At 70.1% G+C, this 114167-nt stretch carries 97 protein-coding genes and 2 tRNA genes (1 of these 99 cut by a window edge); 41 read left to right on the top strand and 58 right to left on the bottom strand.

Annotated elements, in window-relative coordinates; all coding sequences use genetic code 11:
* The 5 genes in view from ACZ7LT_RS17220 to ACZ7LT_RS17200 are tightly spaced (at most 21 nt apart) and all read left to right on the top strand, a layout consistent with a single transcriptional unit that may run on beyond the window.
* Window positions 1-488, top strand: the final stretch of a protein-coding gene (locus ACZ7LT_RS17220) for a glycosyltransferase family 4 protein (RefSeq protein ID WP_471236862.1). It extends 673 nt beyond the left edge of the window; only the last 488 of its 1161 coding nucleotides appear in the window; the start codon falls outside the window, past its left edge; the stop codon is at window positions 486-488.
* 6 nt (window positions 489-494) lie between these two features.
* Window positions 495-1673, top strand: a complete 1179-nt coding sequence (locus tag ACZ7LT_RS17215; RefSeq protein WP_471236861.1) for a glycosyltransferase — start codon at window positions 495-497, stop codon at window positions 1671-1673.
* A 21-nt stretch (window positions 1674-1694) separates the two neighbouring features.
* A complete protein-coding gene (locus tag ACZ7LT_RS17210; RefSeq protein ID WP_471236860.1) occupies window positions 1695-2915 on the top strand; it encodes a DegT/DnrJ/EryC1/StrS family aminotransferase in 1221 nt (406 codons plus the stop codon).
* The gene (locus tag ACZ7LT_RS17205) at window positions 2915-3736 is read left to right on the top strand and encodes a PIG-L deacetylase family protein (protein WP_471236859.1); all 822 of its coding nucleotides are present in this window, start codon (window positions 2915-2917) and stop codon (window positions 3734-3736) included. The genes ACZ7LT_RS17210 and ACZ7LT_RS17205 overlap by 1 nt, the downstream gene beginning before the upstream one ends.
* A 2-nt stretch (window positions 3737-3738) precedes the next feature.
* Window positions 3739-5418 carry a carbamoyltransferase family protein gene (locus ACZ7LT_RS17200; RefSeq protein WP_471236858.1) on the top strand — a complete coding sequence of 560 codons (1680 nt, stop codon included), beginning with the start codon at window positions 3739-3741 and terminating at the stop codon, window positions 5416-5418.
* A gap of 189 nt (window positions 5419-5607) precedes the next feature.
* On the opposite strand, the gene ACZ7LT_RS17195 is transcribed toward ACZ7LT_RS17200, so the two are convergent.
* Window positions 5608-6525, bottom strand: a complete 918-nt coding sequence (locus ACZ7LT_RS17195) for a hypothetical protein (protein ID WP_471236857.1) — start codon at window positions 6523-6525, stop codon at window positions 5608-5610.
* A gap of 277 nt (window positions 6526-6802) precedes the next feature.
* On the opposite strand from ACZ7LT_RS17195, the gene ACZ7LT_RS17190 reads away from it, so the two are divergent.
* A complete protein-coding gene (locus ACZ7LT_RS17190; protein ID WP_471236856.1) occupies window positions 6803-7708 on the top strand; it encodes a GNAT family N-acetyltransferase in 906 nt (301 codons plus the stop codon).
* 40 nt (window positions 7709-7748) lie between these two features.
* Here the strand turns inward: ACZ7LT_RS17190 and ACZ7LT_RS17185 are convergent, their stop codons facing one another.
* The 12 genes from ACZ7LT_RS17185 to bldG all read right to left on the bottom strand — a co-directional run bounded on the left by ACZ7LT_RS17185 (window position 7749) and on the right by bldG (window position 25748).
* Window positions 7749-8870, bottom strand: a complete 1122-nt coding sequence (locus ACZ7LT_RS17185; RefSeq protein WP_471236855.1) for a TRM11 family SAM-dependent methyltransferase — start codon at window positions 8868-8870, stop codon at window positions 7749-7751.
* A 204-nt stretch (window positions 8871-9074) separates the two neighbouring features.
* Window positions 9075-9148, bottom strand: a tRNA-Thr gene (locus tag ACZ7LT_RS17180).
* 142 nt (window positions 9149-9290) lie between these two features.
* A complete protein-coding gene (locus ACZ7LT_RS17175) occupies window positions 9291-10886 on the bottom strand; it encodes an alpha/beta hydrolase (protein WP_471236854.1) in 1596 nt (531 codons plus the stop codon).
* A 112-nt stretch (window positions 10887-10998) separates the two neighbouring features.
* Window positions 10999-12204 (bottom strand): DNA polymerase III subunit delta', encoded by a 1206-nt coding sequence (locus ACZ7LT_RS17170; RefSeq protein ID WP_471236853.1) that lies wholly within the window; start codon window positions 12202-12204, stop codon window positions 10999-11001.
* 140 nt (window positions 12205-12344) lie between these two features.
* Complete coding sequence (gene tmk, locus ACZ7LT_RS17165; protein WP_471236852.1) at window positions 12345-15650, bottom strand: dTMP kinase; 3306 nt, start codon at window positions 15648-15650, stop codon at window positions 12345-12347.
* Window positions 15651-15801: 151 nt separating this feature from the next.
* The gene (topA, locus tag ACZ7LT_RS17160) at window positions 15802-18657 is read right to left on the bottom strand and encodes a type I DNA topoisomerase (RefSeq protein WP_471236851.1); all 2856 of its coding nucleotides are present in this window, start codon (window positions 18655-18657) and stop codon (window positions 15802-15804) included.
* Window positions 18658-18929: 272 nt separating this feature from the next.
* Window positions 18930-19127, bottom strand: a complete 198-nt coding sequence (locus tag ACZ7LT_RS17155) for a hypothetical protein (protein WP_471236850.1) — start codon at window positions 19125-19127, stop codon at window positions 18930-18932.
* A gap of 465 nt (window positions 19128-19592) precedes the next feature.
* Window positions 19593-21161 (bottom strand): DUF7059 domain-containing protein, encoded by a 1569-nt coding sequence (locus tag ACZ7LT_RS17150; protein ID WP_471236849.1) that lies wholly within the window; start codon window positions 21159-21161, stop codon window positions 19593-19595.
* Between the two features lie 106 nt (window positions 21162-21267).
* Window positions 21268-21978, bottom strand: coding sequence for a small secreted protein (locus ACZ7LT_RS17145; protein ID WP_471236848.1), 711 nt, complete (start codon window positions 21976-21978; stop codon window positions 21268-21270).
* Window positions 21979-22166: 188 nt separating this feature from the next.
* Window positions 22167-24563, bottom strand: a complete 2397-nt coding sequence (locus ACZ7LT_RS17140) for a sodium-translocating pyrophosphatase (RefSeq protein WP_471236847.1) — start codon at window positions 24561-24563, stop codon at window positions 22167-22169.
* Window positions 24564-24847: 284 nt separating this feature from the next.
* The gene (locus tag ACZ7LT_RS17135; RefSeq protein WP_028797795.1) at window positions 24848-25306 is read right to left on the bottom strand and encodes an ATP-binding protein; all 459 of its coding nucleotides are present in this window, start codon (window positions 25304-25306) and stop codon (window positions 24848-24850) included.
* Between the two features lie 88 nt (window positions 25307-25394).
* A complete protein-coding gene (bldG, locus tag ACZ7LT_RS17130; protein WP_019888300.1) occupies window positions 25395-25748 on the bottom strand; it encodes an anti-sigma factor antagonist BldG in 354 nt (117 codons plus the stop codon).
* Between the two features lie 80 nt (window positions 25749-25828).
* Between bldG and ACZ7LT_RS17125 the strand changes: the two genes are divergently transcribed.
* Window positions 25829-28306 (top strand): DEAD/DEAH box helicase, encoded by a 2478-nt coding sequence (locus tag ACZ7LT_RS17125; RefSeq protein ID WP_471236846.1) that lies wholly within the window; start codon window positions 25829-25831, stop codon window positions 28304-28306.
* On the opposite strand, the gene ACZ7LT_RS17120 is transcribed toward ACZ7LT_RS17125, so the two are convergent.
* The 7 genes from ACZ7LT_RS17120 to ssd are packed head-to-tail and all read right to left on the bottom strand — an operon-like array spanning window position 28248 to window position 33193.
* The gene (locus tag ACZ7LT_RS17120) at window positions 28248-28610 is read right to left on the bottom strand and encodes an Rv3654c family TadE-like protein (protein ID WP_471236845.1); all 363 of its coding nucleotides are present in this window, start codon (window positions 28608-28610) and stop codon (window positions 28248-28250) included. The genes ACZ7LT_RS17125 and ACZ7LT_RS17120 overlap by 59 nt on opposite strands.
* On the bottom strand, window positions 28607-29050 hold the full coding sequence (locus tag ACZ7LT_RS17115; RefSeq protein ID WP_471236844.1) for a TadE family type IV pilus minor pilin: 444 nt from the start codon (window positions 29048-29050) through the stop codon (window positions 28607-28609). The genes ACZ7LT_RS17120 and ACZ7LT_RS17115 overlap by 4 nt, the downstream gene beginning before the upstream one ends.
* Window positions 29037-29279 (bottom strand): DUF4244 domain-containing protein, encoded by a 243-nt coding sequence (locus ACZ7LT_RS17110; protein ID WP_471236843.1) that lies wholly within the window; start codon window positions 29277-29279, stop codon window positions 29037-29039. The genes ACZ7LT_RS17115 and ACZ7LT_RS17110 overlap by 14 nt, the downstream gene beginning before the upstream one ends.
* Window positions 29280-29320: 41 nt before the next feature.
* A complete protein-coding gene (locus tag ACZ7LT_RS17105) occupies window positions 29321-30088 on the bottom strand; it encodes a type II secretion system F family protein (RefSeq protein ID WP_471236842.1) in 768 nt (255 codons plus the stop codon).
* Window positions 30085-30936 (bottom strand): type II secretion system F family protein, encoded by an 852-nt coding sequence (locus ACZ7LT_RS17100; protein ID WP_471236841.1) that lies wholly within the window; start codon window positions 30934-30936, stop codon window positions 30085-30087. The genes ACZ7LT_RS17105 and ACZ7LT_RS17100 overlap by 4 nt, the downstream gene beginning before the upstream one ends.
* Window positions 30930-32096: a TadA family conjugal transfer-associated ATPase gene (locus ACZ7LT_RS17095; protein WP_471236840.1), complete on the bottom strand. Its 1167-nt coding sequence runs from the start codon at window positions 32094-32096 to the stop codon at window positions 30930-30932. The genes ACZ7LT_RS17100 and ACZ7LT_RS17095 overlap by 7 nt, the downstream gene beginning before the upstream one ends.
* Window positions 32093-33193 carry a septum site-determining protein Ssd gene (gene ssd / locus ACZ7LT_RS17090; RefSeq protein WP_471236839.1) on the bottom strand — a complete coding sequence of 367 codons (1101 nt, stop codon included), beginning with the start codon at window positions 33191-33193 and terminating at the stop codon, window positions 32093-32095. The genes ACZ7LT_RS17095 and ssd overlap by 4 nt, the downstream gene beginning before the upstream one ends.
* A gap of 491 nt (window positions 33194-33684) precedes the next feature.
* Between ssd and ACZ7LT_RS17085 the strand changes: the two genes are divergently transcribed.
* Window positions 33685-34521 carry an HAD family hydrolase gene (locus ACZ7LT_RS17085; RefSeq protein WP_471236838.1) on the top strand — a complete coding sequence of 279 codons (837 nt, stop codon included), beginning with the start codon at window positions 33685-33687 and terminating at the stop codon, window positions 34519-34521.
* A gap of 375 nt (window positions 34522-34896) precedes the next feature.
* Here the strand turns inward: ACZ7LT_RS17085 and ACZ7LT_RS17080 are convergent, their stop codons facing one another.
* Window positions 34897-35715: a Fic family protein gene (locus ACZ7LT_RS17080; protein ID WP_471236837.1), complete on the bottom strand. Its 819-nt coding sequence runs from the start codon at window positions 35713-35715 to the stop codon at window positions 34897-34899.
* Between the two features lie 101 nt (window positions 35716-35816).
* Here ACZ7LT_RS17080 and ACZ7LT_RS17075 point away from each other — a divergent pair, with 101 nt between their 5' ends.
* Window positions 35817-36803, top strand: a complete 987-nt coding sequence (locus ACZ7LT_RS17075) for an ATP-binding protein (protein ID WP_471236836.1) — start codon at window positions 35817-35819, stop codon at window positions 36801-36803.
* Window positions 36804-36829: 26 nt separating this feature from the next.
* Here the strand turns inward: ACZ7LT_RS17075 and ACZ7LT_RS17070 are convergent, their stop codons facing one another.
* The gene (locus tag ACZ7LT_RS17070; protein ID WP_471236835.1) at window positions 36830-38110 is read right to left on the bottom strand and encodes a polysaccharide deacetylase family protein; all 1281 of its coding nucleotides are present in this window, start codon (window positions 38108-38110) and stop codon (window positions 36830-36832) included.
* 252 nt (window positions 38111-38362) lie between these two features.
* On the opposite strand from ACZ7LT_RS17070, the gene ACZ7LT_RS17065 reads away from it, so the two are divergent.
* The 6 genes from ACZ7LT_RS17065 to ACZ7LT_RS17040 all read left to right on the top strand — a co-directional run bounded on the left by ACZ7LT_RS17065 (window position 38363) and on the right by ACZ7LT_RS17040 (window position 46332).
* The gene (locus ACZ7LT_RS17065) at window positions 38363-40705 is read left to right on the top strand and encodes a bifunctional SulP family inorganic anion transporter/carbonic anhydrase (RefSeq protein WP_471236834.1); all 2343 of its coding nucleotides are present in this window, start codon (window positions 38363-38365) and stop codon (window positions 40703-40705) included.
* A 269-nt stretch (window positions 40706-40974) separates the two neighbouring features.
* The gene (acs, locus tag ACZ7LT_RS17060) at window positions 40975-42930 is read left to right on the top strand and encodes an acetate--CoA ligase (RefSeq protein WP_471236833.1); all 1956 of its coding nucleotides are present in this window, start codon (window positions 40975-40977) and stop codon (window positions 42928-42930) included.
* A 263-nt stretch (window positions 42931-43193) separates the two neighbouring features.
* Window positions 43194-44591, top strand: a complete 1398-nt coding sequence (gene nhaA / locus ACZ7LT_RS17055) for a Na+/H+ antiporter NhaA (protein ID WP_471236832.1) — start codon at window positions 43194-43196, stop codon at window positions 44589-44591.
* A 37-nt stretch (window positions 44592-44628) separates the two neighbouring features.
* Window positions 44629-45090: a phage holin family protein gene (locus tag ACZ7LT_RS17050; protein ID WP_471236831.1), complete on the top strand. Its 462-nt coding sequence runs from the start codon at window positions 44629-44631 to the stop codon at window positions 45088-45090.
* Window positions 45087-46028 (top strand): alpha/beta fold hydrolase, encoded by a 942-nt coding sequence (locus ACZ7LT_RS17045; RefSeq protein ID WP_471236830.1) that lies wholly within the window; start codon window positions 45087-45089, stop codon window positions 46026-46028. Before ACZ7LT_RS17050 ends, ACZ7LT_RS17045 begins: the two co-directional genes overlap by 4 nt.
* A 115-nt stretch (window positions 46029-46143) precedes the next feature.
* Window positions 46144-46332, top strand: a complete 189-nt coding sequence (locus ACZ7LT_RS17040) for a hypothetical protein (protein ID WP_471236829.1) — start codon at window positions 46144-46146, stop codon at window positions 46330-46332.
* Between the two features lie 149 nt (window positions 46333-46481).
* On the opposite strand, the gene ACZ7LT_RS17035 is transcribed toward ACZ7LT_RS17040, so the two are convergent.
* The 3 genes from ACZ7LT_RS17035 to nth all read right to left on the bottom strand — a co-directional run bounded on the left by ACZ7LT_RS17035 (window position 46482) and on the right by nth (window position 49479).
* Entirely contained in the window at window positions 46482-47681 is a 1200-nt protein-coding gene (locus ACZ7LT_RS17035) for a MarP family serine protease (protein ID WP_471236828.1), read from the bottom strand.
* Between the two features lie 46 nt (window positions 47682-47727).
* Window positions 47728-48447, bottom strand: a complete 720-nt coding sequence (locus ACZ7LT_RS17030; protein WP_471236827.1) for an NUDIX hydrolase — start codon at window positions 48445-48447, stop codon at window positions 47728-47730.
* A gap of 87 nt (window positions 48448-48534) precedes the next feature.
* Window positions 48535-49479, bottom strand: coding sequence for an endonuclease III (nth, locus tag ACZ7LT_RS17025; protein ID WP_471236990.1), 945 nt, complete (start codon window positions 49477-49479; stop codon window positions 48535-48537).
* A gap of 396 nt (window positions 49480-49875) precedes the next feature.
* Between nth and ACZ7LT_RS17020 the strand changes: the two genes are divergently transcribed.
* Window positions 49876-50550 (top strand): Crp/Fnr family transcriptional regulator, encoded by a 675-nt coding sequence (locus ACZ7LT_RS17020; RefSeq protein ID WP_019888274.1) that lies wholly within the window; start codon window positions 49876-49878, stop codon window positions 50548-50550.
* 100 nt (window positions 50551-50650) lie between these two features.
* Here ACZ7LT_RS17020 and ACZ7LT_RS17015 read toward each other — a convergent pair whose 3' ends face one another.
* From ACZ7LT_RS17015 to ACZ7LT_RS16995, 5 genes are all read right to left on the bottom strand, one after another.
* Complete coding sequence (locus ACZ7LT_RS17015) at window positions 50651-51535, bottom strand: prohibitin family protein (RefSeq protein WP_471236826.1); 885 nt, start codon at window positions 51533-51535, stop codon at window positions 50651-50653.
* A 122-nt stretch (window positions 51536-51657) separates the two neighbouring features.
* Complete coding sequence (locus ACZ7LT_RS17010) at window positions 51658-52503, bottom strand: MBL fold metallo-hydrolase (RefSeq protein ID WP_471236825.1); 846 nt, start codon at window positions 52501-52503, stop codon at window positions 51658-51660.
* A 79-nt stretch (window positions 52504-52582) separates the two neighbouring features.
* Window positions 52583-53449: an NUDIX hydrolase gene (locus ACZ7LT_RS17005; RefSeq protein ID WP_471236824.1), complete on the bottom strand. Its 867-nt coding sequence runs from the start codon at window positions 53447-53449 to the stop codon at window positions 52583-52585.
* A 179-nt stretch (window positions 53450-53628) separates the two neighbouring features.
* Window positions 53629-54096 carry a RidA family protein gene (locus ACZ7LT_RS17000; RefSeq protein WP_471236823.1) on the bottom strand — a complete coding sequence of 156 codons (468 nt, stop codon included), beginning with the start codon at window positions 54094-54096 and terminating at the stop codon, window positions 53629-53631.
* On the bottom strand, window positions 54096-54254 hold the full coding sequence (locus tag ACZ7LT_RS16995; RefSeq protein ID WP_019888269.1) for a DUF4177 domain-containing protein: 159 nt from the start codon (window positions 54252-54254) through the stop codon (window positions 54096-54098). The genes ACZ7LT_RS17000 and ACZ7LT_RS16995 overlap by 1 nt, the downstream gene beginning before the upstream one ends.
* Window positions 54255-54326: 72 nt before the next feature.
* Between ACZ7LT_RS16995 and bagA the strand changes: the two genes are divergently transcribed.
* Window positions 54327-55289 carry an ATPase BagA gene (bagA, locus tag ACZ7LT_RS16990; protein ID WP_471236822.1) on the top strand — a complete coding sequence of 321 codons (963 nt, stop codon included), beginning with the start codon at window positions 54327-54329 and terminating at the stop codon, window positions 55287-55289.
* An 86-nt stretch (window positions 55290-55375) separates the two neighbouring features.
* A complete protein-coding gene (gene bagB / locus ACZ7LT_RS16985; RefSeq protein ID WP_471236989.1) occupies window positions 55376-56764 on the top strand; it encodes an ATPase BagB in 1389 nt (462 codons plus the stop codon).
* A gap of 33 nt (window positions 56765-56797) precedes the next feature.
* Here bagB and ACZ7LT_RS16980 read toward each other — a convergent pair whose 3' ends face one another.
* The gene (locus ACZ7LT_RS16980) at window positions 56798-57142 is read right to left on the bottom strand and encodes a WhiB family transcriptional regulator (protein ID WP_471236988.1); all 345 of its coding nucleotides are present in this window, start codon (window positions 57140-57142) and stop codon (window positions 56798-56800) included.
* 407 nt (window positions 57143-57549) lie between these two features.
* Between ACZ7LT_RS16980 and ACZ7LT_RS16975 the strand changes: the two genes are divergently transcribed.
* The gene (locus ACZ7LT_RS16975; RefSeq protein WP_471236821.1) at window positions 57550-59790 is read left to right on the top strand and encodes a transglycosylase domain-containing protein; all 2241 of its coding nucleotides are present in this window, start codon (window positions 57550-57552) and stop codon (window positions 59788-59790) included.
* Window positions 59791-59907: 117 nt separating this feature from the next.
* Here ACZ7LT_RS16975 and ACZ7LT_RS16970 read toward each other — a convergent pair whose 3' ends face one another.
* Window positions 59908-60372 (bottom strand): GatB/YqeY domain-containing protein, encoded by a 465-nt coding sequence (locus ACZ7LT_RS16970; protein WP_471236820.1) that lies wholly within the window; start codon window positions 60370-60372, stop codon window positions 59908-59910.
* A gap of 77 nt (window positions 60373-60449) precedes the next feature.
* Here ACZ7LT_RS16970 and ACZ7LT_RS16965 point away from each other — a divergent pair, with 77 nt between their 5' ends.
* Together ACZ7LT_RS16965 and ACZ7LT_RS16960 are read left to right on the top strand one after the other, a co-directional pair.
* Window positions 60450-61388 carry a metallophosphoesterase gene (locus ACZ7LT_RS16965; RefSeq protein ID WP_471236819.1) on the top strand — a complete coding sequence of 313 codons (939 nt, stop codon included), beginning with the start codon at window positions 60450-60452 and terminating at the stop codon, window positions 61386-61388.
* Between the two features lie 141 nt (window positions 61389-61529).
* Window positions 61530-61603 (top strand) — tRNA-Pro (locus tag ACZ7LT_RS16960).
* 811 nt (window positions 61604-62414) lie between these two features.
* On the opposite strand, the gene ACZ7LT_RS16955 is transcribed toward ACZ7LT_RS16960, so the two are convergent.
* The 5 genes from ACZ7LT_RS16955 to ACZ7LT_RS16935 form a co-directional block, all read right to left on the bottom strand.
* Window positions 62415-63092 (bottom strand): class I SAM-dependent methyltransferase, encoded by a 678-nt coding sequence (locus ACZ7LT_RS16955; protein WP_471236818.1) that lies wholly within the window; start codon window positions 63090-63092, stop codon window positions 62415-62417.
* A 106-nt stretch (window positions 63093-63198) separates the two neighbouring features.
* Entirely contained in the window at window positions 63199-64098 is a 900-nt protein-coding gene (locus ACZ7LT_RS16950; protein ID WP_471236817.1) for a glycosyltransferase family 2 protein, read from the bottom strand.
* Window positions 64099-64174: 76 nt separating this feature from the next.
* On the bottom strand, window positions 64175-65302 hold the full coding sequence (locus ACZ7LT_RS16945) for a glycosyltransferase family 4 protein (protein ID WP_471236816.1): 1128 nt from the start codon (window positions 65300-65302) through the stop codon (window positions 64175-64177).
* On the bottom strand, window positions 65299-66090 hold the full coding sequence (locus ACZ7LT_RS16940; protein ID WP_471236815.1) for a PIG-L deacetylase family protein: 792 nt from the start codon (window positions 66088-66090) through the stop codon (window positions 65299-65301). Before ACZ7LT_RS16940 ends, ACZ7LT_RS16945 begins: the two co-directional genes overlap by 4 nt.
* 12 nt (window positions 66091-66102) lie before the next feature.
* The gene (locus tag ACZ7LT_RS16935) at window positions 66103-66897 is read right to left on the bottom strand and encodes a phytanoyl-CoA dioxygenase family protein (RefSeq protein WP_471236814.1); all 795 of its coding nucleotides are present in this window, start codon (window positions 66895-66897) and stop codon (window positions 66103-66105) included.
* Between the two features lie 93 nt (window positions 66898-66990).
* Here ACZ7LT_RS16935 and ACZ7LT_RS16930 point away from each other — a divergent pair, with 93 nt between their 5' ends.
* The 5 genes from ACZ7LT_RS16930 to ACZ7LT_RS16910 all read left to right on the top strand — a co-directional run bounded on the left by ACZ7LT_RS16930 (window position 66991) and on the right by ACZ7LT_RS16910 (window position 72091).
* Window positions 66991-67695: an endonuclease/exonuclease/phosphatase family protein gene (locus tag ACZ7LT_RS16930; RefSeq protein WP_471236813.1), complete on the top strand. Its 705-nt coding sequence runs from the start codon at window positions 66991-66993 to the stop codon at window positions 67693-67695.
* Window positions 67696-67850: 155 nt separating this feature from the next.
* Complete coding sequence (locus ACZ7LT_RS16925) at window positions 67851-68513, top strand: GNAT family N-acetyltransferase (protein ID WP_471236812.1); 663 nt, start codon at window positions 67851-67853, stop codon at window positions 68511-68513.
* A 275-nt stretch (window positions 68514-68788) separates the two neighbouring features.
* A complete protein-coding gene (locus ACZ7LT_RS16920; protein WP_471236811.1) occupies window positions 68789-69610 on the top strand; it encodes a phytanoyl-CoA dioxygenase family protein in 822 nt (273 codons plus the stop codon).
* A gap of 137 nt (window positions 69611-69747) precedes the next feature.
* On the top strand, window positions 69748-70344 hold the full coding sequence (locus ACZ7LT_RS16915) for a GMC family oxidoreductase (protein ID WP_471236810.1): 597 nt from the start codon (window positions 69748-69750) through the stop codon (window positions 70342-70344).
* Between the two features lie 241 nt (window positions 70345-70585).
* The gene (locus ACZ7LT_RS16910; protein WP_471236809.1) at window positions 70586-72091 is read left to right on the top strand and encodes a SulP family inorganic anion transporter; all 1506 of its coding nucleotides are present in this window, start codon (window positions 70586-70588) and stop codon (window positions 72089-72091) included.
* A gap of 97 nt (window positions 72092-72188) precedes the next feature.
* Here ACZ7LT_RS16910 and ACZ7LT_RS16905 read toward each other — a convergent pair whose 3' ends face one another.
* Entirely contained in the window at window positions 72189-72782 is a 594-nt protein-coding gene (locus ACZ7LT_RS16905) for a DM13 domain-containing protein (RefSeq protein WP_471236808.1), read from the bottom strand.
* Between the two features lie 156 nt (window positions 72783-72938).
* Between ACZ7LT_RS16905 and ACZ7LT_RS16900 the strand changes: the two genes are divergently transcribed.
* From ACZ7LT_RS16900 to ACZ7LT_RS16885, 4 genes are all read left to right on the top strand, one after another.
* A complete protein-coding gene (locus tag ACZ7LT_RS16900; RefSeq protein WP_471236807.1) occupies window positions 72939-73226 on the top strand; it encodes a hypothetical protein in 288 nt (95 codons plus the stop codon).
* A 268-nt stretch (window positions 73227-73494) separates the two neighbouring features.
* Window positions 73495-74082 carry a TMEM165/GDT1 family protein gene (locus tag ACZ7LT_RS16895; protein WP_471236806.1) on the top strand — a complete coding sequence of 196 codons (588 nt, stop codon included), beginning with the start codon at window positions 73495-73497 and terminating at the stop codon, window positions 74080-74082.
* A gap of 106 nt (window positions 74083-74188) precedes the next feature.
* A complete protein-coding gene (locus ACZ7LT_RS16890; RefSeq protein WP_471236805.1) occupies window positions 74189-74836 on the top strand; it encodes a dihydrofolate reductase family protein in 648 nt (215 codons plus the stop codon).
* Between the two features lie 185 nt (window positions 74837-75021).
* The gene (locus tag ACZ7LT_RS16885; RefSeq protein ID WP_471236804.1) at window positions 75022-75720 is read left to right on the top strand and encodes an ankyrin repeat domain-containing protein; all 699 of its coding nucleotides are present in this window, start codon (window positions 75022-75024) and stop codon (window positions 75718-75720) included.
* Between the two features lie 59 nt (window positions 75721-75779).
* On the opposite strand, the gene ACZ7LT_RS16880 is transcribed toward ACZ7LT_RS16885, so the two are convergent.
* Entirely contained in the window at window positions 75780-76610 is an 831-nt protein-coding gene (locus tag ACZ7LT_RS16880) for a class I SAM-dependent methyltransferase (RefSeq protein ID WP_471236803.1), read from the bottom strand.
* Window positions 76611-76783: 173 nt separating this feature from the next.
* Here ACZ7LT_RS16880 and ACZ7LT_RS16875 point away from each other — a divergent pair, with 173 nt between their 5' ends.
* Together ACZ7LT_RS16875 and ACZ7LT_RS16870 are read left to right on the top strand one after the other, a co-directional pair.
* Complete coding sequence (locus tag ACZ7LT_RS16875; RefSeq protein ID WP_471236987.1) at window positions 76784-78577, top strand: S9 family peptidase; 1794 nt, start codon at window positions 76784-76786, stop codon at window positions 78575-78577.
* A 22-nt stretch (window positions 78578-78599) separates the two neighbouring features.
* On the top strand, window positions 78600-79352 hold the full coding sequence (locus ACZ7LT_RS16870; RefSeq protein ID WP_471236802.1) for an SURF1 family protein: 753 nt from the start codon (window positions 78600-78602) through the stop codon (window positions 79350-79352).
* Window positions 79353-79391: 39 nt separating this feature from the next.
* Here ACZ7LT_RS16870 and ACZ7LT_RS16865 read toward each other — a convergent pair whose 3' ends face one another.
* The 10 genes from ACZ7LT_RS16865 to ACZ7LT_RS16820 form a co-directional block, all read right to left on the bottom strand.
* Window positions 79392-80369 carry a hypothetical protein gene (locus tag ACZ7LT_RS16865; protein ID WP_471236801.1) on the bottom strand — a complete coding sequence of 326 codons (978 nt, stop codon included), beginning with the start codon at window positions 80367-80369 and terminating at the stop codon, window positions 79392-79394.
* A 350-nt stretch (window positions 80370-80719) separates the two neighbouring features.
* The gene (locus ACZ7LT_RS16860; protein WP_471236800.1) at window positions 80720-81442 is read right to left on the bottom strand and encodes a SigE family RNA polymerase sigma factor; all 723 of its coding nucleotides are present in this window, start codon (window positions 81440-81442) and stop codon (window positions 80720-80722) included.
* Between the two features lie 337 nt (window positions 81443-81779).
* Window positions 81780-82838, bottom strand: coding sequence for an aspartate-semialdehyde dehydrogenase (locus ACZ7LT_RS16855; protein ID WP_471236799.1), 1059 nt, complete (start codon window positions 82836-82838; stop codon window positions 81780-81782).
* Window positions 82835-84106: an aspartate kinase gene (locus tag ACZ7LT_RS16850; protein WP_471236798.1), complete on the bottom strand. Its 1272-nt coding sequence runs from the start codon at window positions 84104-84106 to the stop codon at window positions 82835-82837. The genes ACZ7LT_RS16855 and ACZ7LT_RS16850 overlap by 4 nt, the downstream gene beginning before the upstream one ends.
* A gap of 223 nt (window positions 84107-84329) precedes the next feature.
* Window positions 84330-86483: a tetratricopeptide repeat protein gene (locus tag ACZ7LT_RS16845; RefSeq protein WP_471236797.1), complete on the bottom strand. Its 2154-nt coding sequence runs from the start codon at window positions 86481-86483 to the stop codon at window positions 84330-84332.
* 57 nt (window positions 86484-86540) lie between these two features.
* Window positions 86541-87422: an aminoglycoside phosphotransferase family protein gene (locus ACZ7LT_RS16840; RefSeq protein WP_471236986.1), complete on the bottom strand. Its 882-nt coding sequence runs from the start codon at window positions 87420-87422 to the stop codon at window positions 86541-86543.
* 121 nt (window positions 87423-87543) lie between these two features.
* On the bottom strand, window positions 87544-89556 hold the full coding sequence (locus tag ACZ7LT_RS16835; protein ID WP_471236796.1) for an NB-ARC domain-containing protein: 2013 nt from the start codon (window positions 89554-89556) through the stop codon (window positions 87544-87546).
* 38 nt (window positions 89557-89594) lie between these two features.
* On the bottom strand, window positions 89595-90254 hold the full coding sequence (locus ACZ7LT_RS16830) for a DUF5063 domain-containing protein (RefSeq protein WP_471236795.1): 660 nt from the start codon (window positions 90252-90254) through the stop codon (window positions 89595-89597).
* A 53-nt stretch (window positions 90255-90307) separates the two neighbouring features.
* Complete coding sequence (gene recR, locus ACZ7LT_RS16825) at window positions 90308-90907, bottom strand: recombination mediator RecR (protein WP_471236794.1); 600 nt, start codon at window positions 90905-90907, stop codon at window positions 90308-90310.
* Window positions 90908-90986: 79 nt separating this feature from the next.
* Window positions 90987-91322, bottom strand: a complete 336-nt coding sequence (locus ACZ7LT_RS16820) for a YbaB/EbfC family nucleoid-associated protein (RefSeq protein WP_471236985.1) — start codon at window positions 91320-91322, stop codon at window positions 90987-90989.
* 316 nt (window positions 91323-91638) lie between these two features.
* Between ACZ7LT_RS16820 and ACZ7LT_RS16815 the strand changes: the two genes are divergently transcribed.
* On the top strand, window positions 91639-92391 hold the full coding sequence (locus ACZ7LT_RS16815) for an SLATT domain-containing protein (RefSeq protein ID WP_471236793.1): 753 nt from the start codon (window positions 91639-91641) through the stop codon (window positions 92389-92391).
* 167 nt (window positions 92392-92558) lie between these two features.
* Here ACZ7LT_RS16815 and ACZ7LT_RS16810 read toward each other — a convergent pair whose 3' ends face one another.
* From ACZ7LT_RS16810 to ACZ7LT_RS16800, 3 genes are all read right to left on the bottom strand, one after another.
* Window positions 92559-93209 carry a hypothetical protein gene (locus ACZ7LT_RS16810; RefSeq protein WP_471236984.1) on the bottom strand — a complete coding sequence of 217 codons (651 nt, stop codon included), beginning with the start codon at window positions 93207-93209 and terminating at the stop codon, window positions 92559-92561.
* Window positions 93210-93334: 125 nt separating this feature from the next.
* Complete coding sequence (locus ACZ7LT_RS16805) at window positions 93335-94021, bottom strand: GntR family transcriptional regulator (protein WP_471236792.1); 687 nt, start codon at window positions 94019-94021, stop codon at window positions 93335-93337.
* Between the two features lie 71 nt (window positions 94022-94092).
* Window positions 94093-95454, bottom strand: coding sequence for an aminotransferase class III-fold pyridoxal phosphate-dependent enzyme (locus ACZ7LT_RS16800; protein ID WP_471236791.1), 1362 nt, complete (start codon window positions 95452-95454; stop codon window positions 94093-94095).
* 176 nt (window positions 95455-95630) lie between these two features.
* Between ACZ7LT_RS16800 and ACZ7LT_RS16795 the strand changes: the two genes are divergently transcribed.
* The 3 genes from ACZ7LT_RS16795 to ACZ7LT_RS16785 all read left to right on the top strand — a co-directional run bounded on the left by ACZ7LT_RS16795 (window position 95631) and on the right by ACZ7LT_RS16785 (window position 101740).
* Window positions 95631-100283, top strand: a complete 4653-nt coding sequence (locus tag ACZ7LT_RS16795) for a DUF6531 domain-containing protein (RefSeq protein WP_471236790.1) — start codon at window positions 95631-95633, stop codon at window positions 100281-100283.
* A gap of 337 nt (window positions 100284-100620) precedes the next feature.
* Window positions 100621-101226: a type 1 glutamine amidotransferase family protein gene (locus tag ACZ7LT_RS16790; RefSeq protein ID WP_471236983.1), complete on the top strand. Its 606-nt coding sequence runs from the start codon at window positions 100621-100623 to the stop codon at window positions 101224-101226.
* A gap of 28 nt (window positions 101227-101254) precedes the next feature.
* Entirely contained in the window at window positions 101255-101740 is a 486-nt protein-coding gene (locus ACZ7LT_RS16785) for a MarR family winged helix-turn-helix transcriptional regulator (RefSeq protein WP_471236789.1), read from the top strand.
* Here the strand turns inward: ACZ7LT_RS16785 and ACZ7LT_RS16780 are convergent.
* Together ACZ7LT_RS16780 and ACZ7LT_RS16775 are read right to left on the bottom strand one after the other, a co-directional pair.
* The gene (locus tag ACZ7LT_RS16780) at window positions 101703-102194 is read right to left on the bottom strand and encodes a VOC family protein (protein WP_471236788.1); all 492 of its coding nucleotides are present in this window, start codon (window positions 102192-102194) and stop codon (window positions 101703-101705) included. The genes ACZ7LT_RS16785 and ACZ7LT_RS16780 overlap by 38 nt on opposite strands.
* 102 nt (window positions 102195-102296) lie before the next feature.
* Entirely contained in the window at window positions 102297-102818 is a 522-nt protein-coding gene (locus tag ACZ7LT_RS16775; RefSeq protein ID WP_471236787.1) for a DinB family protein, read from the bottom strand.
* Window positions 102819-103318: 500 nt separating this feature from the next.
* On the opposite strand from ACZ7LT_RS16775, the gene ACZ7LT_RS16770 reads away from it, so the two are divergent.
* On the top strand, window positions 103319-103777 hold the full coding sequence (locus tag ACZ7LT_RS16770; protein WP_471236786.1) for a DUF6415 family natural product biosynthesis protein: 459 nt from the start codon (window positions 103319-103321) through the stop codon (window positions 103775-103777).
* 179 nt (window positions 103778-103956) lie between these two features.
* The gene (locus ACZ7LT_RS16765; RefSeq protein ID WP_471236785.1) at window positions 103957-104364 is read left to right on the top strand and encodes a hypothetical protein; all 408 of its coding nucleotides are present in this window, start codon (window positions 103957-103959) and stop codon (window positions 104362-104364) included.
* A gap of 437 nt (window positions 104365-104801) precedes the next feature.
* Here the strand turns inward: ACZ7LT_RS16765 and ACZ7LT_RS16760 are convergent, their stop codons facing one another.
* Both ACZ7LT_RS16760 and ACZ7LT_RS16755 read right to left on the bottom strand, forming a co-directional pair.
* Window positions 104802-106070, bottom strand: a complete 1269-nt coding sequence (locus tag ACZ7LT_RS16760) for a hypothetical protein (RefSeq protein ID WP_471236784.1) — start codon at window positions 106068-106070, stop codon at window positions 104802-104804.
* A gap of 105 nt (window positions 106071-106175) precedes the next feature.
* The gene (locus tag ACZ7LT_RS16755; protein ID WP_471236783.1) at window positions 106176-107297 is read right to left on the bottom strand and encodes a CapA family protein; all 1122 of its coding nucleotides are present in this window, start codon (window positions 107295-107297) and stop codon (window positions 106176-106178) included.
* Window positions 107298-107563: 266 nt separating this feature from the next.
* Here ACZ7LT_RS16755 and ACZ7LT_RS16750 point away from each other — a divergent pair, with 266 nt between their 5' ends.
* Window positions 107564-108073, top strand: coding sequence for a hypothetical protein (locus ACZ7LT_RS16750; RefSeq protein ID WP_471236782.1), 510 nt, complete (start codon window positions 107564-107566; stop codon window positions 108071-108073).
* Here the strand turns inward: ACZ7LT_RS16750 and ACZ7LT_RS16745 are convergent.
* The gene (locus ACZ7LT_RS16745) at window positions 108064-108948 is read right to left on the bottom strand and encodes a glycoside hydrolase family 19 protein (protein ID WP_471236781.1); all 885 of its coding nucleotides are present in this window, start codon (window positions 108946-108948) and stop codon (window positions 108064-108066) included. The genes ACZ7LT_RS16750 and ACZ7LT_RS16745 overlap by 10 nt on opposite strands.
* Before the next feature lie 187 nt (window positions 108949-109135).
* Between ACZ7LT_RS16745 and ACZ7LT_RS16740 the strand changes: the two genes are divergently transcribed.
* Together ACZ7LT_RS16740 and ACZ7LT_RS16735 are read left to right on the top strand one after the other, a co-directional pair.
* Window positions 109136-110668 carry a substrate-binding domain-containing protein gene (locus ACZ7LT_RS16740; protein ID WP_471236780.1) on the top strand — a complete coding sequence of 511 codons (1533 nt, stop codon included), beginning with the start codon at window positions 109136-109138 and terminating at the stop codon, window positions 110666-110668.
* Between the two features lie 75 nt (window positions 110669-110743).
* Window positions 110744-112624, top strand: a complete 1881-nt coding sequence (locus tag ACZ7LT_RS16735; protein ID WP_471236779.1) for a serine/threonine-protein kinase — start codon at window positions 110744-110746, stop codon at window positions 112622-112624.
* A gap of 87 nt (window positions 112625-112711) precedes the next feature.
* Here ACZ7LT_RS16735 and ACZ7LT_RS16730 read toward each other — a convergent pair whose 3' ends face one another.
* Window positions 112712-113995, bottom strand: a complete 1284-nt coding sequence (locus ACZ7LT_RS16730) for an adenylosuccinate synthase (protein ID WP_471236778.1) — start codon at window positions 113993-113995, stop codon at window positions 112712-112714.
* Window positions 113996-114167 lie beyond the last annotated feature (172 nt).

Here is a 114167-nt window from a genome sequence, read left to right as displayed (position 1 = left end):
GGCGGGACGTCCACGCCCTTGTGGTCGGCAGCGGCCCCATGGACCGTGATCTCAGGGCGCAGTCAGAGGAGTTGGGCATAGCCCAGCACGTCACCTTCACCGGACTCATGCACGACGTGGAGACGGTGTACGGAGCCGTCGACGCCTTCGTCCTGCTCTCTCGTACGGAAACGACGTCACGCGTCGTCATCGAGGCGATGGCATCGGGTACTCCTGTACTCGCGACGGCCGTCGGCGGGATCCCGCAACTCCTGGACTCCGGACAAGCGGGAGTGCTCGTTCCGTCCGGCGACGAGGGCGCCGCACTTGCCGGCCTCATCAAGGTCCTCGATGCTCCGGACCCCTACATCGAGCCGGCTCGCCTCCGCTCGACGGGCACATTCGGGCTCGAGGCGATGGGATCCCGGGTCGAGGACTTCTACCGGAAGATGCTGGCACGACACCTGGATGCCGAGGGGCGCAGCAAGCCCTCCGGCATCAAGGGGTGATTCCGCATGCCATCACAGACACCCCGCCTGAGGGTCCTCTATCTCACCCACCACGCCCCCTGGCCCGTGACAAGTGGCGGGCGGCTGCGGGACGCCGCACTGGTCCCCCGCCTGGCCGCCCTCGCCGATCTGCACGTATGGGCGGTGTCGCGCCAAGGCGACGAGGACCGGGCAGCGGTCGCACAGCACGCGCGAGGCATCCCCGTACGAGTCTTCGACGACGAGAGCGCGCGGCAGAACTACCCGACGCGTGATTCCGCGGCCGCTCGCCGAGCGCTGGCTCAGGCCGTTGCCGACGGCCCGCCCTTCGATGTGGTGCATGTCGAAGGCCACTACCTGTTCCATCTGCTGCCCGAATCACTCACCGCCCGCAGCGTCGTGGTGGAACACAACGTCGAGTCGCACCTCATCCAGCAGCGTCTGGGGCTGGGCCTGGAGCAGGAGAGTTCCCAGCTGCTCAGCGACCTCGCCGCGGTGAGGGCGTCGGAAGAACACGTCTGGCGGACCGCCAGCCGCGTGCTGACCTTGTCCGACGAAGACACGCGACGCGTTTCCGCGCAGGTGCCCGAGGCCAGGGTCCGGAGGTGCATGAACGGAGCCGATCACGTACCCGTGAGGACCGCGCCGGCGCAGAGCACTCCTGCCCTCCTGGACGTCTCTCCCAAGCTCTGCTTCTTGGCCAACTTCGCCTACCTGCCGAATCAGGACGCGGTTCGCTGGCTACTGAGGACCATTTTCCCGCGTATCCAGAGTTACATCCCGGGCGCCGAACTCCTCCTGGCGGGATCGGGATCGGAAGAAGCGCTGCGGGAGAACGGATCGCCCCGCGGGGTGCGGGCTCTCGGCTGGGTCGACGACCTCTCCGAGGTCTGGTCGGCCACGGACATCATGCTCAGCCCCTTGCGCATAGGTGGCGGAGTCAAGGTGAAGATGATCGAAGCCATACGCGGCGGCTGCCTCACCGTCGCGACGTCCCTGAGCATGGAGGGTCTGCCTGCGGACGCGGACTCGGCCGTCGTCGTCAGGGACGATCCCGACGAGTTCACCGAAGCCGTCGTGCAGCTCTGCAAGGACGAAGACTTCCGCGCGCAACGCACCGCACGGCTGCAACAGGTTCAGCAGGCGCTTCCCAGCTGGTCCGATGCCGCGGCCGACCTGGTCAGTCACTGGTCCAGTACCCGCTGAATCCCAGAGGAGTACATGCATATGAAGAGCTACACCGTCCCGTATCTCCCCACCGGCAGTACATACGGCCCGGAGGAGATGGATGCACTCAGCCGCTTGCTCGCCTCGGGAGCCAAGTTGTCCTGCGGCCCCGAACGGGATGCCTTTGAGCAGGAGTTCGCGGCTTACGCGGGAGCGGAGAACGCGCTCTCCCTCACCAATGCCACCATCGCCCTCGAACTGGCCACCTATCTGCTCGACCTGCAGCCCGGTGACGAGGTCATCGCAGCGACCCAGACCTATCAGGCGAACGTCACCCCGCTGCTGAGCCTGCCGGTCAAGGTCCGGTTCTGCGACGTCGATCCCAACAGCCTCAACATATCCCCCGACGTGCTCGCCGGACTCGTCAACGAGCGCACGAAGGCGATCTTCCTGGTCCACCACGGCGGGATGCCCGCCGACATGGACCCGATCGTGAAGATAGCCGACGAGCACAACCTGGCCATCGTGGAGGACTGCGCACACGCCCTGGGCACCAGGTACTACGGAAGGACCCCCGGAACCTTCGGGCTGGGGTGCTGGAGCTTCCAGTCGTACAAGAACATTTCGACACTCGGTGAAGGGGGCATGCTCACGCTCTCCCGCCCGGATTGGGCCCAGCGGGTCGATCGCATCCGGTCCATCGAACCCGACGCCAGCTTCAGCCCACGCCCGACCCACACCCTTGGCGACTTCACGGCACTCAACGACGGAATCGAGCGCCATGACAAGAACGCGTTCGGAGAGGACTGCGTAGAGCTGCGGCACCCGGGCACGAATTCGACGCTCAGCGAACCCGCTGCCGCGGTGGGCCGGGTCCAGCTACGCAAGCTCGACGACTTCGTGGCACGCCGCCGGTCGATCGCAGAGCGCCTGGACGCGGGCCTTCAGGAAATCCCGGGAATCCGTACACAGACCCGGGCGGCCGGGATCGAGAGCTCCCATCACCTCTACACCTGTTTCCTGGATCCGGACACCGGGATCGATCGCGACGCCTTCATCAAGCGGCTGGACGACCAGGGCGTGCACATCCAGCTCCGGTACTTCCCGGTACACCTGCTCCCCGAATGGCGGCGGCGTGGCCACGGCCTGGGCGAGTGCCCGGTCGCCGAACGCATCTGGTTCCGGGAGCAGATCAATCTCCCCATCTACCCGCAGCTCAAGGACGCCCAGGTCGACTTCATGATCGAGAAGGTCGCCCGGACCATGAGCGAGTTCGCTTAGTGGCGGGCTCCAGCGGGCCCGGAAGAGCGTCGGTCCTGGCAGTATCGGCGCACTTGGACGACGCGGTGATGGCGGTGGGCGCAACGCTCGCCGCGCATGCCGACACGGCGGGTCCCTTCACCGTCTGCACAGTCTTCTCCGGTCTCCCCACCGGAACGCTGTCGGATGTCGCGACGGCCTTCCACGACGACTGCGGCCTCGGGCCGGACGCGGTCGTGTTCAGGAGGGCGGAGGACCGTGCGGCTGCCGCGATCCTTGGCGGTGAGGTGATCCATCTGGATCACCTCGACGCGATCTACCGACGTCAGGGGGACGGTTGGCTGTGCCGCACTCCGCGCTCGATGTTCGCCCCCGAACTCCCCGAGGAGCCAGGTCTCGACGACGCCATCACCGACAGCCTGGCCGCGGTGATCCGCAGCTGCCGCCCGACCGAGGTCTGGACCGGGGCCGCCGTCGGCGAACACATCGATCACCGGCTGGTCAGACGGGCGACCGAACGTGCCTGTCGGCGCTCGGGCACACCCCTACGGCTCTGGGAAGGGCTGCCGCACCACCTGGGCAGTGACACACCCGTCCTGGCGCTCTCACCGCGAAGCGCGGTTCCTGTCGGGAACGCACACATGGAGCGGAAGCTGGCCGCCGTCGCGGCGTACCCGTCCCAGATCAGGATGCTGTGGCCCGACGGGGACTGGCGTGCGGAGTTCCTGGCACACGCCGCGCGGCGTATGAAGTGCTACGGCGTACGGGAGCTCCTGTGGGACGGGCAGGAGCACGCCTCGTATCACCAGGAAGAAACGCTCACATCGAACGTGAAAGGCTAGATATGACTGAGCAGGACGTGTGGGTCGCCGGCCTCAACCACGGCGCGCACGACTCGTCCGCCGCTTTGCTGCGGAATGGTGAACTGTTCGCGGCCGTGGAGCAGGAACGCTTCTCGCGCCGGAAGAGGGCGATCGATCAGCCCCCTGTGGAGGCGCTGAAGTGGTGCCTGGACCACGCGGGCATCGGCATCTCGGACCTTTCCGCGATAGGGCTCGGGAGCGACCACGACGTCCTCGCCGGGTGGCTGGGCCTCACCCCCGAGCAGCGCAAGACCGAGCTGGATCTCGACAATCCCGAGCGTCTCTTCCCTGAGAAGGTCTTCGGGGGCTCTTCTCTGCCTCCGGTGATCCCCGTGCGCCACCACCTGGCGCACGCGGCCAGTGCGTACTGGCCGAGTGGTTTCGAGGAAGCCGCGGTACTTGTCATCGACAACCGCGGCGAGGATTCGTCGACCACACTGGCGTACGCCACCCCCAAGGGCATAGAGACACTCGAGTCCTACCCGGTCGAGCACTCCCTCGGGCTGTTCTACCGAATCGCCACCCAATACGTGGGGCTTTACACGAAGGACGGCAACGCCGGAAAGCTCATGGGGCTGGCGTCGTACGGAAAGCCCCTCTACGACGTCGGTCTGAGCCACACCCCGGACGGGCCGCGGTGGAAGGGAGTCCCGCCGGCCACCACGACCGGGCGGGCCCTGCCGCCGGAGCGCACCCAGCAGCTGCTGGCCCACCTGACGGATCAGGCCTTCCCCTACACCGTGGGCCTCCAGGACGACATCTTCGCGTACACCGACTTCGCGGCCTCCGTACAGACGGCCCTGGAGGAAACCATCCTCGGGCTGTTGCGCGACCTGAAGGAGCGCACCGGCTCCGACAACCTCTGCCTGGCCGGCGGTGTAGCCCTCAACTGCACCGCGAACGGACGCATCGCCAAGGAGGGGCCGTTCAAGAACGTGTACGTCCAGCCCATGGCGCACGACGCGGGCTGCGGTCTGGGAGCTGCCTACGAGGCGGCACGCGAGGTCGCCCCCGATGCCTTCCGCCCCGGTGTCATGGACCACGCGCTCTGGGGCCCGGAATACGGGGAGGACGAGATCCTCACCGCTCTCAACGAGCGGGGCCTGGAAGCGGAACGCCTTGAGCCGGACGCCCTCGTGGAACAGGTCGCGTCGCTCATCGCCCAGGGCGGTGTCGTCGCCTGGCACCAGGGCAGGGCAGAGGCCGGACCCCGCGCACTCGGCGGCCGCAGCCTGCTCGGCGACCCACGGCACCGCTCCACACTGGTGCGGCTGAACACGATCAAGAAGCGGGAGATGTGGCGTCCCCTGGCGCCGAGCGTCCTCGCCGAGAGCTACGGAACGTACTTCGACGGCACGCCGAACCCCTTCATGATCATGGCCGCCCAGGTGCGCCCCGAGGTACGGCCGCTCATACCCGCGGCTGTCCACATCGACGGCTCCGCCCGCCCCCAGGCGGTCACCCGTGAGGCGAACCCCCTGTACGCGGCCCTACTCGAAGCGTTCGGGCGGGAAACGGGCATACCGGTCCTGGTGAACACATCCTTCAACACCGCCGGTATGCCGCTGGTGAACCGGCCGGAGGAGTCGGTGGAGACCTTCCTGGGCACCGATGCCGACGCCCTGGCGATCGGTCCCTACCTGGTGCGTCGCTCCCGATAGAGCCCCGACCGCGAAAGGCCCGTTCCTCGTCCTGCCCGAGGAACGGGCCTTCTGCGTCGCCGCCACGGCCTGCCCACATACGAACGCCTGCCCAGGGCCCCACAAAGGCGACCCTGGGCAGGCGGAAGGCAGGATGGACAGCGCTGCAGAGAGGCCGTCCATCCCACCGCGGTCGTGACCCTGGTTCCACTACACGAGGGACGTGCCCTTCGTGATGAGCGCCGGCCAGTTCTTGGGCTCGAATCCGTGCTGGAAGAGGAACCCGATGACGAGTCGGTTGAGGCCGACTCCACAGCAACCGCTCCAGATCTCCTCGCCGGTGCTGCTGGTGATCCCGAACGACTCGAGGTGGTGGCTCCCCTCGATGGTGCAGCCGGCGATCTCGTCGAAGTCCGCCTTGGTCAGCTCGTCATCCGACTTGGCGGCGCGCACCCGCAGCTCGATGTCGATCACCGGAACCTCACTCGCGACCTTCGCGTCCAGCGTGCGCTGGGTGACTTCGGGAATCGGCATGCAGCCCTCGCCGACGACCGTCTGGACCGAGAGGCCGAGCTCCGAGAGAAGAGCGGTGACACTGGCCAGGACCTGGCCTCGGGTTTCCGTCACCACCTCGGGGGTGCCGAGCCACACGTGCTCGAACCGCAGGAACTCGTTGGCGCGGAAGACACCGTCCAGTTCCTCCTCCCGCTCCTTCCTCCAGGTCCAGCCGCCCATGGTCTCCACGACCTTGAGCGGAAGGTCCGCGACGTCGACCGAGCCCTCGCGCAGCGAGTGGTAGAAGGGCAGGCACTGCACCGGGTCGAGCACGCGCTCGCCGCCGTCCACAGTCCACAGCAGACCCGGCTTGAACTGCGTCAATTTGAAGTCGTCGAGAGCCTGCGCCGGGATCATGCGCGGGAAGGTCTGCTCACCGAACCCCATGCCGACAGCGCGCTCGAGCAGCAGGCTCTGCAGCCGGCGCAGCAGGTGCGTCCATTCTGTCCCGTACACGTACTGACCGACGCCGAACTGCGTGATCCACTTCCTGTCCAGCGCCTCCTGAGTTACGTCCCCGCCTACCGGGGGAACGTCCACCAGCTTTTGGTCAACAACCTCAAAGAGTTCCATCAGTTACCTCTCCGCTGGCATTCTTGGGTGAATCTTCAAAAGCTCTGCGGAGAAGGCTAGCCCACCAGTCGATCAAGCGCATATAACTGGACTAATTGACTCCCGCTGCGCAATAAGAGCATCTTGAGCGGAAAAGGTGCTTGAATTGTTCTTTCCGGCGGGGTGAATAAGTGTGGTTGTGAAGGAAGGGTCGAATCCTACTCGTGCTGTTCCATCAGCACGAGGACCTGTGCTTCGAGGGCGCTCGGCCGTTGAGTTCGTGCAGAGCAGTTGGCCTGTGTCCACGCCGACAGAATTCGTCTCCGCCGACTGGATCCTCTCCTCCTGGGAGTTTCTCCCCGAACTCGGATCACCCGTGGTCGTGATGTCTGGGAGCCCGTCGGGTTGGGTCGCGATCGCGCTGACCGAGTCGCAAGGAGAATCAGGCCGTAGATTGCTGGCCGCAGGTGCCCCGCTGGTCGACGAGCACGAGGTTGTCGGTTCGCCCCACGCGGACGTCGACGCGATGGCGAAGGATCTCGTACAACTTTTGCGGAACGAGATCATAAGTGGCGCGACCGTACAGTTGGACTGCGTCCTCCCGGACAGCAGCCTGGCACGGGCCTTGTCATGCGATGCGGAGAATTGGTCACTGGAACCGGAGCCTGCTCCCGTGATCAAGTTCTCAGATCTGTCCGTCGATTCCCGACGCCACACCAAACGACTGGCCCGTTTTGCCCGCACGGGGCAGATCACATTCGATGTGGTTGACGGCGGCCGGCTGAGTGCTGCCGAGGGAATGTCGTTCATCGAGCGCCGGTGGCGCTCCTGGGCGACGCGCGGGCGCATTCAGGAACTACCGCCCATCGAGCGCTCCCGGTCCTTTCCCAGATTCTTCGGGGAGATGACGCACAGGATGGCGACACGGGGCAATGCGAGACTGCATGTCATGAAGGTGAACGGGCACGTCGTCGCGGAGGACCTGCTGCTTGGGCCGGCCCACGACCCGCTGCTCTACATGCGGAGCTACGATCCCGACGCCGCCGAATACAGCCCCGGACGCATTCTCTTCGAGCACACGCTGCTGGATATGGCGAAGGCGAACGTCGCCCGCCTGCGCACAGGCCGGGGGGATGAGAGTTATAAATTGTCCGCCGGAGCAGACGGGTCCTGTGTGGTCACCGCAATGTCCCGGAACGGTTGAGCCGATCCGGGGTTAACAGCGGCCTTCGGCTTGGATGGAACTACCGAGAGAACCGGTCGATGGTCCGGCGATAGGTCCCCAGACCCACCAGCAACGGCTTCTGCGGAGAGTGGGACGCCCGTCGGCGGGCAGGCTTGCTTTCCCCGGGCTTGTCACTGTCCCGCCCACCGATGAGCACCGTGGCGGGATGGCCGTTCACAAGGATCTCATGCGCGGAATCCAGGGTGAACGAGAAGTCCTCCAGGCTCTGGCGGAAGAAACCGGCGCTACGCCGCGCGCTCAGCAGCACAAATCGTCCGGTCGTCGGATTGAGGACCCGGTCGAAGGATGCGGCTACTGCGTGCGCGAAGTCCTCGTAAGGCATGGAGATTTCTTCGTGCTCCCCCCACGGGGGGTCCGTGACAATGACGTCCACCGTCCCGTCGGGGATCCCGGGAAGCGTAAGGGCGTCCTCGGACAGGAGACGTACCCGCTTGTCGCTGATCAGCTCATCCGGAAGATTCGCCCGGTGGTTGTTCAGGTCCAGGTCGGAGTAGATGATCTCCCGCGCGGGAGTCTCCAGCCGGGACTGGATGAATGACCCACTTCCCGCGAAGGGATCGAGGTACACGTCCTCGGGGCCGGGGCGAGAGGCCAGGACGAACATGGACGACAGCTCGTAGGAGATCGCCCCGCGGGCCTTCCTGGGCCGGGCCGCCTTGGGGAGACGTACGCAGAACAGCAGTTCACGCAGGTCGAGGCGGCCGATCAGCCAGTACTCCCGGCACATGCCCCGGGGCTCTACGCGGGCACCCGTGCCGATGCTCACCGCCCTCTCGAGATCCCGCTTCACCTTCGGGTCGATCGAGGAGAGCTCGCCATCGATGTGCGCCATGATGCGAAATCCGCTGGAGCGATCCAGAAGCGACGGGAATGACGCCTTCTCCAGGATGCGGGAGAGCTGGCGTGCGCCTTGATCAATATCGCCCCTCGCCGTTGCCGAGACGACAATGAAAGCATTCTTGGTGCAGGGGATCGCCGCCACTTCCTCCGCACCGGATGTCGATTCGAAAATCATTGCACTATCGTCCTTGTAGTGCATTCTGAAATTCTCGACGGAACGCGAAAGAGCGTCGGTCACCAACTCGCCGGTGCCGGCTGGAAATTGAATGAAGTAGCGCACTTGATTAGTGTAACATTTTGATACTCAAGATCTTTACCTTGCGCTCCTGCGACCATCTGCGATCTTTCCCTGCCGCAAGGAACGCCGAGCCGCTCGCCCGGCCTCTCCCCGCAGGCCACTCCCGTCATGGCCGACCGAGAGGTCAAGGCATCGAACACGAGAAAAGCCCCAGGTCACAAGATGTGATACCTGAGGCTTCCAGAGAGCCGCCTTCGGGATTCGAACCCGAGACCTACGCATTACGAGTGCGTTGCTCTGGCCAACTGAGCTAAGGCGGCACGCCGTCCGTACCCATGGCGGGTGCAGCAGCGACGCCAAGTCTACACAGTGAAAACGGGTGCCTCGCACACCCCGGCGGCGCCCCCTCCCGACTCCCCACGCGTATGACCGAACATTTCCGGACACACCTGCCGGAATGCGTCACTGGTCGCCGCTCGGGGCGCAGCGCATACCCTCCGGCGGCACCGCACCCTCCAGCAGATAGCGGTTGACCGCCGTGTCCACGCAGTCGCTGCCCCGCCCGTACGCCGTGTGCCCGTCGCCCTCGTACGTCAGCAGCCGCCCCGAGGCGAGCTGCCCGGCGAGGGCGACGGCCCACTTGTACGGCGTCGCCGGGTCCCTCGTCGTGCCCAGCACCACGATCGGGCCCGCGCCCTTCGCCGCGATGCGGTGCGGGGCGCCGGTGGCCTTCTCCGGCCAGTACGTGCAGTTCAGCGCCGCCCAGGCGAGCCCCTCGCCGAAGGTCGGGGAGGCCTTCACGAAGGAGGGGACCGCGCGGCTGACCGCGTCCGGGCCGGCGAAGGAGGGCGGCAGGTCCAGGCAGTTCACGGCGGCGTTGGCGAATATCAGGTTCGAGTACGAGCCGTCGCCCTGGCGCTCGTAGTACGCGTCGGCGAGAGCCAGCAGCCCCGACCCGTCGCCGCCCATCGCATCCGTCAGCGCCTCACGCAGCTCCGGCCACGCCGCCTTGTCGTACATCGCGGCGATCACCCCGGTCGTGGCGAGCGACTCGCCCAGCTCGCGGCCCTCGCCGGCCGGCACCGGCCGGGCGTCCAGCTCGGCGAAGAACGCCTTCAGCCGGCGGGAGACCGCCGCGACCGATTCGGTCCCGAGCGGGCAGTCCGGCCGGAGCAGGCAGTCCTCGGCGAAGGAGCGGAAGGCGGTCTCGAAGCCCGCCGTCTGGTCGCGGTTCAGCTCGACGGCCGGCAGGGAGGGGTCCATCGCCCCGTCGAGGACCAGGCGCCCGGCCCTCGACGGGAACAGCTCCGCGTAGGTCGCGCCGAGGAACGTGCCGTACGAGGCCCCGACGTACGACAGCTTCTCGTCGCCGAGCACCGCGCGCAGGATGTCCATGTCCCGGGCCGCCTCGACGGTGGAGACATGCGGCAGGACCGATCCTGAGCGGCGCGCGCAGCCCGCCGCGAACTCCTTGAACGCCGCCGCCAGCAAGCTCCTCTCCCGCGCGTCGTCGGGGGTCTGGTCCACCTGCGTGTACGCGTCCATCCGCGGCCCGTCGAGGCACTTGACCGGCTCGCTGCGGGCGACTCCGCGCGGGTCGACGGCGACCAGGTCGTAGCGGGCGCGGACGGGCGCGGGGTAGGCGAGCCCGGCGTACGCCTGGAGGTACTGGACGGCCGAGCCGCCCGGCCCGCCCGGGTTGACCAGCAGCGATCCGATCCGCTCGCCCGGGCCGGTCGCCTTGGCCCGGGCCACGGCCAGCTTCACCTCGCCGCGGTCCGGCCGGGCGTAGTCGAGCGGCGCCCGCAGGGTCGCGCAGTCGAAGCCGGGGACACCGCACTCCCGCCAGCCGAGCTTCTGCCCGTAGTACGCCGAGAGGTCCCCGACGGGCCGCGCGGTCGGCGATGTGGAAGAGGTGCCTCCACCGCCGCCCCCACCGCCGCCCGTACAGCCGGTCGCGATCAGCAGCCCGGCGGCCGCCGCCAGAGCGGCGGCGCGCCGAAGGGTGCGAGGAAGGAGAAGTCCGGGTCGGGCAGGGAGCGAACGGCGGAAGGGCATATCCGGACAGTAGCCAGGGGACGACCCCCGGCGACTCTCCCCGCCGCCATCTGCCCGGTACGAGTGACGGAGCGGACCGGAGCCAGGCCACATTCGGCGGGCCCGCGGCGGCTCAGCCCGCGCGCAGCGCCATCGTCATCGCCTCCACCGCCAGCAGCGGCGCCACGTTCTTGTCCAGGGCCTCGCGGCAGGCGAGGACGGCCTCTATCCGGCGCAGGGTCCGCTCGGGCGTCGAGCTGTGGGCGACCCGGTCGAGGGAGTCCCGTACATCCTCGTTGGCGATCTGTGTCCGGGCGTTCAGCTGTAGGGCGAGCACATCGCGGTAGAAGCCGGTGAGGTCGCTGAGCGCGAGGTCGAGGCTGTCGCGCTGTGTGCGGGTCTTGCGGCGCTTCTGGCGCTCCTCCAGCTCCTTCATCGCACCCGCCGTGCCGCGGGGCATGCGACCGCCCTGGGCGGCGCCGAGAGCGGTCTTCAGCTCCTCGGTCTCCTTGACGTCGATCTCCTCGGCGACCTGCTTGGCGTCCTCGCCCGCCGCGTCGATCAGCTCCTGGGCGGCCTTGAGGCAGCCGCCGACGTCGTCGATGCGCAGCGGCACCTTGAGGACCGTGGCCCGGCGGGCGCGGGCCCGCTCGTCGGTGGCGAGGCGGCGGGCGTGGTCGATGTGGCCCTGAGTGGCTCGGGCGGCGGCCGCGGCGGCCTGCGGGTCGATGCCGTCGCGTCGTACGAGCACGTCGGCTACGGCGTCGACCGACGGCGTGCGCAGAGTGAGGTGGCGGCAGCGGGAGCGGATCGTGGGAAGCACGTCCTCAAGCGACGGGGAGCACAGCAGCCACACCGTGCGGGGCGCGGGCTCCTCGACGGCCTTCAGGAGCACGTTTCCGGCGCCTTCGGTCAGGCGGTCGGCGTCCTCCAGGACGATGACCTGCCAGCGGCCGCCCGCGGGCGACAGCTGGGCACGGCGCACGAGGTCCCGGGTCTCCTTCACACCGATGGACAGCAGGTCGGTGCGGACGACCTCCACGTCGGCGTGCGTCCCCACGAGGCTGGTGTGGCAGCCGTCGCAGAAGCCGCAGCCGGGCTCCCCGCCCAGGGCGCGGTCCGGGCTGACGCACTGCAGGGCGGCGGCGAACGCCCGCGCGGCGGTCGCCCGACCGGAGCCCGGCGGGCCGGTGAACAGCCAGGCGTGGGTCATCTTGGACGCGTCGGGCGGCGCCTCGCCCGCGGCGTGGGAGGTGACGAGGGTGTCGGCGTCCCGGGCGGCGGCGGCGAGCTGCTCGTGCACCCGCTCCTGGCCCACCAGGTCGTCCCATACGGCCATGTCCACCCTCCTCAGGTGCGCGGTCCGGTCCCGTCCTGCCACGGGTCCGACGTACGGGCTCCATTGTGGGGCACCCCACTGACAGTCCCGGACGCGCCGAGGGGGTGGAGCAGGCGCTCCACCCCCCTCGGGCCGCGGCCTCAGCCCCGCCGACGGCGGCGGTGGTCGTCCTCGTCGTCGGCATGCGGCCCGAGCAGTTCGTCCGCGAGCGACGGGAGGTCGTCCAGCGGGGTCTCCTCCGCCCAGTCCGAACGGCGCCGCGGGCGGCCCTCCTCGTCCATCTGGGGCAGCTCGGCCGTCCGGTCGTTGGGCCCGGGCGCGGCCGGCGCCTCGTCCCGGAAGATGCCCGGCGGAACCCGGTCGGCCGGGTCGTCCTGGCGTACCGGCGGCAGCACCGCGGTCTCGTCGGCGGCCCGCGGGTCGCGTACGGGCGGCAGCGCGGCCGTCTCGTCCACCGCGCGCGTGTCCCGTACGGGCGGCAGCACCGCCGTCTCGTCCACCGCGCGCGTGTCCCGTACGGGCGGCAGCACCGCCGTCTCGTCGGCGGCCCGCGGGTCGCGAACCGGCGGCAGGACGGCCGTCTCGGCCGCGTCGGCGGGCTCGGCGGCCTCGGCGCGCTCCTCCGGCACGACCGGCGTCGGGATGGTCTGCGTGACGTCGTCGGGCTTCACGAACCGCTTCTCGTCCCGCGCCGCGCCCCGGGTGGCGTCCCGCCCGCCCCGGCCGTCGCCCTCGGGCCGGGCGTCCGGCTGTGGGATCGGGGTCGGGACGGTGACCTCGTTCGGGGACACCTCCGGAACCGCCGCCTGTGTCGCGGCGGCCACCGCCGCAGCGGCGGCGGCCTCCTCGGCGGCCTTCGCCGCGGCAGCCGCCTCGGCCAGGCGCCGCGCCTCCTCGGCCTTGAGCAGGGCCTCCTCCGCCTTGCGCTGCTTCTCGCGGCGGCGCTCCTCGGCCTCGGCCCGCAGCCGGGCCTCCTCCTCGGCCTGCTTGCGCAGCCGCTCCTGCTCCTCCCGGCGGGCCTTCTCCTCGGCCTCGCGCCGGCGGCGCTCCTCCTCGGCGGCCTTGCGGGCCTCCTCCGCCCGCTGCCGGGCCTCCTCCGCCTGCCGCTCGGCCTCGCGCTGGCGCGCCTCTTCCTCCTCGCGGCGCTTGCGCTCCTCTTCTTCGGCACGGAGCTTGGCGAGCTGCTCCTGGCGCTCCCGCTCCAGGCGCTCCTCCTCGGCCTTCCGTGCGGCCTCTTCCTCGGCCTTGCGGCGGGCCTCCTCCTCGGCGGCCTTCCGCGCCTCCTCCTGAGCCTTCACCTCGGCCTCGGACAAGGGCAGCATCTGGTCGAGCCGGTGGCGTACGACGGTGGTGACGGCCTCCGGCTCCTGGCCGGCGTCGACGACCAGGTAGCGGCTCGGGTCGGCCGCGGCGAGGGCGAGGAAACCGGACCGCACGCGCGCGTGGAACTCCGGCGGCTCGGACTCCAGCCGGTCCGGCGCCTCCGTGAACCGCTCCCGCGCGGTCTCCGGCGAGACGTCGAGGAGCACCGTCAGATGCGGTACGAGCCCGTCCGTGGCCCACCGCGAGATCCGGGCGATCTCCGTCGGGGACAGGTCACGGCCCGCGCCCTGGTAGGCCACCGACGAGTCGATGTACCGGTCGGAGATCACGATCGCGCCCCGCTCCAGGGCGGGCCGGACCAGCGAATCGACGTGCTCGGCGCGGTCGGCGGCGTACAGCAGCGCCTCCGCGCGGTGCGAGAGCCCGGCGCTGGAGACGTCCAGGAGGATCGAGCGCAGCCGCTTGCCGATCGGCGTTGCGCCCGGCTCGCGGGTGACGACGACCTCGTGGCCCTTGGCGCGGATCCACTCGGCGAGCGCCTCGACCTGGGTGGACTTGCCGGCCCCGTCGCCGCCCTCCAGAGCGATGAAGAAACCGGTCGCGGCCGGCGCCTGCGCCGGGTCACCGCCGCGCAGCGCATCGCGCAGATCGCGGCGCAGTGGTACGCCCGAGCGGTCGTCGGTCTTGGCGAGCACCAGCGCGGCGACCGGCAGCAGCAGGGCGCCGACCAGCATCAGGGTGAAGGCTGCGCCGCCGTGTGCGAAGACGAAGTCGCCGTTGGCGAGGCGGTGCGGGCCGATCGCGGCGGCGAGCAGCGGCGCGGCGAGGACGCCGAGCGCGACGGCGACCCGGACGACGGCCTGGAGGTGCTCGGTGAGCCGGGGCCGGCGGTACTCCTCGGTCTCCTGGTCGATGAGCGTGTGGCCGGTGTTCGCGGCGACCCCGGCGGCGTAACCGGCCAGCAGCGCGATGAACAGCACGGTCGCCGTGTCCGGGACCAGGCCCATGGCGAGCAGCGCGACGCCGGTGAGGGCGAGGGCCAGCGCGAGGAGCCGGCGCCGGGACAGGACGGTCAGGACGGATCCGGCGGTACGGATGCCGAGGGCGGTGCCGCCGGTCAGCGCGAGGATCAGCAGCGCGAACGTGACCGGTCCGCCACCGAGGTCGGCGGCGTGCAGCACGGCGACGGCGGCGGCGCAGGCGATCGCTCCGGCGACGGTGGCGCAGGCGAGGACGAGCAGCGGGAGGGCGCCCGTACGGCCCTTGTCGAGGCCGTTTCCGGCCGACGGCCGGCGCAGCCCCTCCAGCGGGGAGCGGGGCCTCGGGGTCTGCCCACCGGGCAGCTCGATGAAGTACAGGACGGAGACGGACGCGGCGAACAGACCGGCCGCGGCATAGGCCCCGATGGCCGCCTGGTGCTGCGTGAACCACTCGACGCCCGAGCCGATGAGGTTGCCGATCAGCGTGGCGATCAGGAGGGTCGCGGCAGCGGCGGGGATGGCCAGGAAGGACGTACGCAGGGACAGGCGGCGCAGGGCGCCAAGGTGGTCCGGCAGGGGGCGCACGGCGGCGCCTTCGAGCGGGGGAGCGGGCAGCAGCGCGGGCGCGGCGCTCTCCCTGGCCACGGTCCAGAACCGCTCGGCGGCCCCGGCCAGGAACACGGTGCCGAGCAGGAACCAGACCGCGTTGTCAGGGGTCCAGTCGATCCACAGCGGGGCGACCACCAGCAGTCCGACCCGTACGCCGTCCGCGCCGATCATGGTCCAGCGGCGGTCCAGCGGGCCGGACGGCGCGGTGAGCGTGGTGAGGGGCCCGAGGAGTACGGCTCCGAAGAGCAGCGTGGCCAGAATCCGCGCACCGAACACCGCGGCGACGGCGAAGGCCGCGCCTCTGTATCCGCCGCCGAACGCCCCCTCGGAGACGGCCGCCTGCAGCGCCAGCAGCACCAGGACCAGCACGGCGAGGGCGTCGCCGATACCGCCGACGAGGTGTGCGCTCCACAGCCGCTTGAGCGGCTGATGGCGCAGCAGGGCTCGTACGGCGCGTTCCCGTGAGTCTGCGGCTAGTGCGGCGTCGGAGTCTGAGGTGTCGCTCACGACCGTTGGCTGCTCGGCTCGCGTCATCCGCCCAGCCTATCCGGAGCGCCCGGGTCCCCGGAGTCCGCACCCGAACAAACGCCCGCGCCCGGCGTGCGCGCCGGTCCGCGGAAGCAGTTCCCGGAAGCAGACCACCCCGCCCCCAGTGGGGACGGGGTGGTCACGAACTTCCCCTTGGCTACTCCTCGGCCGAAGCGGACTTCGTCGCCGTGGCCTTGGTCGCCGTCTTCTTCGCGGCCGTGGCCTTGGTGGCCGTCGTCTTCTTCGCGGCGGTCTTCTTGGCGGCCGCCGTCGTCTTCTTCGCGGCCGTCTTCTTGGCCGCCGCCGTGGTCTTCTTGGCGGGTGCCTTCTTGGCCGGGGCCTTCTTCGCGGTCTTCTTCGCCGGCGCCTTGGCCCGCTTCTCCGCGAGCAGCTCGTAGCCGCGCTCCGGCGTGATCGTCTCGACGCTGTCGCCGGTCCGCAGGGTCGCGTTCGTCTCGCCGTCGGTGACGTACGGGCCGAAGCGGCCGTCCTTCACGACCACCGGCTTCTCGCTGACCGGGTCCGTGCCCAGCTCCTTCAGCGGCGGCTTCGCGGCGGCGCGGCCCCGCTGCTTCGGCTGGGCGTAGATCGCCAGCGCCTCGTCGAGCGTGATGGTGAAGAGCTGTTCCTCGTCGGTCAGCGACCGCGAGTCGGTGCCCTTCTTCAGGTACGGGCCGTAGCGGCCGTTCTGCGCCGTGATCTCCACGCCTTCGGCGTCGACGCCGACCACCCGCGGCAGCGACATCAGCTTCAGGGCGTCCTCGAGCGTCACGGTGTCGAGGCTCATGGACTTGAAGAGGGAGGCCGTCCGCGGCTTCACCGCGTTCTTGCCCGTCTTCGGCGTGCCCTCGGGCAGGATCTCGGTGACGTACGGGCCGTAGCGGCCGTCCTTCGCGACGATCTGGTTGCCGCTGACCGGGTCCGTACCGAGCTCGAAGTCGCCGCTCGGCTTGGCCAGCAGCTCCTCGGCCAGCTCGACGGTCAGCTCGTCCGGCGCGAGGTCCTCGGGGACGTCGGCGCGCTGGTGGCCTTCCTGCTCCTTCTCACCGCGCTCCACGTACGGGCCGTAGCGGCCGACGCGCAGCATGATCCCGTTGCCCACGGGGAAGGAGGAGATCTCCCGCGCGTCGATCGCGCCGAGGTCCGTGACCAGCTCCTTCAGGCCGCCGAGGTGGTCGCCGTCGCCGTTGCCCGCCTCCGAGGCGGCGCCCGCCGCGTCGCCCTCGCCGAAGTAGAAACGCTTCAGCCACGGCACGGCCTGGGCCTCACCGCGCGCGATGCGGTCGAGGTCGTCCTCCATCTTGGCCGTGAAGTCGTAGTCGACGAGCCGGCCGAAGTGCTTCTCCAGCAGGTTGACCACGGCGAAGGAGAGGAACGACGGCACGAGCGCCGTGCCCTTCTTGAAGACGTAGCCGCGGTCGAGGATCGTGCCGATGATCGACGCGTACGTCGACGGGCGGCCGATCTCGCGCTCTTCCAGCTCCTTGACCAGCGAGGCCTCGGTGTAGCGGGCCGGCGGCTTGGTGGCGTGGCCGTCCGCCGTGATCTCCTCGGCGGTCAGCGCGTCGCCCTGGGCGACCTGCGGCAGGCGCCGCTCGCGGTCGTCCAGCTCGGCGTTCGGGTCGTCGGCGCCTTCGACGTACGCCTTCATGAAGCCGTGGAACGTGATCGTCTTGCCGGACGCGGTGAATTCGGCGTCCCGGCCGTCGCTCGCCCGGCCGCCGATCTTCACGGTCACGGAGTTGCCGACCGCGTCCTTCATCTGGGAGGCGACGGTCCGCTTCCAGATCAGCTCGTAGAGCTTGAACTGGTCGCCGGTCAGACCGGTCTCCGCGGGCGTGCGGAAACGATCACCCGACGGACGGATCGCCTCGTGCGCCTCCTGCGCGTTCTTGACCTTCCCGGCGTACGTGCGCGGCTTCTCGGGCAGGTAGTCAGCGCCGTACAACTGCGTGACCTGGGCCCTTGCCGCCGCGATGGCGGTGTCGGAGAGGGTCGTGGAGTCCGTACGCATATAGGTGATGAAGCCGTTCTCGTACAGCTTCTGCGCCACCTGCATGGTCGCCTTCGCACCGAAGCCCAGCTTGCGCGAGGCCTCCTGCTGCAGCGTCGTCGTACGGAAGGGGGCGTACGGAGAGCGGCGGTACGGCTTGGACTCGACCGAGCGCACCGAGAAGGAGGTTTCGGCGAGGGCGGCGGCAAGAGCGCGCGCGTTGGCCTCGTCGAGGTGCAGGACATCGCTCTTGAGCCGGCCGTCGGGGCCGAAGTCACGGCCCTGCGCGACACGCCGGCCGTCGACCGTGGCCAGGCGGGCGACCAGCGACGACGGGTCGGAGGCGTCACCGGCGCGGCCGGTGGAGAACGTGCCGGTCAGGTCCCAGTACTCGGCCGAGCGGAACGCCATGCGCTCGCGCTCACGCTCGACGACCAGACGCGTGGCCACGGACTGCACACGGCCCGCCGACAGCCGCGGCATGACCTTCTTCCACAGGACCGGCGAGACCTCGTAGCCGTAGAGGCGGTCGAGGATACGGCGGGTCTCCTGGGCGTCGACCATGCGCTTGTTCAGTTCGCGCGGGTTGGCGACGGCGTCCCGGATCGCGTCCTTGGTGATCTCGTGGAAGACCATGCGGTGGACGGGGACCTTGGGCTTCAGGACCTCGAGGAGGTGCCACGCGATGGCTTCGCCCTCGCGGTCCTCATCGGTGGCGAGGTAGAGCTCGTCGGACTCGGCGAGCTGCTCCTTCAGCTTCCTGACCTGCGCCTTCTTGTCGGCGTTGACGACATAGATGGGCTGGAAGTCATGTTCGACGTCCACGCCGAGGCGCCGGACCTCGCCGGTGTACTTCTCGGGGACCTCGGCGGCGCCGTTGGGGAGGTCACGGATGTGCCCGACGCTCGCCTCGACGACATAGCCGGGGCCGAGGTAGCCCTTGATCGTCTTCGCCTTGGCAGGCGACTCGACGATGACGAGTCGGCGGCCGCCGTGTGCGGTCTCGCTGGTCGGGGACAACTTCGCTCTTCTCTCCGGTCGACGCTCGGTGGCACCTACGGCGCAGTCGACGCCGAGGTGCAGTCGGCGCAGTACAGAGGACTGCGCGCTGCTGCGGTGACGCCGCTTACGCTGCTGTCGCTGCGGAGTGTGACGGTACAACCCGCCCCCGTGTCAAACGGCAAAAGCCCGCAACGGCCACTCGAACGGTAACCCGAGTCCTGGCATTCCTGCCGCCCGGACTCCCACCAGGGTGGTGCGGCGCCGCTCACGCCGGCCCGGCCGGCCCCCGGTCAGAGGCGGCCGAAGCACCACACCCCGAGGACGAGGAAGACAGCGCCGAAGATCGTCGTGAGGGTCGCGGCGGCGGCGGGGCCCACTCCGTACGCGACGGGCTGGCGGTGCGCCATCCGCACCCCTGTCCACAGCAGCAGCCCCGCTCCGAACAGCGCGAACGCCGTCCCGGCGAAAATGGCCGGCCCACTCTCCATGCCCGTGCCCCGTTCCGTCGCTGGTCGGTGGTGCGCCCGGGCTCTGCTCCCCCGGCGCCCTGGAGGCAGAGGCTGGCACCTCCCGGCGTCGTGGGTGCGAATTCCGGGTGAACGACGCGGGCGACCCGAGCACGGTTCACCCACGCGGCGCCCCCGCCGGGCGGCGGTACCGGCCGAAGTTGGCCGGTTGTGGACGGGTCGTACGCGGGGTCAGGGCCATGGCACGGGCCCTGTCGCGGGCAGAGCGGAAGCTGCGGGAACGGCGTTACCCGCGAGGGCGAAACGCTGGTCGGCGACGCCGGGTTCCCTTCCCGGGAAGACGGAGCCGACACCCGAAACAGGGGCATCACCAGCGGTGTTCCGATCACCACAGGCGATGTCGTCCCGTTGGCCGGTGCCCGGTACGAGATGTCACCGGCGGCCTCGACCAGCCTTCGGCACGCACAAGCGGAAGGGAAAGGGGTGTCAACGCGGCTGGCCGCCACCCCCGTCCACCGGCTCGAGGAAGCCTTCCTCCACAAGCAGCCGGATGGCCTGCGGTGTACGGTCCCGCAGCACCACCGGGTCCTCGCCCGTCAACTGACCGATGGCGTCCAGGATCCGCCCGGCGCTGAGCGTCCCGTCGCAGACGCCCGCGAAGCCCGCGCCGACGTGGTCCACGCGCGTGGCGCGGCGCATCCCGCGGTTCTGCCGGAGGACCACATGCTCGGGGTCCTCGGCGCCGGGCAGGCCCACCTGTTCCTGCGTCACCTCGGACGCGAGGCGGAAGTGCGCGGCGAGGAGCGCCGCGTCGTCGTGGGTCCGCAGGAAGTCCTGGCGCTCGAAGTGCGCCAGGACGGTGTCGCCGAGCGGCTGCTCGACGGGGTGCGTCCATTCCTCGACGACGATCGACGGCTCGATCCGGCCTTCGGTGACCGCGGCGTTCTTGCGCAGGGTGATCCAGCCGAAGCCGACCGCCTTGGTCCCGCTCGCCTCGAACTCGTCCAGCCACGCCTCGTACCGCTCGGCGTACGCCTGCTGGTCCTCACGGTGATCGCCGCTGTCGCGCAGCCACAGCTCGGCGTACTGCGTGATGTCCTGCACCTCGCGCTGCACGATCCAGGCGTCGCAGCCCCGCGGCACCCAGGAGCGCAGCCGCTCCTGCCACTGCTCGCCCTCGACGTGCTGCCAGTTGGCGAGGAACTGGGCGTATCCCCCGTCGTTGAGCCGCTCCCCGGCCTGCTGGACGAGCGTGCGGCACAGGTCGTCGCCGCTCATCCCGCCGTCCCGGTAGGTCAGCCGGGCGCCGGACTCCTCCTTGCCGGAGGCAAGGGGAGAGATGACGAACGGCGGGTTCGACACGATCAGGTCGTACGTGTCGCCGTCGACCGGCTCGAAGAGGGAGCCCGCCAGCAGCTCGGCCCCGCGGGCGCCGGACAGGGCGAGCGTGAGGCGGGTGAAGTCCAGGGCGCGGGGGTTCAGATCGGTCGCGGTCACCAGCGTGGCGTGCTGGGCGGCGTGCAGGGCCTGGATGCCGGAGCCGGTGCCGAGGTCGAGGGCGGCGGCGACGGGCGTACGGACCGTGATGCCGGCGAGGGTGGTGGAGGCGCCGCCGACGCCGAGCACGACGCCTTCGTCCTTGCGGCCGATGCCTCCGGCGCCACCGACCGCGCAGCCCAGGTCGGAGACGATGAACCAGTCCTGGCCCTCGGGTCCGCCGTACGGCCGGACGTCGACGGTGGCGTGGATCTCCTCGCCGTCCTGGACGAGCCAGCCGTCCGCCAACGCCTCTTCCAGGGGCAGCGCGCGGGCGGCCCGCTCGACGGAGACGGGCTGCTGGAGCAGGAACAGCCGGACGAGCGTCTCCAGCGGGGTGTCCCCACGGGTGGCGCGCAGGGCGGGCACGGTCTCGCTGCGGGCGAGCGCGGCGTACGCGGGTGCGCCGAGTAGGTCGAGCAGCCCGTCGGCGGTGAAGTCGGCGGCGAGGAATGCCTCACGCAGGCGGGCGGCGTGGCGGGGCGTCGGAAGGCTGGCGGTCAGGCTGGTCGTACTCACCTGCCCATTGTGGCCGCCGCCACTGACAAAAGCCGAACGGCCCGGCTCCCGTTTCGAACGGGAGCCGGGCCGTGGGGGCGGCCGGCGGCAGAGCCGGCCGCCGGGGCTATTCGGCGGCCTTGGAGGCGGACGCCGACGGGGAGGCCGGCTTCGACGCGGAGGCCGCGGGCTTCGAGGCGGACGTGGCCGGCTTGGACGCCGGGGCCGAGGCCGCGGGCTGCGAGGCCGACGCGCCGGGCTTCGGCTTGGCCGGGCCCGTGCCGCCCACCGACGGCGTGGCCTTCTGGCAGCCCGGCTGCTTCGCCATCGCCTGGCCGACCTCGCCGGACTGCAGCTTGGCGAGCGCGTCCTGGTCCATCTTCTCGATCTTCTTCAGGCCGTCCGCGACACCCTGGAGACCGTCGGCGAACTTCTGCTGGTTGCCCGGTTCGAGCGCGTCGACCTGCTTCTTGAGGCCCTCGTACGCCACGGCCGTCGCGTTGAGCTCCTTGACGGCGTCCTGCTGCAGCTTCTCGCCGTTGTCGACGGGCGGCGCCCCGGCGGACTCGATGGACTTGGCGAGCGCCCGGTCGGCGTCGGCGATGTCCTGGAAGGCCTTCGAGTCGGCGGCCTGGATGTCGGCGGGCTTTCCGTCAGCCGCCGTCGAGATGATGATCTGCTGGGCGTCGGCCCTCTTCTGGATCTGGGGCTTGGCCTGGTCGCAGACCGTCTTGGCCCAGGCATCCACCTTGTTGTCGCCGTCGTCGTCGCTGCAACCGGACAGCGCCAGCACCAGTACCGCGCCGCCGGACAGTGCGGCCGCAAGCTTCTTGTTCACCGGATCGGTCCCTTCCAAGGCTCTCGGCCCCGGAACATACACGCCAACCGGGCGACATCCACCTTTCGTGGGACCGGTCCGTACCTTATTGAAGCCATTTGCACCAAGGGAGACACGCCTCACGGCACCCACACGGACGGGCGGGCAGCACGTCAACACGCGCTGCCCGCCCGTCCTTTGACCAGGTGTTATGAAACCACCGCTGGGTCGGGCGACTGGGCCGCACGATCGGCCGCGTTGCCTTCGTCACCCACGGCGACGGAACGGCGCTTGGAGACGTACACCGCACCGACGATGACGATGATCGCGAGCGTCGCGACCGCCGCCCGCACGCCCGCACTGGCGTCCTCGCCGTAGCTGAACTGCACCACGGCGGGCGCGATCAGCAGGGCCACCAGGTTCATCACCTTCAGGAGCGGGTTGATGGCCGGTCCCGCGGTGTCCTTGAACGGGTCACCCACGGTGTCGCCGATCACGGTCGCCGCATGCGCCTCGCTGCCCTTGCCCCCGTGGTGGCCGTCCTCGACGAGCTTCTTGGCGTTGTCCCAGGCTCCGCCCGAGTTGGCCAGGAAGACCGCCATCAGCGTGCCGGTGCCGATGGCGCCCGCGAGGTACGAGCCGAGCGCGCCTACGCCGAGGGTGAAGCCGACCGCGATCGGCGCCATGACGGCGAGCAGTCCGGGCGTGGCCAGTTCGCGCAGCGCGTCCTTGGTACAGATGTCGACGACGCGCCCGTACTCCGGCTTCTCGGAGTAGTCCATGATCCCAGGGTGCTCGCGGAACTGCCGGCGCACCTCGTAGACCACGGCCCCCGCCGAGCGGGACACGGCGTTGATCGCGAGCCCCGAGAAGAGGAAGACGACGGCCGCGCCGAGGATCAGGCCCACCAGGTTGTTGGGCTGCGAGATGTCCATGGTCAGGTTCATGCCGGTGGCCTTGGTGCCGACCTCCGACACGGCGGTGGCGATGGCGTCCCGGTACGAGCCGAAGAGCGCCGCCGCCGCCAGGACGGCGGTGGCGATGGCGATGCCCTTGGTGATCGCCTTGGTGGTGTTGCCGACGGCGTCGAGGTCGGTGAGGACCTGCGCGCCCGCGCCCGTGACGTCGCCCGACATCTCGGCGATGCCCTGGGCGTTGTCGGAGACCGGGCCGAACGTGTCCATGGCGACGATGACACCGACGGTGGTGAGCAGTCCGGTGCCGGCCAGGGCCACCGCGAACAGCGCCAGCATGATCGAGGTGCCGCCGAGCAGGAACGCCCCGTACACCGAGAGGCCGATCAGCAGGGCCGTGTAGACGGCGGACTCGAGGCCGATGGAGATACCCGCGAGTACGACGGTGGCGGGGCCGGTCAGCGAGGACTTGCCGATGTCCTTCACCGGGCGCCGGTTGGTCTCGGTGAAGTAGCCGGTCAGCTGCTGGATGAGGGCGGCGAGCACGATGCCGATGGCCACGGCCACCAGCGCGAGGATGCGCGGGTCGCCGGGGTGCGTCTTGACGGCGGCCTCGGTGACGCCGGTGAGCTCGGCGTACGTGCCCGGCAGGTAGGCGTAGACGGCCAGGGCCACCAGGCCCAGTGAGATCGCCGCGGAGATGAAGAAGCCGCGGTTGATGGCGGTCATGCCGGAGCGGTCGGTGCGGCGCGGAGCGACCGCGAAGATGCCGATCATGGCGGTGATCACACCGATCGCCGGGACGATCAGCGGGAAGGCCAGTCCGAGGTCGCCGAAGGCGGCCTTGCCGAGGATGAGCGCGGCGACCAGGGTCACGGCGTACGACTCGAAGAGGTCGGCGGCCATGCCCGCACAGTCGCCGACGTTGTCGCCGACGTTGTCCGCGATGGTGGCGGCGTTGCGCGGGTCGTCCTCGGGGATGCCCTGCTCGACCTTGCCGACGAGGTCGGCGCCGACGTCGGCGGCCTTGGTGAAGATGCCGCCGCCGACACGCATGAACATGGCGATCAGGGCCGCGCCGAGGCCGAAGCCCTCCAGCACCTTGGGTGCGTCGGCCGCGTAGACGAGGACCACGCAGGAGGCACCGAGCAGGCCGAGGCCGACCGTGAACATGCCGACCACGCCGCCCGTGCGGAAAGCGATCTTCATGGCCTTGTGCGCGACGGCCGTCAGATCCTTTTGCGGTTCTCCTTCCGCCGGAGTCGCCTCACGCGCGGCCGCAGCCACGCGCACATTGGCTCGTACGGCGAGCCGCATGCCGATGTATCCGGTGGCCGCCGAGAAAAGCGCACCCACCAGGAAGAACACCGAACGGCCCGCGCGCTGCGCCCAGTCGTCGGCCGGAAGCAGCATCAGCAGGAAGAACACGACGACGGCGAAGACGCCGAGCGTGCGCAACTGCCGTGCCAGATAGGCATTTGCGCCCTCCTGCACGGCGGCCGCGATCTTCTTCATTTTTTCGGTGCCTTCGCCGGCCGCCAGGACCTGGCGTACCAGCAGCTGGGCGACGATCAGTGCCGCGATTGCGACCGCCGCGATGACGATCACGATCGTCCGGTTCTCGTCGGTGAGTACCGCGGCGGCGAGAGAAGTGGTGTGGTCGGTCAGTTCCGGGTTGAAGAGCCCCGCCATTCGTCCTCCTTGACGCTCAGAGCTCAAGATGTGGACGGATTGTAGGGAGCTGGACCTGATCAAAACAGGGCGCCGCAAATGGAATTGACCTTCGGGTGCTCCTCAGCAAAAGATCGGGTTCCGAAACTACCCCCGAAAGCGGTAATGGGGCTGATGCATTGACACTTGATCAATGATCTAGGGAAATGAAAAGAGGCCCTGCTCAGCAGGGCCTCTACATATTGTGTGACGAGGTGGCGCACCCGCCTCAGAAGGCGACGGGAGCCCCGGAGGACGACACGCTTCTAGGGCAGAACAATGGCCGGTGTCGTCGGCCAGCTCATGCGGATCACTCCGCCGTGCTCGCCCGCAGACACCTCGACGTCGTCGACGAGCCCGCTGATGACCGCGAGGCCCATCTCGTCCTCGCCCTCGGCGTCGTCGAAGTCCTCGGTGGGGGCGCCGTCGCGTGAGCCGGGGACTCCGGCCGCGTCGGCGGCGGCGACACCCGCGCCCGGCACGCCGTCGCCGACCTCGATGGAGAACGTCTTCTCCTCCTCGGTCAGAACGACCCGCACGGGGTCGGTCACGCCATTGCTCCGGTGCAGCCCGACGGCGCGAGAACACGCCTCGCCCACGGCGAGTCTGACCTCGTCCAGCACAGCCTCGTCCACCCCGGCCCGGCGCGCCACGGCGGCCGCCACCAGTCGGGCGGTCCTGACGTGCTCAGGCTGAGCGCTGAAGCGGAGTTCAACGGTGGCCATAGGGTCCCCCTCGGACATACGGGCGAACTACCAGGGGACCGGGCTCACGCCCGGCACCCTGTTCTCCTCCGGAAGCCTCCGAGCGACCTCAGTCGGTGGCGTTGACGGCCTCCTCGACCGAGGTGTGAATGGGGAACACCTTGGTCAGACCAGTGATCCGGAAGATCTTGAGAATGCGCTCCTGGTTGCACACCAGGCGCAGAGAGCCCTCGTGTGCGCGAACGCGCTTGAGACCGCCCACGAGCACGCCGAGGCCGGTCGAGTCGAGGAAGTCCACACCCTCCATGTCGACAACCAGGTGGTAGCTGCCGTCGTTCACCAACTCGACCAACTGCTCGCGCAGCTTGGGCGCGGTATACACATCAATCTCGCCACCGACCTCGACGACCGTACGGTCGCCACCAGGGCCGGACACATTGCGAGTCGACAGGGACAGGTCCACGGATCCTCCAGCACCTTGCTATCGAGCGGTCGCCCCCTCGGGTCTCCCCGGCGGAGCCAGGGGACGGATCGCCAGCCGCGATGGCATTCAATCACTTACCAGCAGCCATGCACGACGCCTTGGAAGCATTGTCCGTCACGCCGGTGACACACTCGGTGCCGATGGCCAGGAATCAGCGCCCCGGACGACCGAACGCGAGCGGGCACACACAGCCCTCCCCCCGTGCGGTCCTCGACCGGCTCACCGCGGGGCAGAGCCGTGCTGCGCGCATCACCCATACGGAGCACTTGCCCCCAAGACCGGGTCGTCATGCCGTCTGGCCCGACCGGATCCGTGCAGAAGTGATCAACGCCATTCAGGCGGCGGGCATCGACCACCCCTGGGCCCACCAGGCACAGGCCGCCGAGCACGCCCTGGACGGCGAATCCGTGGTGATCGCCACCGGCACCGCGTCCGGCAAGTCGCTGGCCTATCTGGCGCCCGTCCTGAGCACCCTCCTGGACGGCTCCGAGGCCCCCAACGGCCGGGGCGCCACGGCGCTGTACCTCGCCCCCACCAAGGCCCTCGCCGCCGACCAGCGCCGCGCCGTGCGCGAACTGGCCGCGCCGCTCGGCAACCGCGTCCGCCCCGCCGTCTACGACGGCGACACGCCGGTCGAGGAGCGCGAGTGGGTCCGCCAGTACGCGAACTACGTACTGACCAACCCCGACATGCTCCACCGGGGCATCCTCCCCTCCCACCCCCGCTGGTCCTCCTTCCTGCGGGCCCTGCGCTATGTCGTCATCGACGAGTGCCACACCTACCGCGGCGTGTTCGGCTCCCATGTCGCCCAGGTGCTGCGCCGGCTCCGGCGTGTCTGCGCCCGCTACGGCGCCAACCCGGTCTTCCTCCTGGCCTCCGCCACCTCCGCCCAGCCCGCCGTGGCCGCCACCCGTCTCACCGGCCTGCCGGTGCACGAGGTGGCCGACGACGCCTCACCCCGCGGTGAGCTGGTCTTCGCCCTGTGGGAGCCGCCGCTCACCGAGCTGCACGGCGAGCAGGGCGCCCCGGTGCGCCGCACGGCGACCGCCGAGACCGCCGACCTGCTCACAGACCTGACGGTCCAGGGCGTGCGTACGGTCGCTTTCGTACGCTCCCGCCGCGGCGCCGAGCTCATCTCCGTCATCGCCCAGGAACGGCTGGCCGAGGTGGACCGCTCGCTGTCCCGCCGCGTGGCCGCCTACCGGGGCGGCTACCTCCCCGAGGAGCGCCGGGCCCTGGAGCGCGCCCTGCACTCCGGGGAGCTCCTGGGACTGGCCGCGACCACCGCCCTGGAGCTCGGCGTCGACGTTTCCGGCCTCGACGCCGTCCTCATCGCCGGCTATCCCGGAACCCGCGCCTCGCTCTGGCAGCAGGCCGGCCGGGCCGGCCGCTCCGGCCAGGGCGCCCTGGCCGTCCTGATCGCCCGCGACGACCCGCTGGACACGTTCCTCGTCCATCACCCGGAGGCGCTCTTCGACCAGCCGGTCGAATCGACCGTCCTGGACCCCGACAACCCCTACGTCCTCGCCCCCCATCTCTGCGCGGCCGCCTCGGAGCTCCCGCTCACCGAGGCGGACCTGGACCTGTTCGGGCCCGCCGCGCCCGAGCTGCTGCCCCAGCTGGAGACGGCCGGCCTGCTGCGCCGACGCGCCGCCGGCTGGTACTGGACCCGCCGCGAACGGGCCGCCGACCTCACCGACATCCGCGGCGGGGGCGGCTCACCGGTCCAGATCGTCGAAGCGGGCACCGGCCGTCTGCTCGGCACGGTCGACGAGGCCGCCTCGCACGCCGCCGTCCACGACGGGGCCGTCCACCTCCACCAAGGGCGTACGTACCTGGTGAAGCACCTCGACCTGAAGGACTCCGTCGCCCTCGTCGAGGAGGCAAGCCCGCCGTACTCCACCACCGCCCGCGACACCACCTCCATCTCCGTCCTGGAGACCGACACCGAGATCCCCTGGGGCGCCGGGCGGCTCTGCTACGGCTCCGTCGAAGTCACCAACCAGGTCGTCTCCTTCCTCCGCCGCCGCCTGATCACCGGCGAGGTGCTCGGCGAGACCAAACTCGACCTCCCGCCCCGCACCCTGCGCACCCGGGCCGTGTGGTGGACGGTCACCGAGGACCAGCTGGACGCCGCCCGGGTGAACCCTGAGCAGCTCGGCGGAGCCCTGCACGCCGCCGAGCACGCCTCGATCGGCATGCTGCCGCTCTTCGCCACCTGCGACCGCTGGGACATCGGCGGCGTCTCCGTCCCGCTGCACCCGGACACCCTGCTGCCGACGGTCTTCGTCTACGACGGCCACCCGGGCGGGGCCGGCTTCGCCGAGCGGGCCTTCCACACCGCCCGCGCCTGGCTCACCGCCACCCGTGAGGCCATCGCCTCCTGCGAGTGCGAGGCGGGCTGCCCCTCCTGCATCCAGTCCCCCAAGTGCGGGAACGGCAACGACCCGCTGCACAAGCGCGGCGCCGTGCGGCTCCTCACGGAACTGCTGCGGGAAGCCCCGGACCCGGCCCCGGAGGTCCCGCCCGCGCCCTGACCTGCGGGGCGTACGCGCCGATGTGGACGCGGGCCGTCACGTCCGCCACATCGCCCCGCAGCGCGCAGCGCACCATCTGGGCCCCCTGGGCCGCGGCGACGCGCGAGGCGGCCGTACAGGCGGACTCCTGGCCCCACAGGGCCCGGTCGGCCGCCGCCAGCGCCGCCAGATCCGCCGCGGCCCCTGCCCGGTGGCGGGCCGCGACGGCCTGCCCCAGGGCCAGCACGACGGCGAACACCGCACACAGGGCGCCCACCGCGACGACCGTCCACACCGTCGCCGACCCCCGCTCCCGGGGCTTCACGACCCCTCCGCCGGCGCCGTGGGCACGGCCGGGTCCTGGCCCACGGTGTCCTCGGCGAGCGCGCTCGCCTCGGCCCGCAAGGTCAGCCCGAGACCGCCGGGACCGGCGGCCGGGGCCTCCACGGAGACCCGCCACAGATCACCCGACCGGCCGAGGGTGACATTCGCCCCGCCCGGTGCGGCCGTCCGGGCGACGGCCGCCGCGGCTTCCGGTGGCTCCGAGCGGGCCACGGCCCGCGCCCCGGCCCGCGCCGCGTCCACGCACTGGATGTACGCGGCGACCGAGCAGAGCCCCCAGAGCAGCGCCGTCGTGAACACCACCAGCGCCGGGATCACCACGGCCGCCTCCGCCGTCACCGACCCCCGATCACCACCGCCGACCGCGCCGGACCTCGCTCCGGACTTCGCTGCGGCGTCCGCGCCCGCGTCAGAACGGGACATCGAGCGCCTTTCCGATCACCGACTCCAGCGCGCCGGAGACCGCCTCGCTATTGATGATCTTGTAGAGCAGGGCCGCGAAGGCGCAGGCCGCGATCGTCCCCATCGCGTACTCCGCCGTCGTCATTCCAGTGTCGGAGCCCATGCGGCTCCCTAGCCGCTTCCTGAGCTGATCCCTGAGCCGATGGAGCCGGTTGAGCAGATTGCGCCGATCCCTGAGCAGCTTCCCCATGACAACCCCCGTCATCTTCCGTTCGTCTCCGTCGTGTTCCGTCATCCGCGCATCAGCCCGTCCGCGAGGCCGATCACCACTGGCGCCACCCCGATCGCGAGGAACGCGGGCAGAAAACACAGCCCCACCGGCGCCGTGATCAGCACCTGCGCCCGCTGCGCCCGGGACGCCGCCTCACGCGCGTGTGCCGCCCGGAGTTCCGCCGCGATCCGGGCCACCGGTTCGGCTGCCGGCGCCCCCGAGGAACCGGCCCGCTCCAGACAGCGGGCCAGGCTCTCCGCGCCCGGTATGCCGCCGAACCTCCGCCACACTTCGGCCGGTTCACCACCGAGGCGCAGTTCGGCCGCCGTATGCGCCAGCCGTGCCCCCACCGGCCCGCCCAGCGACTCCCCCACCGCCTCGGCCGCCTCCCGCGGCCCGGCGCCGGCCGTGACGCACGCCGCCAACAGGTCGGCCGCCAACGGCAGCTGATCCCGCTCGCCGCCGCCGGCAGCAGCAGGCGGGCGCCGCTGCTGCCAGTACCAGGCACCGCCGCCCGCGGCCAGGCCGACCAGGGCGCCGGCCACTCCGCCCACCAGGACGTAGCCGGCGAGCAGCGCCCCCAGAGGAACACCCCAACGCCGCGCCCAGGCCCTGTACATGGCCCAGTTGTGCGGCGGCCGTACGCGACGCTCCGCCGCCAAGAGGGCCGCGATCCTTGCCCGGGCACGCCGCTCCTCGCGTCGGCGGCTCACCGAGCAGACGGACCAGACCAGCCCGGCCAGCACGGCGCACCCGATCTCCAGCCGGTGGATCACCTCGCCGGTCATGGTTTCTCCCCCGCCCGTACGATCCGCGCGGCCCAGGCGATCCCGGCGGCCTCCAGCAGGGCGCCCGCGGTCAGGCACGCGAGGCCGGCCGGGGTGTGGAACAGCACCCGCAGCGGCTCGGCCCCCAGGGCGGCGCCCAGCACGAGCCCCACCGCCGGAAGCAGCGCGAGCACCGCCACCGTCGCCCAGGCCCCGGCCAGTTGGGACCGCAGCCGCTCCCTCTGGTCCCGGCGCTCCCGCAGCGCCGCGTCGAGCCGGTCGAGCCCCGCGGCCAGTCCGGCGCCGCCGTCCACCGCCACCTGCCAGCAGGCGGCCATCCCGGCCAGCCCGTCCGCGCCGTCCTCCCTTGCCGCCTGCCGCAGAGCGGCCGGCACGTCCCCGCCGAACCTGGCCGCCGCAAGCACCCCGGCCTCCGCGCCACCGAGCCCGCCCGCGGTCCTGGCTCCAAGAAGCAGCGCCTGCCCCGGCTGCAGACCCGCCCGCAGCTCACCCGCGACGGCGCCGCACAGCGCGATGACACCGTCGGCCCGAGCCTCCCCGGCCCTCCGGCGTTCCCTCGCCCGCAGCTTGCGCCCCACCAGCGGGACCGCCACGACTCCGGCGATCAACGGCAGCACCGCCTCCCCAAGGAGGGCGAGCACCACCCCGAGGACCGGACAGAGCCACTCCGGCCGCCTGCGGATCTGGGGCCACCAGCGTTCCCAGGGCCAGGGAGCCGGCACCTCCAACGCTCCCCCGCCCGCGAGCATCAGCCGGGCCCGCCGCAGGCACCGTTCCTGTCCCACCGAAAGCCAGCCCGCCGCCCCGGCGCACAGGGCGGCCGCGAACGCCCATTGCGCCGTCACCACTGCGCACCCCCCAGCAGCGACCGCAGCCGCGGCCAGCCGCGCTCCTGGACGAACCCTTCGGCGGCCCAGCGCAGCGCCGGTACGGTCACCACCAGCCCTCGCTGATCACGCTCCAGGACGTGCGCCTCGGCGATCCGCCGCCGCCCTTCCCGGTCCCGTACGAGATGCAGCACCGCCGAGAGACCGGCGGACACCTGGCTGTGGAGCGCGGCCCGGTCCAGGCCCGCGGCCGTTCCGAGCGCTTCGAGACGGGCCGGCACGTCCGCCGCGGTGTTGGCGTGCACCGTCCCGCAGCCGCCGTGTCCCGTGTTCAAGGCGGCCAGGAGGTCGGTCACTTCACTTCCTCGCACCTCGCCGACGACGAGCCGGTCGGGCCGCATCCGCAGTGCCTGGCGCACCAGATCACGCAAGGTCACCTGCCCGGCGCCTTCCTGATTCGCCGGCCGTGTCTCCAGGCGCACCACATGAGGGTGGTCCGGCTTCAACTCGGCCGAGTCCTCGGCCAGTACGATCCGCTCCCGCTTCCCCACCAGCCCCAGAAGTGCGGACAGCAGGGTCGTCTTCCCGGAGCCGGTCCCACCGCTGATCAGGTACGAGACCCGTCCCTCGACCAGCGCCCTCAGCACCCGGTCCCCGCCGGGCGGCACCGTGCCCGCCGCCATCAGCTCGTCCAGCGAGAAGGCCTTCGCCCGCACGACCCGCAGGGACAAACAGGTCGAGCCCACCGCCACCGGCGGCAGCACGGCATGCATCCGCGTCCCGTCCGGGAGCCGCGCGTCCACCCACGGATGCGCGTCGTCGAGCCGCCGCCCCGCCACGGAGGCCAGGCGCTGGGCGAGCCTGCGCACGGCCGCGCCGTCCGAGAAGGAGACCCCGGTCGGTTCGAGGCCCGCGCCCCGGTCCACCCACACCTCGTCGGGCGCCGACACCAGCACGTCGGTCACCGAGGGATCCGCCAGCAGGGGCTCCAGCGGGCCCGTGCCGACGAGCTCGGACCGCAGCCGCTCGGCCACGCCCAGCACTTCGGCGTCGCCCAGCAACCTCCCCTGCGCGCGCAGCGCGGCGGCCACCCGAGCGGGTGTGGGTTCGGCCCCGCTCTCCGCGAGCCGCTGGCGGACGGCGTCCAGCAGCTGGGCTCCGGCCGTCAGACCTGTGGTCATGACACACCGTCCGCGGCCAGGGCGCGGTCCCAGAACGCCGTGCAGAAGCGGGCCAGCGGCCCCGGGACGGACCCTGGTGGCGTCCCCGCGTCCTGGGAGGCCAGGAGGAAGGGCTCGACCGGGACTTCACCGGCGAGCGGCAGCCCAAGGGTCTCGGCGACCCACTGCTCGTCCAGGCCCGCGGCGTACGGACCGCGCGCCACCACGCGCAGATCGCGCAGGACCATGCCAGCCATCGAGGCGACCCGGTTCGCCGCCGCGACCGCCCTCAGCTCACCGGGGACGACCAGCAGTCCCATGTCCAGCTGCGCCAGCGCCTCGGCCACGCCCTCGTCGACCCGGCGGGGCAGATCCACGACGACCACGCCACCGCGCCTGCGGGCCGCGGCGAGCACGGACCGCATGGCCTCGGGCGGGACGACCACCGAGTCGCCCCGGTCCCAGCTGAGCACCCTCAGCCCGTGCAGAGCGGGCAGCGACTCCTCCAGGGCGCCGCCCGCGACCCGCCCCTTGGAGGCGGCGAAATCCGGCCATCGGCGGCCCTCGGAGTGCTCCCCGCCGAGGACCACGTCGAGCCCTCCGCCGAGCGGATCCCCGTCGACCAGCATGGTGCGCCGGCCCCCGCGTGCCGCGGCCAGCGCCAGGGCGCAGGCCAGCGTGGACGCCCCGGCGCCGCCGCAGCCGCCGATCACTCCGACGGTCATCGCCTGGCTGCCGATGCCTTCGACGGTGTCGGCGATACGGTCCACGAGCCAGCTCTCGGCGTCCGGCAGCCGCAGCACACAGTCGGCGCCGATCTCCACGGCCCGCCGCCACACACTCGGGTCGTCCTGGTCACGGCCCACCAGCAGCACGCCCTCCCGGCGTGCCGCGCCACGGCATCGGTCCGCCGCGTCGTCGCCGACCAGGACGAGTGGCGCGTCGTCCCAGCTCGCCCGGTGCTGGAGCACCTCGTGCCGCACCTCGGGCTCCGCCCCCGCGGCGGCGCACAGCCGCAGCAGGTCGTCCAGCAGCGCGACGTCCTCGGTGACGATCAGCGGTCCGGCGCGCCGCCCTTCGGCGGCCTGCGGTCGATCGGAACTCATGAATCCGGCCATGTCCCGCTCCCCCTATCCATACGATCCGCGGGCGATCTCGACGCCGTCGGTCCACGCCGTGAGATCGGTGATTCCCGCGGGCCGCGAACTTCGCGGCGGGAATCACCGTGCAGCGATCCGGAAAATCGTGTGGATCTTGCTCCAAAACTGTGGACAACTCGCCAGTTGTGAATAACTTCATCGCCCATACCGGTGACTTCCGGAGAGCAGCGCAGCCGCTACTCTGAGTGACGAATCAAGTCCGCCGAAGGAGGAAGACGATGCGGTCATCAGAGGGGTGTTTCGAGCCGACGCGAGCGGCGAAAACGCGTCCGGACATGCGACGACCCCCGCCGGGGGGGAGAGCGGGGGTCGTCTCTCCGGCCGACTCGGGGGGGGAGGAGCCGGACCGGGTTAGCACGGTCGCGAACGATCCGTGACTTCCATGGTGTACCCGAGAGCCCTCTCAGGCAAACCCACACGCCCCAGCGTACGCCGAATGGCGGGCACCTATGCTCGGGCTCGTGGAAAACCACTCGTTGCCGCGCACAGCCGCCTTCTTTGACCTGGACAAGACGGTCATTGCGAAGTCGTCGACGCTGACCTTCAGCAAGTCCTTCTACCAAGGCGGGCTGATCAACCGCCGCGCTGTCCTGCGGACGGCCTACATCCAGTTCGTCTTCCTCGTGGGCGGTGCCGACCACGATCAGATGGAGCGTATGAGGGAGTACCTCTCCGCGCTCTGCAAAGGCTGGAACGTGCAGCAGGTCAAGGAGCTCGTCGCCGAGACCCTGCACGACCTCATCGACCCGATCATCTACGACGAGGCGGCATCCCTCATCGAGGAGCACCACGCCGCCGGCCGCGACGTCGTGATCGTCTCCACCTCGGGCGCCGAGGTCGTCGAGCCTGTCGGCGAGATGCTGGGCGCCGACCGGGTGGTCGCCACCCGGATGGTGGTCGGCGAGGACGGCTGCTTCACCGGCGAGGTGGAGTACTACGCCTACGGCCCGACGAAGGCGGCGGCGGTCCGTGAGCTGGCCGAGTCGGAGGGCTACGACCTGGCCCGCTGCTACGCGTACAGCGACTCGGCCACGGACATCCCGATGCTCGAGGCCGTCGGCCATCCGTACGCGGTCAATCCGGACCGGGCCCTGCGCCGGGAGGCGACCGCCCGCGACTGGCCGATTCTCGTCTTCAACCGACCCGTCCGGCTCAAGCAGCGCCTGCCCGCCTTCAAGATGCCGCCGCGCCCGGCGCTGGTCGCCGCGGCGGCCGTGGGAGCGGCGGCCGCGACCGCGGGGCTGGTCTGGTACGCCAACCGCCGACGGCATGCCGCTGCCAGCTGATCAGCCCGCCGCCCGCTCCGTCCGTTCCGTCCGCATGTGAACCGAAAAGCAAAGAGGTGTGAGCCAGGGGTTCCACTTACCCCGTGACAGGAGTAGAAAGGAATTAGGCCCGCGAGACCTAGGACATCCGAGAGGATTACCTGTTGAGCAAGAAGGCCCCACGGACCGAGCATGGAAGCTGAGCACCCACGCGACGTCGACCCGTCGATTACGGGCCAGCCGCACCAGGCGACGAGCTAAGTCTCCGCCTGATGGGCACACATCGAGGACGCATGGTAACTGGGCGGACATGCCAGCGGCGGTACCAGACCTTGGTGCCGCCGCAACCCTGTTCAGGAGCCGTTCAGGGCGTCCCCGACATCGCCTTCGGGGCCGTCAGGCGGCGCCGCGCTGCAGCGCCTCGCAGACCGCTGTCGACTCCCTGACCCCCAGCTCCACCGAGCGCCCGCAGTGCGCGATCCAGGCCGCCATGCCCTCGGGCGTCCCTGACCTGTACCCCTCGAAGGCCGCGACATAGGCGGCGCGCCCCTGCTCGGCGTGACCGACCTCGGCCGGGCAGATTGACTTCGGGTCGAGACCGCTGCCGACCAGCACGATCCGCTCGGCAGCCCGCGCGACCAGGCCGTTACAGGACGTGAACGGCCGCAGCGCGAGCAGTTCGCCATGCACCACGGCGGCGGTCACCAGAGCCGGAGCGGATCCGCCCGCGATGATCAGTTCGGCCAGGCCGTCGAGGCGGCCGGCGACCTCGGCCGCGTCCGGCAGCGGGGCCTCGATCAGCGGCTCGTCGACCGGCTCACCGTCCTGCCGCGGGCGCCCGGTCGTCTCGTCCGGTGCCCCGGCCGCGACCAGATGCAGCCGGGCGAGCACCCGCAGCGGCGACTGCCGCCAGATCGAGAGCAGCTGGCCGGCCTCCGCGCCGAGCCGGAGCGCGGCGCCGACGATGCGCGCCTCGGGGTCGCCGCCGAAGTCGGTGCGTCGGCGCACCTCCTCCAGGGCCCAGTCGGCACCGGCGAGGGCCGCCGAGCCGCGCGCGCCGCGCAGGGCCGCCTCCGAGGTGATCTCGTTGCTGCGGCGCCGCATGACGCGGTGCCCGTAGACCCGGTCGACAGCCTTGCGTACGGAGTCCACCGAGTCGGCGACGCCCGGCAGGGAGCCGAGGGCGGCCAGGGGGTCAGAGGCGTGCGTACTCATAAGTAGGGAGGCTACGCGCCTTGGACCGGCGCCCCACCTTGGAGTGGTCTTCTTCACGCACTTGACCACACCCGGCGATCATCCCACTACGGTAGGTGAACATGAAGATCGCTTTCGTAGGGAAGGGCGGCAGCGGGAAGACCACGCTGTCCTCGCTCTTCATCCGTCACCTCGCAGCCAATGAAGCCCATGTCATCGCGGTGGACGCCGACATCAACCAGCATCTGGGCGTGGCCCTCGGCCTCGACGAGTCGCAGGCCGCCGCGCTGCCCGCGATGGGCGCGCATCTGCCGCTGATCAAGGAGTATTTGCGAGGGGCCAATCCACGGATCGCGTCCGCGGAGACGATGATCAAGACGACGCCGCCCGGGGAGGGCTCGCGGCTGTTGCGCGTAGTCGAGGACAACCCGGTGTACGAGGCGTGCGCCCGCTCCGTGCCGCTCGACGAGGGCGTGGTGAGGCTGATGGCGACCGGGCCGTTCACCGAGTCGGATCTCGGGGTCGCCTGCTACCACTCGAAGGTCGGAGCGGTGGAGCTCTGTCTGAACCACCTGGTCGACGGGCCGGACGAGTATGTCGTCGTCGACATGACGGCCGGATCCGACTCGTTCGCCTCCGGATTGTTCACGCGCTTCGACATGACGTTCCTGGTGGCGGAGCCGACCCGCAAGGGAGTGTCGGTCTACCGCCAGTACATGGAGTACGCGCGGGACTTCGGGGTCGCCCTCAAGGTGGTCGGCAACAAGGTGCAGGGCCCGGACGACGTGGATTTCCTGCGTGACGAGGTCGGGGACGACCTGCTGGTGACGGTGGGCCACTCGGACTGGGTGCGGGCGATGGAGAAGGGCCGGCCGCAGCGGTTCGATCGGCTGGAGATGGAGAACCGGCTGGCGCTGCGGAGCCTCCAGCGCGCGGCGGAGGGGTCGTACGAGCACCGCGACTGGGAGCGCTACACGCGCCAGATGGTCCATTTCCACCTGAAGAACGCGGAGAGCTGGGGGAACGCGAAGACGGGGGCCGACCTGGCCGCCCAGGTCGACCCATCCTTCACGCTCGGCGAGAGCCTCGGTTCGCCGCAGCCGGTCTAGTCTCGACCGTCTGGCTCTCGCCCGGTCTAGCTCTCGGCCGGCTTGGCGGCGGGGGCGGGGGCGGCCGGGGACGCCACCGCGGGCTGGGCGGCCATGAAGGTCTCCCAGCCTCCGGCGGGCGCCTGGCCGACCTTGAGGGTGCGCAGCTTGGCGACGACCGCGGGGTCCTGGGCGTCCAGCCAGTCGGCGAGTTGCCGGAAGGACACGCAGTGCACGTCCTTCTTGACGCAGACCTTCGCGATCGTCTCCTCGATGGCGCGCATGTACGTGCCGCCGTTCCAGGACTCGAAGTGGTTGCCGATGATCAGCGGCGCGCGGTTGCCGCGGTACGAGCGCTCGAAGGCCTGCACGAGCCCGTCGCGCATCTGGTTGCCCCAGTACTGATGCTTGGCGGGATCGCCGTGCATCTTCCCCGACTGGTTCACGGCGAAGTTGTAGTCCATGGAGAGCGTCTCGAAGCCGCGGCCCGGGAAGGGCACGAGCTGGAGCGACAGGTCCCACAGGCCGCGTTCCTTCTCGGGCCAGATCTGACTGTTGATGCCGCTCGTGTCGTAGCGGAAGCCCAGTTGGCTCGCGGCGCGGACGAAGTTGTCGCGGCCCTCCAGGCAGGGGGTGCGGGCCCCGACGAGCTCCTTGTCGTAGTCGAAGGGGAGCGGTTCCTCGCCGGTCAGCCCGGCATTGGTCTTCCAGTTCTTCACGAAGGACTTGGCCTGGGCGACCTCGCTCTTCCAGTCCTCCACGGACCAGTTGCCGACACCGGCCTCCTTGCCGCAGAAGTGGCCGTTGAAGTGGGTGCCGATTTCGTTGCCCTCCTGCCAGGCGGCGCGTAGTTCGCGGACCGTGGCGCGGATCCCCTTGGTGTCGTTGAAGCCGATCTCGGAGCTGCCGGGGGCGTGCTGGGGCGGGCGATAGAGCTTCGACTTCTCCTCCGGCAGCAGATAGACGCCGCTGAGGAAGTACGTCATCTTCGCGTTGTATTTCCTGCCGACCTCGCGGAAGTGGGAGAAGAGCTTCTGGCTGTCCTCGCCGGCGCCGTCCCAGGAGAACACCACGAACTGCGGCGGCTTCTGGCCCGGTTTCATCTTCTGCCAGACCGGCTGGTGGGGCTGGGCCCCGGTGAAGGCGGTGGATCCGTCGCCGATGAGGCGGACCGCGCTCTTCGGGGCGGCGACAGCCCCCTTCTTGGCACCCGGGGCGCCCTCCTTGGCGCCTTCCTCGGGCTTGCCGAAGGCCGAGCATCCGGCGAGCCCCGCGACCAGCGCCACGGCGACGGCACCCAGGGCGATCCTCTTCGTGGCGGCTGGCATCCGCCCACCTCTTCCCGTTCATAGGACAAATCAGTGCGAGCGGCGTCAAACTCGCACCGCGACAGGAGGGGTGAGGCCGCGACAAGCGGAGACAAAAGCATTAATCACTGGATCGGGTGAAGTAATGCACCATTTGCCCCGAAAATCATGCCGGAGTCTTTACTCTGCATTACGATCCATTTACCGAGAGTTGAGAAACGCCGAGCCGTGATGCGCCGGCTCGGTATCCCGCCGCCCGGAGGAGACGGGAACATGACCTGCGTCCCCACCCGCACCAATCGCCTCTCACGAATCACCCGCACTGCCCCCCGATCCCGGTTCCAGCGGCCCAACAGTCCGCCGCCCGCCGGGAGAGGCCGGTTCCGCATCGCCGGCGCCGATCTGTCCGCCTCCATCGCCGTCTTCCTGATCGCGCTGCCGCTGTCCCTCGGCATCGCACTCGCCACCGGAGCCCCGCTTCAGGCCGGGCTCGTGGCCGCCGCGGTCGGCGGGATCGTCGTCGGGCGGCTCGGTGGAGCTCCGTTGCAGGTCAGCGGCCCCGCCGCCGGCCTCACCGTGGTCACGGCCGAGCTCATCCACACGTACGGCTGGCGCACCACCTGCGCGATCACCGTCCTCGCCGGCCTCACCCAGCTCGCCCTGGCCGCCCTGCGGGTGGCCCGCTCCGCGCTCGCCGTGTCACCGGCGATCGTGCACGGCATGCTGGCCGGCATCGGCGTCACCATCGCCCTCGCCCAGCTCCACATCGTCCTCGGCGGCACGCCACAGAGCTCCGCCATCGCCAACGTCCAGGGACTGCCGGCCCAGTTGGCAGACCTCCACCCGGTGGCCCTGTCGATCAGCGGCATCACCGTCGTGGTGCTGCTGGTCTGGCCACGGATCCCGGGGCGCACGGGCAAGGCCGTACGGAAGGTCCCGGCCGCACTCGCCGCCGTGGCCGCCGCGACGACCGTGGCCGCGGTCGCGGGGCTGAGCCTGCCGCGCGTCGACCTGCCCTCCTGGCGCAGCCACGCCCTGCCGAGCATGCCGGAAGGACCGGCCCTCGGCCTGGTCGCCGCCGTCCTCACCGTCACCCTGGTCGCCAGCGTCGAATCACTGCTCTCCGCGGTCGCCGTGGACAAGCTCGTGGCCGCCCGGAAGACTCCGGACGTACGGATCCCCCGCGCCCGGCTCGACCGCGAACTGGCCGGACAGGGCTGCGCCAACGCCGTCTCCGGAGCGCTCGGCGGGCTGCCCGTCACGGGCGTCGCCGTCCGCAGCTCCGCGAACGTGGCGGCCGGCGCGGTCAGTCGCAACTCCACGACGCTGCACGGCCTGTGGGTGGTCCTCGCCGCGCTGGTGCTCGTGCCGGTCCTGGACCTCATTCCGCTGGCCGCGCTCGCCGCCCTGGTGATGGTCGTCGGCATCCAGATGGTCAACATCACGCATATGCGCAGCGTCCGGCGGAACCGCGAAATGCTGGTGTACGTGGTGACGATGGCCGCGGTCGTCCTGACCGGCGTGCTCGAAGGGGTCGCGGTGGGGATCGCGGTCGCCGTCGGGGTCGCCCTGCACCGGCTGTCCAAGACCAGGATCACGGACGAGGAGACCGAGGGCGGTCATCGGGTGCGGGTGCGCGGGCAGTTGACGTTCCTCGCCGTGCCCCGCCTGAGCCGGGTCCTCAGCCATGTGCCGCACGGCACCCACTGCACCGTGGAGCTCGACGGCTCCTTCATGGACCACGCGGCGCACGAGGCGCTGCACGACTGGCAGACCTCCCATGTCGCGCACGGCGGCACGGTGGAGTTCACCGGCCGGTCCGGAAGACGGATCGCCGAGCCCGCGTCCGAGTCACACACCTGCTGCCGCCCCTGGACCCCCTGGCGCAACCACCACTGCGGAGAGCACCCGGCCGAACCGCTCCCGGCGAACGGACACCAACTGGCCAGCGGTCTGAGCTCGTTCCAGCGCAACACGGCGCCCATGGTGCGCGACGAGCTCGCGCGGCTGGCCCGCGAAGGACAGCGGCCCTCGCAGCTCTTCCTGACCTGCTCCGATTCCCGGCTGGTCACCAGCATGATCACGTCCAGTGGGCCGGGCGACCTGTTCACCGTACGGAACGTGGGCAATCTGGTCCCCCTGCCGGGCGAGGAGAGCGCGGACGACTCGGTCGCGGCGGCGATCGAGTACGCGATCGAGGTGCTGCGGGTCGACTCGATCACCGTCTGCGGGCACTCCGGCTGCGGGGCGATGCAGGCCCTGCTCAACAGCGGTCCGGACACCCCCCAGACCCCGCTGCGGCGCTGGCTGCGCCATGGGCTGCCCAGCCTGCGGCGGATGGGGAGCCCCCAGCACCCCTGGGCCAGGATCTCCGGGCGACTGCCGGCCGACGCGGTGGAGCAGCTCTGTCTGACCAATGTGGTCCAGCAGTTGGAGCATCTGCGGGCGCATGAGTCCGTGGCACGCCGGCTGGCCGAGGGGACGCTCCAGCTGCACGGGATGTACTTCCACGTCGGCGAGGCACAGGCATATCTGCTGGCCGACACGGGAGCGGACGACCGGGTGGAGGACCGGTTCGACCGGGTCACCCCGACCGTCCAGAAGGCGAGCGCCTGAACCGCACCAAGGCGGCCCGTGCCTGAACCGTCACGGCATCCCGCACCTGAGCCGTCACGGCACCCCCTGCCTGAACCGTCACGGCGTCCCGTCCGTGAGACCGTGTGGCCCCTTCTCCCCGCCGCCCGGGGAGAAGGGGCCACTCACGCCCCGACGGCCACATAGGTCTAAACCAATTCCCGGGAGGCCCTTGTGCACCCGGGCATCTGGCTGATGAGCTTGGCCTGGGACACATAGGCACATAGGACGCCCTGGGAAAGGGAGATGTCGTGAGCAACGAAAGCCTGGCCAACCTCTTGAAGGAAGAGCGGCGGTTCGCCCCGCCGGCCGAGCTGGCAGCGAACGCCAATGTCACTGCGGAGGCGTACGAGCAGGCCGCGGCGGACAGGCTTGGCTTCTGGGCCGAGCAGGCCAAGCGGCTCACCTGGGCCACCGAGCCGACCGAGACCCTCGACTGGTCGAACCCGCCGTTCGCCAAGTGGTTCGCCGACGGCGAGCTCAACGTCGCCTACAACTGCGTCGACCGCCATGTGGAGGCCGGCCACGGCGACCGGGTCGCCATCCACTTCGAGGGCGAGCCCGGCGACAGCCGCGCCATCACCTACGCCGAGCTCAAGGACGAGGTGTCCAGGGCGGCCAACGCCCTGACCGAGCTGGGGGTCCGCAAGGGCGACCGGGTCGCCGTCTATCTGCCGATGATCCCCGAGGCCGCCGTCGCGATGCTCGCCTGCGCCCGGATCGGCGCCGCGCACTCGGTCGTCTTCGGCGGCTTCTCCGCCGACGCCGTGGCCTCACGTATCCAGGACGCCGACGCCAAGCTGGTCATCACGGCCGACGGCGGCTACCGCCGGGGCAAGCCGTCCGCGCTCAAGCCCGCCATCGACGACGCCGTCGCCCGCTGTCCGCAAGTGGAGCATGTGCTGGTCGTCCGCCGTACGGGCCAGGACACCGCCTTCACCGAGGGCCGGGATGTGTGGTGGGACGACATCGTCGCCCGCCAGTCCACCGAGCACACCCCGGAGCCGTTCAACGCCGAGCACCCGCTCTTCATCCTCTACACGTCCGGCACGACGGGTAAGCCGAAGGGCATCCTGCACACCTCCGGCGGCTACCTCACCCAGGCGGCATACACGCACCGCGCGGTCTTCGACCTCAAGCCGGAGACGGACGTGTACTGGTGCACCGCCGACATCGGCTGGGTGACCGGGCACTCGTACATCGTCTACGGGCCGCTGGCCAACGGCGCGACCCAGGTCATGTACGAGGGCACGCCGGACACCCCGCACCAGGGCCGGTTCTGGGAGATCGTGCAGAAGTACGGCGTCACGATCCTCTACACGGCGCCGACCGCGATCCGTACGTTCATGAAGTGGGGCGACGACATCCCCGCCAAGTTCGACCTGTCGAGCCTGCGCATCCTCGGTTCGGTGGGCGAGCCGATCAACCCCGAGGCCTGGATCTGGTACCGGGAGCACATCGGCGCCGGCAAGACCCCGATCGTGGACACGTGGTGGCAGACCGAGACCGGCGCGATGATGATCTCGCCGCTGCCGGGCGTCACCGAGACCAAGCCGGGCTCCGCACAGCGGCCGCTGCCGGGCATCTCGGCGACCGTCGTCGACGACGAGGCCAACGAGGTGCCCAACGGTGGCGGCGGCTACCTGGTCCTGACCGAGCCGTGGCCGTCGATGCTGCGCACCATCTGGGGCGACGACCAGCGGTTCATCGACACGTACTGGTCGCGCTTCGAGGGCAGGTACTTCGCCGGTGACGGCGCGAAGAAGGACGAGGACGGCGACATCTGGCTGCTCGGCCGGGTCGACGACGTCATGCTGGTGTCGGGCCATAACATCTCCACCACCGAGGTCGAGTCGGCGCTGGTCTCGCACCCGTCGGTCGCCGAGGCGGCCGTCGTCGGCGCGGCGGACGAGACCACCGGCCAGGCCATCGTCGCCTTCGTGATCCTGCGCGGCACGGCCAGCGAGGACGATGGTCTCGTCGCGGACCTGCGCAACCACGTGGGCACCACGCTCGGCCCGATCGCCAAGCCCAAGCGGATCCTGCCGGTGGCGGAGCTGCCGAAGACGCGGTCCGGGAAGATCATGCGCCGGCTGCTGCGGGATGTCGCGGAGAACAGGGAGCTGGGCGACGTCACGACGCTGACGGACTCGTCGGTGATGGACCTGATCCAGACGAAGCTGCCGAGCGCGGGCTCCGAGGACTGACGGGACCGACCGGCACCGCGCCAAAGCGACGACGCCCGCTCCGGGGACTCCTCGGGGCGGGCGCCTTCGCGTGATGACGGGAGGCCCCTGGGGTACGAATGCATACAACCCGGTACACCTTGGGTGATGATCATCGGGCACATCCGCGCACCTTTAGGTAACGTAAGAATCGCGTCAGTGACGCGACAAGAATGACCAAGGTGCGCCGGGAAGTCTGGTCGGCATGTGCTCAGCCCTGCCCAACCGACCGGAGGTCTCTCACCGTGGCCGCGCCCACCCCCACCACCCGTAAAGTCCTCGGCCGTCTGCCTCTGCCCGAGCGACGGTTCGTCGCCGACGCCCTGCGCGCCGAGACCGTCGGGGGTGTGCTCCTGCTCGTGGCCGCCATCGCCGCCCTCATCTGGGCCAACACGCCCATCAGCGGCAGCTACGAATCGGTCCGCGACTTCCACATAGGCCCCGCCTCGCTCGGCCTCGACCTGTCGATACAGCACTGGGCGGCCGACGGCCTGCTCGCCGTCTTCTTCTTCGTCGCCGGTATCGAGCTCAAGCGGGAACTGGTCGCCGGCGAGCTGCGCAACCCCAAGGCCGCCGCCCTTCCGGTCATCGCCGCGATCTGCGGCATGGCCGTGCCCGCGCTCGTCTACACACTCGTCAACGTCGTCGGCGGCGGCTCCCTGAACGGCTGGGCGGTCCCGACCGCCACCGACATCGCGTTCGCGCTCGCCGTCCTCGCCGTCATCGGCACCTCACTGCCGTCCGCGCTGCGCGCGTTCCTGCTCACCCTCGCCGTCGTCGACGACCTCTTCGCGATCCTGATCATCGCGGTCTTCTTCACCAGCGACCTGAACTTCGCCGCGCTCGGCGGCGCCGTCGCCGCCCTCGCCGTCTTCTGGCTGCTGCTGCGCAAGGGCGTACGGGGCTGGTACATCTACGTCCCGCTCGCCCTGGTCATCTGGGGCCTCATGTACAACTCCGGTGTGCACGCCACCATCGCCGGTGTCGCCATGGGTCTGATGCTCCGCTGCACCCGACACGCCGACGAGGAGCACTCCCCCGGCGAGCACATCGAGCACCTGATGCGGCCCCTGTCGGCCGGGCTCGCCGTCCCCCTCTTCGCCCTCTTCTCCGCCGGCGTGTCGTTCTCCGGCAAGGCCGTCGGCGATGTCTTCACCCAGCCGGTGACGCTGGGGGTGGTCCTCGGGCTGGTGGTCGGCAAGGCGGTCGGCATCTTCGGCGGCACCTGGCTGGCGGCCCGGTTCACCCGGGCGGAGCTGAACGAGGACCTCGCCTGGCCGGACGTCTTCGCCGTCGCCTCGCTCGCCGGAATCGGCTTCACCGTCTCGCTGCTCATCGGCGAACTCGCCTTCGCCGGCGACGCCGGCCTGACCGACGCGGTCAAGGCCGCCGTCCTGATGGGCTCGCTGATCGCGGCCGTCTTCTCCGGCGTACTGCTGAAACTGCGGGTCAGGAAGTACGCGGCGCTGCTGGCCGACGAGGAGCGCGACGACGACCAGGACGGCATCCCGGACATGTACGAGCTGGACAACCCGGACTACCACCGGCGGATGGCGGAGATCTACGAGAAGAAGGCCGCGGAGCACCGAAGCCAGGCCGAACTGGCGGGGGCACCGCGCGACGACGCCGACAGTCCGGCATGATCTGAGGTCGGACCGTAGAAGAGAAGAGGGAGCAGCGATGAGCGACCCCGGCAAGAGCGTAGAGCTCGGCACCGAGCGCAGTCTCGGCCAGCTGGTCGCCTCGGCGACCGCCGAGATGTCCGCACTGGTGCACGATGAAATCGCGCTGGCCAAGGCCGAACTGCGGCAGGACGTCAAGCGCGCCGGAATCGGTGGCGCGGCCATCAGCATCGCGGGCGTGTTCGCGCTCTTCTCGCTGCCGGTGCTGAGCTTCGCGGCCGCGTACGGCATCCACAACCTGGGGCTCGGGCTCGCCTGGTCGTTCCTGATCGTGGGCGGCGCGTTCCTGGTGCTCGCGGGGCTGCTGTCGCTGCTCGCCGTGGCCAAGTTCAAGAAGGTCAAGCCGCCGGAGAAGTCGATCGCCTCGGCCAAGCAGACGGCTGCCGTACTGGGAACCGTCAAGCCGCATCCGCGCCCGGTCACGGACACCTCCGCCGCTGTGGCACGCTCGTCTGCATGACGGCCCCAGCAAGCAGCAACGGAAACGGCACCGGCAGCCCCGTACGGATCGATGGTCCCTGGACACATCGGGACGTGGCGGCGAATGGTGCGCGCTTCCACATCGCCGAGATGGGCGACGGGCCGCTGGTGTTGCTGCTCCATGGCTTCCCGCAGTTCTGGTGGACGTGGCGCCATCAGCTGCCGGCGCTCGCCGACGCCGGGTTCCGAGCCGTGGCCATGGATCTACGGGGTGTGGGCGGCAGCGACCGTACGCCCCGAGGTTACGACCCGGCCAACCTCGCGCTCGACATCACCGGCGTGATCCGCTCGCTCGGCGAGCCGGACGCGGCGCTGGTCGGACACGACCTCGGCGGCTATCTGGCATGGACGGCGGCGGTGATGCGGCCCAAGCTGGTGCGCCGTCTCGCCGTCTCCTCGATGCCGCATCCCCGGCGCTGGCGTTCGGCGATGCTCTCCGACTTCGCGCAGACCCGGGCCGGTTCGTACGTCTGGGGCTTCCAGCGGCCGTGGCTGCCGGAGCGTCAGCTGGTCGCGGACGACGCGGCGCTGGTCGGGAAGCTCATCCAGGACTGGTCGGGGCCGGTGCCGCCGGAGGAGGACGCCCTTGAGGTGTACCGCCGGGCGATGACCATCCCGTCGACCGCGCACTGCTCGATCGAGCCGTACCGCTGGATGGTGCGCTCGCTGGCCCGGCCGGACGGCATCCAGTTCAACCGGCGCATGAAGCGGCCGGTGCGGGTGCCGACGCTGCATCTGCACGGCTCGCTGGACTCGGCCATGCGGACCCGTAGCGCCGCGGGATCGGGCGAATACGTGGAGGCACCGTACCGCTGGCGGCTCTTCGACGGCCTGGGGCATTTCCCCCATGAGGAAGACCCGGTCGCTTTCTCCTCGGAGCTCATCAACTGGCTCAAGGATCCTGAACCGGACCGCTGAGCACAGTGAACCCCTCTGAACGCCTGTCCTACGAACAGCCAAATGCCCGGCGCATAGGCCAATTGGCCGCCCCAGGGGCGGTTACCGACCTTGGGGCCCGGGCAGACGTCGAGGTATGGGTTGGACGCACGACTACGGTGACGTGGCACGCAACCGACGCTCGGCCGCTGGGCCGACAGGCTCGGAGAGGGGTGGCCCCCAGGAGCGGGGCCACGCGCATCCCGGCCAGGGCGTCGGGATTTCAAGGATTCTGCGGCGCCGTGCGCGCTGGGTCTCGGCGCGGCTGCGGCACACCCGCGACTGAGAACGCGTCGCCGGGCGAGCCGGGCGACGACATCCCGCGCCCCTGCGGCCCCTGACCAACACCTCCCGTGGTTGAGCGGGTCTGCCTTTCGCCTGCCCGCTGCCATCGGGTCTATGCGGCCAAGTGGCCATGTGGCCCTCCCTGGGGGGCTACAGAGCGCAGCCCTGGCTGTCGACCTGCTGGTTCGCCGAGCGGCCGCGGGTGATGTCCTCGCGGATCTCGTCGACCGTCAGCGCGTAACCGGTGTTCTGGTCGTCCAGGGAGCGCGCGAAGATGACGCCGTAGACCTTGCCCTCCGGGGTGAGCAGCGGGCCTCCGGAGTTACCCTGACGGACCGTCGCGAACAGTGAGTACACATCGCGGCGGACCTCGCCGCGGTGGTAGATGTCGGGTCCGTTGGCGTTGATCCGGCCGCGGACGCGGGCGGAGCGCACGTCGTATCCGCCGTTCTCCGGGAAGCCGGCGACGATCGCGCCGTCGCCGCTGCGGGCGTCCCCTTCGGTGAAGTCGAGCGCGGGCGCGTCCAGGTCGGGAACGTCCAGGACGGCGATGTCACGACGCCAGTCGTAGAGGACGACCTTGGCGTCGTACAGCTTGCCCTCACCGCCTATCTGGACGGTGGGCTCGTCGACACCGCCCACGACATGGGCGTTGGTCATGACCCGGCGGTCGGCGAAGACGAATCCGGTGCCTTCGAGGACCTTGCCACAGCTCGGGGCCGTACCGACGACCTTCACGATGGAGCGCTGGGCGCGCGCCGCGACCGGGCTGTTCGCCAAGGCGGGGTCGGGGGCGCGGACCTCCGTGATGGGCTCGTTGGCGAACGGGCTGAAGACCTGCGGGAAGCCGTTCTGCGCGAGGACCGAGGAGAAGTCGGTGAACCAGGTCGAGGCCTGAGAGGGCATCACCTGGGAGACCCCGAGCAGCACCTTGGAGTTGCGGACTTCCTTGCCGAGGGTGGGCAGGGACGTTCCCGCTAGGGCGGAGCCGATGAGCCAGGCCACCAGCAGCATCGCCACCACGTTGACCAGGGCGCCGCCCGTGGCGTCCAGGGCCCGGGCCGGGGTCCAGGTGATGTGGCGGCGCAGGCGGTTGCCGAGGTGGGTGGTGAAGGCCTGGCCGACGGAGGCGCAGACGATCACGATCACCACGGCGACGACGGCCCAGGTCGTCGAGACCTCGGAGTCGCCGGTGAGCTGGTCCCAGATGACCGGGAGCAGATAGACGGCGACGAGTCCGCCGCCCAGGAAGCCGATCACCGACAGGATGCCGACGACGAAGCCCTGGCGATAACCGACGATCGCGAACCACACGGCGGCGACCAGCAACAGGATGTCCAGCACGTTCACCGTCAATAGCCTCGCAGATTCGTCTTCGGTCGCCTGGGTCAGCCTGTCATGAGCGCCAGTCGAGCGGGACCTGCCTGGACCGGTCCCACGGCCTCTCCCAGCCCGCGAAGTGAAGGATCCTGTCGATCACTCCGGCCGTAAAACCCCAGACCAGAGCCGATGAGACCAGGAATGCGGGGCCTTGGTGCCCACTCGGATGCACCGTGGTGGCGCGATTGGCCGGATCCGTGAGATCCGCCACGGGGACCGTGAAGACCCGCGCGGTCTCGCCGGGGTCGACGACGCCGACGGGCGTCGGCCGGCGCCACCAGCCGAGGACGGGCGTGACGACGAACTTGCTCACCGGGATGTACAGCCGCGGCAGCACGCCGAAGATCTGGACACCGGACGGGTCGAGTCCGGTCTCCTCCTCGGCCTCGCGCAGCGCGGCCCGCACCAGCCCGCCGCTCTCCGGATCACCGTCCTCGGGGTCGAGCGCGCCGCCGGGGAAGGAGGGCTGCCCGGCGTGGGAGCGGAGGCTGCCCGAACGCTCCATCAGGAGCAGCTCGGGGCCGCGCTCGCCCTCGCCGAAGAGGATCAGGACGGCGGACTGCCGGCCGCTGCCGCTCTCGGGCGGCAGGAACCGGCTCAGCTGCTCGGGCGCGACGGTCCTGGCGGCCCGCTCGACCGGCTCCAGCCAGTCGGGCAGGCCCGCACTCGTCACGGCGATCTCGCCGTCGGTCCGGCGGTCGATCCCGCCGTCGTATGTCTCACCCGCGCGCGTCATGAGCACCCCCGTCGTCTCCAACGCCCGGGAGGGCCACGATCGTTCCAGCTCCGGGGCGCGTCACCACCCGGCGGGTGGTGGGGCGGATCATGAGGCGTCCAGCGGCGGCGCGGGCCGGCCGGGGTAGTCGGCGGGCGGGTTGAGGCGCTGCCCCGGGAAGCCGCCCATCTCGTACTTGAGGAGCTTCTTGGCCTTCTCGGGATCCGTCTCGCCCTCGCCGTACGCGGGGCACAGATGTGTGATCGGGCAGGCGCCGCACGCGGGTTTGCGGGCGTGGCAGATGCGGCGGCCGTGGAAGATCACCCGGTGGGAGAGCATCGTCCACTCGCTCTTGGGGAAGATCCCGGCGATCTCCGCCTCGATCTTCACCGGGTCGTCCTGCTCGGTCAGCTTCCAGCGGCGGACGAGCCGCATGAAGTGGGTGTCGACGGTGATGCCCGGCACGCCGAAGGCGTTGCCGAGGACGACGAACGCCGTCTTACGGCCCACGCCCGGCAGTGTGACGAGGTCGTCGAGGCGGCCGGGGACCTCCCCGCCGAAGTTGTCCCGCAGGGCCACGGAGAGGCCGATGATCGACTTGGTCTTGGCCCGGAAGAACCCGGTCGGGCGGATGAGCTCCTCGACCTTCTCCGGGTCGGCGGCGGCCAGGTCCTCGGCGGTGGGGTAGGCGGCGAAGAGCGCGGGGGTGGTCTGGTTCACCCGCAGGTCGGTGGTCTGCGCCGAGAGGACCGTGGCGATGAGCAGCTCGAAGGGGTTCCGGAAGTCCAGTTCCGGATGGGCGTACGAATAGACCTCGGCGAGCTCGCGATTGATACGGCGGGCCCGGCGGACCATGGCCAGCCTGCTCTCGGGCTTGGCGGGCGTGGCGGGCTTGGCCGAGGCGGCGGGCGTGGCCGAGGCGGCGGCCTTCGTGGGCCTCGCGCGCGTGGCGGGCTTCGCGGCCTTCGCGCGCGTGGCGGGCTTCGCCGACGCCGCAGGCTCGGCGGGCTCGGCGGCTTCCGTCGGCCTCGCCGCCGCGGTCTCCTCCGGCATCGCCTTTGTCGACTTCTTCGGCTTCACCGTCCGGTTGTTGCTCTCTGCCATGCCCGAAGGCTACGCCGGACGGCTGGGGCGCGAGTCGATGTTCACGTGACCTCCAGGCCTTCGGTCGACATCCGGACCCCACCATTCCGTTTCACGCACTTTGCCCCATTCCTCCCACCCGCCCGGAGCGTGTTCGCCCACAGCGGAATTCCTTGGCGCCCCTCACCCACCCGGCCCTCTGCGACGGCGCTCCGACCGGCGAGTTGGGCGATTCGACCCCTGACGCACGACGAGGCAGGCCAGTACGTCAGACTTGTAGGGGATCCTTGTGATCGATCGCACTGTTTTACGGTGCGGCATCATGGGGACCACGGTCCCCTGAGCAGGTCGACAAGGAGAGAACTCGTGGACGACGTTCTGCGGCGCGCCCCGCTCTTCGCGGCGCTCGATGACGAGCAGGCCGCGGAGCTGCGCGCCTCGATGAGTGAAGCGACGCTCGCCCGTGGCGACGCGCTCTTCCACGAGGGCGACCCCGGGGACCGGCTGTACGTGGTCACCGAGGGCAAGGTGAAGCTCCACCGCACCTCCCCCGACGGCCGCGAGAACATGCTCGCCGTCCTCGGCCCCGGTGAGCTGATCGGCGAGCTGTCGCTGTTCGACCCGGGCCCGCGTACGGCCACGGCCACCGCGCTGACCGAGGTCAAGCTGCTCGGCCTGGGCCACGGCGACCTCCAGCCCTGGCTGAACGCCCGCCCCGAGGTGGCCACCGCCCTGCTGCGCGCCGTCGCGCGCCGGCTGCGCCGTACCAACGACCAGATGTCCGACCTGGTCTTCTCCGACGTGCCGGGCCGTGTCGCCCGTGCGCTCCTCGACCTGTCGCGCCGCTTCGGCGTGCAGTCGGAGGAGGGCATCCACGTCGTCCACGACCTGACCCAGGAAGAGCTGGCCCAGCTGGTCGGCGCCTCCCGCGAGACGGTCAACAAGGCTCTCGCCGACTTCGCCCAGCGCGGCTGGCTGCGCCTGGAGGCGCGTGCGGTGATCCTCCTGGACGTGGAGCGCCTGGCGAAGCGTTCGCGCTGACCTGAGGACGTTCGAGTACGCCTGAGTACATACGAGAGGGCCGCCCCGGAATCGACCGGGGCGGCCCTCTCGCGTACGGGAACGACCTCTGCGGGCGGCGCTACTTCTTCGTACCGTCCACGATCAGCGGGGTGCCGCTGCCGCCGCCACACGGCACCGCGTACACCGGGTTGCGGGCCGAGGCGTCCTTGAAGGCGTCGATGCACTGGTTGAGCAGGATCTTGTCGGTGAGCGAGTCGTTGAGGATCTTGTTGGCCCGGGCGATGCCCTCGGCTTCGATCTTGCGCCGGTCGGACTCGGCCTTCGCCGTACGGGCCGCCTCGGTGGCCCGCTCGGTGGCCTGCTGCTGCTGGATCTTCCGGTCGATCTGCGTCTGCAGGGCGTCCGAGGGCTTCACATTGCGCAGGTTGACCGTGGTGACGTCGATGCCGCGCGGCTTCAGCCGCTCCTTGATCAGCGTGCCGATCTCGGTGTTGATCTTCTCGCGGGCCGAGGCGTAGCCCTCCTCGCTCGTGTGACGGGCGAAGACATTGCGGATGATCTCGCGGCTGTCGGGGAAGACCAGGCGCTGCTGGATGGCGCCCTCGCTGCCGGCCAGCTTGTAGAGCTCGACCGCCTTCGACGGGGTCACCGCCCACTTCACGGTCACCTCCGCGTACATCACGCCGCCCTGCGAGGAGCGCACCTCGACGACGTCCTTGTCGGAGAGGTTGAGGTCCACCGGGCGCGTGGAGAAGGTGGTGATCGTGGTGAAGGGCGAGGTCAGGTGCATGCCGGAGGTCATGGGCGAGCCGACCTTGCCGAACGCGACCGGAACGCCGACCTCGTACGCGCTGATGACGGTCAGGGTGGAGCCGAGCCCGGCGAAGACGGCGGCGATGAGGGCACCGAGCGCGCCGAGCTTCAGGCCACGCCGGTCGCCGGTGCGAGCGACGACGTACAGCACCACCGCGGCGACGATGAGCACGATGGACAGGACAAACACGTGGATTTCCCCCCAGGAACGGCAGCCAGAAGTAAGCGGAGCGTAAAGCATCGGCCAGCGCCGCATGAGGGGAGGGTCCCCAGCGCCCTCCTACGGGCTGAAGGGCTGACGGGCTAGCGGCCCTATCGGCCGCCGCCGGGAATCAGGCCGTGCTCCTGCAGGTACTCCAGCTGCGCCCGGACCGACAGTTCCGCCGCCGGCCACAGCGAGCGGTCCACATCGGCGTACACATGGGCCACGACCTCCGACGGCGTCACATGGCCGTTCTCGACGGCCGTCTCCACCTGGGCCAGCCGGTGGGCCCGGTGGGCCAGGTAGAACTCGACCGCGCCCTGGGCGTCGTCCAGGACCGGCCCGTGGCCCGGCAGGACCGTGTGGACGCCGTCGTCGACCGTGAGCGAGCGCAGTCGGCGCAGTGAGTCCAGGTAGTCGCCGAGGCGCCCGTCCGGGTGCGCCACCATCGTCGTGCCCCGGCCCAGGATCGTGTCGCCCGTCAGGACCGCGCGGTCGGCGGGCAGATGGAAGCAGAGCGAATCCGAGGTGTGGCCGGGGGTCGGGACGACCCGCAGCTCCAGGCCACCCACAGTGATCACGTCACCGGCCGCCAGCCCCTCGTCCCCCAGCCGCAAGGCCGGGTCCAGCGCCCTGACATGAGTCCGAGTCAGCTCGGCGAATCGGCCGGCGCCCTCCGCGTGGTCCGGGTGGCCGTGCGTCAGCAGGGTCAGGGCGACCCGCTTGCCGAGGCGCTCAGTGGTCGCGATCACGTTCCGCAGGTGCGCTTCGTCCAGCGGTCCCGGGTCGACGACCACGGCCAGTTCGGAGTCGGGCTCGAAGACGATCCAGGTGTTGGTGCCGTCGAGCGTCATCGCGGACGGATTGGGCGCGAGGACGTTCACCGCGCGCGTGGTGGCGGGTCCGGAGATCACGCCTCCGCGCGGCTGTCCGGGCAGGGCGGCTGCGTCACTCATGCGAGGGCTCCTGTCCGACGGCGGAGGGCCGTGCTGCCGGTCGTGTGGGCCGTGCTGACCATTGTGGCGGCCCGCCGGTTCATGCCGTGCCTCCCGTCGGGATGTGCTTGGTGAACTCGTCGTGTCCCGGCCAGCTCAGGATCACCTCGTCGCCTTCGAGCCGCGCCTGGGCGAGGACGGGAGTCATGTCCTGTCCTCCGGCCGCGACGAGCGCGTCGGCGGCCGTCGCGTAGGGCGCCAGGGTCCGCAGGGTGGAGATCGTCGGCGGCATCATCAGCAGCTCGCCGCGGTCGTATCCGGCCGCGGCCTCCGCCGGCCGGATCCAGACCGTACGGTCGGCCTCCGTCGAGGCGTTCCGGGTCCGCTGCCCGGCCGGGAGCGCCGCCACGAAGAACCACGTGTCGTACCGCCTCGGCTCGAACTCCGGGGTGATCCAGCGCGCCCACGCGCCCAGCAGATCGGAGCGCAGGACGAGTCCCCGGCGGTCCAGGAAGTCGGCGAACGAGAGCTTCCGTTCGACCAGGGCCTCGCGGTCGGCCTCCCAGTCGGCGCCGGTGGTGTCGCTCACCACCGTGTCCGCGGTCTCCCCCGCGAGCAGCACCCCGGCCTCCTCGTACGTCTCGCGTACGGCCGCGCAGACGATGGCCTGCGCCTCGGCGGGGTCCGGTACGCCGAGCCGGGCCGCCCAGTCGGCGCGGGGCGGGCCCGCCCACCGCACGGGATGCTCGTCGCGCGGGTCGACACCGCCGCCCGGATAGGCGTACGCGCCCCCGGCGAAGGCCATGGAGGTCCGGCGGCGCAGCATGTGCACGGCGGGCCCGTCGGCGCCGTCCCGCAGCAGCATGACGGTCGCGGCCCGCTTGGGTGCGGCCGGGGTGAGTTCCCCGCCCGCGAGGGCGCGGATCCGGTCGGGCCATTCTGGTGGGTACCACTGACCATTGGGCATGGCCGGATGCTATGCGCATCCATCCGGATGTTCGAGGGGTCGTCACCGCGCGCGGTGGCCCGTACACGGCCGGCCACACCGTGCCGTACGGTCCGGACGCGGTACGGCCCCGCAGCCGCCGCTCTCGGGCGGGCGGCCACGGGGCCGTATCGACAGTGCGCCTAGAGATCCCGTATGGGTCAGTCCTGGAAGAGCTCCACCTGGATCTCGACCTCGACCGGCGCGTCCAGGGGCAGCACGGTGACGCCGACGGCGCTGCGCGCGTGCACGCCCTTGTCACCGAGCGCGGCACCCAGCAGCTCACTGGCGCCGTTGATGACACCGGGCTGGCCGGTGAAGTCCGCCGCCGAGGCGACGAAGCCGACGACCTTGACGACCCGCTTGATCCGGTCCAGGTCACCGGCGACCGACTTCACGGCGGCCAGGGCGTTCAGGGCGCAGATACGGGCGAGGTCCTTCGCCTCTTCCGCGGTGACCTCGCCACCGACCTTGCCGGTGACCGGCAGCTTGCCCGCGACCATCGGGAGCTGGCCCGAGGTGTAGACGTACACGCCGGACTCAACGGCGGGCTGGTACGCGGCGATCGGCGGCACGACCTCGGGCAGCGTCAGCCCGAGCTCGGTCAGCTTGTCCTCGACAGCGCCCATCAGCCCTTCTCCCGCTTCAGGTAGGCCACCAGCTGCTCGGGGTTGTTCGGCCCGGGGACGACCTGGACGAGCTCCCAGCCGTCCTCGCCCCAGGTGTCCAGAATCTGCTTCGTCGCGTGCACGAGAAGGGGCACGGTCGCGTATTCCCACTTGGTCATGGAGCCGACTGTATCCGCTGCCACAGGCAGCCTCCTGCTTAGGCCGCGGTGGCACTGGTTAGGCTCGAAGGCGTGAGCAGGCTCCAGGTCGTCAGCGGCAAGGGCGGTACCGGTAAGACGACGGTCGCCGCCGCCCTCGCGCTCGCCCTCGCGACCGAGGGCAAGCGGACTCTCCTCGTGGAGGTCGAAGGCAGGCAGGGCATCGCACAGCTCTTCGAAACGGAAGCGCTCCCGTACGAGGAGCGCAAGATCGCCGTCGCCCCGGGCGGCGGCGAGGTGTACGCGCTGGCGATCGACGCCGAGCGCGCGCTCCTCGACTACCTCCAGATGTTCTACAAGCTGGGCGGCGCCGGCCGGGCGCTGAAGAAACTCGGCGCGATCGACTTCGCGACCACCATCGCGCCCGGCGTCCGGGACGTCCTGCTGACCGGCAAGGCGTGCGAGGCAGTCCGCCGGCGGGAGAAGCAGGGCGGGTACACGTACGACTACGTCGTCATGGACGCGCCGCCGACCGGCCGCATCACCCGCTTCCTCAACGTGAACGACGAGGTGGCCGGTCTCGCGCGGATCGGCCCGATACACAATCAGGCGCAGGCCGTGATGCGGGTCCTCAAGTCCCCCGAGACCGCGGTCCATCTGGTGACGCTGCTGGAGGAGATGCCCGTCCAGGAGACCGCGGACGGCATCGCGGAGCTCCAGGAGGCGGAGCTGCCGGTCGGCAAGGTCATCGTGAACATGGTGCGGCCGCATCTGCTGGACGAGGCCGCGGTGGGGGCCGCCGACGGCGACCACCGCGACGACATCGCCAAGGCGCTCGCCGCGACGGGCGTTCCGGGTGCCACGGAGCTCGTGTCCCCGCTCCTGGAACAGGCCGCCGAGCACGCGCAGCGGGTGGAGCTGGAGCGGGAGCAGCGTGGCGTCCTGGAGAAGCTGAAGGTGCCGACGTACGAACTCCCCTATCTCGGCGAGGGCGCGGACATCGCCGGTCTGTACCGGCTGGCCAAGGAACTACGGAAGCTCGGGGTGGGCGCGTGACGGATACATCCGGGAGGGGCGGCGGCCGCGGCACGACGAGCGGCCCCGGCATGGAAACGGCCCCCGGAGGGGGCTCGGAATCCGCCATGGCGGCCGAGGACTCGACCGCGGGGGGCCGCGGGCTGGAGGCCTGCCCCGGGCTGGACGTCGACCTGCTGATCGACGACCCGGGCACCCGCATCATCGTCTGCTGCGGCGCCGGCGGCGTCGGCAAGACGACCACCGCGGCGGCCCTGGGCGTACGGGCGGCGGAGCGCGGCCGCAAGGTCGTGGTCCTCACGATCGACCCGGCGCGCCGGCTCGCCCAGTCGATGGGCATCGACTCGCTGGACAACACCCCGCGGCGGGTGACGGGTATCGACGGCGGTGGCGAACTGCACGCCATGATGCTCGACATGAAGCGCACGTTCGACGAGATCGTCGAGGCGCACGCGGACCCCGAGCGGGCCCGCGCGATCCTGGAGAACCCCTTCTACCAGTCCCTGTCGGCCGGTTTCGCGGGCACGCAGGAGTACATGGCGATGGAGAAGCTGGGGCAGCTGCGGGCCCGGGACGAGTGGGACCTGATCGTCGTCGACACCCCGCCGTCCCGCTCGGCCCTGGACTTCCTGGACGCTCCCAAGCGGCTCGGTTCGTTCTTGGACGGAAAGTTCATCAAGCTGCTGATGGCCCCCGCGAAGATGGGCGGCCGGGCCGGGATGAAGTTCCTGAATGTCGGCATGTCGATGATGACCGGGACGCTCGGCAAGCTGCTCGGCGGTCAGCTGCTGCGCGACGTACAGACGTTCGTGGCCGCGATGGACACGATGTTCGGGGGCTTCCGGACCCGCGCCGATGCCACGTACCGGCTGCTCCAGGCGCCGGGCACCGCGTTCCTGGTGGTGGCGGCGCCCGAGCGGGACGCGCTGCGCGAGGCGGCGTACTTCGTGGAGCGGCTGGCGGCGGAGGAGATGCCGCTGGCCGGTCTGGTCCTCAACCGCGTCCATGGGAGCGGCGCCGCCCGGCTGTCGGCCGAGCGGGCGCTCGCCGCCGCGGAAAATCTTGAGGAGAGCCGCATTGTGGATCAGGAGGCCGGGAAGACTGCTGGGCGTGGCTCCAGGGCGCCCTCTCCCGAGCCCGAGCCGCCCGCCACCGACTCAGCCCAGCTTCAGCCCGCCCACACGGACCCGCCGCAGTCCGGTCGTACAGACCCGCCCACAGGTTCGTCGGGCCGTTCGTCGGCACACCTGTCGGCACGTTCGTCGGTCGAGCCCACGGTCGAGGAGTTGACCGCGGGTCTGCTCCGGCTGCATGCCGAGCGGATGCAGGTGCTCGTGCGTGAACAGCGCACGCGCGATCGCTTCACCGCGCTCCACCCCGAGGTGGCGGTGGCCGAGGTGGCCGCCCTGCCCGGCGACGTACACGACCTCGCTGGGCTTCGGGCCATCGGTGATCGTCTCGCGACCGGTGGGTCGTTCCCGGCCGGAGCCGCCTAGCGTCGCGGAGGTGTCGAGGGGAGCGGGCGGGGGTCAGCCCACCGCCGCGAACGCCTCGTACGTCTCGTCGTCGTCCATGGCGACGGGCAGCAGGCCCGCGCCCCGCTCGTACTCCGTACGTGCGGTCTCCAGCAGTCGGCGCCACGAGGTGACGGTCGGTCGCCGGCGCAGCAGTGCGCGGCGCTCCCGCTCCGTCATGCCGCCCCACACGCCGAACTCGACGCGGTTGTCCAGCGCGTCGGCCAGGCATTCGGTCCGCACCGGGCATCCGGTGCACACCGCCTTGGCCCTGTTCTGCGCTGCTCCTTGTACGAACAGTTCATCCGGATCGGTAGTGCGGCAGGCTGCCTGCGCACTCCAGTCGGTTACCCAGCCCATCACGGCGCCGTCCTCTCCCGAATCGAGGCTCCCCCACGGCGGCAGCGGCATATTCACCGCTGCCAGTTGAGGACGTTACGGAAGGTGGGCACAGCGCAACACCCCCTTCGGGCCCAATCTTGAATGGCCCGAACGGACTATGCGTACGCGGCAGATCACCCAGGGGAGTGACCGATGGACATGCGCGACATTCCCGGCAAAACGGGATAGTTCAGTTGGGCCACAACGGGCGCGGGACGACACACGCGGCGCAATCGGACAGGACGTCACACGGCTCGGGTTCCGCGGGAAGTCACCACCGATGTCACGCCGGGCCTTGATGCGAATCCACACTGCTGTGACAGTTGGGAGCAGCTTAGGCCAAGGCATATACGCGTGTCCGGCGATTGAGAACGTAGGCTGCCCCCATGGCAAAGAAGCGCTCGGGCGGAGGCCTCACCGGGGCCCAGCAGGCCGCCAAGTTCCTCGGTGTCAGTGTGCTCTCCGGAGCGGTACTGGCGGGCATCGCGCTGCCCGCCGCCGGAGCCCTGGGACTTGGCGCCAAGGGAACGGTCGAGGGGTTCGACGAAATCCCCGCCAATCTGAAGCGGCCCCCGCTGAGTCAGCGCACCACGATCCTCGACTCGCAGGGCGGCCAGATCGCCACCGTCTACTCCCGGGACCGGACCGTCGTCCCGCTGGAGAAGATCTCCCCCTATATGCAGAAGGCGATCGTCGCGATCGAGGACTCGCGCTTCTACGAGCACGGGGCAATCGACCTCAAGGGCGTGCTGCGGGCCATCAACCGCAACGCCCAGGAGGGCGGCGTCGCCCAGGGCGCCTCCACGCTCACCCAGCAGTATGTGAAGAACGTCTTCGTCGAGGAGGCCGGCGACGACCCCGACAAGGTCGCCCAGGCCACCCAGCAGACGATCGGCCGTAAGGTCCGCGAGCTGAAGTACGCGATCCAGGTCGAGGAGGAGCTCGGGAAGAAGAAGATCCTCGAGAACTACCTCAACATCACCTTCTTCGGGCAGCAGGCCTACGGCATCGAGTCGGCCTCCAAGCGGTACTTCTCCAAGTCCGCCAAGGACCTGACCCTGGAGGAGGCCGCGCTCCTCGCCGGCATCGTCCAGTCGCCGAGCCGCTACGACCCCGTCAACGACGCCACCGAGGCGACCCAGCGCCGCAACGTCGTGCTGCAGCGGATGGCCGATGTGAAGGACATCAGCCAGGCCGAGGCCGACCGCGCGAAGGCCACGCCGATCAAGCTCCAGGTCAGCAAGCCCAAGAACGGCTGCATCACCGCCGTCGACGGCGCCGGCTTCTTCTGCGACTACGTGAAGCAGGTCTTCCTCTCCGACCCGGTCTTCGGCAAGACCCGCGAGGAGCGGGCCAAGGTCTGGAACCGCGGCGGTCTGAAGATCAAGACGACGCTCGACCCGCAGGCGCAGAAGTCCGCGCAGGAGTCCCTCAAGAACCACGTCTACCAGGACGACAAGGTCGCGGCGGCCATCACCATGGTCCAGCCCGGCACCGGCAAGATCCTGGCGATGGGCCAGTCCAGGCCGTACGGCTTCGGCGAGCACGAGACCACGATCAACTACTCGGTCAACAAGCGGATGGGCGGCTCGAACTTCGGCTTCCCGGTCGGTTCGACCTTCAAGCCGTTCGTGGCGGCGGCGGCCATAGAGCAGGGCAGGCCGCCGACGCAGTCGTACTCGGCGCCGTTCTCCATGCCGTACCCCCCCTCGATCCCGACCTGCGGGGGCAACCCCTGGGTCAACGACGGCGGGTACAAGCTGGAGAACGAGAACGAGGCCGAGGTCGGCCCGTACGCGCTCAAGGATGCGATGGCGAAGTCGGTCAACACCTACTTCGTGCAGATGATCGAGGACATCGGTCTCTGCCCGGTGGTCCAGATGACCGACAAGCTGGGCGTGGTCCAGGGCAACGGCACGAAGCTGCCGGTGTCGCCCTCGCCGCTCACGCTCGGCTCGACCGGTATCTCGCCGCTGACGATGGCGACGGCGTACGCGACGTTCGCCAACCGCGGCACGTACTGCACCCCGACCGCCATCGAGTCGATCAAGACGCCGGACGGCAAGCGGCTCGACGTCCCGCAGACGTCGTGCAGCAAGGCGATGAACGAGCGGACTGCCGACACCATCAACACGCTGCTGCGGGGTGTGGTCGACTCCGGTACGGGTCAGGAGGCCGGTCTCGGCGCCAGCCGCGACAGCGCGGGCAAGACGGGTACGACGGACGAACGGAAGAACGCCTGGTTCGTCGGCTACACCCCGAACCTGTCCGGTGCGGTGTGGGTCGGCAGCCCCAGCCAGCAGGTGTCGATGGAGCGCATCACCATCGGTGGCGTGTACCGCGCTCAGGTCTTCGGTGGTCAGGTCCCGGGCCCGATCTGGAGGGACGCGATGACCGGCGCGCTGAACGGGCAGCCCGCGCCGAGGTTCATCGACGTCGCCATCCCTGACGCGGTGAAGCCCGACCCGGACAAGCCGCGCGACGGCAAGGGCCGCGACCGGGACAACAAGCCGGGCGGCAACCGCCCGGGCAAGCCCGGCGGCGACGACGGCTGGCCCGGGATCACGTTCCCGCCGGACGTGATCGGCGGCGGGAACGGCCGGGGCCAGGGCAACAACAACGACTGACGCGCCTGGCGCTCCTGGCGCGACGGAAGGGGCGGACCGCGTGACGCGGTCCGCCCCTTCCGTCGTTGTTCGCCGGCCCTGGGCGCCGGCTTCCGTGGCCGGCGTCGTCTCAGGGTGTCAGCCCGCGAGGAGCTGCTTGACCGCGGTGGCGACCCGGCTGCCTTCCGCGCGGCCCTCCACCTTCGGCTTCACGATCTTCATGACGGCACCCATGGCCTTCGGGCCCTCGGCGCCGGCGGCCTTGGCCTCCTCGACGGCCTGGGCCACGATCTGCCGCAGCTCGTCGTCGGTCAGCTGCTGCGGGAGGTACGCGTCGAGAATGACGCCCTCCGCGCGCTCACGCTCGGCGGACTCGGCGCGACCGCCCTTGTCGAAGGCCTCGGCGGCCTCGCGGCGCTTCTTCGCCTCCTTGGCGAGGACCTTCAGCACCTCGTCGTCGGTCAGCTCACGCGCGTCCTTGCCGGCCGTCTCCTCGTAGGCGACGGCGGAGAGGGTGAGTCGGAGCGTCGAGGAGCGCAGTTCGTCGCGCGCCCTGATCGCCTCGGTGAGGTCGTCCTGGAGCTTGGCCTTGAGCGTGGTCATGGAACAAGTGTGGCAGGTACGAGGCCGGCACCGCCCGCCCATTTCTGCGGCACGGCGCGGTCTGCGACGATGTGGGGATGCGCGCGCGATACGGGACTCCCTTGAAAATCACGGCAGGTGTGGCGGCGGTCGGCGCGGCCGGCCTGGCGTACGCGGCGGGATTCGAGGCCCGCTCGTTCCGGCTCCGCCGGGTGACCGTCCCGGTCCTGCCACCCGGCATGCGCGATCTGCGCGTCCTTCAGGTCTCCGACATCCACATGGTGAGCGGGCAGCGCAAGAAGCGGGCGTGGCTCCAGTCGCTGGCGGGCCTGCGGCCCGACTTCGTCGTGAACACCGGCGACAACCTCTCCGACACCGAGGGCGTGCCGGAGGTCCTGGACGCGCTCGGTCCGCTGATGGAGTTCCCGGGCGTCTATGTCTTCGGCTCCAACGACTACTACGGCCCTCGGCTGCGCAACCCCGCCCGCTATCTGCTGGAGAAGGTCCAGGGCAAGCACGGTCTGAACGGCAACGCCCCGGTCGTGGGCGCCGTGCACAACCCGTGGGAGGAGCTGCGGGACGCGTTCGACGCGGCGGGCTGGGTGAACCTGACCAACACGCGGGGCCGGCTGAAGCTCGACGGACTCGAGGTGGCGTTCACCGGCCTGGACGACCCGCACATCAAGCGCGACCGCTACGAGCGGGTCGCGGGCGGCCCCGACACCTCCGCCGACTTCTCGATCGGCGTGGTCCACGCCCCTTACCTGCGCTCCCTGGACGCCTTCACCGCGGACGCCTACCCGCTGATCCTGGCCGGCCACACCCATGGCGGGCAGCTGTGCATCCCCTTCTACGGGGCGCTGGTCACCAACTGCGACCTGGACACGGACCGCGTGAAGGGCCTGTCGACGCACCGGTCCGGCGGCAACGTCTCGTACCTCCACGTCTCGGCGGGGTGCGGTACGAACCGGTACACCCCGGTCCGGTTCGCCTGCCCGCCGGAGGCGACGCTGCTGACCCTCACGGCCCGCGACTGAGACCACACGGCCCGCGAGCCCGCCGCGTCCCCGGTCGCTGCCGTAGCCTGCGCCGCCGCCCCGAAAACCGGATTTCGTCTCCGGCCGCGGGTGGGCTAAAGTAATCGATGTCGCCGCGACGGAATGCCTGAGCAGTGACATCGGGGTGTAGCGCAGCTTGGCAGCGCGCTTCGTTCGGGACGAAGAGGTCGTGGGTTCAAATCCCGCCACCCCGACAGAGAAACACCAGGTCAGGCCCGGTGCTGAGAGATCAGCACCGGGCCTGGTTTGCTGTGCGGGCCCGGCATGGGAGCCGACTGCACGCGGTGGTGATGCAATGGGTGCGCTCGAGCCGACGGAAGCGGCGCTTGCGGCCGGGGCGGCGTCGCCGTCGGCGCGCAGCGCGGCACCCGGTCTCAGTCCGCGCACTCGGAGATCATTTCCAAGAGCGCAGAAGCTCTTCCATGACCTCCACGCGGCCTTATTCCGCCCTTCTCGTTTTTGGGCGCGGCGCCGGAGGTAGGCAACGATCCGCAGCTTGCGAGGGCACCGAGACGCCGACGGCGCCACTCCGATTCCGCCCCGGAATGCTTCCCGGATGATCCGGAACTCCGGTGGGCGACGTGATCCGACCGGCGGGAGGGTCTCAGCGGGAGAATCGGCCGAGTGAGCGACGCTGCGTGCTCATCCCCCACAGCAGCGGCTTCTCCGGGTTGTGGGAGCGACTCCTGCGGCGCGCGGCGCCAGGGGGCGGCCAGTCTGGGTCTGCTTGAACAGGCGGAAGGCGTGTGCCAGGTCGAACCTTCTCAGCAATGCCTGCCAGGCCCGGTCACGTTCGCGTTGCTGGCGCCGGTCTTCGGGGGCCAAAACCACACTGGCAGCGCTGCTGAGTCATTCGAGAGGTGTTCTACCTCTGACCGGGGCAACGGTGGCAGCCGTACTGTCGCGCTGGAGCTTTCGTGACTCAGCATGACCCCGTAAGAGATCGGGGTCGGTTCAACCACCGCCCCCTCAACTCATGTGCTGACCAGCTGCGGCCTCGGCCCGTCACCGAAGGCGACGAAAGGACAAGCGAGTCAAGCCAACGCTCGGGGGCACAACGGCGTCGAACAGTCGAGCCAGCGGAAGGAGAGCAGACTCGCACTTGCTATGGCGCCGAGTGATCTCCGCTCCTTCATGGCGCCGCCGGGATGTGGCACTTCGCACCAGAACGGCGGAGACCTCCTGTGCGGATAGGCGCAACCGCTCCGACTTCACCAAGCCGAAGCCCGCATCCCGCATCGGCCGAACGTACCACGACGGCCGCCGCAGCCAGTGTGATGGGCGATCATTCAGTGGTATCACCGATGTGTCCTCGAAGAGGTGCACCTCACGATCAGCCACGCGCGCGAGTTCGAGCAACAGACAGAGAGCGTCGGCGGGGGGGTTGTGCTGCAGAACCGTGGCCACGAACACCGCATCGAAGCGGCGGTCCTCGAACGGGAGACTGCGCCCGTTCGTCTGGACGAACTCCGCATCGACCGTCCTGCGTGCGTGATCGAGCATGGACGGCGACAGATCTGCTCCGACCACGTGCTTCCCCTGCTCGGTCAGCCACTTGACATTGCCCCCGGGACCGCAGCCCACCTCCAGAATGGTGTCCGCGTGTGCCATCGCTGGACCGAGCAGCCGCCTCTTGAACAGCTCACGCTTCAGCCGGTAGAACGGCGTGTCGTCGCCGGCCACGACTCCCTGGCCATCTTGGCGCCCGGTGAGATGGGAAGCCACCTTGTCCCAGTAATCCTGTTGTGTATATCCGGCCATCAGCGTCTATACCTCGACCTTTCAACAATTAGACGTCGTGTGCAGAAGGCCCAGGCTGCACTTCCCGCGACACAGGATTCCAGACCTGGTAGGTTCGCCCTCGCCGGTCGTCGAGACGTCCTTGCAGATGAGCGACAGCTTCCAGACCTGAGAGAACCACAAGAGGAACCAGCGATGCTGGTTCCTTACGTACCAGTCGGGCCGCAGCCAGTATGATGTTCCGTTTCTTCAACGTGGACGGTCTGTAAGAGAGAACGCGTTCGGCGACCCGATGCTGACACGCGATACGGCGCCGCTGACCGTAGAGTTCACGCACAGCGTCCGGGGGAAAGTTCTGCACCTCGGCGTCAGGTACGTACTCCAGTCGACCACCGCGCCCCGTCACCTCCGCTTCCATGACCACCTCGTCGCAGTGGATACCGGCCGGCAGCCCCGCGGACAGGAATATCGAGCGGACCGCGACGACTTCGCCGAGCTTTGCCTGCCGGGACGCAACCTCGTGGTGAAGTTTCCACAGCAAGCGGTGCAAATGTGCCGTCAGGCCAGACCCTCCGAAGGTCTTGATTCGCGGGCCAGTCATCCCGCAGTTCGGGTCTCTCATCATGGGGCGTACCAGGCGTTCCACGAGGTGTGGATCCGGCACCAGGTCGGCTCCCGCCATAACGAGAATCTCACCCTGGGCCACTGAGAGGAATTCGTTGATCGCCGCCAGCTTACCCTCGCGCTTCTTGCGATCCAGTACGGTGATCCGGGAGTCGTCGCGAGCGTATCCCCGAGCGATCTCTACCGTTCGGTCGGAACTCCCGCAAGAGATGACAAATATCTCGGATATCTTCACCTCATCCAGCTGTTGGCCCATGATGGCCTCGATGGACCGCCCGACCGTGCGCTCCTCGTTGTGCGCAAAAATCCCAACGCTGACCAGCAACCATCTATCCTTTCCCCCAAGGAATCTTGTGATCCTCGTGACTGCCCAAAAGGGCGCGGACCCTCACTAGTGGAGATCACTGCGGGCTGTACCGGCCCCGACATGCACGCGTGTATACCTCTTCGATACCGGCCCACATATGCATGGTTCCGAAATATTGCTCGGCCCGCCGGCGCCCTGCGGAACCCATCCTTCGAGCCAGGCTGGGATCACGAAGGACGTGCCGAACGGCCTCGATAAGAGCGTCGCGGTCCCCACGTTCGACCAATAGACCTTCCACGCCGTGCGTGATGAGATCGGGAAGACCTCCAACTCTGGTCGCCACCACCGGGATTCCAGACGCCATGGCTTCGATCACTGAGCGTGGAGTTCCCTCTGTGTCGGAGCAGCATACAAAGACGTCGACGCAGGACATGAGTGAGGGAATATCCGTTCGGAGGCCGGTGAAGACCACTCTCCCGCTAAGACCTTTCTCTTCCGAGAAAGCCTGCATCTGAGACGCCAGGGGGCCATTTCCGACCACCAGGAACGTGGCATTGGGGTCCTCAGCGACAATGGCTCCAGCAGTTTCCAAGAACAGGTCTGGGCGCTTCTCCGGAGACAGCCGGCCGACATAAGCCACCCGCGCACCTTCAATGGGTATGCCTAGTTTCTCGGTAAGGTAGCTTCGTTCTTCGGCGTCCCCGGAAAAGACACCGTTTGCAACGTACGTAACCTCACTGAGACCAATAGCTTTCAGGCGTTCTTCTTCCGGACGACTGGCGGTGATGATCGCGTCTGCTTTGGGTAGGCAGCGCTCATTCAACAGCGTCATAAGACGGAGGCGGACGCCAACTCGAATGAATCCGTGGCTGCTGATGACGAAGGTGGGGCGCTGCCGTTCCCGCCTACGGGAGAACAGCAGGGCGGTGGCCACGTAATCGGATTCGTACCCATGGGAATGAATCAGGTCGGGCCGGATGGTTACGACGTGGTCGCGGATGAACCGCCACCATCGGAAGAACCCTCCTGCTTCCAGGCCGACTTCCTTGATTCCACGCGACCGTAGCCTGGCTGCGTATTCTCTGTTCCCGTAGTGCCCCACCGTGACATCAAGGCCGGCCGACATCTGCTGGGTCGCGAGATCCACCACGTGCAGGTCCGCTCCACCCACCTCTCCAGGTGGTTGGGGACGAATCAAATGCAACACCGATGTGGTGGTCATGGCTTTTCCCAATACCGCTCTGCGGCTATTGCCGTCCCCAGACGCTTCGCGTACCGGGTCAACTCTTCCTCACGGCGCTCCGGCGCAAACCAGAGAATGCTGTGCTGTGAGGCGTAGCAGTCGATGGCCTCGATTTTTGCCTGCCATTGCTGGGCGCTGACATGGCAGACTCGGGCCTCAGCCGGCTCGATGACCGATTCCCACCCCTGATTGTGCTCATAGAGGACGTAGGGCACCTCCTCGTACCAGAGCACGGAGCCAGCCGGCCGCTGGAGATCCCGAACCGCCGTAGCCACAATCGAGTGGTCCACGTGCGCACCAACACCGAGAGGAGCGAGAACCATATCCGCCGCGGCCACCACGGCCAAGTCTCGCAGTGCTTCCGAGACCGCCTTGGTCAGCCCCGGCTCCGGATTACTTTCCTCACTGAAGATGTCCTGACCGTCTGGGTAGATATGGTTGCCGTGAGCGTCCGTGCGGTACAGCGCTTCCGGCATGCCCAGCCGGATGGGTGTTGCTCCCAGTCCTGCCAAGGCCCTGTCGTCTTCGGCCTCCCGGACCTTCATGGCGTCGTCACCGAGGCCGCACTGCGCGTGCAACCGTCGGGCCGCTTTCGACAACGGAGAGGTGGGCAAGCCGTTGAACACAGTGACCACCGTGGTGTCGATGTTCAACTCCGCACATGCCGCCAGAAGGGCCGCACACGAGAGGGTGGCATCGTCAAGGTGCGGCGATATGACTGTCACGGCGCCGCAGCCAGCCATCAACTCTGCGGGCGTCGTCATCATGCTCCCGCTCCTCTAATAGCGGTCGAGATGACGCGGTGGACCACTGACCATATTGAGGTATTCGTAAAACCCGAAGCCGAAAAGCTCCCGACGTTCCGGTGAAAGCGAGTCCAGCACGGCAGGGTCCATACTCAGCTGGAAATTTTCCTGTTGGCGTATATAGGGACGGCAGTAGTACGCCAGCACACCGGTGCGAAGTGCTCCGTCCGACCGGTTCTCTCCGGTTCCGTGCCATAGCCGACCGTCGATGACAAGCGCGGTGCCGGCAGGTCCGGTGGCAGGCACCAACGACTCTTCAGGGGGCGGTGTTTCCAGCAGATGACTACCCGGTGCAACCAACGTGGCCCCATTTTCGACCGTGAAGTCGTCGAGCATCCAGATCACGTGCGCAGCCAACGCCTGCGGCCATGGCCGCGCAGCCCAGTCCTGATCCCAGTGGCGTGCCATAGCGCCGCCACCGGGGCCAGTGATGTTGGCACTCAGGTTGGACATCCGTGCTTCCGGACCCAGCACGGTCTCCATGAGGGCCAGGGCGGTGGGGTGTTCGGCCAACTGGAGGAACTGCTCACCCCGGTTGAAGAGCGCCCATACTCGCTGATTCGAACCACTCGAGTAGACGTGGTCGCGGTTCCGTGCCACATCCGCCGCCGCCTCCGCGTGAACGGCCGCTCTCAAGTCCGAGACCACGGAGGGTGGCAAGACACCCGCAAGCCGGGCACAGCCATGTCTGGCCAGGTGTTCGGCAGCGACATCCATATCGTCGGTTATTTCGGGCAGCCCTAGTTGCCCATGGCCCGTCTCTGTCACGATGTCCCCCGGTTCAACGGATGATCAGATAGGGATGGGTAGACAGTGAAGCACACTTCCCCGCCATACTCCTGAGGGGATGATCTTGACCATATGGACATTCATAGCATCTCGATCGCCAGTCTCAACGCCCACTGGGGACGTAGACTTGACGGCTCCGTGATTGATTTCACAGCAGCATGTCGGGGTCTAGAGGCCGACATCATCTGCCTCCAAGAGGCATGGTCACCCTTTGGCGAGGCCGACATGGCTTCGGAAGTCGGCGCCGCGCTTGGATACGAGGTTCTACACCTCCAGCTGACGGACATGGCCGACATCGACGGGTTCCGGATCGTGAGACAGAGACACGAGGCCGTCGGCGCCTGGGGGTTGGCCCTTCTCAGCAGGTTTCCGATCGAGTCGACCGAGGTTGTCGACCTCGGTAGGGCGCCAGGCGATACGGTCCGCCGCGCCGCCCAGTCCGCCATCGTGAAGACTCCGCTTGGTCGACTCCACATCGCTCACGCTCACTTGAGTCATCGCTTCTATGCAAGCCCCATACAACTCCGTTCGTTGGTAAAGCGGTTGCCCCATGGACCGAGTGTGTTGGTGGGCGATCTCAACATGGTGGGCCCGGTCGCCGCCCTTGTCTCGCGGCGCCGACGGGCAGTCCGAGGGCCAACTTGGCCCGCCCATAGGCCGCTTGTTCAACTGGACCAGGTACTGGTGTCATCAGGAATCACCGTGACTGGCGGTGGCGTTCAGCGGTCCGTCGGCTCGGATCACCTGCCTCTCCGTGTCCAGCTAACTTTCAACTGAGCCCCCGTCAGCGGCGCCGGTCGTCCACCGATCCCCTGATATGACCGGCCTTTGGGTCTGCTATCGTCCGTGAACTCAGTTGACTGTGATGGCTAGTTGGCGCAAGGTCCTGTCAAGCGGCGCCCCGCTTGGCTGGCGGGGGAGGTATCTGCGCGATGGCTTCGGCAATGGCCCTAAGGGGCACAAACGCCGTTGATTTCGTCAGAACATGGCAGCCGGACGCCGCACCGAGCGAGTTCGCTACGGCCGAATGGATCGTCTCGGCCTGGGAGCTGCTGCCGGAGCTGGGCACACCGGCCGTAGCTGTCGTCAGGGACAACTCGTACTGGGCCGCCCTAGCCCTGTCCGAAGTGACTCATCACGACGGTGTGCATTGGGCATTGGCCGGAGCGGCGCTGGGCGATGAGCATGGCGTCGTAGTGTCGGACAGTGTCGGCGTCGCCTATCTCGTCCCTCGGCTTCTATGTCTACTTGAGGAAGCCATCAGTGAGGTTGCCCTTGTCACGCTCAATGCGCTGGCTGCAGGGGGGCACCGGGAACGGGCGCTGGCCACCCGCTCCGGCGATTGGGCCCAGGAGCGCGAGCCCGCGCCTGTGATCCGTCTGCCCGCTGTGAGTGTCAATCCTCAGGGGCATTCCCGGCGCATGCGGAGGCTGGCCGCGCAGGGACCCGTCACGTTTTCGGTCGTTGACGGCCGTCGACTGACCGCGAGCGAAGGCGAACAGTGTGCCCTCCGCCGTTTCGAGAGCTGGACCCGCCAAGGGCGAATCCATGAGCTACCCGCCGTGGAGAGGCTCCCCGGCTTTCCTGGGGACTAAATAGCGCGCATCTTCGTCGTGTCCCCCCGGGTGGCGCAAACTGTGACACCGGCTGTTCTCCGATCCCCGCGAGTCCATTAAGTCGCTCGTATGGCCTGGCCATTGCGCGAACAAGGCACGTCAAGGCTGGACCGCTTGCGCCGTCTGGCCGCTCGCAAAATGCGTGCCGCAGAGGCAGACCGCCCCGATGAACCAGTTGACCAGTTGGCCCACGCTGCACCCTTCCGTGAGAAGCAGCTCCCATACTGTTCCTGCATAGCAAAGGAGTAGAAGACATGAACGAGACCGAACGTTATCTGTTCGACCTCAATGGATACATAGTCCTTCGTGGTGTCCTCGGGAAGGAGGAACTCGAAGCCCTGAACACGGGTGTCGATGCAGCTGGCGTTCCCGAGCTTCTCGACAAGGTGAACTACGTTCACACGGGTTTCCCGGACTTGGAGAACGGAAATTCTGATGGGAATGCTGGACCGGTCGACCTCTCGAACGGCCTGCTGACCGACTGGGGAAAGGAGTTCCGGGACCTTATCGATCACCCGGCCGTCCTCCCCTATTTGGAACAGCTCCTCGGCCCCCAGTTGCGTCTGGACCACAGCTACGCCATCTTCATGCGCTCCGGTGCCGGTGAGACCAGCCCACACCACCTCCACAACGGCGGCACTCCGTTCGACCCTTCTCAGTACTACCTGGTGCGCGACGGCCGCATGTACAACGGCCTGGTAGTGGTGTCGTTCGCGCTCACCGATGTCAATCCCGGCGATGGCGGATTCTGTGTCATCCCGGGCAGTCACAAGTCTTCTTTCCCGGTTCCCGAGGACATTCGCATGATCACCGGCGAGGAACCGCCTGTGGTGCATGTTCCGATGAAGGCCGGCGACGCAGTGATCTTCACCGAGGCCGTCACCCATGGGTCCCTTCCCTGGACCGCCCCGCACGAGCGGCGAGCTGTCCTGTGCAAGTACGCACCGGGTCACATTCAGTGGGAGCAGAAGTCGCCCTGGGCCCGGCTGGATCACCCGTGGACGCCGCGCCAGCAGCAGTTGCTGACCGGTCCCTACGCGGGAGGTCGCCCGGACGTTGGCGTCCAGGGCTCCTAGGACCTTCTGCGCTGACATGAAGTCGGCGGTGCCCCAGGTCCTGTCCGGCGTTTCTGCAACGAGTCTCCGATGGGTGACGTCTCTCTTGATGGTGCCGCGACGTCGGCGTGCGGCGCGCTGGTTTTGTACGTTGAGGCATGCAGAGTGGCGGAAGTCGACCGAGCCCAGCTCTTCGTGGAACCGGTCGGTATGCACACGCAGCGCCGGCTCTCCGTGGAGCGGGCCGGTCGTCCGTATCCCTTTCTCATGATGTGCCGGCAGGCGACCAAGAACTGTCGCTGGTCGTGGTGTCCGAACAAGTACCCGAGAGAAACAGGCGTGTGACACTGGGCAATGAGCGAGACCGGTATGGCGTACCGAAACCCGTCGTGGAATGGCAGGTGATCGATCGCCGGACGGTGGTTCACGGCCAAGGCAGCGCACGATCTGTTGACCGCCCTGGGGCCACCGACATGCGTATCCGTCCCGATGCCTCGTCGTCGGACGCGGTCGGAGGTCCTCATCACCCGGGAACCACACGCAGGGCTCACTCCCCTACTAAGGGAGTAGTCGACAGCGACTGCCGAGTACACGGCGTGGAACCTCTGTTCATCGCCGGTGGATCGGTGTTCCCGACCGGTGGCTATGCACCTCCCACCTTCACCGTGGTCGCTCTCGCCCTACGTTTCGCGGAACATCTCTCTGGAGCCGGGCGCCGCAGACCAGCTCCTCCAGGCGCGCCGGGCCGCACGTAGGCGTCACCGACAGTCGGTAGGAGCGTTCGTCGGGCACGGATCTTCACGCTACGCTGTTCGGGACGAAGAGGTCGTGGCTTCAAATCCCGCCACCCCGACTTCGTAAGACCAGGTCAAGGGCTTGATCCACATGGATCAGGCCCTTGAGTGGTTTCCAGAGATCGTCTTCCTCGGCAATTGCCCAGTTCGCGTGGAGCGTTGACTTCTCCGCGCGCATGACAGGACAGGTCAGCTCCCTCCCATGCCCTCCTCCGCCCTCTCGTCGTCGCTGTGGCTGCGTGCCCGTCGTCGTCCGTCCTGGTTCACGCCGAAGGTGCTGCGGACCGAGGTGCTCGGCGGGCTGGTGGTGGCGCTGGCGCTGATACCCGAGGCCATCTCGTTCTCGATCATCGCGGGGGTGGACCCGGCGATCGGGCTGTTCGCGTCGTTCACGATGGCCGTGACCATCGCGATCGTGGGTGGGCGGTCGGCGATGATCTCGGCGGCGACCGGGGCCGTGGCGCTCGTCATAGCCCCGCTGAACAGGGAGCACGGATTCGGCTATCTGGTGGCGGCGGTCATCCTGGCGGGCGTGTTCCAGATCGTGCTGGGCGGGCTCGGTGTGGCGCGGCTGCTGCGGTTCATACCCCGCTCGGTCATGGTGGGCTTCGTCAACGCGCTCGCCATCCTGGTGTTCCTCGCGCAGGTGCCGGAGCTGCGGGACGTGCCCTGGGCCGTGTATCCGCTGGTGACGGCCGGTCTGGCGTTGATGGTGTTCTTCCCGAGGATCACCACCGTGGTCCCCGCGCCCCTGGTGTCGATCGTCATCCTCACCACCATCACGGTCGCGGCCGGGATCGCCGTGCCGACCGTCGGGGACAAGGGGGCCGTGCCGTCGGCCCTGCCCGTGCCCGGCCTGCCCGACGTGCCGTTCACCCTGGACACCCTGACGACCATCGCGCCGTACGCCTTCGCCATGGCCCTGGTGGGACTGATGGAGTCCCTGATGACGGCGAAGCTCGTCGACGACATCACCGACACCCCCTCCAGCAAGACGCGCGAGTCCGTCGGGCAGGGCATCGCGAACATCGTCACCGGCTTCTTCGGCGGCATGGGCGGCTGCGCGATGATCGGCCAGACGATGATCAACGTGAAGGTGTCCGGGGCGCGGACGCGGCTCTCGACGTTTCTCGCGGGTGTCTTCCTGATGGTGCTGTGCATCGTCTTCGGGCCCGTCGTCTCCGAGATCCCGATGGCCGCCCTGGTGGCCGTCATGGTCATGGTCTGCTTCGCGACCTTCGACTGGCATTCGGTCGCGCCGAAGACGCTGAAGCGGATGCCGGTCGGGGAGACGACCGTCATGGTGGTGACCGTGGCGTGCGTGGTCGCGACCCACAATTTGGCCGTTGGTGTGGTCGCCGGATCGGTGACCGCCATGGTCATCTTCGCGAGGCGAGTCGCCCACCTCGCCGAGGTCACGGCCGTCACCGACCCGGACCACACCACCGTCGTCTACCGGGTGACCGGCGAGCTGTTCTTCGCCTCCTCCAACGATCTCGTCGGCCAGTTCAACTACGCCACCGACCCGGACCGGGTCGTCATCGACCTGTCCGCCGCCCACATCTGGGACGCCTCATCCGTCGCCGCCCTCGATGCCATCGCGAGGAAGTACGCCCAGCGCGGCAAGACCGTCGAGATCACCGGCCTCAACGACCCCAGTGCCCACCTGCACGGCAAGCTCAGCGGCGGACTGGCAGCCGGCCACTGACGGCGGTCCACGATGCGTTGTTCGAACCGGCATCAGAGTGCCACGCCGGTCCGACAACGCCGCTCTCGGCCTGTGGACAACGCTGGGCGGGGGTGTGTCAGGTGGTCGCGAGGCGTGCGGCGCCGAAGGACACGTCGAAGCGGTCGCACCAGATGGTGACGCTGCTGTAGTCGCCGAGCTTCACGTCGGCGGGGATGGCGTAGTTCTGGTCGCCCTTGTTTCCCTTGAGCTTGCCGAGGCTGATGTGTTTGCCGTCGTCGAAGACGCGCCAGCCGGCCGTGCCTTCCTTGACCGGGGCGTCGGTGAGCCACACGCGCAGGTCGGGGCCGTTGCTGGTGTCGAGGTTCTCCAGGCGCAGGGTGTGGCTGCCGTCGGCCAGCCGGATCAGCTTGGCCGTGCCGGTGGTGGTGTGCTCATGGCTGATCAGCGCACCCTCGACGATCGTCGCCGGACCGGCGGGTGAGCCGGAGGACGGGGTGCCGGAGGTGGAGGCGGCCGGGCCGGGTGCCTTCGGCGGTGCGGACACCGCCGGGAGGGCCTCGCTCACGGTGTCGTCCTGCCACAGCTTCCACGGCTGGAACCAGTACAGCCCAGCGCCCACCACCAGGACCGCGGCGATGAGCACCCCTGTCACGACCCTGCCGCGCCGCTTCGTCCCTGTCACTGCCTGCCTCCCTGGCCGGTTGTCCATGGCTCGCATTCAACGTGGTCAGGGTGGGGGGACACCATGCTTCTGGTGATGACGAAAGGCTTACGGCGCCTCGGACGAGGCACGAGTTTGCCCTGAGGCGCGCGTTCCGGTCGGCCGCGTAGCCTGGACGTACCACCCGTGGCGTGGAGGTGAGTCATGGCACGGACCCGCCATTTCCACCTGGATCAGGGCGACCACTCGGTCACGGTCAATGTCGGTCCCGGCAGGAGCGGCGAGATTGAGCTGCTCGTGAACGGCAAGGTGATCAGTCATGTGGGCCACCATGACGCCGGGACGACCGTGCTGACCGGCGAGCTGCCGGACGATCCACCGCGGCTGTTCCACGTCCGGGTCCGTCAGCCACGGCTGGCCCCTTTCCGCCCCGCCTGCGTGTTCGAGATGGACGGCGTGGAGCGGCCGATGCCTGAGCGATCCGTGGTCTAGACCCTCTCCGGTGGGCCTCGGGTACCCTGGGGGCAGCGAAGGGGAGTAGTCCCGTATCGCCGGTCGGTCGACATACTGGCTCCTCAGGGGGCCCGGCTGCCGGGCCGCCGCACTGGATGCGGTGGTGGACGAGACCTTCGGCTACGGCATGAGACGCCCGTCATTCCTAGGCGGGCGGCATTTCGACGTGCCGGGCCGAGTGGTCCTCCTGTCGCCTCCGCGCGACGCGCGAAGCCCCGGGCCCGGCCCTGAACAGAAAGCCTCCCGGATGTCTCTCGACCCCCTGGCGATCGTCATCGCCTTCGGGCTGATCTTCCTCGCCGAGCTGCCCGACAAGACCATGTTCGCCTCGCTGGCCATGGGTACGCGGATGCGCCCTCTGTACGTATGGTTCGGCACATCCACCGCCTTCCTGGCGCATGTGGCGATCGCGGTGACCGCCGGCGGGCTGCTCGGGCTGCTGCCCGGATGGAGCGTGAAGCTGGTGTCGGCTGCGCTCTTCGGGTTCGGCGCTTTCGTCCTCCTGCGGGGCAGCGGTGACGAGGGCGAGGAGGAGGACACGGCCGGGAAGACGGTGACGGGCTTCTGGCCGGTCTTCACCACCGCGTTCATGGCCGTCTTCATCAGCGAGTGGGGCGATCTGACGCAGATCACCACGGCCAATCTGGCTGCCACCAACGGCACCTGGTCCACCGCGATCGGTTCGCTGGCCGCCCTGATGAGCGTGTCGGCGCTGGCACTGGTCGCGGGGCGGTTCATCGCCAAGCGGGTGCCGCTGAAGACGGTTCAGCGCATCGGTGGTCTGTGCATGCTCGCTCTGGCGATCTGGTCGCTGGTCGAGGTCTTCACCGGCTGACGCGCGGCCGAGGCGGTGTCTGTCCACGTCGAGTTGCCGGGCCGTCCCATCGGCCGGAGGCTCGACGGGCAGGACCACGACCACGACGTCGGCGGGGAGCGTTGCCATGGGCAAGGTGTTCGTATCGATCGGAATGACCCTGGACGGGTACGTGGCCGGGCCGAACGCCCGCCCCGGCAACCCGCTCGGCGACGGCGGCACACGCATTCACCAGTGGCTCTACGAGGTCGAGGCCTGGCGGGAGCGGCAGAGCATGCGGGGCGGGGCGAGCAACCCGTCCGGGGAGATCGTCGAGGAGAACTTCGCGCGGGCGGGGGCATATGTGATGGGCCGGCGCATGTTCGACGAGGGTGAGCTGGGGTGGCCGGACCCGCCGCCGTTCCGGGCGCCGGTCTTCGTCCTGACGCACCACGCGCGCGAGGCGTGGGTCCGGCAGGGCGGGACGACCTTCTTCTTCGTCACCGACGGCATCGAGGCGGCCCTCGACCGGGCGCGTGCCGCAGCGGGGGCGAAGGACGTGCAGGTCTCGGGCGGCGCGGAGACCGTACGGGAGTACCTCGACGCCGGGCTGGTCGACGAGCTGGAGATCCATCTCGCGCCGATCGTGCTCGGCGACGGCGTCCGGCTGCTCGACGGGGTCCGTACGGACCTGCGGCTGGAGCCGGACCGGGTGGTCGCGGCGGCGGGGGTGACCCACGTGCGGTACCGGGTCCTGATGCCGGGCGGCGGCTGGCGTCGTACGGACTCCACATGAGCAGGCCTGCCGCCTCGATGGCCCCTGGACGCCATGGCGGAGCTGGGTGCGGTGCTCGTGCCGGCCTGATTGTCAGTGGCGTCCGGCAGGATGGAAAACCGCCCGGCGTCCCGAGCGCGGCGGGTCGTTGACGCCGCCCAGGCCGCCGAGGCTCGCCCGGCCGCCGCATCCGCAGGAGGCTGACCATGCAGACCCTCGACCCGCAGGAGCCGTTGGCCGTGGCCGTCCATGAGGCGATCCGGGGCGGGGACACCCGGACGCTGCGGGACCTCCTCGACCGGCACCCCGGCCTGGCCGCGGCGAGGATCGGTCCGCGGAGCCTGCTGCATGTGGCCACCGACTGGCCGGGGCACTTCCCCAACGTGGCGGCGACGGTCGCCGCACTCGTCGGCGCGGGCGCCGACCCCGACGCCCGCTTCACCGGCGACCACCGGGAGACGCCGCTGCACTGGGCCGCCAGCAGCAACGACCTCATGGCCCTCGACGCGCTGGTCGAGGCGGGCGCGGACATCGAGGCGGACGGAGCGGTCATCGGGGGCGGCACGCCACTGGCCGACGCGCGGGGGTTCGGCCAGTGGGAGGCGGCCCGGCGGCTGCTCGCCCTCGGGGCGCACGCCGACTTCCACGACGCGGCGACGCTTGGACTCCTCGACCGGGTGACGGCGTACGTCACCGGGGCGGAGCAGCCGTCGCCGACGCGACAGGAGATCACCGAGAGGTTCTGGGGCGCGTGCCACGGAAGCCACTTGGAAACGGCGCAGTACCTACGGGACCGGGGCGCGGACACCCGGTGGGTGGGGTGGGACGGAAAGACCCCCTTGGACATCGCGCGCGCGTCGGGCGCCGAGGAGGTGGTGCGCCGGCTGCGGGAGCAGGGGGCGTAGTCCGTACAGAAGCGGCCTGGCGCCGCCCGAAGGCGGCCCGCCCTCTCCGAGGACAGGCGCTACGCCGAGGGGCGGGACGCCCTGAGCGAGTACATCAGCGGCATACGCGGACGGTCGGCCGGGAAGCGGAAGTAGCCGTCGTCGTGGCGCCGCAGCCCGTCGAAGCGCTCGAAGAGCGTGACGTCGTGCTCGTGGAGGAACTCGATCCGCAGCCCGGTCGCCGCGATCGCCGAGACGACGTCGCCGATGGTGTGCGTCCACTCGACACTGCGGTTGTGGACGGTGCCCGCGTCGCGGTCCGTGTACGTCCCCGGCACCTCGTCGACCCAGGCGTCGCGGGAGAAGTAGTCGTACGTGAGCCGCGAACCGGCGTCGTCGAGGGCGTCGGTCAGCGGGTGGAACTCGCTGACGTAGAGGAAACCGCCGGGCGCCACGAGGGAGGCGGACGTCTCCGCCCAGCGCTCGATGTCGGGGAGCCAGTTCAGCGCGCCACAGCCGGTGTAGACGATGTCGTACGCGCTGTCGGGCACGGCCTGCGCGGCGTCGTAGACGTCCGCGGCCACGAACGCGGCCTGGTCGGGGGTGAGTCCGATCTCCGCGGCGAGGGAGCGGGCGGTTTCGACGGCGGGCTCGGAGAAGTCGAGGCCGACGACGTGCGAGGTCCCGCGACGGGCCCACGAGAGGGTGTCGAGACCGATGTGGCACTGGAGGTGCAGCAGCGAGCGGCCGGTCACATCGCCGACCTCGGCGAGCTCGAAGTCGCGCAGAGCGTTCTTGCCGGCCCGGAACGCCTCGACCTCGTAGAAGTCGCTCGCGACGTGTATGGGGACGCGTTCGTCCCAGCGTGCGCGGTTGGCCTCGCGCCAGTCGGTCGGGGTCGGTGAGTACATGCCCGGGAGGTTATCCACAGGCTGCGGACGACGCGAGCGGTTTGTCGGAAGCGCGGAGCATCATGGGGCCCATGACAGAGAGCACTGAGCCCGAGATGACTGACGTCACCGACCGAACCGGCCCGACGGCCGGCGCCCCGGCCGAGGCGGCCGATGTGACCGATGTGACCGAGATGCCGGATTGGGAGAAGCGCTTCCGGGCGCCGCGGGTCTCGCTCCCCGAGTGGGCGGAGGACGCGCCGGACCGCTCGCTGTTCGTCTCCAACGCGACCGGGACGTACGAGCTGTACGCCTGGGACCGGGCGACGGGCGGCCGGCGGCAGGTGACCGACCGGCCGAACGGCACGACGGACGGCACGCTGTCGCCCGACGGCGAGTGGATCTGGTGGTTCTCGGACACGGACGGCGACGAGTTCGGTGTCTGGATGAGGCAGCCGTTCGGCGGCGGGGAGGACGTGCCGGCGGTGCCGGGCCTCGCGGCGGCCTACCCGGCGGGGCTGGCGATCGGGCGGGACGGGACGGTGGTGATCGGCCGGTCCACCGACGAGGAGGGCTCGACGATCCATGTGGCACGGGCGGGCCAGGAGCCCGCCGAGATCTACCGGCACCGGGAGTCCGCCGGGGTCGGCGACCTGTCCCACGACGGGACGCTGATCGCCGTCGAGCACACCGAGCACGGCGACGCAATGCACTCCGCGCTGCGGGTGGTACGGCCGGACAGCTCGGTCGTGGCCGAGCTGGACGACACCAAGGGCGGCCAGGAGGAGCTGGGGCTCGCGGTGCTGGGCTTCGCGCCGGTCGGCGGGGACACCCGGCTGCTCGTCGGCCACCAGCGCCGCGGCCGCTGGGAGCCGATGCTGTGGGACGTCGGCACGGGTGAGGAGACCGATCTCGCCCTCGGGCTGCCCGGCGACGTGTCCGCGGAGTGGTACCCGGACGGCACGGGCCTGCTGATCGTGCACAGCTACGAGGCGCGCAGCGAGATGTTCCGGTACGACATCGCCACCCGCGCGCTCGAGCGGGTGGACACCCCGGCCGGGTCGGTGACGGACGCCACCGCCCGCCCGGACGGGACGGTCGAGTACCTCTGGTCGTCGGCCGCGCATCCGCCGGTGGTGCGTTCGACGGCCGGAGGGGTGGTCCTCGACGCGCCGGGGATGACGGCTCCGGGGTCGGTGCCGGTGCAGGACGTGTGGGTGGAGGGGCCGGGCGGCCGTATCCACGCGCTGGTGCAGCAGCCGGCGTCCGGTGACGGGCCGTACCCGACCGTCTTCGAGATCCACGGCGGGCCGACCTGGCACGACAGCGACGCCTTCGCGGCGGGCCCGGCGGCCTGGGTGGACCACGGCTTCGCGGTCGTACGGGTCAACTACCGGGGGTCCACCGGATACGGCCGGGAGTGGACGGACGCCCTCAAGCACCGGGTGGGGCTGATCGAGCTGGAGGACATCGCGGCGGTCCGGGAGTGGGCGGTCGCCTCTGGCCTGGCCGACCCGGAGCGGCTGGTCCTGGCCGGCGGCTCGTGGGGCGGCTATCTGACCCTCCTCGGGCTCGGCACGCAGCCGGACGACTGGTCGCTGGGGCTGGCGGCCGTCCCGGTCGCCGACTACGTCACGGCGTACCACGACGAGATGGAGGCGCTGAAGGCGATGGACCGCACGCTCCTGGGCGGCACGCCGGAGGAGGTGCCGGAGCGTTTCGAGGCGTCCTCGCCGCTGACGTACGTGGACGCGGTCAAGGCGCCGGTGTACATCTCGGCGGGCGTCAACGATCCCCGGTGCCCGATCCGCCAGGTCGAGAACTACGTGGACCGGCTCGCGGCCAGGGGCGCGGTGCACGAGGTGTACCGGTACGACGCCGGTCATGGCTCGCTGGTGGTGGAGGAACGGATCAAGCAGGTCCGGCTGGAGCTCGACTTCGCGCTGCGGCAGCTGGGTCAGGCGGGGACCCGGGCGGAAGGGAGGTGAGCGGGTTCCGTACCGTGGAGGGGTGTACGGGTTCCTGAGAACGCCCCGCTGGTGGGGGATCAACATCTTCGTCCTGCTGGCGATCCCGGTGTGCGTCTTCATGGGTACCTGGCAGCTGGGCAAGTTCGAGGACCGGGTCGACTCCCACCGGGAGGCCGAGCGGCGGCCCGAGCCCGGGACGCTGTCCGTCAGGCCCCTGGCCGAGCTGCTGCCGGTCGACAAGGAGACGTCAGGGCGGCACGCGTCGGCGAGCGGACGGTACGGGGCGCAGTTCCTCGTACCGGACCGTCAGCTGGACGGCCGCAAGGGCGCGTACGTCCTCACCCTGCTGACCACCGACGAGGGCAAGTCCCTGCCCGTCGTACGGGGCTGGCTCCCGGCCGGGGCCAAGGCTCCGGCCCCGCCGGCCGGCGAGGTCACGGTGGTGGGCTCGCTCCAGGCCTCCGAGAGCGCGGGCACCGCCGGCGTCCATGCGGACGGGGCCCTGCCGGAAGGCCAGCTGGGCATCATCAGCGCGGCGTCGCTGGTGAACGTGGTTTCGGGGGACGTGTACGACGCCTGGGTCACGCTCACCGACTCGCCGAAGGGGCTGACCCCGGTCCCGGCGAAGGCGGCGGCGGGTACGGGCCTCGACATCAAGGCCTTCCAGAACCTCGGCTACACGGCGGAGTGGTTCGTCTTCGCGGGCTTCGTCCTCTTCATGTGGTTCCGCCTCCTGCGCCGCGAGGCGGAAGCGGCCCGCGACGAGGCACTGGGCCTGACCGACCCGGCCTGATCCTGCCCCAGGGGGGCGGGCAGGCCGGGTCCGTACCCGCTACGAGGCGTCCAGGACTCCGGTCCGGTAGATCGTGCCGGCGCAGGCGTTGGGGATGGTGGCCTCGGCGGACGGGGCGCCCGGTTCGGCGGTGTGGGTGACCGCGACGCTGCCGTCCTGCGGGGTGCCGTCCTCCGTGCCGAGCTGCGGGGCCGTGTTCGTACCCGTGGAGCCGGCGTCCGAGCCGGTGGAGCCGGTCGAGCCCGTGGAGGTGCCGCCCGCGTCGGCGGGCGTCGACGGGTCCGGGGAGGGGTTCACCGTCGGGCAGGTCTCTGTGGGGACCCAGGCGAACTTCACCTCGTACGCCGTGTCCGGCTTGAGGACGAGTGCCCTGGCCTCCTGGGAGGGGTCCGGGAGGCCGGTCGCCGCGTCGCCCGCCGCGTGCGCCACGACGCTGATCTTCGCGGAGTTCGCGGCGCCCTTGGCCTCGAAGTTGACCTTGCCCTCGCCGCTGACCGCGCACTCGGTGCCGGAGACGTTGGAGATCCGGAAGATGCCGTAGACCTTGCCCTCCGCGTCGGGCTTGTCCGCCTGCGCGGAGACCACGCCGAGCTGGTCCGCCGCGCAGACCGGGGTCGACACCGCGGCGGAGTCCGACGGGACGACGCTGGCGTCGGCCGTACCGCCGGTGATGCCGGAGACCGTCTCGTCGGGCTTCTGCTCGCCGGGCGGGACGCTCGTCGACGTGGACGGGCCGACGATGGGCCTGCCGGGCTGCTTGCCGGCTTCGCCCTTCTCGGGCTCCTCGCCCTCGCCCGTACCACCCTGGGCCTCCTGGCCGTGGCCGGCGTTGACCGCGCGGTCGTCGGAGGAGATGCCGTCCGAGCCGGCGACATGGACGAAGGCGGGGACGGCGGTGCCGATCAGCACGACCGCCGCGGCGATACCGACCACGGCCTGCCGCTTACGGGCACGCCGCGCCGGGACGGCCTTGCGCAGGTGGTCCAGGGCCCCCTCGGAGGGCTCCACATCGGCCACGGCCTCACGGAGCAGCCGACGCAGCGCCAGCTCGTCCCCGAAGGCGTCACCAGACCCACCGAAGCCACCCGGCCCACTGCTCGAACCGCCCGAGCCAGCCGCCCCGACAGCTGCGCCGAGTCCGGCGAGCCCGCTGAGTCCGTCCGAAGCTCCCGCTCCACCCGGCCCGCCCGGCCCGTTCGGGCTCTCAGGGCGGCCGGAGCCGTCGGGGCCCACCTGGCCGTCCTGCCCGTGCCGCTTCTTGTCCGGCCCGTCGTTCACAATTCCGTTCCCAGTCCGGTCGTCGTCCAACGGCCCGTCCGGCCCGTATCTCTCTGTCCCCCCGGGTCCTTTGCCGCCACCGCGCCTGTTCATGCGTTCGCCTCCATGGCGACGCGCAGAGCGGCGATGCCGCGCGAGCCGTACGCCTTCACCGACCCGAGCGATATGCCGAGCGTCTCGGCGACCTGCGCCTCGGTCATGTCGGCGAAGTACCGCAGCACCAGCACCTCGCGCTGTCGGCGCTGCAGCCCCCGCATCGCCTTGATCAGCGCGTCGCGCTCCAGCTGGTCGTAGGCGCCTTCCTCGGCGCTCGCCATGTCGGGCATCGGCTTGGAGAGCAGCTTCAGCCCGAGGATGCGGCGGCGCAGCGCGGAACGCGACAGGTTCACCACGGTCTGGCGCAGATACGCGAGCGTCTTCTCCGGGTCCCGTACGCGGTTACGCGCGGAGTGGACCCGGATGAAGGCCTCCTGGACGACGTCCTCGCAGGAGGCCGTGTCGTCGAGGAGGAGCGCGGCGAGGCCGAGCAGCGACCGGTAGTGGGCGCGGTAGGTCTCGGTGAGGTGGTCGACGGTGGTGCCCGCAGTCATGGTCCCGGTCATGGCCGCGTCAGCGCCCTCGCGCTGGGCCTGTACGCGGGCGGGCCGGGTGGCGGGCATCGGAGCGATCACCGGCATGCCGCCGGCCGTACGGGGCCGCCGGAGCGGGCGCACGGCAGCACCGCGGGCCGGAGCCGCTGTCGCGCTCCGGAGCGGGACCACGGACGCGCCGCGGAGCGGGACCACCGCCGTGATGTCGAGTACCTCTGCCACGCCTGTTGGACACGCTGCCCCCCGTCAGGGTTGTACGCGTACGCCACCGTTTTTGACGGTGCGTAGATTGCCCTCATGCGTACCCGCTCTTCCCCAATGCCCCGTTTTTCGCGACACCACGAAGGGCGACCGCATAGACGCTCCCCGCCCAACTACCGGTTGCAGAAAGGGGGAAGAGCATCGTCGAACATGCCATCGCCCCAGTTCAAGTGGCATAGACCAGGGTTTTGCTCACAGGGCGTTCACAGATCCTACAAACCTTGCCGATCACGCGGCATCGAATTCCGGACGTATCAATCAAGTCGCGGAGACGGGCCGCGGAAATTACGCCCGCGAATCACACCCCGGAGAGCTCCGCCCCGATCGCCTCGGCGATCTGCGCGGTGTTCAGCGCCGCGCCCTTACGCAGGTTGTCGCCGCAGACGAAGAACTCCAGGGCCTGTTCGTCGTCCAGCGCCCGCCGCAGCCGCCCCACCCAGGTCGGGTCCGTGCCCACGACATCGGCCGGGGTGGGGAAGTCCCCCGCCGCCGGATCGTCGTAGAGCACCACACCCGGCGAGGTGGCCAGGATCTCGTGGGCCCGCGCGACCGTCACCGGGCGCTCGAACCGCGCGTGCACGGAGACGGAGTGGGCGGTCACGACCGGCACCCGTACGCACGTCGCGGACACCCGCAGCTCCGGCAGGGCCAGGATCTTGCGGGTCTCCTCTCGGATGCGCAGCTCCTCCGAGGACCAGCCGCCCTCGCCCGGCGTCCCGGACCACGGCACCACGTTGAGCGCGAGCGGGCCGGGGAAGGGGCCGGTGTCGTCGCCGACCGCGCGGCGTACGTCTCCGGGGTGCACCCCCAGTTCCGTACCGGCCACCACGGACAGCTGGGCGCGCAGGGCGGCCACACCGTCCTGGCCCGCGCCGCTGGCGGCCTGGTACGCGGAGACGACCAGCTCACTCGCGCCGAATTCGGCGTGCAGCGCGCCGACGGCGACGATCAGGGCCAGGGTCGTACAGCCCGGGCTCGCGACGATGCCGCGCGGACGGACCCGTACGGCATGGGGATTGATCTCGGGCACGACCAGCGGCACGTCCGGATCCATCCGGAACGCGGCCGAGTTGTCCACGACCACCGCGCCCTTGGCTGCGGCGATCGGGGCCCACTGGGCGGCGACGTCCTCCGGCACGAGGAAGAGCGCAACGTCCGTGCCCTCCAGCGCCTCTTCGCAGAGCGCGAGGACCTCGGTCTCCTCCCCGCGTACGGCCAGCTTGCGGCCGGCGGATCGCGGGGAGGCGACGAGTCGTATCTCGCCCCAGATGTCGGCGTGCTGCGACAGGATCTGGAGCATCACCGCGCCGACGGCCCCGGCCGCTCCCACGACCGTGAGCGTCGGCCGGCGGGTCATCGCCCGGTGCCTCCATAGACGACGGCCTCGTCGCTGTCGCTGTCCAGGCCGAAGGCGGTGTGGACAGCGCGGACGGCCTCGTTGACGTCGTCGGCGCGGGTGACGACCGAGATGCGGATCTCGGAGGTCGAGATGAGCTCGATGTTCACGCCCGCGTCGGAGAGCGCCTGGAAGAAGGAGGCGGTGACGCCGGGGTTCGTCTTCATTCCGGCGCCGACCAGGGAGATCTTGCCGATCTGGTCGTCGTAGCGCAGCGAGTCGAAGCCGATCGCGCTCTTCGCCTTCTCCAGGGCGTCGATGGCCTTGTGGCCCTCGGCCTTGGGGAGGGTGAAGGAGATGTCCGTGAGGCCGGTGGAGGCGGCGGACACGTTCTGCACGATCATGTCGATGTTGATCTCGGCGTCCGCGACGGCGCGGAAGATGGCCGCGGCCTCGCCCGGCTTGTCGGGCACGCCGACGACCGTGATCTTGGCTTCGGAGACGTCGTGGGCGACTCCGGAGATGATGGCGTGCTCCACCTGCTGATCTCCAAGCGGCTCGTTGCTTACCCATGTGCCCGGCAGTCCGGAGAAGGACGAGCGGACGTGGATGGGGATGTTGTATCGGCGTGCGTACTCGACGCACCGGTGCAGCAGCACCTTGGAGCCGGAGGCGGCGAGCTCCAGCATGTCCTCGAAGGAGATCCAGTCGATCTTCTTCGCCTTCTTCACGACGCGCGGGTCGGCGGTGAAGACGCCGTCGACATCCGTGTAGATCTCGCAGACCTCGGCGTCGAGCGCGGCCGCCAGGGCCACGGCCGTGGTGTCGGACCCGCCCCGGCCGAGGGTGGTGATGTCCTTGCTGTCCGCGGACACACCCTGGAAGCCGGCGACGATGGCGATGTTGCCCTCGTCGAGGGCGGTACGGATCCGGCCCGGCGTGACATCGATGATGCGCGCTTTGTTGTGGACCGAGTCGGTGATGACACCGGCCTGGCTGCCCGTGAACGACTGGGCCTCGTGGCCCAGGTTTTTGATCGCCATGGCCAGCAGGGCCATGGAGATCCGCTCTCCGGCGGTCAGCAGCATGTCGAACTCACGCCCGGCAGGCATCGGGGATACCTGCTCGGCGAGATCGATCAACTCGTCCGTCGTGTCGCCCATCGCCGAGACCACGACGACCACCTGATGGCCGTTCTTCTTGGCATCGACGATCCGCTTGGCGACCCGCTTGATGCCCTCGGCATCGGCTACGGAGGAGCCTCCGTACTTCTGCACGACAAGGCCCACGTGCGCTCCTCGCTCAGTCCATGTACTGCGGTCACCGCTGTTCGGCGCCGCAGACTTGCGGTCGGCTCAGTCTAACGAGCAGCCCGGAATCGCCCCCGTCGTATCGCATCCTGAGATGTCCCGCTCAAGAAGTGATCACGGGGTGGTTGGTGTGATTCCTGGGGCTGCCCGCAGGATGCCCTCTGCCCGGGGTGGGCGGCGGTACGCGGGGATGTGCGGCATGTCACTCGGAGGGCGGGCTCACGGGGGGCGGGGCGGGCAGGGGGACGGGGGGCGCGTCCGGCATCGTCCGGGCCTGCTCGAGCAGCCGGCGCAGAGAGCTTTCGTACCGCGTCCCGCCCACCAGCGACGCCTGCTGCTCCTCGATGACACGGGCCATGTCCGCGGCCCGCTCCTTCCGCCCGGCCCGGACCAGGAGCCTCAGCACGAAGCCCCGCGCACCGAAGAGGGGCAGATCAGCGGCTCCCTGTGACCGCTCCATCACACCGGCCAGGTACGCGTCCGCCACGGCGATCGCCCCGTCGAAGTCCCCGACGGCGGCTCGGGCCCTGGCCAGCTCCTGCTGGAGCGAGCCGATCACCTCAGGGTCCAGCTCCGGCTGCGCGACCCACTCGGAGAGAGCCGTTTCCAGAAGGCTCAGGCCCCTCTCCCCCAGCTGCTCGGGGTACGACTCCACCGATGCCGCGCACGCCTTGAACAGGGTCAGGGCCAGCGTGAGGGTCACCGGGTGGTACCGGCCGAAGACGGCCACGGCGCGGGAGCTGTACGGCATGAGAGCGGCGACGGCGCCCGCGTAGTCGCCATGCTCGATCATGGCCCTTGCCAGGCCGACGGCCATGTCGAAGCTGTACTCGTGATCCGCCCCCAGCACCCGCTCGGTGTCGCGGAGTACCTCGCCGTACAGCTCGATCGCCTCGTCGGGCCGATCGGCCGTCAGGTGCGCCCACGCCAGGTGCTTGCGCCAGTGAAGCGTGTGCCGATGATCGGGGCCCAAGGCGCGCACTGCGCCACGCACCGCGCGCTCGCACAGCGCCACCCCCTGTTCATGCACACGGGACAGCAGCAATTGGCCGCCGGCGAGGGCGAAGACATGGGCGCTTTCCTGGCTGTCCCACTCCTCGGGCAGCACCGCCGCGAGAGCCTCGGCATGGTGAAGGTACTGGCGCTCGGTGAAGACGGAGGTCGGATCGGTCGCGGTGTCGGCAAACGCGCGTTCCAGCGCCCGCACGGCAATAGCGCAGCTCTGCCGGACCAGCTCTTCCGTCCAGTCCCGCCGGGGATCCGGAATCCGCGCCACCTTCTGCACCAGGCGGTGCACGGAGAAGGAGTCCCCGTTCAAAGTGATCATGCTGTGCGCGGCGAGCCGCCGGAAGGCCCGCAGCACCTCCGGCGGGCTCGCGAGCGGGGTGAAGAGCTCCCGCGCGATCCCCTCCGGCGCCCACCACGCCGAGATCCGCAGAATCACCTCCGCCAGTGGGGTGTCGTCCAGTCGGTCCAGCGTCACCCTCCACACCCGGGCGATCGTGCGCTCCGCGTCGCCACCCTCCGCCGGGTCGGCGAGGATCTCGGCCGGGTAGGCGTCCAGCAATGCTCGGTACTCGGCCGCGCCGATCTCCGCCTCGGCGCAGTACGCGGCCGCCTGCTCCACGGCCAGCGGCAGGAAGCCGAGCTCCGCGCAGAGCTCCTCCACCGGTCCGGCCTCCCCGCCGCCCCGGATGCGGGTGAACAGCTCGACCGCCTCCGACGGGGAGAGGACGTCCAGCGCGACCGTACGGGCGATGCCCTGCCAGCCGCTCGTACGGCGGGTGGTCACGAGAAAGCGCCCGCGGGCCGCACGGGACAACAGGGGCCGTACATGCGCCGGGTCGGAGACGTTGTCCAGGATCAGCAGCCAGTCGTCGTGCGCGGCGAGCCACTGCAACGCCCGTTCCTTCAGGGCCCCTTGGGACAGGGCCTCGGCCAGTGCGGGCTGCATCGCCACCGCGAGCGCCGCCAGTCCCGCGTCCAGCTCCGCGGGGGTCTCCGCCGTGATCCACCAGACCGGGGCGTCGCCGCCCCTACGGGTCGCCGCCCACTGGGCCGCCAGCGTCGACTTGCCGATGCCCCCGAGGCCATGGACGGCCTGGACCACTACACCGCCGACACCGTCACCCAACGCCGCGTCCAGCACACTGAGTTCGCACTCGCGCCCGACGAACGTGTCCGTGCGCAGGGGTATGTTGACCAGGCCGGGAGGGCAGGCGGCCAGGGCCAGCGCTTCCGCCGGGAGCAGGGTCGCGTGCTCGACCTGGGTGATGTGGTCCCCGGTCGTGATCCGCCCGGCGTTTCCGCCGACGGCCACGGACTTGTCCCCTGAGGCTTCCGCCTGTCCCGCCATCGCACCATCATGGCACCGGCCTTCCCGCTTCCAGGCCGACTTGAGAGACCCCGAAGGTCAGTTCTGGGCGGCCAGGATTTCGGTGATCGAGCGGAGGCCCACGGCGGCCAGGGCCGGGTTCGTCACGCGGTAGTAGTGGTACGCGGTGAGGCCGAAGCAGAGAGCCCAGCCGCGGCCCCGGCCCCAGGTCGCGTCGTCGACATCGGCCTCCGCCCGGAACAGCTCGCGCGTCCCCGCGTCCAGCAGCGTCCAGGCGGGGATCGTGTCGCAGGCGGGGTCGCCGACGCCGACCGCGCCGAAATCGATGACCGCGCTGAGCCGGCCTTCCCTGGCCAGGAGGTTGCCCGGCAGCAGGTCACTGTGGACCCACACGGGCGCGCCCTGCCACTGCGGGAGCGCGAGCGCCGTCTCCCAGGCCTCCGTCGCGGCGCCCGCGTCGAGTGTGCCGTCCGCCCCGAGGTCCCGGATCGCGAGCCGTACGTCCTCGTCCCGCGAGCTCAGCGGGCCGCCCCGGAACGACGGCGGGCCGCCGTCCGCGTCCACCGTCCGCAGCGCCACGACGAACCGGCCCAACGTGACGGCCGCGTGCCGGAGATCGGCGATCGGCTCGTCGAAGGCGTTCGCCCCCTCCAGCCAGCGGTACACCGACCACGCCATGGGGAACCCTTCCCCGGGCGCCCCCTTGGCCAGCGGCACCGGCACCTGGAGCGGCAGCGCAGGAGCGAGCCGGGGCAGCCACCGCTGCTCCTTCTCCACCTGATGCGCGGCGCCGGGGACCCGGGGAAGGCGTACGACCAGGTCGGCGCCGAGCCGGTACATCGCGTTGTCGGTCCCGGCCGACGCGACGCGTACCACCGGGAGGCCGGCCCACCGCGGGAACTGCGCTGCGACGAGCCGCTCGACGAGCTCCTCGTCGATGTCGAGCTCGTCGGCGTGCATCTTCTGGCGCGTTTTCCCGCCGGTCACCGGTCCCCCTACGACTGTGCTGCTGATGTCCGGGGCTCATCCCACCGGCCGGGGCGGGCTCCTGTCGACCGAATTCCCGTGCAGGACAAGGTGCTCAGTCCATGAGGCGGCGCACGAGCCGGGTCAACTCTCCGTCGCCCAACGCCCGTTCACAGTCGGCGAGCAAGCCGGGCCACAGCACGCGGGCGCGGTCCTCGTGGCCGAGCTTCCGCAGCAGGTGGACGAGGGTGGCACGGTCCGTCAGCGTCATGGTGTCGGTGTCCCCGTCGCGCGCACGCGACTCCTCGGCCACCGTCTCGGCGAGGGCGAGGGCCCGTTCGCCCTCTCCGGCTTCCAGCAGCTGCCACACCATCCTGTCCCGGATGCGGCGCACCAGGTATTCGTCCTGCGGCTCGGCGTCCATCGCATCCTGGAGGAACTGTTCGGCGTCGGCCAGGTCTCCGGCCCCGTCCCAGGAGTCTTCCGCCAGGGCCAGCCGGGCCGCGATCGTCTCCGGGTGCCGGGGGCCTCTCACCCGCAGGGCACGTTCGACGTTCTCCTCGCGCAGCCGCACCGCCCGCTCATGCTCCTCGGCCGGCAGCGCGTCCGCCAACTGCTCGCGCGCCGCGAGCGTACGTCGGTGATCCGGGCCGAGAACGCGCACATAAGTCCGGAGAGTCGCCTCGCACGCCCGTACGGCCTCACGGGTGTGCCCCGACAGAGCGAGGAGGCCGGCCATGTCGTCGAAGCGGTTGACCGTCAGTTCGTCGTCCGGTCCGCGCACCCGCAGCATGGACTCCGCCGCCCGGGCGGCCAGTGGCAAGGCCCGGTCGTATGCCAGGTCCATACCGAACTGCGCCGTGGCCAACGCGAACAGCATGGCCGTCATCTCAGTGTCGTCCTCGGCACGCGTGTGGCCCGCGAACGCCTCCGCCTGCACGGCCATCGCCCGCGCGGCCTCCACGCCTCGGTCCGACATCGCCGCGCCCGCCAGCAGCCGCCAGGCGTACTCCCGCGCCTCCTCCACCCCCTCCCCCGACGTCCGCGCCACCGCCTGCACCAGCCGGTGCACCGCGAGCTCGCCGTCCCGCAGGGTGATCAGGCTGTGGGCCGCCAGCCGCCGTACCGCCTCCGTGACCTCCAGCGGGGTGCCCAGCGGGTCCAGGAACCAGCGGGGGATGCCCTCCGGGGCCCACCAGGCGATGATCCGCAGGATCTTCTCCGCCAGCGGGGTGTCCGCGAGCCGGTCGAGGCTCACGCTCCAGACCCGGGCCACCGCGCGGCTCGCGTCGCCGCCCTCGGCCGTGCCCGCGAAGACCTCCGCGGGGTACCGCGCCAGCAGGTCCAGGTACGCGCGGGGCGTGATGCCTGCCTCGGCGCAGTACGCGGCGGCCTGTTCCACGGCCAGCGGCAGGAAGCCGAGTTCCGCGCAGAGCTCCTCGACGCCATCCTCGTCGACGCCCCGGATGCGGGCGAACAGCTCGACCGCCTCCGACGGGGACAGCACGTCCAGCGCGACCGTACGGGCGATGCCCTGCCAGCCGCTCGCCCGGCGGGTCGTGACCAGGAACCGGCCCCTGGTCGCCCGGGCCAGCAAGGGCCGTACGTCCGACGGGTCCGTGACGTTGTCCAGGACCATCAGCCAGTCGTCGTGCGTGGCAAGCCACTGCAACGCCCGTTCCTTCAACGCCTCCTGGGAGAGCACCCCCGCCAGCGCCGGCTGCATCGCCACCGCGAGAGCGGCCAGTCCGGCGTCGAGTTCGGCCGCGGTCTCCGCCGTGATCCACCAGACGGGGTTGTGGTCGGCCGCCCGGGTCGCGGCCCACTGCGCCGCCAGCGTCGACTTGCCGATGCCCCCGAGGCCGTGCACGGCCTGGACGACGACGCCCCCGACCCGGTCACCCAACGCGGTGTCGAGCAGGGCGAGTTCGCGCTCCCGGCCGACGAAGGTGTCCGTCCGCAGGGGTATGTGCACCAGCCCCGCCGGGCACTCCGACGGGGCCAGTGCTTCCGCGGGCAGCAGGGTCGCGCGCTCCACCTGGGTGATGTGGTCCCCGGTCGTGATCCGCCCGGCGTTTCCGCCGACGGCGACCGACCGCTCCCCCGATGCCTCTGTGTCTCCAGCCACGCACCCATGATGACGCGCTGGAGGGCACGTACGGGCTGCTACCGGCTGGACCGCAGTCCCAGCGGTCCCGCGATCTCCTCCGCCATCACACGGCCGGCCTCCTCGGCGAGGACGTCCTCCGTCAGGTCCTCGTCCGTGTCCAGGCCGTCCAGCTCCTCAAGCGGCTGGTCGAGGCGGACGTGGGACACGAGGGACTGAAGGGCGCGGAGGGTCGCCGAGGCGGTCGGGCCCCAGTTGGAGAAGTACGAGAACTGCCACCACCACAGCGCCTCGGTGGTCCGGCCCGCGCGGTAGTGGGCCAGGCCGTGGCGCAGGTCGGTGACGATGTCGGCGAGGTTGTCCGAGATCCGGCACGGCACCGGCGCCTTGCGCGGCTCGTACGGGTCGAAGACCTCGGAGAACACGTCCACCGGGTCCAGGAGCGCCGCGAACCGCTCGCGCAGGTCGTCCACGTCGAGGTCCGGGCCCGTGTCGGGCTCGTAGCGCTCCTCGGGGACGATGTCCTCGTGGGCGCCGAGCCGCCCGCCCGTGAGGAGCAGTTGGGAGACCTCGAGGAGCAGGAACGGTACGGCACTGTCGGGCTCGTCGCCCTTGGCCACTTCCGTGGTGGCGACGATGAAGGACTCGATCGAGTCGGCGATCTGCACCGCGAAGTCGTCGGGGTTCTGGGTCACGGAATGCAGTGTGGCGTCAGACATCGGAGATGCCTCCCTTGAGCGCGCGGGGCCCTGTCATCGTCGAACGACTGTCGTCATACATCTAGCAGTCGCCGCCCCTCGAAGGCACGCCCCAGCGTCACCTCGTCGGCGTATTCGAGGTCGCCGCCGACGGGGAGGCCGCTGGCGAGACGGGTGACCTTGAGGCCCATGGGCTTGATCATCCGCGCCAGGTACGTCGCGGTGGCCTCGCCCTCCAGGTTGGGGTCGGTCGCCAGGATCAGCTCGGTGACCGAGCCGTCGGCGAGCCTGGCGAGCAGCTCGCGGATCCGCAGGTCGTCCGGGCCGACGCCCTCGATGGGGCTGATCGCGCCGCCGAGGACGTGGTAGCGGCCACGGAACTCACGGGTCCGCTCGATCGCGACGACGTCCTTCGGCTCCTCGACGACACAGATCACCGAGGGGTCGCGGCGCGGGTCGCGGCAGATGTTGCACTGCTCCTGCTGCGCCACGTTTCCGCAGACCGCGCAGAAACGGACCTTGTCCTTGACCTCCAGGAGCGCGTGCGCGAGACGGCGTACGTCCGTGGGCTCGGCCTGGAGGATGTGGAAGGCGATCCGCTGGGCGCTCTTGGGACCGACGCCTGGCAGTCTGCCCAGCTCGTCGATGAGGTCCTGAACCACGCCTTCGTACAACGGAACGCCTCTCCTGGTGCTTCGTGCTTCTTACGGTAGTTGCTCGCCGTACCGGTTAGAAGGCCGGTCGGAAGGCCGGCTAGAAGGGAAGGCCCGGCATTCCGCCCAGGCCCTGGGTCAGCGGGCCCAGCTTGGACTGCTGGAGCTGCTGGGCGTTGTCGTTGGCGGCCTTCACCGCGGCGACGACGAGGTCCGCGAGGGTCTCGGTGTCCTCGGCGTCCACGGCCTTCGGGTCGATCACCAGGCCGCGCAGCTCACCGGCGCCGGTGACCGTGGCCTTGACCAGGCCACCCCCGGCCTGGCCCTCGACCTCGGTCGCGGCCAGCTCTTCCTGGGCCCGCGCGAGGTCCTGCTGCATCTTCTGGGCCTGCTGGAGGAGCTGCTGCATGTTGGGCTGGCCACCACCGGGAATCACGGTCACTCCTGGCATTTCGACGACGATTGTTCGGTATGCCGAGCCTACGTGGTCACCGCCCGGCGTGCGCCACAACTCTTTCGAGTGAGAAACTCAGGGCGCCACTACCTGATCAAGCCCCTCGTGAGGGCGGAAATCCCGGGATTCGTGGGCCCTGGCCCACCATTCGGCGGTAGGAATGGGGTGCGCGAGCATGCGCACCAGCACGCACGCGTGTCCCCCGGGTCACGCTAAGTAACAGGCCAAGTCACAGGAGAGAGCGCCGAGCACGCCGCCGCAGAGCGCTGACGCTGACGCTGAGCAGAGGAGTGCCCCGGTGAGTCAGCCGGAGATGCAGCCCGGGGGACCCGCCCGGGAGGAGGGGGACACCCATGCCTCGCGCTGGGTGTCGCGCGCACCGCACGGTGATCTGACCGGGAGGCCGTTTCCGCTCGGCGACTGGGGGGAGCCCGCGGAGCGCCTCAACGAGCTGTACCGCTGGGTCGAGGCGAACGCGCTGCGGACCACCGAGTGGTACCTCTCGGACCGGGTCTGGAAGCGCCGCTGCGCCCGGGCCCTGCGGGCCGGTACGGCGCTGGGGGTCATCGCCGGCGCCGCGCTGCCGCTGCTGGACCTGACCGGGGTGGTCGGCGGGGCCGCGACCTGGGGCTACCTCTCGCTGCTGCTCGCGGCGGCGTTCCTGGCCTGCGACCGGTACTTCGGGCTGACGTCCGGCTGGATGAGGGACGTGGCGACCGCGCAGGCCGTACAGCGACGACTCCAGGCACTTCAGTTCGACTGGGCGTCGGAGAGCGTACGGGAGGTGCTGGGCCCGACGGAGGGCACGGCGAGCGAGGCGGCCGAGCGGTGCCTGGGCGTGCTGCGGCGGTTCTCGGAGGACGTGACGGAGCTCGTACGGGCCGAGACGGCGGACTGGATGGTGGAGTTCCGCTCGGGGCCCGCGCCGCTGGTGATGCAGTCGGTGGGAGCGGGGGGCGGACGCCCGGAGTCGCATCCGTCCACGCGGCTGCCGCTGCCGCCGGGGACGCGTCCGAACATGCCGCGCCAGCGACCGCCGGAGCCGCGCTAGCGGCGCGGGGGCCCGGGGGCGGGGTAACGCCGGTCGGCGGCGCCCCGGGCGGGCCCGTACAAGCCTGCCGGGGGCGCCGGTCGTCGAACCCCGGTCGGCGGCCGTCAGCCGTTATCTGTCATCTGTCATCTGTCAGCCGTCGACCGCCATCTGTCAGCCGCCATCCGTCAGCTGAAGATGATCATCGAGCCCTGACCCAGGCTTCGCGTCGCCGCCGCATGCAGGCCCAGCCAGACATGCCGCTCCCGCGCGAAGGGGCTTTCGTCGTAGGGGATCGGGCCCGCTGGCTCCTCCAGGGACGTGGGGCGTTCCGGGGGGAGCGGGGCGGCCGGGGGGTTGGCGGGGTCGATGCCGATGGAGGGGGCCACGAACTCCAGCTCGCGCAGCAGGCCTTGGGACGAGCCCAGCGGGCCGCCGCCCTCCAGGAGTTCCTCGGTGGACAGCGGCGTGGGGAAGTCGACGGGCACGTACGCGCCCGCGTGGTCGTAGTGCCAGACCAGATGCGACTGCTGCGCGGTCGTCTCGAACATCTCCAGGAGTTGTTCGTAGTCCCCGCCGAGTTCGTCCACCGGGGTGACCGCCAGTCCGCAGATCTGCAGCAGGTACGCGCGGCGCAGGAAGTGCAGTGCGTCGTAGTCGAATCCGGCGACCGGCGCCACGTCGCCGGAGAGCCCGGGCATGTAGGCGAACACGGGGACCGTCGGCAGGCCGGACTCCGTAAGTGCCTTGTCGTAGGCGGCGATCTCTTCGGCGAAGGGGTTGTCGGGGCTGTGGCACAGCACGTCGACGAGGGGGACCAGCCACAGGTCACAGGCCAAGGGAGGCTCGCTCTCCGTCAAGTGCGGTTCGTACGATGGTCGGCACAGCGTAGTGCCATGCCTCCGCTCCGCACAGTCGTCAGCACAGTCGTCAGCACAGTCGTCACAACAGTCCTGGCAGGCCCTTACCCAGCGGAGAGCCGGTCCGCCCACCTGAGGGCGTGCGTGTTGTACGCGTCGATGACCGAGAGGGCCGCCGCCACGTCTCCCAGCGTGATCGCGTCGACGAGATCCTCGTGGCCGCCCCAGAGCCAGGCGAGCATGTCGCGGTCGTGGCGGAGGAAGGGCACCGCGAAGACCCAGGCCTGGACGCGCAGCCGGTGCAGGAAGTCGGCGATGTAGCGGTTGGCTATCAGGGCGCCGAGCTCACGCCAGAAGCGCAGGTCGTAGCCGATGAGGATGTCGAGGTCGCCGCCCCGGGCCGCCCGCGCGGCCTCTTCGGCGCGGCGGCGTACGGAGACGAGGGCGGGGCCGGTGAGGCCGAACGGCAGCTGGCCCTCGCCGCGTTCCTCGATACGGCGGAAGACTCCGTCGACGATGAGCGAACGGGCCTCGACCATGCCGCGGTAGTCGTCCACCGAGAACTGGTGGACGCGGAAACCTTTGTGCTGGTCGGAGTCGAGGAGACCCTGTGCCGAGAGGTCGACCATGGCTTCCCGTACGGGCGTCGCCGACACCCCGTACTGGTCGGCGATCTGCTTGACGGTGAATTCCTCACCGGGCTGCAGACGCCCTGCGAGGATCTCGTCACGCAGCGCGTCCGCGATCTGCTGCCGCAAGGTGTTGCGGGTCACAGCTCCGCTCGCGGGCATGGTGTGGTCCCCTCCGTCCGGCTTTCGGCACACCCTAGACCAGCCGGAAGGGACCCCCACCGTGAGGATGATTACACCGTGTGTTCGTCCGCGACGCTCAGCGCGGCGTCCAGGGCGGCCAGTCCTTCCTTCGCCTCGGCCTCGGTGATGTTGCAGGCCGGGACGGCGTGGGTGCGGTTCATGTTGATGAAGGGCCACAGGCCGTGCTTCTTGGCCGCGGCGCCGAAGGCGGCCATCGGGGCGTTCGCCTCGCCCGCGGCGTTGTACGGGACGAGCGGCTCGCGCGTCTCCTTGTTCCGTACGAGGTCGAGCGCCCAGAAGACGCCCAGGCCGCGCACCTCGCCGACCGAGGGGTGGCGCTCGGCCAGCTCGCGCAGGCCGGGGCCGAGGACGTGCTCGCCGATGTGGGCGGCGTGCTCGACGACCTTCTCGTCCTCCATCACCTGGATCGTGGCGATGGCCGCGGCGCAGGCGAGCGGGTGGCCGGAGTAGGTCAGACCGCCGGGGTAGGGGCGCTTGTCGAAGGTCGCCGCGATCTTCTCGCTGATGGCGACGCCGCCGAGCGGTACGTAACCGGAATTGACGCCCTTGGCGAAGGTCAGCAGGTCGGGGATGACGTCGAAGTGCTCGGCGGCGAACCACCTGCCCGTACGGCCGAAGCCGGCCATGACCTCGTCGAGGACGAAGACGATGCCGTACTTGTCGCAGATCGCGCGGACACCGGCGAGGTAGCCGGGCGGCGGCGTCATGATGCCGGCGGTGCCGGGCACGGTCTCCAGGATGATCGCCGCGATGGTCTGGGGACCCTCGAAGGCGATGGTGTCCTCCAGGTGTGCGAGGGCGCGCTCGCACTCCTGCGCCTCGGTCTCGGCGTAGAACGGCGAGCGGTAGAGGAACGGCGCCCAGAACCGTACGACGCCCGCGGAGCCGGTGTCGGAGGCCCAGCGGCGCGGGTCACCGGTGAGGTTGATCGCGGTGGAGGTCGCGCCGTGGTACGAGCGGAAGGCGGAGAGGACCTTGTGGCGGCCCGTGTGCAGCCGGGCCATCCGTACGGCGTTCTCGACGGCCTCGGCGCCGCCGTTGGTGAAGAAGATCTTGTCCAGGTCGCCGGGGGTGCGCTCGGCGATGAGCCGGGCGGCCTCGGAGCGGACGTCGACGGCGAAGGCGGGCGCGAAGGTGGTGAGCTTCCCGGCCTGCTCCTGGATGGCGGCGACGACCTTGGGGTGCTGGTAGCCGATGTTCGTGTAGACGAGGCCGCTGGTGAAGTCGAGGTAGCGGTTGCCGTCGTAGTCCCAGAAGTACGAACCCTCGGCACCGGCGACGGCGAGCGGGTCGATCAGGCCCTGGGCGGACCAGGAATGGAACACATGCGCGCGGTCGGCGGCCTTCACGGCCGCGCCGGCCTGGGGATCGGGTTCGACATGAGGGGTCATATGCCCAGGGTAGGTACGCGCGGCTGGGGGCGGACATGGCCACCTTGTATGGAGTGAGCCACTTTCGTCGGCAGGATGTCGGGCCCCGACGAGGGAATCTCCCCAGCTTCGTCAGTTCGTACGACTAGTGTGTTGGATCTTTGCTGGGCGCAAATGAGCAACGGGGGATTTGAGGCATGGCTGTCACGGTTCCGGACTGGGCTGACACGCTGTTGGATCTGGTGGGGGTGAACTGGCCCAACGTGGACGAGGACGCCTACCGGGAGATGGCGGACGCGCTGCGGGAGTTCGCGGACGATCTCGCCGACGACGGTCAGCTCGCCAACAACCATATGGAGCGTTTGCTTTCGTCGGGTCAGGGCGAGGCGATGGACGCGCTGAACGAGCACTGGGGCAAGGTCAAGGGCAAGCACCTGAAGGACATGGTGTCCGCGGCCCGGACGATCGCCGGCGCTTTGGACATGGCGGCCGGGGCGATCGAGGGCATGAAGTACAAGGCCCTCGCGGAGCTGGGGATCCTGGCCGGTCAGACGGGTCTGGCCATGGCCCTCATCCCGGTCACCGGTGGTCTGTCGGCGCTGCTGGGCGCGGGCGCGATCGCGTTCACGAAGAAGATGATCCTGAAGGCGATCTCGGAGGCGATGGAGGCGGCCGTCGGCCACATCGTCGCGGTGATGACCGAGCCTGCGGTGGCCGCGCTGGAGAACATGGCCGCGGACCTGGTGGTCCAGGTCAGCATGGACGCCCTGGGCGTCCAGGACGGTGTGGACCTCAACCAGACGAAGCAGGCCGGCAAGGACGGTATGAACCTGGCCTCCGCCGGTGGTGGCGGGGGCGGTGGCGGTGGCCCCAAGGGCAAGGGCTTCCACATCGAGCACGACGAGCACGACAACGCCGGCACCAAGCTGAACGGCGTCAGCGTCGGGATCCATGGCAAGACCGCCGGCAAGCTGACGAAGGCGAAGACGGCTGGGGGGCGGAACAAGGGCCGGGACGACATCGCCGACGCGCTCGATCCGGTGATCGAGAAGGCCATGGGCGCGCTGGTGAAGTCGGCGAAGACCATGGGTGATCATGTCGGCAAGACGCTGCCCAAGGCCGTGAAGCAGATATCCGTCGATCACAAGAACAACGACGACGACACCCGTGAACGCCTCGCCCGGGAACGGAAGAAGGACGAGGACGGCAAGGGCAAGGACGGCACGGGCAACGGCCCCGGGACCCGCAGGAACACCGTCAGCGACGGGCCGAACAGCAAGCACCCGGGCTCCGACCGCGGCCGGCCCGACCCGCTCAAGAACGCCCGCGACGAACCCCGCCGCAACTCCATCTCCCTCGACAAGACGGTGTGCGAGACCGACCCCGTCGACGTCGTCACCGGCGAGATGGTCATGCGGCAGACCGACCTGTCGCTGCCCGGCGTCCTGCCGCTGACCCTGCGCCGCACCCATCTGTCGTCGTACCGCCACGGCCAGTGGTTCGGCCGCAGCTGGGCCTCCAGCCTCGACGAGCGCCTCGAACTCGATCCACTGGGCGCGGGCGCGGTGTGGGCCCGCGAGGACGGCTCCCTGCTCGTCTACCCCAGCCTTCCCCTGCCGGGCGGCGAACCGGTCCTGCCGCTTGAGGGCGACCGGCTGCCGCTCGTCCACGGCGGGCAGCGCGAGGACGAGACGACGTACACGGTCACCGACCCGCACACCGGTCTGACCAGCTCCTTCACCGGCAGCCCCTACCGCCCCTCCATCGGCTACTGGCTCACCGCCGTCGAGGACCGCAACGGCAACCGTCTCGCCTTCTCCCGCCGCCCCGACGGCTCCCCCACCGCCGTCACCCACAGCGGCGGCCACACCGTCCAGATCACCAGCGAGGACCAGCGCGTCACCGCCCTGGCGGTACGCGGCCCCGAGGGCCCGGTCACCGTCCTGTCGTACGGCTATGACGAGCGCGGCATCCTCGACGCCGTCACCAACTCCTCAGGTCTGCCGCTGGCTTTCGGCTACGACGAGGACGACCGGATCACCTCGTGGACCGACCGCAACGACTCCACCTACCGGTACGAGTACGACGACGCCGGCCGGGTCGTGCGCACCATCGGGCCCGACGGGTTCCTCTCGTCCACCTTCGCCTACGACCCGGAGAACCGGGTCACCCGCTACACCGACTCCACCGGCGCCACCACCGTCCACCGGTTCAACGAGCACCTCCAGGTCGTCGCGACGACCGACCCGCTGGGGAACACGGTCCACCAGACGTGGGACCGGCACGACAACCTCCTCAGCCGCACCGACGCGCTGGGGAACACCACGCGGCTCGACTGGGACGAGCGCGGCAACCTGACAGCCGTGCGCAACCCCGACGGGACCGCGCTCTCCAGCGTCTACAACGCGCTCAACCTGCCGCTGATCACCGTCCGCCCGGACGGTGTTGAGCTGCGGCAGGAGTACGACGAGCGGGGCAACCGCATCCGGTCGACCGACGAGAACGGCGCGACGACCACGTTCGTCCACGACGGGACGGGCGCGCCCGTGTCGATCACCGACGCGCTGGGCCACACGACGACGTTCTCCCACGACGGGCACGGTCTGCCCGTGGCGGTCACCGATGCTCTCGGCGCCGTCACGCGCTACGAGCGCGACGCCTTCGGGCGGCCGACCGCCGTGACCGGCCCGCTCGGGAACACGGTCTCCTTCGAGTGGACCGTCGAGGGGCGGCTCGCGCGCCGGGTCGAGGCCGACGGGTCCGAGCAGAGCTGGACGTACGACGGGGAGGGCAACTGCCTGACCCACACGGATGCCCTGGGCGGCGTCACACGGTTCACGTACACGCACTTCGACCTCCAGCAGTCGCGTACCGCCGCGGACGGGGTGCGCCACGAGTTCGTGTACGACACCGAGCGGCGCCTCACCCAGGTGGTCAACCCCCAGGGGCTGACCTGGGACTACTCCTACGACGCGGCGGGCCGGCTGGTCGCCGAGACCGACTTCGACGGCCGCTCGGTCGGGTACGCGCACGACGCGGTGGGCCGGGTGACGGGCCGCGCCAACGCGCTGGGGCAGCAGGTCCGTTACGAGCACGACGCGCTCGGACGGATCGTGCGGAAGGACGCCGACGGGCAGGTCACGGACTTCGCCTACGACGTGTGCGGGCGGCTCCTCGCGGCGACCGCGCCCGGGGTCACCCTCTCGATCACCCGGGACGAGCGGGGGCGGCCGACCGCGGAGTCCGTCAACGGGCGGACGATGACGCACGCGTACGACGCGCTGGGGCGCCGTACGGCCCGCACCACACCGGTCGGGGCGGTGAGCCACTGGGCGTTCGACGCGGCCGGCAACCGCACCCGGCTGACCACGGCGGGGCGCACGATCGACTTCGGCTACGACGCGGCCGGGCACGAGACGACCCGGGACTTCGGCGGGATCTTCACCCTCGCGCACGCCTACGACGAGCTGGGCCGGCTCACGTCGCAGTCGGTGCGCGACGCCGCCGGGCGGAGCCTGCACCACCGCGACTACGGCTACCGCGCCGACAACACCCTCACGTTCACGGACGACCAGCACACCGGGCGGCGCACCTTCGACCTGGACGGCGCCGGGCGGGTCACCGCGGTCCGGGCGGAGGGCTGGAGCGAGCGGTACGCCTACGACGAGTCGGGCAACCAGACGGAGGCGGAGTGGCCCGGCTCCCACCCCGGGCACGAGGCGACGGGCGCGCGCCTCTACGCCGGTACCCGGGTGGAGCGGGCGGGCCGGGTGCGTTACGAGCACGACGGCCAGGGCCGGATCACCCTGCGCCGCAAGGCGCACCTGTCCGGCAAGGTGGAGACCTGGCACTACACCTGGGACGCCGAGGACCGGCTGGTGGGGGTGGTCACGCCGGACGGCACGCGGTGGCGCTACCTCTACGACCCCTTCGGGCGGCGGGTCGCCAAGGAGCGGCTGGACGACGCGGGCGAGGTGGTCGAGCGCACCGACTTCACCTGGGACGGTCTGCTCCTGTGCGAGCAGGTGACCACCTCGGCCGAGCTGCCCCGTCCGGTGGCCCTGACCTGGGACCACCAGGGGACCCGGCCCATCGCCCAGACCGAGCACCTGGCCGGTCAGGACGAGGTCGACCGCCGTTTCTTCGCGATCGTCACGGATCTGGTGGGCACGCCGCGGGAGCTGCTCGACGAGGAGGGGGCGACGGCCTGGCGCACGCGCGCGACCCTGTGGGGGACGACGACGTGGGCGGCGAACAGCGTCGCGTACACGCCGCTGCGGTTCCCGGGGCAGTACTTCGACCCCGAGACGGGCCTCAACTACAACCACTTCCGGCACTACGACCCCGAGGTGGGGCGCTATCTCACCTCCGACCCGCTGGGGCTCGCGCCGGCCACGAACCCGTTCACGTACGTCCACAATCCGCATACGTGGACGGACCACCTGGGTCTGGCGCCGGAGTGCGAGACGTTCCCGATCTACCGGACGCCGAAGGCCAAGGACAAGGAGTACGAGAGGGAGCACGGACCGAACCCGGCCAACCACCAGAAGGGGGTCGAGCTGGAGGGAGGCATCATCTCGGACGGAAAGATCTACTTCGGCGAACGGGCCGTGGCGACCCAGTACTGGAGCCCGACCGGAAAGATCAACTTCGCGAACGGCATGGTGCGGTACGACATGCACCCGGACTTCCTGAAGGAGTTCACCAGCGGCGAGTACATGAAGGTGCACAACACGGACCGGGAAACCGGTAAACCACTGATCGAGTTCGTGATTCCGATCGACAAGCTGGACCGGTTCAACGAGCTGGTGATGAAGAAGACATGGATTCCGTACGGCGGACAGGGGTGACGGAGTGATCAGGGATCACGAGGAATTCGACGTGGTGGTCCTGGGGGTGGCCTCGGTGGGCACGCGGGTGCGGATCGAGGGCACGGAAGGCATCGAGGGGTTCATCGATCAGGTCATGCATCCGTCGTGGTGGTCCGAGGACGTACCGCCGCCGCAGGTCGGCGACCGGCTGCACGTGGTCGTCCTGGACGCGTCCAGGACGCCGCCGCGGCTGAGTGCGCTGGAGGACGACATCGCGATCGGGCGGCGGCTGCGCTCCGGCGAGCTGACCCCTCCCTCCATTGACAGCATTCTGTCATCATGGCAGGATGCTGTCATAAGCGATCGGGAGGCCGCCATGACCAGCACCGCACCCCGCAAGACCGTCCACCTCGCCGTGTACGACGCGCTCGCCGACTGGGAGACGGGCCACGCCACCGCCTGGCTCGCCCGCTCCGGGTTCGAGATCCGTACGGTCGGGCCGAGCACCGCGCCCGTCACCAGCATCGGCGGACTGCGCATCACGCCCGACCTCGCGCTCGACGAGCTGACGCCCGAGGACAGCGCCCTGCTGATCCTGCCCGGCGGCGATCTGTGGGACGAGGGCGACGACCTGGCGCCGTTCGCCGCGAAGGCCCGGGCGTTCCTCGACGCGAAGGTGCCGGTCGCCGCGATCTGCGGGGCGACGGCCGGGCTGGCCCGGGAAGGGCTGCTCGACGACCGCCGGCACACCAGCGCGGTGTCCTTCTACCTGTCCGCCACCGGCTACCAGGGCGGCGAGCACTACGTCGACGCGGACGCCGTCACCGACGGCGACCTGATCACCGCCGGGCCGACCGAGCCGGTCGCCTTCGCCCGTGAGGTCCTCGGCAAGCTCGGCGCGTTCGAGGGCGAGAAGCTCGACGCTTGGTACCGCCTCTTCCACGACTCGGACCCGGCCGCGTACGAGACACTCAACGGATGAGCGGGAAGAACGGATGAGTACGGACGAGATGAGTGAGGAACCGACCCGCCGTGAGCAGCAGGACCTGCTCACCCGTACCGCCCTCGGCGTCTTCCGGCTGAACGGTCAGTTCCTCACCGTCTCGGACGAGCTGGCGCGCGAGGCCGGGCTCACGGCGGCGCGCTGGCAGGTGCTGGGCGCCGTCGTGCGTGAGCCCCAGTCGGTCGCCGGGATCGCCCGCACGATGGGCATCACGCGGCAGAGCGTGCAGCGGATCGCCGATCTGCTCGCCGAGCAGGGCCTCGCGGCGTACGGCCCCAATCCCGCGCACCGCCGCGCCAAGCTGCTGCACGCCACCGAGGAGGGGCGCGCGGCGATCCGGCGGATCGACCCGGGGCACGCGGGGCTCGCGGCGAGCCTCCTCGCCGCGCTGGGGCGCGAGGAGTTCACCGAGACCGTACGGGTCCTGGAGCAGCTGAGCGCGGCCCTGGACACGGTCATGGAGCAGCGGGCGGCAGGTACAGCGTCCCCGTGACGTAGCGCATGGCCTCGGTGAACTCGGGGTCGGACAGGCGCCGGTTCAGCTCGCCCTCCTCGACGTCCTCGACGTGCGTCTGGATCCACCACAGGTTGCCGAAGGGGTCCTGGACGCGGCCCACCCGGTCGCCGAAGTACAGATGCGTGACCTCGGTGACGGAGGTCCCGCCGGCCTCGACCGCGCGGCGGTGGGTCGCGTCCGCGTCCTCGACGTACAGCCGCAGGAACGAGGGCGTGACCGGCCACCCCTTGGGGCTGTCGAAGGCCATCACGCGCGCGTTGCCGATGCGCAGTTCGGCGTGGCCGATCGTGCCGTCCTCCAGCACGAAGCGGCCGAGGTCCTCGGCGTCGAAGGCGCGCTGGAGGTAGTCGATCAGCCCGGCGGTGTCGTGGCTGATGATCCAGGGGGTGACGGTGGTGTAGCCGTCCGGTACGGGCTTGACCTCGGGCATGGGAGCTCCTTACGGGGCCGGGGTGGGGCGTGAGGACCACGCTAGAAGACAACTGGGCCAGAACCTGTCCTCATTCGGCGGCCCTTGGGCCGAGGCCGCGGTTCAGACCCCGACGGTGCCGTCGACGCCCTCCCGCAGGAAGTCCGCGTGGCCGTTGTGGCGCGCGTACTCGTGCAGCACGTGGAGCATCACGAGCCGCAGCGAGACATCCTGGCCCCAGCGCACCGCGTGCGCCGTGACGTCCAGGGACTCCGCCGCCGCCTCGATCCGCCGGGAGTGCTCGACCTCCGCCTGCCAGGCGGCGAACCCCTCGACGCGCGTGGCCGCCGTCGCGTCGTACGCCACCTGGTAGTCGCCCTCGTCGGACCAGACCAGCGGAATGTCCTCGCCGTTGATCACCTTCCGGAACCAGGTCCGCTCCACCTCGGCCATGTGCCGTACGAGCCCCAGCAGGCTGAGCGTCGACGGCGGCATCGACTGCCGGCGCAGCTCCTCGTCGGTGAGCCCCTCGCACTTCATGGCGAGGGTCGCCCGGTGGAAGTCGAGGTAGGCGCGCAGGGTTTCCCGCTCGCCGCCGGTCAGGGGCGGGCCGATCCGTTCGACGGGTGTCCGTTCGGTCGTCATACGAACCAGTCAACCGCGCGTACCGCCCCTGCCGCGCCGGTTTTTCCGCCGCACGCGCGTGGGGGGACGGTGACCGGACCGGCCCACGCGCCCCCCGTACAGCCCTGCTTGGCCGTACGGAGGGCGTTCTCGCTGTATCCAGCTACTGTTCTGGTGTCGAGTCAGAACGGAGCCCAGCATGCCTGCTCTCCCGCCCGAACACATCGGCGCACGTATCAAGCGCCTGCGCCGTGAGCGCCACCTCACCCAGAAGGCCCTTGCGGATCTCTCGGCGGCGCCGCAGCAGGCCCGGTACCACCCGACGGTGCGAGAGACGTATGCCGGGCTGGAGGCGGCCCGCCGTCAACTCCCGGACACGTTCTTGTCGTATGGCTCCTGGCTGGGTAGATAACGGGCAGTCAAGCCGTGACCCCGACTATCCGAAACAGCGGATAGTCGGGGCCTTGTTTGTGCCTCACCCTGGTCTTCACGCACTCGCCGACGACGCCAGGGAGCGGACTATGCGGGAGAGGCACGACCGGCCGACCGAGTACGCCGAGGTGCCCCTCGGGCACCTCCTCGCCCAGGCCGCCGACGCCATAGAGGCACACGTCGAAGAGGTGGCGGAGCGCGACATCAGGCGCGCGCTCACCATGCGCAGCCACCCCGGCGGCAAGGCCCTCACCTACCTCAACGACCGCCTCATCGCCCAGTGCACGACGCTGGCCGTCGGCGTCCAGAACATCCCGGAGCAGCGCCGGACTGTGCGCGGAGTCAGAGCACTCGCGACGTGGACGGAGCTCGCGGAGACCGGCCCCGAGAGCGGACCCCTCGGCACCTGGTCCTACGCGCACCATCTCGCCCAGGCAGCGCGCGACATGCTCAGCGAGATTCGCGCGTATCGCGACCACGAGATCGCGTTCACCGGTCGCGCCGACCTGCCGCCCATCGCGCCGACGACCGAGAGGACGGCGCGGTGACCCGATACGCCCACCCCTGCGGGGACCCGGCGTTCCGATGGCCCTCCGGCGCCTGCCGCCTGGGCAGCCCACTCCCTTCGAGTGGCCGGGCCTACCGCATCACCACCGACTGGCCGACCCCCTCGGGTGCTGGCGGCTCCATAGACTGGCTGGACCGCCACGAGAGGAAATGATCACAAATGCGCCCCCAGCGATTCACCGATTTCGTCATCGACCTCGTCAAGAACACCCCGGGGGTCAACCGCGTGCAGACCCTCGCCGAGGTCGGAGACACCAAGCACCCCCATGGCCTGGCGATCACCAACAGCAGCGGCGAGACGCGCTGGCAGTTCACCGGGCAGCTCCCTGACGGCGCCAAGCACGAGGGCTTCGCCGATGAGCCGGTCACCGGCAACCCGGCCCCGGCCGGACTCGACCCGGCGGCGGCCGACTCGCCCGAGGCGTGGTTCGCCGCGGTCCTGGCGCAGGCGGAGTGCCCAGAGATCGCCGCTATCGAGTGCTGGTCCACGAGCCCCAACGCGGCATCCGAGAAGGGCATCACGGCGAAGTTCCACAACGGCGCCCGGATCTTCGCGCGCCAGCTCTGATCCCTCCCCGGACGGCCGGGGAGTCGCACCACCCTGTCAGCACCACCGATCCTGGAGGACTGATATGCGATTCGACCCCGGCAAGGTTGAGGGGAACTGCCCCGTCTGCGGCGCGGGGGTGGGCTCTCCCCCCGGCACTCCGACCACGATCCATCAGCGCGGCGGCACGGGCACGGAGACCTGCCCCGGATCCGGCTCTCCCACGCTGTAGTGACCGGCCCCGGCCGGCTCCGCCCCCCGATGCCGACCGGGGCTTCGCAGCCCCCGCTCTGGCCCCAGCCCTGGAACAAGCCTGGACGCTGCGCCGATTCCGGGCGGGCATTCGCACCGCGTAGAAGAGGGGCCAGAGCGGGCCCCCTCATTCTCACGACCACCCGTTAGCGCGCTCGCCGACACTTTTCAGCCCGGGGAACCTGCTCGTCACCATCTGCTCCGGCCTAGCCGACCTTGAAGGCGTACACGTACCGGGTGTCCGGCGTCCGCTTGCCCGGCTCGTCGCCCTCCGCGTACTCCGACAGGGCCCACAGGAGCTTGTCGCCACCGGTCTCGGCGTAGCTCAGGTCCTCCGGGCCCGGAGGCGTCGACCAGAGCTTGCGGGTGGTCACCGACTTGGCGGCGTCGGCCTTCCCGTAGCGGATGCTGCCGTTGCCCAGCCGGCCGTTGCTGACGGAGAGGAAGAAGGCCTCGCCGTCGGCGGTCTTGAGGCTGAGCGCGCCCTGGAGCTGGGCGCCGTCGCGGATCGCGTACGGGGTGGGTGAGAGCACCGACTTCGTGCCGGGGTCGACCGGGGACAGCCAGCCCTGGCCGTCGAGGGCGAAACGGACGCCGCGCGCCGTGAGGGGGCCCTGGCCCGGGGTGACGTATTCGCTCACCAGCAGGGAGGGGCCGCCCTGGGAGGTGCGGTCGAGGGAGACCTGCGAGTAGTTCATGCGCTCGTTCGGGTGCTCGATGTCGTCGTAGGCGCGCACCTGCGGCAGGACGTACTTGGCGCCGTAGGCGTAGTACTTCCCGTCGAAGTGGCCGCAGTGATCCCTGGCCGGGCCGCCCGTGACGGCCTTGAACATCGCGTTCGTGTCGAAGACCCGCAGGCCTTTGCGCGTGTCGACGACGTAGAGGAAGTTTCCGTACCAGGCGATTCCGCCGACGTGGACGGTGACGGGCTTGAAGTCCGGCCGGCCCCCGGTCAGGACCGGCTCGACGAGCAGGACGTGGCGGTAGCGGGGTGTGCGGTGGCTGCGGTCGACGAAGGTGATCCGGGCGGCCTGGCGGCGGGCGGCGTCGAGGGTGTACCAGGACACGAGCAGGGTCTGGCCGCCCGAGCCGTTGGCGTCGTAGTCGGTGGTGATGCCCTGCGGCCGCCAGCTCCTGGTCTCGAAGTCGGTCTCGGCCCACCGGAAGCAGTGCCGGACGCTCGGGTTGCCCCGCAGGGTCCGGTGCCTCTCCACTACGGCGCGGGTGTTGCGGGGGTCGGCGAGGACGCCCGCGACCGTCGCCGGCTCCAGCTTCGCGACGTCCCGCAGGTGCCGGATCGCCTCGGTGTAGGACGCGCCCTCGGACGCGCCCTCCCGTATCCAGAGCCGTACGGGCTCCATGCCCAAGGCATCGGTACGGGCGCGAGCGGCGGCGGGGGCGGCGAGGCCGCCGGCGGCCAGGGCGAAGGGGACGGCGGTGACGGCGCGAAGAACGCTTCTGCGTGTGGTGTCCATGGCGGGAACGTAGGGCGGGCCCCGGCCCGTGTCCGCCCCCGGGCGTGTCCCGGACACGGCCCGCGTCCGTGACCAGCCGTCCCGCCCGTGTCCGGGACAGCGGCCCTAGGGGCGGGCCCAGCGCAGCGTCAGGAACCCGTCCGAGCCCGGCTCGGGCTCCACCGCGGTGCCGAACTCCCGTCCCGCCCGGCTGAGCACCCGGCACAGCCAGTCGGCGTCGGCCTCCGGGGCGTGGTGCAGCGACATCCGGCGGGCCCGCAGCGGGGCCATGCGCAGCCCGGTCAGCTCGCCGGTGGCGGCGTCCAGGGTGGGGAAGTAGAGCAGCCGCAGATCGTCTCGGTAGCGCTCGTAGCCGGTGATGCCCTCGTAGTCGTCGACGAGGTCTCCGCAGCCGTAGAGGATGAGCCGGCCGTGGTGGACCTCGATGGGGCGCGGGTGGTGCGAGGAGTGGCCGTGCACGACGTCCACGCCGCCGTCGACGAGCCGCCGCGCGAAGGTGGCCTGGTTCCCGGGCACGGCGTAGCCCCAGTTCGTGCCCCAGTGGATCGACACGACCACCACGTCGCCGTCCTGGCGGACCGCCCGCAGGCGGCGGACGAGGGCGTCCGCGCTGCGGACGGAGAGGTCGGGGACGAAGTCGACGCCCGGCCGGTCCTCGGCCGCCGCCCACCGGGAGGGGATCCCGCTGGAGGCCATCCCGCAGGACAGTACGACGACCCGCCCGCCGTCGGTGGGGACGACGGCGGGGCGCCGCGCCTCGTGCACGTCCCGCCCGGCCCCCGCGTACCGCAGTCCCGCGGCGCGCAACACGTCGAGGGTCTCCTCCAGGCCGCGCGGGCCGAAGTCCAGCACATGGTTGTTGGCGAGGGCGCAGACGTCGGGGCGGGCGACGGTGAGGCAGTCGACGTTGGCCGGGTGCATGCGGTAGTTCACGGCCTTGCCGGGGTCGAAGTGGTCGCTGGTGGTGACGCTCGTCTCCAGATTGATCACCCGGACGTCGGGGGCGAGCGCGTCGCACACCTCCAGGGCGTCCCCCCAGAGCCAGGCCGGGCCCACGGGCCGGGGGATCGGGCCGTGGGCGACCTCGGCCAGGGCCACGTAGTCGCGGGCGTCCCGGACGTACGCCTCCCGCAGCGCCGGATCGCCGGGGTGCGCGAGGATCTGGTCGACACCCCGGCCCGGCATCACATCGCCGCTGAGCAGCAGCGTCACGGCGGCCAGGCCCATGGGGCCAATTTTCCCACCGCGCGGCGACAGCGGCCTGGGAGCTGCCTGGAGGGCCCCGGGCCTGGGCCCGGCCGGGGGCCGGGGGCCGGGGGCCGCTCCAGGACCCGGACCAGGCCCGAGCCCGTGGTGGCTCGGCAGCGGATCCCGGTCGCCGCCGTCCCGGGCTGAACGGCGGTTTCGAGGCCGACGGCGTCTCCCCCGTCCGGGGGAGCCGGTTCGTCCGTCGGCGTGATCACGTGCGCGTGGGCGCCGACGAGTCTGGACCTATGACCGAACGATCCGTCCCCCGGTGGGCTCTCGCCGTCGCACGCGCCATCCCGCTCGTCGCCCTGCCCGTCTGCCTCTGGCGTCTGCCGTACGCCTTCGGCTACGACATGGGCAGCACCGAGGAGCAGCAGCCCTGGCAGTGGTGGGTGATGCTGTACGTCTTCGGGCTGAGCGTGCTGTCCGAGGCGTTCTGCCTGCTCTGCTCCGGGCTGGTGCGCCCCTGGGGCGAGACCGTGCCCGCCTGGGTGCCGAGGCTCGGCGGGCGGCGCATACCGCCCGCCGTCGTGCTCGTTCCCTCGACGCTCGCGGGGCTGGTCCTGACCTTGCTCTTCGTGGACTGGCTGCAATCGTTCCTGCGGATCGGCGACCGCGTCCGGCCCCCGTACGCCGACGGCTGGTACGAGCTGGCGATGACCGTCAGTGGCCTGTTCAACCTGATCGGTCCGCTCCTGCTCGCGCTCACCTTCGCCTACTACCGGCGCCGGTGCGTGCCGGTCCGTCAGCAGTAGAGGTTGCCGCCGGGCGCGACGCCGAGGATCTGGGTGAAGCGCTGGTAGTTGTTCACACGGCTCTGGACCTGCGCCGGGTTCTTGCCGTCGCACTCCAGGGAGCCGTTGATGGAGCGGATGGTGTGGCCGAACCCGGCCTGGTTGACCATGGCGTTGTGGGCGGTCATCGTGCCGGGACCGTTCTGGGTGTTCCAGTACCACAGGCCCGTCTTCCAGGCGACGGCCGCGTCGCGCTCGACGCGGTACGGGTCGCGCAGGAGGTCGATGCCGAGGGCGTCACCGGCCGCCTTGTAGTTGAAGTTCCAGCTGAGCTGGATGGGGCCGCGGCCGTAGTAGGCGGCCCGGCCGGCCGGGCAGCCGTAGGGCTGGCTCGCGTCGCAGTAGTGGGGGTAGTTGGCGGTGTTCTGCTCCACGATGTGGACCAGGCCGCCCGTCTCGTGGCTGACGTTGGCGAGGAAGGCGGCCGCTTCCTGCTTCTTCACCGTGTCGCTGCCGGTGGTGGCGAAGCCGGGGTAGGCGCTGAGCGCGGCGGTCAGGCCGCTGTAGGTGTAGAAGGCGTTCCGGTTCGGGAACATCTGGTTGAACTGGGCTTCGGAGACGACGAATCCGGACGGGTTCGGGCCGGGGCCCGGGTCCGTACCGCCGCAGGCGCCCTGGTCGGCCCAGACCTCGGCGCTGCCGGGCCGCTCGTTCTGGGTCCACCATTTGGCCTGCCAGTTGCGGCCGTTGTACGAGGCGGTGTTGCCGCCCCAGTAGACGCTCGACGCGTTCCAGGCACTGGCGCACGCCGCCGCGGACGCGGTGGCGGGGAGGAGCACGGCCAGTCCGACGGCCGTGGCGAGCACGGCGAGAAGGCTCAAGAGACGACGCATCATGCACGGTTCCTTCCGTGTGGGGGAAGGCCAAGGAACCGCGATTGGTATGGACCTGTCAAGGTCTAGACCAGATGTCGTTACGTACGGGACCTCCGGCGAGCCGGGCGAGCTGAACGAACGGCGAACTCCAGGCGGCGCAAGCCGACTTCATGCCCGCGCGCGCCCCCGGCGTGCCTACGGTGGCGCCGTGGAGTGGGTCAACCCCGAGAACACCGTCGCCGTCCTGACCGCCCTGCTGGGCGTGCTCGTCTCCGCCGGTGTGCTCTGGTACGAGCGCCGTGTCCCCCGCCGCAAGCGCATCGGCTACCGCGTCCAGCTCGACACCCCCATCGGCAGCGGCGGAGACGCCGGCGGCGGCCGGGCCAACGTCCGGCTCGGGCTCTTCAACGAGACCCCCGACATGTCCGACGCCACCCTCGTCCTGCTGCGGGTGGAAAACGACGGCGCCCTGTCCATCGCCGGCGACGACTACACCGGGCGCGGCACGCACGGCCTCACCGCAGAGTTCCACGGCCGGACCGTCCGCGGCATCGCCGTCACCCAGCCGACCGGCGCCGCCCACCTCATGGACCACTTCACGGCCGCCGCGGGGCTACGGCACAGCGGCTCCACCATCCATCTGCCGCGCGTCCCGCTCAACCAGGGCGAGCACTTCAAGCTCCTCGTGCTGCTCACCGGCTCCGGGGTCGGCGGCGCCGTCACCGTCACGGGCGGCATCCGCGACGGCCGGGTCCGGCCCAACCACGCGATCCTGCCCGACGACAAACCGCCGGTGTTCAGCCGGGCGGCCCGGACCATCACGGTCGTCCTCACCGCCTGTGTCATCGCCCTCGCCTCGATCATCGTCGTACGGGACGACTCCCCGCCGCCGATGGGCTGCGCCCGGGGCACGCTGACCGTCACCGGCTCGACCGCCTTCGCGCCCGTCCTGCGGGAGCTGGCGAAGAAGTACGAACGGGACTGCGAGGGCGCGACCGTCGTGGTCGACGCCCATGGCTCCACCGCCGGGATAAGAGAGCTGGCGGAGAAGGGCGCGAAGAAGAGCGGCGGGGCGCCGGCCCTCGTCGCGCTCTCCGACGGGCCCAAGCCCGGCGGCTATCCGCAGCTGCGCGAGAGCCGGATCGCGGTCTCGCTCTTCACCCTCGTCGTCAACGACAAGGTCCCGCTGAAGAACCTCTCCCTCGACGCCGTCCGCCGGATCTACAGCGGCGACGTCACCAACTGGAAGCAGCTCGGCGGCCCCGAACTGGACGTCCTGCTGGTGAGCCGGGACGCCAACTCCGGGACGCGGGAGGTCTTCCAGCGCCGCGTCCTCGGCCGCAACGAACCCGCCCAGTCCTCCCGCGACTGCTCCACCAAGGACGACCGCCAGGCCCGGGTGGTGCGCTGCGAACTCGACTCCACCGAACAGGTCCTGGACACCGTGGCCAGGCTGCCGGGCGCCATCGGCTACAGCGAACTGCGCACCGGCAGCGGGCTGAAGGGCCTGCACCGGGTCGGGATCGACGGACGGGTGGCCAATGTGGACGAGATCGGCGAGAGCACGTATCCGTACCGTGAGATCGAGTACGCCTACACCTACGGGCAGCCGCCGGCGGACTCGCTCACCTCCAGCTTCCTGACCTATCTGAGCCGGGGCAGCGGCCAGGACGTGATCCGCACGCACGGCCATCTGCCGTGCGCGACGCCGAAGGGGCTGCGGATCTGCGGGGAGGACTGAGAGCCGGAGACCCGAGAGGGACGGAGACGGCGGCCGAGACCGGCCGGTGACCCTGGTCTGGCATGCTCTTCTCGCGTGGAGCCCTTGCTTGGTGAAGACCCGGCCACCGTCGGACCGTTCCGCCTCCTCGGGCGGCTCGGCGTGGGCGGGATGGGGCGGGTCTATCTCGCCCGGTCCGCGGGCGGCCGTACGGTCGCCGTGAAGGTGGTGCACGGCGAACTCGCCGCCCAGGACGAGTTCCGCAGACGCTTCGCCCGGGAGGTCGCGGCGCTGAGACGGGTCGGCGGGACCGGCACCACGCCGGTCCTCGGCGCGGACACCGACGCCGAACCGCCCTGGGTCGCCATCGGATACGTACCGGGACCGTCGCTGCGGGCCGTGGTGGCCGAGGAACACGGGCCGCTGCCGCCCGAGTCGGTGCGGTCGCTGGCGGCCGGACTCGGCCGGGCGCTCGGCCATGTGCACGGCGCCGGGCTCGTCCACCGCGATCTGAAGCCCTCCAACATCCTGCTCACCGTCGACGGGCCGCGGCTGATCGACTTCGGGATCGCCCGGGCCGTCGACACCGTCACCGACGGCGGGCTGACCAGCACGGGTGCCGTGGTCGGCTCGCCCGGGTTCATGTCGCCCGAGCAGGTGCGGGGCGAGAAGCTGACATCCGCCTCGGACATCTTCTGCCTGGGTTCGGTGCTGGCGTACGCGGCGACGGGGCGCTCCCCGTTCGGTACGGCGGACAGCGGGGTGCACGCCACGATGTTCCGGATCGCCCATGACGAGCCGGATCTGGAGGGGCTGCCCGACGAGCTCCAGGGGCTGGTCCGGGCCTGTCTGGCCAAGAGCCCGGGCGAGCGTCCGAGCGCGGAGGAGATCGCCTCGGCGCATCCGGTGGCCGACCCCTGGCTGCCGGCCGGGGTCCTCGCCGGACTCGGCCGGCACGCGGCCCGGATCCTGGACACCGACGGCGCCGGTGCCGGTGAAGGTGACGGCGCCGGCTCCACACCGAGCTCCGCACCGAGCTCCGGAGAGGATGGCGCCACACCGGTCACCCCGCTGCCCCGGAGGGCGAGCCGGCGGCGTACCGCGCTCGTGGCGGGGGCGGTGGCGCTGGTGCTGGCCGCCGCCGGGGCGCTGACGGCGACGTACTGGCCGAAGGACGGCAAGGAGTCGCCCGAGGGCAAGGGAGGCGGCTCCGCCTCGGCGTCGGCGCAGCCCGCCGGGGTCGTGCCGCCGGCGTTCATCGGCGCGTGGGAAGGGGTGCTGAAGGGCACCGCCGACATCCCGCACGAGACCGTCCGGATCGAGATCACCCAGGGCCGCCCGGGCGCGAAGACGGCCGTCTACGCCCACATCACCGGCGAGCGGCTGTGCATGGGCCGCTCCACACTCCTCTCCGTGGACGAGAACCGGATGGTGTTCGGCGAGAGCGAGGTGACCACCAGCGTCCCGGCGACCCGCTGCACCCCGGCCGCCCACCAGACGCTGACGTTCCGTTCCCAGAACGTCCTGGACTGGACCTCCGGGGCGGTCTCGACGACGTTCCGCAGGGCGAAGACGGGCCCCGACATCGTCCCCGCGTCGCTGGTGGGCCACTGGAAGGCGCCGCCGTTCGCCGAGATGTCCGCGAAGGAGGCCGACCGCTACGACTACCGGGTCACCGTCACCCAGGGCCCGGTCGGCGCCCCGCTCGTCCGCTTCGAGCAGACCTTCCCGAAGCGGGACGAGGAGACCGGCGCGCCGGTCGCGGGCACGGTCCACTGCGCGAGCACCGCGGTCGTCGGCGCGGCCGGGTCGCTGCTGGTCGTGGGCCCCACGACCCGGGATCCGGACGCCTGGGACCCGGAATGCGCCGAGTCGCCCGCCTCGAACCTCCGGGTCGACCGCTACCAGGGCAAGGAGCGGCTGCTGGTGTACGGGATGGGGTCGGACGGGGAGCCGGGCGAGTTCTTCCGCCTGTAGCGGTCTTGAGCGGTACGCGCCTCAGCGGTACGCGCGAAGGGCGCCCGGCTCGGAAGCCGGACGCCCTTCGTCTTCACACGTGCGGGTCTAGAGGAACGAGTTGATCTCGATCGTCTCGGTCCGGCCGGGGCCGACGCCGATCGCGGAGATCGGCGCGCCCGACATCTCCTCCAGCGCCTTCACGTACGCCTGCGCGTTCTTCGGCAGGTCGGCGAAGGTCTTCGCCTTGCTGATGTCCTCGGACCAGCCCGGCAGCATCTCGTAGACCGGCTTCGCGTGGTGGAAGTCGGTCTGCGAGTACGGGAGCTCCTCGACGCGCTTGCCGTCGATCTCGTACGCGACACAGACCGGGATCTGCTCCCAGCCGGTGAGCACGTCCAGCTTGGTGAGGAAGAAGTCGGTCAGGCCGTTGACGCGGGTCGCGTAGCGGGCGATGACCGCGTCGAACCAGCCGCAGCGGCGGTCGCGGCCGGTGGTGACACCACGCTCGCCACCGATGCGGCGCAGCGCCTCGCCGTCCTCGTCGAAGAGCTCCGTCGGGAACGGGCCGGCGCCGACGCGGGTCGTGTACGCCTTCAGGATGCCGATGACGCGGCTGATCTTCGTCGGGCCGACACCTGCGCCGGTGCAGGCACCGCCCGAGGTCGGGTTCGACGAGGTGACGAAGGGGTACGTGCCGTGGTCGACGTCGAGCAGGGTGCCCTGGCCGCCCTCGAAGAGAACGACCTTGCCCTCGTCGATGGCGTTGTTGAGGATCAGGGTGGTGTCGGCGACGTACGGCCTGATCTGCTCCGCGTACTGGAGCATCTCTTCGACGATCTTGCCGGGCTCGATGGCGCGGCGGTTGAAGACCTTGGCGAGGAGCTGGTTCTTCTGCTCCAGGGCCGCCTCGACCTTCTGCTCCAGGATCGACTCGTCGTAGAGGTCCTGGACGCGGATGCCGACGCGGTTGATCTTGTCCGCGTAGGTCGGGCCGATGCCGCGGCCGGTGGTGCCGATCTTCCGCTTCCCGAGGAAGCGTTCCGTCACCTTGTCGAGCGTGACGTTGTACGGCGTGATCAGGTGGGCGTTTCCGCTGATCAGCAGCTTGGACGTGTCGACGCCGCGGTCATTGAGCCCGCTCAGCTCGGAGAGCAGGACCGCCGGGTCCACGACGACACCGTTGCCGATGACCGGAGTACATCCCGGCGAGAGGATTCCGGAAGGGAGCAGATGCAGCGCATACTTCTGGTCGCCCACGACGACCGTGTGGCCGGCGTTGTTGCCGCCCTGATAGCGCACCACATAGTCAACGGATCCACCGAGGAGGTCGGTGGCCTTTCCCTTGCCCTCGTCACCCCACTGAGCACCGAGCAGCACAAGTGCGGGCACAGGCGTACACCCCTTCCGGGTGGGGCATGTCCAAGGTCAGGGGGCAGTAAAACGTCGTACGACGGTGTACGACACAGCCTGAGCCGTCGAACCGGTTGCCCCGGAATAGACGAAGCCCCTGGCGCAATAGCGCAAGGGGCTCTTGCACAAAGATGCTACCCGAGGAAGGACC

It is taken from the genome of Streptomyces sp. NPDC039465 (genome assembly GCF_055639315.1).
This window is presented reverse-complemented; position numbering and strand designations above follow the sequence as displayed.

What these genes read in the sequence shown, in the direction of transcription:
- ACZ7LT_RS16760 (WP_471236784.1), bottom strand. Translation starts at nt 106,070, where the DNA reads ATGGACACCACACGCAGAAGCGTTCTTCGCGCCGTCACCGCCGTCCCC.
- ACZ7LT_RS16855 (WP_471236799.1), bottom strand. Translation starts at nt 82,838, where the DNA reads ATGACCCGCCGGCCGACGCTCACGGTCGTGGGAGCGGCCGGGGCCGTC.
- ACZ7LT_RS17115 (WP_471236844.1), bottom strand. Translation starts at nt 29,050, where the DNA reads ATGTCCCGTTCTGACGCGGGCGCGGACGCCGCAGCGAAGTCCGGAGCG.
- ACZ7LT_RS16915 (WP_471236810.1), top strand. Translation starts at nt 69,748, where the DNA reads ATGCAGAGTGGCGGAAGTCGACCGAGCCCAGCTCTTCGTGGAACCGGT.
- ACZ7LT_RS16940 (WP_471236815.1), bottom strand. Translation starts at nt 66,090, where the DNA reads ATGATGACGACGCCCGCAGAGTTGATGGCTGGCTGCGGCGCCGTGACA.
- ACZ7LT_RS17125 (WP_471236846.1), top strand. Translation starts at nt 25,829, where the DNA reads ATGGCATTCAATCACTTACCAGCAGCCATGCACGACGCCTTGGAAGCA.
- ACZ7LT_RS17050 (WP_471236831.1), top strand. Translation starts at nt 44,629, where the DNA reads ATGAGCGACCCCGGCAAGAGCGTAGAGCTCGGCACCGAGCGCAGTCTC.
- ACZ7LT_RS17110 (WP_471236843.1), bottom strand. Translation starts at nt 29,279, where the DNA reads ATGGGGAAGCTGCTCAGGGATCGGCGCAATCTGCTCAACCGGCTCCAT.
- ACZ7LT_RS17105 (WP_471236842.1), bottom strand. Translation starts at nt 30,088, where the DNA reads ATGACCGGCGAGGTGATCCACCGGCTGGAGATCGGGTGCGCCGTGCTG.
- ACZ7LT_RS16795 (WP_471236790.1), top strand. Translation starts at nt 95,631, where the DNA reads ATGGCTGTCACGGTTCCGGACTGGGCTGACACGCTGTTGGATCTGGTG.
- ACZ7LT_RS16930 (WP_471236813.1), top strand. Translation starts at nt 66,991, where the DNA reads ATGGACATTCATAGCATCTCGATCGCCAGTCTCAACGCCCACTGGGGA.
- ACZ7LT_RS17010 (WP_471236825.1), bottom strand. Translation starts at nt 52,503, where the DNA reads ATGAGTGACGCAGCCGCCCTGCCCGGACAGCCGCGCGGAGGCGTGATC.
- ACZ7LT_RS17045 (WP_471236830.1), top strand. Translation starts at nt 45,087, where the DNA reads ATGACGGCCCCAGCAAGCAGCAACGGAAACGGCACCGGCAGCCCCGTA.
- ACZ7LT_RS16920 (WP_471236811.1), top strand. Translation starts at nt 68,789, where the DNA reads ATGAACGAGACCGAACGTTATCTGTTCGACCTCAATGGATACATAGTC.
- ACZ7LT_RS16770 (WP_471236786.1), top strand. Translation starts at nt 103,319, where the DNA reads ATGCGGGAGAGGCACGACCGGCCGACCGAGTACGCCGAGGTGCCCCTC.
- ACZ7LT_RS16845 (WP_471236797.1), bottom strand. Translation starts at nt 86,483, where the DNA reads ATGGCGGGACAGGCGGAAGCCTCAGGGGACAAGTCCGTGGCCGTCGGC.
- ACZ7LT_RS16805 (WP_471236792.1), bottom strand. Translation starts at nt 94,021, where the DNA reads ATGCCCGCGAGCGGAGCTGTGACCCGCAACACCTTGCGGCAGCAGATC.
- ACZ7LT_RS16995 (WP_019888269.1), bottom strand. Translation starts at nt 54,254, where the DNA reads ATGACCAAGTGGGAATACGCGACCGTGCCCCTTCTCGTGCACGCGACG.
- ACZ7LT_RS17175 (WP_471236854.1), bottom strand. Translation starts at nt 10,886, where the DNA reads ATGCCCTTCCGCCGTTCGCTCCCTGCCCGACCCGGACTTCTCCTTCCT.
- ssd (WP_471236839.1), bottom strand. Translation starts at nt 33,193, where the DNA reads ATGGCCGGATTCATGAGTTCCGATCGACCGCAGGCCGCCGAAGGGCGG.
- ACZ7LT_RS17215 (WP_471236861.1), top strand. Translation starts at nt 495, where the DNA reads ATGCCATCACAGACACCCCGCCTGAGGGTCCTCTATCTCACCCACCAC.
- ACZ7LT_RS17195 (WP_471236857.1), bottom strand. Translation starts at nt 6,525, where the DNA reads ATGGAACTCTTTGAGGTTGTTGACCAAAAGCTGGTGGACGTTCCCCCG.
- ACZ7LT_RS17210 (WP_471236860.1), top strand. Translation starts at nt 1,695, where the DNA reads ATGAAGAGCTACACCGTCCCGTATCTCCCCACCGGCAGTACATACGGC.
- ACZ7LT_RS17080 (WP_471236837.1), bottom strand. Translation starts at nt 35,715, where the DNA reads ATGAGTACGCACGCCTCTGACCCCCTGGCCGCCCTCGGCTCCCTGCCG.
- nth (WP_471236990.1), bottom strand. Translation starts at nt 49,479, where the DNA reads ATGCCGGAGGAGACCGCGGCGGCGAGGCCGACGGAAGCCGCCGAGCCC.
- ACZ7LT_RS16885 (WP_471236804.1), top strand. Translation starts at nt 75,022, where the DNA reads ATGCAGACCCTCGACCCGCAGGAGCCGTTGGCCGTGGCCGTCCATGAG.
- ACZ7LT_RS16830 (WP_471236795.1), bottom strand. Translation starts at nt 90,254, where the DNA reads ATGTCTGACGCCACACTGCATTCCGTGACCCAGAACCCCGACGACTTC.
- tmk (WP_471236852.1), bottom strand. Translation starts at nt 15,650, where the DNA reads ATGACGCGAGCCGAGCAGCCAACGGTCGTGAGCGACACCTCAGACTCC.
- ACZ7LT_RS16840 (WP_471236986.1), bottom strand. Translation starts at nt 87,422, where the DNA reads ATGCACGCCGACGAGCTCGACATCGACGAGGAGCTCGTCGAGCGGCTC.
- ACZ7LT_RS16790 (WP_471236983.1), top strand. Translation starts at nt 100,621, where the DNA reads ATGACCAGCACCGCACCCCGCAAGACCGTCCACCTCGCCGTGTACGAC.
- ACZ7LT_RS16800 (WP_471236791.1), bottom strand. Translation starts at nt 95,454, where the DNA reads ATGACCCCTCATGTCGAACCCGATCCCCAGGCCGGCGCGGCCGTGAAG.
- ACZ7LT_RS16970 (WP_471236820.1), bottom strand. Translation starts at nt 60,372, where the DNA reads ATGACCACGCTCAAGGCCAAGCTCCAGGACGACCTCACCGAGGCGATC.
- ACZ7LT_RS17065 (WP_471236834.1), top strand. Translation starts at nt 38,363, where the DNA reads ATGACCTGCGTCCCCACCCGCACCAATCGCCTCTCACGAATCACCCGC.
- ACZ7LT_RS16780 (WP_471236788.1), bottom strand. Translation starts at nt 102,194, where the DNA reads ATGCCCGAGGTCAAGCCCGTACCGGACGGCTACACCACCGTCACCCCC.
- ACZ7LT_RS16945 (WP_471236816.1), bottom strand. Translation starts at nt 65,302, where the DNA reads ATGACCACCACATCGGTGTTGCATTTGATTCGTCCCCAACCACCTGGA.
- ACZ7LT_RS17005 (WP_471236824.1), bottom strand. Translation starts at nt 53,449, where the DNA reads ATGCCCAATGGTCAGTGGTACCCACCAGAATGGCCCGACCGGATCCGC.
- ACZ7LT_RS17000 (WP_471236823.1), bottom strand. Translation starts at nt 54,096, where the DNA reads ATGGGCGCTGTCGAGGACAAGCTGACCGAGCTCGGGCTGACGCTGCCC.
- ACZ7LT_RS17085 (WP_471236838.1), top strand. Translation starts at nt 33,685, where the DNA reads ATGCTCGGGCTCGTGGAAAACCACTCGTTGCCGCGCACAGCCGCCTTC.
- ACZ7LT_RS16900 (WP_471236807.1), top strand. Translation starts at nt 72,939, where the DNA reads ATGGCACGGACCCGCCATTTCCACCTGGATCAGGGCGACCACTCGGTC.
- ACZ7LT_RS17170 (WP_471236853.1), bottom strand. Translation starts at nt 12,204, where the DNA reads ATGGCCGTATGGGACGACCTGGTGGGCCAGGAGCGGGTGCACGAGCAG.
- ACZ7LT_RS17030 (WP_471236827.1), bottom strand. Translation starts at nt 48,447, where the DNA reads ATGACGCGCGCGGGTGAGACATACGACGGCGGGATCGACCGCCGGACC.
- ACZ7LT_RS17075 (WP_471236836.1), top strand. Translation starts at nt 35,817, where the DNA reads ATGAAGATCGCTTTCGTAGGGAAGGGCGGCAGCGGGAAGACCACGCTG.
- ACZ7LT_RS16965 (WP_471236819.1), top strand. Translation starts at nt 60,450, where the DNA reads ATGCGCGCGCGATACGGGACTCCCTTGAAAATCACGGCAGGTGTGGCG.
- ACZ7LT_RS16905 (WP_471236808.1), bottom strand. Translation starts at nt 72,782, where the DNA reads ATGGACAACCGGCCAGGGAGGCAGGCAGTGACAGGGACGAAGCGGCGC.
- ACZ7LT_RS16785 (WP_471236789.1), top strand. Translation starts at nt 101,255, where the DNA reads ATGAGTGAGGAACCGACCCGCCGTGAGCAGCAGGACCTGCTCACCCGT.
- ACZ7LT_RS17095 (WP_471236840.1), bottom strand. Translation starts at nt 32,096, where the DNA reads ATGACCACAGGTCTGACGGCCGGAGCCCAGCTGCTGGACGCCGTCCGC.
- bagB (WP_471236989.1), top strand. Translation starts at nt 55,376, where the DNA reads ATGGCGGCCGAGGACTCGACCGCGGGGGGCCGCGGGCTGGAGGCCTGC.
- ACZ7LT_RS16910 (WP_471236809.1), top strand. Translation starts at nt 70,586, where the DNA reads ATGCCCTCCTCCGCCCTCTCGTCGTCGCTGTGGCTGCGTGCCCGTCGT.
- ACZ7LT_RS16925 (WP_471236812.1), top strand. Translation starts at nt 67,851, where the DNA reads ATGGCTTCGGCAATGGCCCTAAGGGGCACAAACGCCGTTGATTTCGTC.
- ACZ7LT_RS16895 (WP_471236806.1), top strand. Translation starts at nt 73,495, where the DNA reads ATGTCTCTCGACCCCCTGGCGATCGTCATCGCCTTCGGGCTGATCTTC.
- ACZ7LT_RS16765 (WP_471236785.1), top strand. Translation starts at nt 103,957, where the DNA reads ATGCGCCCCCAGCGATTCACCGATTTCGTCATCGACCTCGTCAAGAAC.
- ACZ7LT_RS16775 (WP_471236787.1), bottom strand. Translation starts at nt 102,818, where the DNA reads ATGACGACCGAACGGACACCCGTCGAACGGATCGGCCCGCCCCTGACC.
- ACZ7LT_RS16975 (WP_471236821.1), top strand. Translation starts at nt 57,550, where the DNA reads ATGGCAAAGAAGCGCTCGGGCGGAGGCCTCACCGGGGCCCAGCAGGCC.
- ACZ7LT_RS16745 (WP_471236781.1), bottom strand. Translation starts at nt 108,948, where the DNA reads ATGATGCGTCGTCTCTTGAGCCTTCTCGCCGTGCTCGCCACGGCCGTC.
- ACZ7LT_RS17200 (WP_471236858.1), top strand. Translation starts at nt 3,739, where the DNA reads ATGACTGAGCAGGACGTGTGGGTCGCCGGCCTCAACCACGGCGCGCAC.
- ACZ7LT_RS16755 (WP_471236783.1), bottom strand. Translation starts at nt 107,297, where the DNA reads ATGGGCCTGGCCGCCGTGACGCTGCTGCTCAGCGGCGATGTGATGCCG.
- ACZ7LT_RS16890 (WP_471236805.1), top strand. Translation starts at nt 74,189, where the DNA reads ATGGGCAAGGTGTTCGTATCGATCGGAATGACCCTGGACGGGTACGTG.
- ACZ7LT_RS16750 (WP_471236782.1), top strand. Translation starts at nt 107,564, where the DNA reads ATGACCGAACGATCCGTCCCCCGGTGGGCTCTCGCCGTCGCACGCGCC.
- ACZ7LT_RS17155 (WP_471236850.1), bottom strand. Translation starts at nt 19,127, where the DNA reads ATGGAGAGTGGGCCGGCCATTTTCGCCGGGACGGCGTTCGCGCTGTTC.
- ACZ7LT_RS17140 (WP_471236847.1), bottom strand. Translation starts at nt 24,563, where the DNA reads ATGGCGGGGCTCTTCAACCCGGAACTGACCGACCACACCACTTCTCTC.
- ACZ7LT_RS16980 (WP_471236988.1), bottom strand. Translation starts at nt 57,142, where the DNA reads ATGGGCTGGGTAACCGACTGGAGTGCGCAGGCAGCCTGCCGCACTACC.
- ACZ7LT_RS17040 (WP_471236829.1), top strand. Translation starts at nt 46,144, where the DNA reads ATGGGTTGGACGCACGACTACGGTGACGTGGCACGCAACCGACGCTCG.
- ACZ7LT_RS16875 (WP_471236987.1), top strand. Translation starts at nt 76,784, where the DNA reads ATGCCGGATTGGGAGAAGCGCTTCCGGGCGCCGCGGGTCTCGCTCCCC.
- ACZ7LT_RS17070 (WP_471236835.1), bottom strand. Translation starts at nt 38,110, where the DNA reads ATGCCAGCCGCCACGAAGAGGATCGCCCTGGGTGCCGTCGCCGTGGCG.
- ACZ7LT_RS17135 (WP_028797795.1), bottom strand. Translation starts at nt 25,306, where the DNA reads ATGGCCACCGTTGAACTCCGCTTCAGCGCTCAGCCTGAGCACGTCAGG.
- ACZ7LT_RS16880 (WP_471236803.1), bottom strand. Translation starts at nt 76,610, where the DNA reads ATGTACTCACCGACCCCGACCGACTGGCGCGAGGCCAACCGCGCACGC.